A 111,239-nucleotide genomic window follows, 5' to 3' on the forward strand; every position below is an offset into this window, starting at 1 on the left:
TCAGGCCGAAGCGCGGGCCGAGCTTGCGCGCGATGCGGGCACCGGCAAGCGAATGGTCGTCCGGCCGCCCCTTGGCGATGTCGTGCAGGAACAGCGCGACATAAAGCGCGCGCCGGTTGGCGATGGTCGGCATGATCTCGTTGGCGAGCGGGTGCTCCGCCTCGAGCGCGCCGGCATCGATCTCGGCGAGAACGCCGATCGCCCGGATCAGATGCTCGTCCACCGTATAGTGGTGGTACATGTTGAACTGCATCATCGCCACGACGCGTCCGAAATCCGGGATGAAGCGGCCGAGCAGGCCGGATTCGTTCATGCGACGCAGCACAACCTCCGGCGAGCGCCGGGCGGTGAGGATTTCGAGGAAGATGCGGTTGGCTTCCGGGTCGTTGCGCAAGCCCGGCGTCACCAGCCTCAGCGATTGCGTCACCAGACGGCTTGCGCCGGGGTGGATCGCGAGATCCTCGCGGCTGGCGATTTCGTAGAGCCTGAGCAGATTGACCGGATCACGTTCGAAGGCGCTGTCGTCGATGACGTTGAGGCGCTGGCTCGTCAGTTTGAAGTCGCGATGGCCGAGGGAGCGTTCGCGCTTGCGCTTCGCCAGTGTGTCGAACAGCCGCGAGAGCGTCGCGCGCGGCTTCTGCTGGCGCGCTTCCAGCGCGGCGCAGACGATGGCGGTGAGGTCGCCGACATCCTTGGCGATCAGGAAGTAGGCCTTCATGAAGCGCTCGACGGGGGCTTGGCCGCTGCGGCCGACATAGCCGATGGCGGCGGCGACCTGGCGCTGCAGGTCGAAGGAGAGCCGCTCCTCGGCGCGCCCCGTGATGAAATGCAGCCAGCAGCGCACGCGCCAGAGGAATTCCTCCGACCGCTGGAACATCTGCAGCTCGTCCTCGTCGAAGAGCCCGGCCGCGACCAGCTCGCGCACGTCGTCGACGCGGTAGGAGTATTTGGCGATCCAGAACAGCGTGTTGAGATCCCGCAGCCCGCCCTTGCCGTCCTTGACGTTCGGCTCGACCAGATAGCGGGAGGCGCCGGCCCGTTGCACCCGCGTCTCGCGTTCGGCGAGCTTCGCCTCGGTAAAGGCGGCGGCCGTGCCCTCCACCACCTCGGCATTGAAGCGACGAGTCATCTCGTCGAACAGCGCCCGGTCGCCCACCAGGAAGCGCGCTTCCAGCAAGGCCGTGCGGATCGTCATGTCCGCCCGCGCTTCGCGCACGCAATCGTCGATCGAGCGTACGGAATGGCCGACCTTCAGCTTCAGGTCCCAGAGCGGGTAGAGCATGGATTCGACCACGCTCTCGCCCCAGGCCGTCTGCTTGTGCGGGAAGAGGAAGAGCAAATCCACGTCGGAGCCCGGCGCCAGCGTGCCGCGGCCATAGCCGCCGACGGCAACGACCGCGATCCGTTCCGATTGCGAGGGGTTGTCGGCCGGATAGAAATAAGAGGCCGCGGCCTTGTGCAGCCCGATGACGACGGCATCCATCACCGCCGAGAGCCGGTGCGCGCAGGCGAGGCCGCCGCGCGGACCCGTCAGGATTGCCTTGGCCGAAACCCGGCCGTCGTCGAGCAACTGCCGCAGCCCGGCCACGAGCAACTGCCGCTTCTCCGCCTTGTCCTTGCGCCGTGCCGCCTCGAACAGCTTCGCGATGCCCGCCTCCGGGTCGTGCAACATGTCGGAGAGGGCGAGCGTGGGCGTTGTGGAGGAGGCTGTCACGTGGGCACGGTTCCGTCGTCTGGGGCTGTTCTAGCACGCGTGGAAAGGGGACGAGAGGGTTAAAATCCACGGATGCTTCCTGGTGATTGGCCAATTGACGGTCGTGATTGTGTTGTTTGACAAGCAGAACGATCGGACCTGAAAGGCGGATGCGCGTCCTTGCGCGACGAGGCCCCGCATCAGGAAAAGGCGGCCGAAAATGCCGGCATGTGGCGGTGAGTATCGTTTGACAAAAAGGACAATCGGACCTTAGAAGAGGACACGCGCCGATTTGAGCCTCAGCTTGCGGGCGCGAAACAAATGCAGCTAAAGCGCGGGAACGACGGGACGGCCCGATGCCGTCTGCGCTCCTTCCGCCTTGTTATGGATGGAGCCAGCGATGTCGGCCGCTCTTCACGATTTCTCCCGCTCTCCCGAATACGCTCCGCCGCGCCCCAGGGCTGGCGAGGTCGTCGCCCTGCTCGGTGCGCCGGAGGTGCGTGGGGCGGCGCTGCGAGCATTCGCCGGTCTGCGGGGCGATGAGGAAGCGGCGATACCGACGACTGAGATCGGCCTGCTCTGCGCCCGGCCGCGCTTCTTTCCCTGGCTCGATCTGACCGAGAACCTGGCTTTTGTCCTCCCGAATGTGACGCCGTTCGAGCGCGAGGGCCTGATCGCCAATGTGCTGGTTCGCCTCCGCCTCTCCGGGCAGGCGAAGCAGCGGCCCGCTGCGCTCTCGCCCGAGGAGCTGCTTCGGCTCGCCATCGCCCGCCTCTTGCTGGTCAGACCGCGGCAGCTGCTGATCGACGAGCCCTTTGCGGCGCTCGATGCCGATGCGCGCGTTCGGCTCACCGCCTTCCTGCCGGAACTTTGTATGCAAGCGCGCCCCGCCGTCGTCATCGCCACGGGCTCCGTCGAGGAGGCCCTGCGCCTGGCCGATCGCATCCTCGTCCTGCCGCGGCAGCCGGGGCCGGTCGCTTTCAACCTCGACAATCTGCTGGCGCGTCCGCGCGAGGAGGGCTCCGTCGGCTTCGTCACCTTGCGTCGCGAATTGCGCCGGGCGCTCGAAAAGGAAAGCCAGCCCGCCGTGCCGCAGGTGGAGGCGGCGGCCTGAAGCGGCTACAAGCCGGCTGACCGGTTCAGAAGGATCACGATGATGGACGTCACCGCGCTGCGTGCCTTGCAGGCTCCTCTCAAGGACGAATACCGCACCAATCCTGAGGCTGCGGTCATCACGCTCAAGGCCCATGGCGAGCTCGACGATCAGCGCATCGCCTGCAAGGTCGAGACGGGCCGGGCTATCGCGCTCGCCGGCCTGCATCCCGCCTCAGGCGGCTCGGGCGCCGAGCTCTGCTCCGGCGACATGCTGCTGGAGGCGCTGGTCGCCTGCGCCGGTGTGACGCTGAAGGCGGTAGCCACCGCCCTCGAGATCGAGCTGAAGAAGGGCGTCGTCCGGGCCGAGGGCGATCTCGATTTCCGTGGCACGCTCGGCGTCGCCAAGGATGCGCCGGTCGGCTTCCAGGCCATCCGCCTCTTCTTCGACGTCGAGAGCGACGCGCCGCAGGAGAAGCTCGACACGCTGCTCAAGCTCACCGAGCGCTACTGTGTCGTTTTCCAGACGCTGAACGTGAAACCTGAGCTTTCGGCGGTGCTCAGCCGCGGCTGATCACTCCGCCGCGGCCTTCAGCTCCAGCCCCTTGGCGAAGGGCAGCTTGGGCTCGCTTTTCTCGTCCTCGAAATCGAGCGCGCCGATCTTCTCGGCGCGGCTGGTGACCTTGCCGGCCGAGGTTTTGATCTGGCCGACATCGTCCTGCGCCTGGCGGAAATGGGTATCGAGCTTGTCGACCCGCTCGCCCAGCCGGCGGACGTCGTCGAGCAGCTTGCCGACCTCGGTCTGGATGACCTGCGCCTCTTCCCGCATGCGCGCATCGCGCACCAGCGACTGCATCAGCTGGATCGCCAGCGCCAGCAGCGAGGGCGAGACGATCATCACCCGCGCCCGGTGCGCGCGCTGCACGACATCGTCGAAATGCTCGTGCAGGTCGGCATAGATCGATTCCGACGGAACGAAGAGCAGCGCGACATCCTGCGTCTCGCCGGGCAGGAAATAGCGTTCGGCGATATCCTTCACATGCACGCCGACATCGCTGCGCACGCGCTGGCCGGCGGCCTTGCGTGCGTCGTCGCCGCGTGCCTCGCGCAGCAGCGTGAAGCTCTCCAGCGGGAACTTGGCGTCGATGACGAGGCCGCGCCCGTCACCCGGCAGGGTCACGAGGCAGTCCGGCCGGCGCCCGTTCGAAAGCTGCGGCTGGAACGTGAAGAAGGCGGCGGGCAGGCCGTCGCGGACGATCGCTTCCATCCGGCCCTGGCCATAGGCCCCGCGCGCCTGCTTGTTGGCGAGCACGTCCCTGAGCGTCACCACTTCGGAGGTCAGGTCGGTCAGGTTCTTCTGGGCGGTGTCGATGACCGCGAGCCGCTCCTGCAGCTTGCCGAGGCTTTCGGTGGTCTGGCGGACATTTTGTTCGAGGCCCTGGCCAACCTTGTGGCTAAGCCCGTCCATCCGGTCGGCTACGAGCCGGGCAAGATCGCCCTGCCGCGTCGAGAGGATTTCGGCCATGGACTGCATCCGGCCGGCGAGTTCCGCCTGCTGGCGGTTCATCTCCGCGACCTTGTCGTCCATTTCGCGGGCGCGCTCGGCCGCCATCGCGACCTCAATCGCGCGGCTCCTGCCGCCACGCCAGCCGGCGATCACGGCCATGAGCAGGAGCACAAGGCTCAGGGCTGCGAAGCCGAGGGCGGCTTCGGCCCAGCTCACCGGGCGCTCCAGCAGGGTGAAGGCGATCTCGTTCATGCGCCGAGCCTAGCCGATTCGATGAGCAATGGCGAACGAAAGCGGAACAGTTTGACCGCTTGCCCACAAATGCTTATGTCCCGGGCTCAACAGCTCTTTCTCCTTGGAATCCCATGTCCGTTCGCCCGCTCGTCATCCTGCCCGACGCCCAGCTTCGCCTTGTTTCGAAGCCGGTCGCGGCTGTCACGCCCGAAATCAAGGCGCTGGTCGCGGACATGTTTGAGACGATGTACGACGCACCGGGCATCGGGCTCGCCGCCATCCAGATCGGCGTGCCGCTGCGCGTGGTGACGATCGACCTCTCGAAGCCGGAGGCGAAGGAGGGCGAGGAGCCGGAACCGAGAAAGCCGCAGGTCTTCATCAATCCGGAGGTCACCTGGTCCTCGGAGGAATTCAACGTCTATGAGGAAGGCTGCCTCTCGATCCCGGAATATTACGAGGAGGTCGAGCGTCCCGCAGAGGTGAAGGTCCGTTATATGGATCTCGACGGCAAGACGCTGGAGATCGCAGCCGATGGCCTGCTCGCCACCTGCCTGCAGCACGAGATCGACCATCTCGATGGCGTGCTCTTCATCGATCATCTCTCGCGGCTGAAGCGCGAGCGCGTCACCAAGAAATTCGCCAAGGCGGCCAAGCGCGAGCGGGCTGCGTAATCGGCAGGCTGTTTCATTCTTCCGGTGCCATGCCGGAGCTGAGGTAAAGTCGAGCGTATGAGTTTGCGCGTCATTTTCATGGGCACGCCGGATTTCGCCGTGCCGGTCCTGACCGAGATCGTCGGGCAGGGGCATGAGGTCGTCTCCTGCTACACCCGCGCCCCGGCGCAGGCCGGCCGCGGCCTCGATCTCAAGCCCTCGCCTGTGCACAAGGCGGCGGAGCGCTTCGGCATCCCGGTCTTCACGCCCGCGACGCTGAAGACGCCGGAGCAGGCCGAGATCATCGCCTCGCATCAGGCCGATGTCGCCGTCGTTGTCGCCTATGGCATGATCCTGCCCCAGGCGATCCTCGATCTGCCCGAGCTCGGCTGCCTCAACCTCCATGCCTCGCTGCTGCCGCGCTGGCGCGGCGCGGCGCCGCTCCAGCGCGCGATCATGGCCGGCGATGCCGAAACCGGCGTCTGCGTGATGAAGATGGAGGCGGGGCTCGACACCGGCCCTGTCGCCATGGTCGAGACGCTGCCGATCGGGCCCGACCTGACCGCCGGCGAACTGCACGACCAGCTCAGCATCCTCGGTGCCGATCTGATGGTGCGCGCACTCGCGGCGCTGGGCCGCGGCGGCCTGCAGTTCACGCCGCAGCCGGAAGAAGGCGTCACCTATGCCGCCAAGATCACCAATGCCGAGGCCAAGCTGAACTGGACGCTGCCGGCGCAACTGGTGCATGACCGGGTGCGCGGCCTCTCGCCCTTCCCGGGCGCCTTCGCCGAGATCGACCTCGGCAAGGGGCCGGAGCGGCTGAAGATCCTGCGCACGGCGCGCGCTGGCGGCGCGGCCGAGCCGGGCACGCTGCTCGATGACGAGGGCACCGTCGCCTGCGCCGTCGGGGCGGTGAAGCTGCTGCAGGTCCAGCGCGCCGGAAAGGCGCCGATGAGCGGGGCCGAGTTCCTGCGCGGCGCGCGGCTCGGGGCCGGCGACAAGCTTTAACGGAGCGGGCCGTTGTCCAAAAACCGCTTCGCACTTTTTGGCGGCCAGCTCTGATGCCGCGCTATAAGCTCGTCATCGAATATGACGGCACGCCGTTTTCGGGCTGGCAGCGCCAGGCGAGCGACCCGTCCGTGCAGCAGCGCGTCGAGGAGGCGGTCGAGGCCTTCTGCGGCCACCCCGTCCGGCTGCACTGCGCCGGGCGCACGGATGCCGGCGTCCACGCCACGCATCAGGTCGCCCATGTCGATATCGACAGGGAATGGCGGACCGACGTCGTACGCGATGCGAGCAATGCCCGGCTGAAGGCGCGCTTCCCGGTCAGCGTGCTCAGCGCCGAGATCGTCCCCGATGATTTCGACGCCCGCATTTCGGCAAAGCGCCGCTACTACATCTACCGCATTCTCGACAGGCGGGCGCCGCCCGCTCTCGATCGCGGCCGCGTCTGGCACGTTCCGGTGAAGCTCGACCACGAGGCGATGGACCGCGCCGCCAAGTCTCTGCTTGGAAAGCACGATTTCACGACCTTCCGCGCTGCCGAATGCCAGGCCAACAGCCCGATCCGTACGGTCGACCGGCTCGATGTCCGGCGCGAGGGCGCGGAGATCGTGGTCTACGCCCACGCCCGCTCCTTCTTGCATCATCAGGTCCGCTCGATCGTCGGCAGCCTGAAGATGGTCGGGGCGGGACGCTGGCCCGAGGAGAAGCTCGGCCAGATCCTGGCGGCGCGCGACCGTGCGCAATGCGCCGCCCTCGCGCCGTCCTGCGGGCTCTACCTCGCAGGTGTAGACTACTGAGACGGGCTCAGAACAGGCTGAACAGCCGAATCACGCCATAGTCGAGCACGATGCTGGCGATGACCAGCGGCAGCGCGATGCTGTGCCCTTCCGGGCCAAAGGCCGCACGCGCCACGCAATAGCGCAAGCGCAGCACGATCGCCGCGAAGAATGCCGCCTGCACCAGCGCCAGCTCCGGTGTCGACCACCCCAGCGCGAAGACGGCGGCGGGCACCGCCATGAGGCTGGCCGAAACGATGCCGGCCCAGTTCCAGGCGATGACGAAACTGGTGAACCGCGGCGCCTGCGCAAGCTCCGGGCGCAGCGCGATCAGCAGGGCCGGCACGGCGAGGATGGCGAGGCAGAGCGCGCCAATCACCGCCAGCACGAGCTCAGGCACGGTGAAGAGGCCGGCGCTGTTCGGCAGGCCGGCGAACAGGCGGGCCGCGGCGAGGATCGCGACGGTCGCCGGCAACATCAGCGCGAAGGCGAGGAAGGAGCGCCAGAAGCCGTCGCGGCTGAGGTCGAGTTCGGCAAGCGCTTCAGTGCCGCGGGTCATCAGATGCCAGGAACCGCGCAGCGAGCGCGCGATGTCGTCGGCGGCAAGCCTCATCACGATCTCCATTATCTGCGTTCTTAGACTTTCGTCTAACGGCGATAATGGCTCGCAGTTCCGGCGCGTCAAGCTTTATGTTGCGCTGCAAAATAGCTGGCGAGTAACCGATGCGTGATCCGCTCCAGTGCAGCGAGGTCGGCGACGGCCACGCTTTCGTCGATCTGGTGCATCGTCTTGCCGACGACGCCGTACTCGACGACAGGGCAAAAGCTTTTGATGAAGCGCGCGTCGGATGTGCCGCCGGTCGTCGACAGGGCGGGGGGCTTGCCGGTCTCGGCTTCGACGGCATCGCCGACCATCGCCACGAACGGGCCGGGCGCGGTCAGGAAGGCGACGGCGTTGGTCGGCTGGAAGCCGACCTCGTAGCGCACGGTGTTGCCCGCGGCCTCGTGCAGACGCCGCTCGATCTCGGCTGCGAGCGTCTCGGGCGTCCAGACGTCGTTGAAGCGGATGTTGAAGACGGCCCTGGCCTGGGCGGGGATGACGTTCGACGCGGGGTTGCCGACATCGACCGTCGTGACTTCGAGATTGCTCGGGTCGAAATGCTCCGTGCCGGTGTCGAGCGGCCCGGCGTCGAGCGCCGCCAGCAGCCGGACCATGCCGCGGATCGGGTTATCGGCGAGGTGCGGGTAGCCGACATGGCCCTGGATACCATGGACGGTGATCTGGCCGGTCAGCGAGCCGCGCCGGCCGATCTTGATCATGTCGCTCATCGTTGCCGGGTTGGTCGGCTCGCCGAGGATGCAATGGTCGAAGCGCTCGCCACGCTCATGCGCCCAGGCCAGCAGCTTCACCGTGCCGTTGACGGCGGGGCCCTCCTCGTCGCCTGTGACCAGAAAGGCGATGGAGCCGGGCGCATCGGGGTTCTCGCGGCGATAGCGGATCGCCGCCGCAACCATGGCGGCGAGGCCGCCCTTCATGTCGCAGGCGCCGCGCCCGTAGAGGGTCCCGTTCTCGATTGCGCCGTCGAAGGGCGCCCGTGTCCAGGCCGCCTCGTTGCCGACGGGCACGACGTCGGTATGTCCGGCGATGACGAAGACCGGGGCCTCGCTGCCGATGCGGGCATAGAGATTCTCGACATCCGGTGTGCCCGGCTCGCTGAAGACCGGGCGGTGGACTTCATAGCCTTCGGCCGTGAGCACGGCGGCGAGCAGGGCGAGCGCGCCGCCTTCCTGCGGCGTGACGGAGGGACAGCGCACCAGCGCCTGCGTCAGCGCGACCGGATCGGCGGGATCGAAGGAAAGGGCAGGGGCAGAGGCGGAGGGCGTCGTCGTCATGCCGCCGCTTTAAAGCATCGGACCAAAAAGTGGAATCGGCTCTTCGAAGAGATCCGATGCTCCGACAAAGAGTTAGATCGCACTTCCGGGCCGGCAGGACGCGCCGAGATCCGGCGCGCTTCAGGCTGAGCGGGAGCCGGCCTCGACGGCGACCAATGCCCCCGCCGGCCCGTCCTTGGCCGAAGGCATCAGGCCGAGATCGATGAAGGCGACCACCCAGGCGATGGTCGAGATCGCTTCCAGCGAAGGCCGCCAGCCGAGTGGCATGTAGAGACGCAGGTGCTCCGGCAGCACGATCGCGCAGATCAGCAGGATGCCGAAAAGCGGGCTGCCGCCCCGGTCAGTGGCGCGCTTGGCGGCCAGCGCCACCCAGGGAAACATAGCAAAAGCGTTTGTGAAGGCAAGGACGGTTCGCGCGATCTGGGGATCCGTCAGTTGGGGCAGGATCCGCTGCAAGGCAAGCAGAGTGAACGCGACGGCGGCGCTGCCGAGCCAGAAGGCCCGCAGGCCGATGCGGCCATCGAGATCGCAGAAAAGGCGAATCGGGGACATGCGTCGTGCTCCATTGTCACTCTTGTCGCATGCCTCAACGAAAGCTTGAAGCTTATAGTGAATAAAAGGTTAACGATAGGGTCGGCCAGTTGTGCCAAATCAGAAAGGGCTTGAACCAGCCATACGAGGCCGCTAGCTGCGGAAGGCGTGCCGCTCCGGCGCGGTCTGCTGCCGTTCCATTCCCGTGAGTACCGTTTAAGGGCGCCTCAGCGCGGCCCGAGTGAGGTTTCGAGCATGACCATCCGTTTTCATCGCGGCGATCTGCCTGACGGCTACGAGGCCGGTTCGAGCGTTGCGATCGACACCGAGACGCTCGGCCTCAACCCGCATCGCGATCGGCTCTGCGTGGTTCAGCTCTCGCGTGGCGACGGCACGGCGGACGTCGTCCAGATCCTGAAGAGTGGCGAGCGGCCCAAGAACCTGATCCGCCTGCTCGAAGACCCGGCCGTGCTGAAGCTCTTCCACTTCGCGCGCTTCGACGTGGCCGTGTTGCGCCACGCTTTCGGCGTGGTAACGGCCCCGGTCTACTGCACCAAGATCGCCTCGAAGCTGGTCCGCACCTATACGGATCGCCACGGCCTGAAGGATCTGGTGCGGGAGCTACTCGGCGTCGAGCTCTCGAAGCAGCAGCAATCCTCGGATTGGGGTGCGGACACGCTCAGCGAGGCCCAGCTCGCCTACGCCGCCTCCGACGTGCTGCATCTTCACGCGCTCCACGCCAAGCTCGAGGCGATGCTGGCGCGCGAGGGCCGCAGCCATCTCGCCCAGGCCTGCTTCAACTTCCTGCCTTACCGCGCCGAGCTCGATCTGGCCGGCTGGGGCGAGACCGACATTTTCGCTCACACTTGACAATTTCGAAGGGTTCTTGCGTCAGTCTGCGGCGAAGACTGGCGCGAGGGGCGCGCCCGTCCGGTCTGGAGCGGGCGGCGCGGGGGCGCGTTGCGGTTCGCCCTAGCGACACGAAAAAGCCGTGAGCGGCTGCCATTGCGCGGGGCATGACTGTGGCAATGACCTTGAACGACCCGGCGGGAAGGATTTCCGCGCAGGCGCTGAGCCGTCGCGCGGCGTTTGCCGCGGCGCGTCGCCACACCCGGGCCGTTCACATCCTGCGCACGCTTATTCCCCTGACCGCAGTGACGCTGGTGGTCGCGCTGGTCGTCGTCCCCTTTCTCAACCCGCTCCGCGGCAAGCTCGCCAATGTCTCGGTCAGCTCGGTCGGCATCACCGGCGGCAAGGTGCGGATGGAGACGCCCAAGCTCTCCGGCTACCGCAAGAATAACCGGCCCTATCAGGTCACGGCCGAGAATGCCTTTCAGGAGATCAAGAACCCGACCCAGATCGAGCTTCAGATCCTGACCGCACGCATCCAGATGGAGCGGGAGGGCTGGGTGACGGTCAATGCGAAGACAGGCCTGTTCGACACCCAGAAGGAAAAGCTCAAGCTCGTCGACGATGTGAAGGTTCGGACCGAGAGCGGCCACGACATGCAGATGAGGACGGCCGATGTCGACTTCAAATCCGGCGCCGTGACTTCGACGGAACCGGTCAAGGTCTCGCTCGGCGAGACGACTGTGGACGCCAACACGCTTGACGTGAAGAACAATGGCGAGTTGATCGCATTCGAGGGGCGGGTCCGGGTCTTCATCAGGAACGCGCCAGCAGGTACGATCGCCGGGCCCGAGCGCGAGGGCAGCACGCCGATGCCGGAACTGCTGAACGCGAATCGGGCTGCTCCGGCAGGCGACACGCCCGCCAACGATGCTGGCAACGGGAAGAGACAGTGACATGAGCACGGCAAGCCACAGTTTCCGTTTCGCCAAGGGGTTCCGCGGCGCCGCTCTGCTGCTGGCGGCGGGCGTGGTTTTGGCCGCGGCTCCGCAAACGGCGTTTGCGCAGGCCGCGCAGGGCAAGGCGCGCGGCGGCAATGCCTCGTCCCCGCTCGGCGGTCTCGGCGGCGACAGCAAGGAGCCCATCAAGATCGATGCTGACAAGCTCGATGTGCTCGACAAGGAGAACAAGGCCGTCTTCACCGGCAATGTCGTCGCGGTCCAGGGCGAGACCACGGTGCGCTGCACCGTGATGACCGTGCTCTATGAGGGACGCAATGGCGGGCAGGGAGGCGCCGGCGCTGCCAAGCCGGCAGCCGCGACTCCGGCCGCGCCGAACGGCAATGACAGCTCGATCAAGCGCATCCTCTGCAAGGGGCCGGTGACGGTCGTCTCCAAGACCCAGGCTGCGACCTCGGACAATGCCGAGTTCGACCGCGCAAACAATGTCGTGATCATGACGGGCAATGTCGCCTTGAATGACGGACCGAACATCACCCGCGGCGAGAAGCTGACCTACAATACGGTGACCGGCGTCGCGAATGTCGAGACCACCAAGGGCGGACGCGTCCAGGGCTTCTTCGTGCCGAACTCGGAAACGAACAAGCCGGACGCGACCAAGCCTGGCGCCAAGCCGGCCCCCAAGCCCACCAACTGAGCTCAACAAGCGACCGTGCCCGCAGTGACTGTCTCCGAAGCGCCTCGCCCCGCCGCCATGCCCGCACGCACCCAGGCTCCGAGTCCGGGTGGAGTCTTCGGCCGCCTGCGTGGGCTTTTTGGCAGCGGAAGGCGCGCCGCAGGCGAGGGTGCGATGCGCTCGACGGCCGCCGAGATCGGCGGGCCGGGGATTCTCGCAGTCAGCAATCTGCGCAAGAGTTATGGCGGCCGCACCGTGGTGTCGGACGCCAGCCTCTATCTGCGTCAGGGGGAGGCGGTCGGCCTGCTCGGCCCGAACGGCGCCGGCAAGACCACGATCTTCTACATGATCACCGGTCTGGTCGGGGCCGATTTCGGTGTCATTTCGCTCGAGGGCAACGACATCACCGGGCTGCCCATGTACCAGCGCGCCCGGCTCGGCATCGGCTATCTGCCGCAGGAGGCCTCGATCTTCCGCGGGCTCTCCGTTGAGGACAACATCCGCGCCGTGCTCGAGGTGGTCGAGCCTGACCGCAAGGCGCGCGAGCGTCAGCTCGACCAGCTGCTTGAGGAATTCACCATTTCGCGGCTGCGCAAGGCGCCGTCGATCGCGCTCTCCGGCGGCGAGCGCCGCCGCTGCGAGATCGCCCGCGCGCTCGCCGGAAAGCCCTCCTTCATCCTGCTCGACGAGCCCTTCGCGGGCATCGATCCGATCGCGGTGGGGGACATTCAGGCGTTGGTGCGCCAGCTGACCGACCGCGGCATCGGCGTGCTCATCACCGACCACAACGTCCGCGAGACGCTCGGCCTCGTCGACCGCGCCTATATCATCCATTCCGGCCGGGTGCTGACGGAAGGCTCGCCGGCCGAGATTATCGCCAATCCCGATGTCCGCCGTGTCTATCTCGGCGAGGATTTCCGCCTCTGATCGGCGGCGTCTGCCTCGATTTCCGTCGGTTTGTTGCGGTGCATCAAATTTCCTGCCTGCAAACGAGGCATGGGCTTTGACGCGGCGCTGAGCAGGCGCTAGGGTCTTCTCACAAGCAAGAAGCGTGCCGTGTGGCGCGCGATCGAGAAGGGCCTTTCGCGCATGGCGATGATGCCGCGCATGGAGTTGCGTCAGGGCCAGTCCCTGGTGATGACGCCGCAGCTGCTGCAGGCGATCAAGCTCCTGCAGCTCTCGCATCTGGAACTCCAGAACTTCGTCGACGGCGAGCTTGAGCGGAACCCGCTGCTCGAGCGGAACGACGGCCCGGAAGTCCCCCCAGGCGGCGGTGCGGAGGCCGAGAGCCCGCACGCCGCCGATCCCGAGAGCTTTGCCCGCGCCGAAAGCCTGCATACCCAGGAGGGCATGGAAGGCCGGCTCGGCACCGGCCTCGACAATGTCTTTCAGAGCGAGCAGCCGAGCGCGGCGCGCAGCGATTCAGGCGGCGCCGACAGTCTTCCGGTCATCGGCGGAGCCTATGGCTCCCGCGGCGGCTCCTTCGAAGACGGGCCCGAAGGCTTCGAGAGCGGGCTGACGGCGGAAGCCTCGCTGCACGACCATCTCAGTGCCCAGCTCGACCTCGCCGTCACCGACCCGGCAGAGCGCATCATCGGCCGGCACCTCATCGATGCGGTGGATGACAGCGGCTATCTCGCCGAACCCGTTCCGGACATCGCCGAACGTCTCGGCATCGGTATCGAGCGGGTGGAAGCCGTGCTGCGTATCGTCCAGAGCTTCGATCCATCGGGGGTCGCTGCACGCGACGTCGCCGAATGCCTCGCGATCCAGCTGCGAGACCGCGACCGCTTCGATCCGGCGATGCAGGCTCTGGTGGCGAACCTCCATCTCGTCGCCAAGCGCGATTTTGCCGCGCTGAAACGCGTCTGCGGCGTCGATGATGAAGATGTCGCCGACATGGTCGCCGAGATCCGCCGGCTCGATCCCAAGCCCGGTCGGGCCTTCGGCGGCGGGGCGGCGGAGACGGTCGTTCCGGATGTCTTCATCCGCGCCGCGCCCGATGGCTCCTGGCTGATCGATCTCAACCCGGACACCTTGCCGCGCCTGCTCGTCAATCAGACCTATCATGCCCGTGTTTCCAGGGCGGCGCGCAACGACGAGGAGAAGGCCTTCATCGCCGAATGCCTGCAGACCGCGAACTGGCTCACGCGTTCGCTCGAGCAGCGGGCACGCACGATCCTGAAGGTCGCCAGCGAAATCGTGCGCCAGCAGGACGGCTTTTTCGCCTATGGCGTCGAGCATCTGCGCCCGCTCAACCTTAAGACGGTCGCCGATGCCATCGGCATGCACGAATCGACCGTCTCGCGCGTCACCTCGAACAAGTACCTGACCTGCTCGCGCGGCGTCTTCGAGATGAAGTACTTTTTCTCGGCGGCGATCGCGGCGACCGGCTATGGCGAGGCGCATTCGGCCGAGGCCGTGCGCTTCCGCATCAAGCAGATGATCGACGACGAAAGTCCGGGCGACGTGCTTTCCGACGATGCCATTGTCACCAGGCTCAAGGCCACCGGCATCGACATCGCCCGGCGCACCGTCGCGAAATACCGGGAATCGCTGCGCATTCCTTCGTCGATGGAGCGTCGGCGGGAGAAGGTTGCGATGGCGGCCGCAGGGCGTTGAGCAATTTGGTTCCAAAACGCTGGCGCATCGGCGCCATGCTTCCCTTGTCACATTGACATCCCGGACTCGCGGTTCTTAGCTCTGGATGATGGCCAACCACTGGCCATGGCTAAACAAGGGGAAGCAGTCCATGAGCTTGCGAATCTCCGGCAAGAATCTCGATGTCGGCGAGGCCCTGCGCGGCCAGGCCGAAGAGCGGGTCGCTGCAGCCGTCAGCAAATATTACGAGGGCGGCTATCAGGGGCACGTCACGGTCGACAAGGACGGTACGGCCTTCCGCACCGACACCGTCATTCACCTCTCTTCGGGGATCACGCTGGAAGCCTCGGCCACCGCCCATGATGCCTATGCCAGCCTCGATAAGATGGCTGAGCGGATCGAGAAGCGGTTGCGACGCTACAAGCGCCGGCTGAAGGACCGTTCGACGGCCAACGGACGCGACGCCGGAATCGAAATCCCCAGCTATGTGATTGCGGCTCCGGATGACGATATCGAGGAGTTCGACGGTGTTTCCACCGGCGATCACCCGGTGACCGTGGCCGAAACCACCAAATCGCTGCATGTTCTGACGGTCAGCGATGCGGTCGCGGAGCTCGACATGACTGGTTCGCCCGTCATCGTCTTCCGCCATGCTGGCAATGGCCGGATGAACATCGTATACCGCCGCCGCGACGGTAATATCGGCTGGATCGACCCGCCGGCATCGCTGTCCTGAGGCCGGCGGGCGACCGCCCCGGCCCTCGAACCTGACCCATGCCGACGGCGTTTCGGCCGGCATGGGACATGCATGGACGGGCGAATGACGCTGACCGATCTCCTGAGCCCCGCCGCGGTGATTTCGCCACTACGGGCCAATGGCAAGAAGCAGGCTCTGCAGGAGCTTGCCCAGCATGCCGCCGCCCTGACGGGCTTGCCCGACCGCGAGATCTTCGAGGCGCTGCTCCAGCGTGAACGGCTCGGCTCGACCGGCATCGGCGACGGCATCGCCATCCCCCACGGTCGCATGCCGGGCATTGACCGCCTGGTCGGCCTGTTCGCCCGCACCGAAAAGCCGATCGATTTCGACGCGCTCGACGGCCAGCCCGTCGACATCATCTTCGTGCTGATCGCGCCGGAGGGCGCTGGCGCCGACCATCTCAAGGCGCTGGCCCGCGTTGCGCGCGTGCTTCGCAACCAGTCGGTGCTTGAGCAGGTCCGCAAGATTCGTGACCCCGCGGCGATCTACGCCATCCTTGCCGAGTCGGCCACTCAGGCTGCCTGCGCTTAAACTCATTAAAGACTGCTTGGACGACGCCGGTCGACGGGCTATGACGCCGGCCATACGGCGCCGCGCGTCCGGCTGGAGACCGTTCTGATCCACAGCGAGCCTGTCGGTGGAGCAGTCTCTGTCCCAAATCGAGAGCGCGGCGCTTCATCGCTTCGGAGCCGCTGATCATGGCCTATACGCATGTCGATCTCTTCCCGCTCGGGGAGGACAAGACGCCCTATCGCAAGCTCGGAAGCGAAGGCGTCAGCGTCGAGAAAATCGGGGATCGCGAGGTCCTGAGCGTCTCCCGCGAGGCGATCCGCAAGCTCTCCGAACAGGCCTTCATCGACATCAATCATCTGCTGCGCCCGGGCCATCTCGCTCAGCTCGCCAAGATTCTCGTCGATCCCGAGGCGACCTCGAACGACAAGTTCGTCGCCTATGACCTGCTGAAGAACGCCAATATCGCCGCCGGCGGCGTGCTGCCGATGTGTCAGGATACCGGCACCGCCATCATCATGGGCAAGAAGGGCCGCAAGGTCTGGACTGACGGCGACGACGAGTCGGCTCTGGGCGAGGGCGTCCATGACGCCTACCTCAAGCGCAACCTGCGCTATTCCCAGCTCGCGCCGCTCTCGATGTTCGAGGAGAAGAACACCGCCACCAACCTGCCGGCGCAGATCGACATCTACGCCGAGGGTGAGGACGCCTATAAGTTCCTCTTCGTCTGCAAGGGCGGCGGCTCGGCCAACAAGACCTTCCTCTACCAGGTGACGCCGTCGCTTCTCACCAAGGACCGCATGATGGCGTTCCTGAAGGAGAAGATCCTGACGCTAGGCACCGCGGCCTGCCCGCCCTACCACCTTGCCATCGTCATCGGCGGTACCTCGGCCGAGCAGAACCTGAAGACGGTGAAGCTGGCCTCGACCCGCTATCTCGACGCGCTGCCGACGGAGGGCTCGCCCTCGGGCCACGCCTTCCGCGATATCGAGATGGAGGAGGAGGTCCACAAGATGACGCAGGCGCTCGGCGTCGGCGCGCAGTTCGGCGGCAAGTATTTCTGCCACGACGTTCGCATCATCCGCCTGCCGCGTCACGGGGCGTCGCTGCCGATCGGGCTCGGCGTCTCCTGCTCGGCCGACCGTCAGGCCAAGGGCAAGATCACCAAGGACGGGATCTTCCTCGAGGCGCTCGAAGCCGATCCATCGAAGTATCTGCCGGATGTCGACGAGGCGAAGCTCGGCGGCGATGTCGTCAAGATCGATCTCAATCGGCCGATGAGCCAGATCCTGGCGACGCTGTCGAAGCATCCCGTCAAGACGCGCCTGTCGCTGACCGGCACCATCGTCGTCGCCCGCGACCTCGCTCATGCCAAGATCCGTGAACGGCTGGAGCGCGGCGAGGGCATGCCCGACTATTTCAAGAACCACCCGGTCTACTACGCTGGCCCGGCCAAGACGCCGGAAGGCTTCGCCTCGGGCTCCTTCGGCCCGACCACGGCCGGCCGCATGGATTCCTTCGTCGACCAGTTCCAGTCCTTCGGCGGCTCCATGGTGATGCTGGCCAAGGGCAACAGGTCTGCAGCGGTTCGGGAGGCATGCAAAGCCCATGGCGGCTTCTATCTCGGCTCGATCGGCGGCCCGGCGGCGCGCCTCGCGCAGGATTGCATTCGCAAGGTCGAGGTCCTGGAATATCCGGAACTCGGGATGGAAGCCGTGTGGAAGATCGAGGTCGAGGATTTCCCGGCCTTCATCGTCATCGACGACAAGGGCAACGACTTCTTCAAGGAGCTGAACCTCGGATGAGGCTCGCACTGACCGTTGCGACGACGCTGTTGCTGGCCGGCTCCGCGCTCGGCCAGCAGCCGCGCCCGGCGACCTGCTCGCGCGACCTCTTCCAGAACGAGGCCGGCTTCCGCTTGCAGCAGACCCGGCTCTCTGCCGCGGCTAGCGCCGATCAGGCGACTCAGTGCCGGACCTTTCGCGAGCATGTCGGCTACCTGCAGAAGGCGCGCTCGGTTTTCGCCGCCTGCCAGAGCGGGGCGGAGCGCGAACGCAATGTCGCGGAGATGGATTCCGAGCTGACGAACTACCGCGCGCTCATTGCCAATCGCTGCGGCGGGCGGTGAGGCTCTTTCATATTGCTCGAACCAAAGGCAATGGCATGACCGACCAGCCCGAAGCGCCGCTCCAGATCGCCGTCGTGCCGGTGACGCCGTTCCAGCAGAACTGCTCGATCCTCTGGGATCCCGAGACGAAGCAGGCGGCCATCGTCGATCCCGGCGGCGACGCGCCCCGCTTGCAGGAAGCCCTGAAGGAACTCGGCGTCACCCCGGTCGCGATCTGGCTGACGCATGGCCATCTCGACCATGCCGGCGGCGCCACCGAGCTCGCCGAGGCGCTCTCGCTGCCAATCATCGGACCGCATGAAGGCGACAAGTTCCTGCTCGACGGCTTGCCGGAGCAGGGCCTGCGCTTCGACATCCTCGACATGAAGGCGGTGAAGCCGACGCGCTGGCTGAAGGAAGGCGACGAAGTCTCGCTGGGAGGCCTGACCTTCTCGGTTCAGCACGTCCCCGGCCACACGCCCGGCCATGTCACCTTCTTCCAGAAGGATCTACGCTTCCTGCTGGCGGGCGATACCGTCTTCGCCGGTTCCGTGGGGCGGACCGATTTCCCCTATGGCGATCACGAGACGCTGATCTCGGGGATCAAGACGAAGCTGCTGCCGCTCGGCGACGACGTCCAGTTCCTGCCCGGCCATGGCCCGGCCAGCACGCTGGGCGAGGAACGGCGGAACAATCCGTTCCTGCTGGGTTAGCGTCAGTCTGGGAATGTGAGCCCGCATCCTTCGAGATGCCGCTCCTGCTGTAACGGCTCCTCAGGACGGGCGGCATGCGAAGCGCCCGGCCTGTGCGCTTGCCGCCCAGCGAGCAGAGAGCGTCAGCCCTCGACGGCTGTGTCGTGGCTTGGCGGGCCGCTGGCTTACCGATCGTCGGCAACTCCGGCCCGCGCCTGTCGATCTTTCGGCAGGTTCAGCTGATCGACGGAGCCATGGTCGCGCTTCTGGTCCTCGCCGGCTTTGCCTGTTTGACCGTGGCTTTCGCCATTGCCGGGATCATGGGGGCGATGCTGGCCTTTGCCGGTGCAACGGACTGGTGTGGCCTGGCCATGCTGCGCGCTGCCCTGGAACCGCGCGGCGCCATCCTCATGGCGGCGCAGCCGGTCGCTGCTGAAGCTGTCAGGCTCCGTGACGCGACACGTCACTGGCAGACCAGCACACGGCGGGAGACGACATAGCCCCACGGGTCGAAACTGCGCCGCCACACATAGTAGCAGTCATCGCCGTAATAGCTGTTGTAGTAATAGGGCGCGCCTACGCCCAGCGCGAAAGCCGGACCGAAGAAGAAGCGGTTATTGTGGAACCGCCGGTCGTGGAAGAACACCGCTTGGTTGGCAAAGCCTGGCCGGACGAAGCCGGGCCCAACGAATGCCGGGCGGGCGAAACCGGGACGTGCGAATCCGCCGCCCCGGAAGCCGCCCATCGGGACGCCGCCGCCGCGGAAGGCCATGCCGCCGCCATGGAAGCCACCGCCGCCATGGAACGCCATGCCGCCGCCACCGAAGCCGCCACCCCCGAAGCGTGCCTCGGCGGGGGCCGACCATGCGATGACGCCCATCGAGATCGCTGCCGCGGCGAAAGCCGTGGCAACCATCTTATTGCTGCTGAAGGTTGAGATCATGACGAACCTCCCATCACATGAGCCTCGCCTTGCGCTCAATCTGCGCCTTTTGATATGAACATACAATGAACATTGATTGCGCTTCCGTTGGCCGGGCGCAAAGAAAATGCCCGCAGCGCCAAGGCGCTACGGGCATCGAAAAGCCAACGGCCATGTCCATAACGGGCGCGCGTACATCCGGCGTCACACGTTCGGCTCATGGCCGTCTTCAACGATGATGGAAGGCGGTGGAACGCCCTCGATACATCATCGTGACCCTGAAATGGGAAGCGTGGTCGCCGATTGCAAGCCCTCGGTGGAAACAGATTTGCGCCATTCGTAAAGCGCGTCCGGCTCCCCTTCCTCGTTGCGCGTGCCGTCATTGAGGTCGACGAGACGGAAGTCGTGTCGCTCATAGAAGGCCCGAGCTGCCGTGTTCCGCTGGAAGGTGAACAGGCTGAGGCGGGTGGGGCAGCGCGCCCTGGCTCTGGCGAGCAGCAGCGAGCCGATGCCGCGCCTGAAATGCCCGGGCAGCAGATAGAGCTGGTCGAGTTCCTCGCCGTCGAGCGACATGAAGCCGAGGATGCGCCCAGCCTCGCGTGCGACCCAGGTCTCTCCGCGGGCGAGCCTGACGGACTCGATCCAGTCCCGCACCTCGTCGTCGCTGTGGCAGCGGCGCAGATAGGGCAGCGCTTCGGTGCGTGAGGCCAGATAGAGCGAGGCGATCTCCCCGGCATCCCGGGGAGAGGCGCGTTCGATCGTGATCGCAGGCGCGCGGCCATGCCCCGGCCCGTTCTCCCTCAGGCGTCGAAGACGCCGCGCAGGAAGTCCTGCTTGCCGATCTGGAAGCCGTTCTCGCGCAGGATGTCGTAAGCCGTCGTGGCGTGGAAATAGAAGTTCGGGATGGCGAAGCGGGTGAGATAGGCCTCGCCCGTCATTGTCACCGTCGCCGACGGGCCGCGCGGGAAGGTAACCTCGCGGGAAAGCCCGGCGTCGAGGGCCGCGCCATCGGCGGCCGCGACGAAGGCGAGCGTCTTGGCGATGCGCTCCTTCAACTCGGGGAAGCTCTTCTCCTCGTCGGGGAAGCGCGGGTTCTCGCCGCCGGAAAGCCGCGCCACCGCATTCTTGGCGAAGTCGCAGCAGAGCTGGATCTGGCGGGTGAAGGCCAGCATGTCGGGCGCGAGACGCGCCGTCAGGAGCACTTCCGGTTGGATCTTGCGGGTCTCGGCCTGCTCCAGGGCCTTGTCGAGAATGGCGTCGAGCGCCTTGAGCGTCTGCACGAAGCCGGAAAGGGCGGCGGCCTGGACTGTGAGCGGCATGAGAAGAAACCTCGAAACGACAACGGGCCCGGAAAGGGCCCGCTGCGTTAGCTATAGAGGAGATTGTTCCGCGGCGCGTGCCTCGGCAGATCAATCTTTCGCGCGCTCGACATAGGAGCCGTCGGCCGTCATCACGACGATGCGGGTGCCGACGCCGACATGCGGCGGCACGGCGCTGCGCACGCCGTTCGACAGGATCGCCGGCTTGTAGGACGAAGAGGCGGTCTGGCCCTTCGTCACCGGCTCGGTCTCGGCGACCTCGAGCGTGACGCGCTGCGGCAGCTCGATCGCCACGGCCTTGTCCTCGAACACCGAGAGCGAGACCTTCATGTTTTCCTGAAGATAGGGGGCGGAGTCGCCGACGACGTCCTTGTCGACATGGATCTGGTCGAAGGTCTCCGGGTTCATGAAGACGTACTGCTCGCCGTCCTGATAGAGATAGGTGAAGTCGCGGTCCTCGACATAGGCGCGCTCGACCTGCTCGGTCGTCTTGTAGCGCTGCGTCATCTTCACGCCGTCGGCGATGCGGCGCATGTCGATCTGCGTCGTCGGCGTGCCCTTGCCGGGGAAGAAGCTCTCGGCCGAGATGACGGTGCAGAGATGCCCGTCGAGCTCGAGGACGTTGCCCTTGCGGACGGAGGAAGCGATGACCTTGACCACGTGAATGTCCTTACTGGTGCGCGGCGCGCCCGCGCGCTATGCGAATTCGATTGCCGCGCAACTACCGCATTCGCGCGCGAAACGAAAGCTTTCCGACGTATCCGGTGCGAGATTCGATGAGCTCCTCCCCGACGCCGTTCTGGCGGCCCGATGTCCATGCCGACCGCCGCCCGGCGCTTCTCGCCCGCGGGCGGATCAAGGCGGCGTTGCGGCGCTGGTTCGAGGCTGATGACTTCACCGAGGTCGAGGCGGCGATCCTGCAGCTCTCACCCGGCAATGAGACGCATCTGCACGGCTTTGCCACGACGCTGGTCGACAACGCCGCGCAGTCGCACCCCTATTACTTGCACACGTCGCCGGAATTCGCGGCCAAGAAGCTGCTCGCGGCCGGCGAAACCCGCATCTTCGATTTCGCCCGCGTCTTCCGCAACCGCGAGCGCACGGCGCTGCACCACCCCGAATTCACCATGCTCGAATGGTATCGCGCCGGCGAGGACTATCAGGTGCTGATGCAGGATTGCGCGGCGCTGATGGCTGAGGCTGCCCGTGCCGCCGGCGCCACCATGCTGCGCTGGCGCGATGTCGAAGCCGACCCCTTCGCGGAGCCCGAGCGCCTGACCTTGCAGGAGGCGTTCAAGCGCCATGCCGGGATCGACCTGCTGCGCACGGTCACTGCCGATCACGATGTCGATCGGGGCGGGCTTGCCGCCGATGCGATCGAGGCCGGCATCCGGGTCGCTCCGGACGACACATGGTCGGATATCTTCAGCCGAGTGCTCTCCGAGCGCATCGAGCCGCATCTCGGCCGCGGCCGTGCCACGATCCTCTGCGAATACCCGATCAGCGAGGCCGCGCTCGCCCGGCCCAAGCCCGGCGATCCGCGCGTGGCCGAGCGCTTCGAGCTCTATGCCTGCGGCGTCGAACTCGCCAACGCCTTCGGCGAACTCACCGACCCGGCCGAGCAGCGCCGCCGTTTCGAGGCCGACATGGACGAGAAGGAGCGCATCTATGGCGAGCGCTATCCGATCGATGGCGATTTCCTGGAGGCGCTGGCGAGCATGCCGGCGGCGTCCGGCATCGCGCTCGGCTTCGACCGCCTCGTGATGCTCTGCGTGGGCGCGCGCCGGATCGAGGATGTGCTCTGGACGCCGGTCGCGGAAGCGGGCAGGGGAAGGGCATGACCGTTCACCTGCCCCCCGGCGGCCAGCCGCTGCGCAGCATCGACGCGCTCGTCGAAGCGGGGCTTGCCGCGCCCGCGCGCCGCGAGGCGCTGCAGAAGGTGGCGGAGCGCTATGCCGTCTCGGTGACATCGGCCGTCGCCGGGTTGATCGACCCGGCCGATCCGGCCGATCCGATCGCGCGCCAGTTCGTCCCTGATGCGGCCGAACTCGTGACGCTCCCGCAGGAGCTGGCCGATCCGATCGGCGACGACACCCATTCTCCGGTCGAGGGTGTGGTCCATCGCTATCCCGACCGCGCCCTGCTCAAGCTCGTCCATGCCTGCCCGGTCTATTGCCGCTTCTGCTTCCGCCGCGAGATGGTCGGCCCCGGCGGCGATGCGCTGACTGGCCAGAAGCTCGACGCCGCGCTCGCCTATCTCGCTTCCCGTCCCGAGATCTGGGAGGTGATCATGACGGGCGGCGATCCCTTCATCCTCTCCGCCCGCCGCATCCGCGAAGTGGCGAAGCGTCTGGCCGCGATCTCGCATATCAAGGTCGCGCGCTGGCACACCCGCGTCCCGGTGGTCGATCCCGGCCGGATCACGCCGGACTATGCCCGGGCGCTGCGCATTCCCGGCAAGGCGAGCTATATCGCCATCCATGCCAACCATCCGCGCGAGTTCACCGACGACGCACGCGCGGCGATCGCGACGCTCGCCGATGCCGGCCATGTCTTGTTGAGCCAGTCCGTGCTGCTCAAGGGCGTCAATGCCGATGTCGAAACGCTCGGGGCCCTGATGCGCGCCTTCGTCGAGAACCGCATCAAGCCCTATTATCTGCACCATCCCGATCTCGCGCCCGGCACCTCGCATTTCCGGCTGACGCTGGAGGAGGGGCAGGCGCTGGTCAAAAGCCTGCGCGGCCACCTTTCGGGGCTGTGCCAGCCGACCTATATCCTCGACATTCCCGGCGGTGCCGGCAAGATTCCGGTCGGCCCCTCCTTCCTCTCCGGTTGCGAGACGCCGGGCGCGGAAGCGATCGCCGAAGACCGGCATGGCGGGCAGCATCTCTATCCCGCCTGATACGAAGGACATCGACATGCAGGACAAGCTGCCGCTCGTGATCGTTTCGGACATTGCCTGTCCATGGTGCTTCATCGGCAAGACGCGGCTGGAGACGGCTCTGGAGCGCTACGGTCTCAATGAGCGCTTCGCCATCACCTGGCTACCCTATGAGTTGAATCCGGAAATGCCGGAGGAGGGCATGGATCGCACCCAGTATCTCGAGGCCAAGTTCGGTCCGGGCAAGCGCAAGGAAATCGAGCTGAAGCTGTCGGAAGCGGCGCTGGAGAGCGGCGTAACCTTCAACTGGGCGAAGGTGACGAAGAGCGTCAACACGCGCATGGCGCATATGCTGATCGCGGCCGCCTCGACGGTGCAGCGCGGCGGCGACATGACGACGGCTCTCTTCAAGGCCTATTGGCAGGACGGGCGCGACATCGGCGACATCGAGACGCTGGTCCAGATCGCCGTCGAGCAGGGTTTCGACGAACAGGCCGCCCGCGACGAACTCGCCAATGACGAGCTGCGCGAGACCGTGATCGGGCTGGAGGATCATGCCCGCAAGGTCGGCGTCAACGGCGTGCCGTTCTTCATCGTCGACGGCAAGCTCGCGATCTCGGGCGCGCAGCCGCCGGAGGTCTGGTCCCAGGCCTTCCAGCAGGTTCTGGCAGCCCATCAGCAGCCGGAGATGCCGCAGTTCTGATCTGAGCGCGGGCGATCTCGGCGCGCGGTCAGGCGCTGATCAGATGGATTACGGCGGGCGCCGCGAGCGCGACGCCCGACAGGAACAGCAGGACGAAGACGATCCGCCGCAGCGCCATCGGGGAGATGGCCGGCGGGCGTCGCCGAGCGAGATGCGTCGCCGCCATGACGACGGGCACCGCCAGCAGCCCCGAAAGCACCGATGCGGACGGAATTTGGCCTGATGCGGCCACCAGCCCGGTGCGGCAGAGCGCATTGAGCGCGAAGACCGTCACCAGCGTTTCCCGGATCGTCAACAGCGTCATCGGCTGCCGGTAGAAATGGTAGACCAGTGGCGGCCCGGAGGTCGAGAACATCCCGCCCATCAGCCCGGCGACGCTGCCGAAGAAGAGGAAGCTCGGCGCGCCGGAACGCTGCGCGAGAGGCTGCGGCTTGCGCGCGAGCTGCAGGCTGGAGACGATGATGACGAAGCCGAGCGCCAGCCGCAGCAGGTCGGCCTGGCTGTCGGCGAGCCATTCCAGCAGCCGATAGCCGATGAACAGGGCCGGCAGGCTCGCCGCCATCACCAGCCGGAATTCGCGCCAGGCAACGTCGCGCCAGCCCTTCAGCAGCATCTGCGTCGCGTTGACCAGGGTCAGCAGGCTGACGAGCATCGCCGCATCGGGCAACGAGATCAGCCCGGACAGCCCGACGCCTCCCATGGTGATCAGGCCGAAGGCGAAGCCGGTCAGCGTCTGGGCATAGGCGGCCACGCCTGTCAGTAGGAGGAAGCCGATCAGCGCGGCCACAGACATCGTCGGTCGTCTCCGAAGAAGTGAGCGTGAGCCGTAGAACATCGGCGCAGCCGCCGGAATCCATTTTCCGGCAAAGCTGATGTGCGTTGACGTGTCATGGGTCTGTCGCGCTCGCGTTGCGATCAGGCCACGCCTGGGGCTGTTCAGCTCTCCGCGAATGCGGCCAAAGGTTGACTCGCCCGGGGCAGAGCGGGCACCATCGGCCCGCTCGCGATCAATCCACAGCAGGAGCGGCGAAGATGCTGTCGATCCCGAACCGCGCAGCCGTATGCTTTTTCGGCTTTGCGCTTTCCGGCTGCATGCAGTCGATGCCGACCGCCGAGACGATCACTCGGCCGACCATGGAAGCCTTCACGCGGCTGAGCTCGTGGACGCCTTGGCGCGCGTCACCTGAGCAGCCCCCGCCGGTGGTTGTTGCGGCGCAAAATCCGCCTCCGGTCATCGAGCCGATAGAGGAGCCGCCAGCGCCTCCGCTGCGGCCGGCAATCGGGCCGCAGCAGTCAAAGCCCGTGGTCCACCGCACGCCGCAGCTGGCCTCATCGCGGACCCGGCCTGTGACCCCGGCGCCGGCCGCCGCCATCATCCCGGCCGCTGCTGTGACGCCAGTCCCAACGCCTGCACAATCGGGGTCTCCGCTGCTGCCCGCCAGAGTGAGCTGTCAGACCGCGAGCCAGCCCGGGGAGCGTGTGCGGATGGAATGCACGCCGGTCGAGTGACGGGCTGCTCGGGATTCGAGCCTCGCTCGGCCTGAAGTGTGGCCTCCGATCGGCACATGGGCGAGGGACGGGCAATTCCTCCCCAACGACGCAGTCGTTCGATAAGGAACAACCGGCGCGGTCCGGGCTTCCTAGGACATGCCTGCTCGCAAGAAACCGCCGCTGGATTTTTGGCTTTGGCTCGCGGTCATCGGGCTGGTCGCTCTTGTGGGTGCGGTATCCCTGCACTTTCCAGCGCGCATAGCACAGCCGCTCCCGACGACGGCCGGGCAAGGGTGGCGGTGATGATCAGGCCGATTGGCGATATCGCTCGACCGCCCGCCGTTTCAAATCGTCCTCGTCTTCCGCGACCGCGACGAGCGCCGCGACGATATAGGCCAGTCTTGTCCGCTCTCGCTCGTCAAACACGTCGATATCCGCCGGTTTGACGTCCTTCCACGCAGCTTCCAGCGCTGCCTGCGCCCGAGCGAGGTCGACAGGGTCGTTCAGCGATGAGAATGGCACGCTCCTGCTCCCCCCAAGTCCTCGATGCCAACAGATTTAGGAGCCGGATCGCGGTCCGCAAGCAAGAAAAAGAGTGGCGAGATCGAGGTGGATTGAAAGGTCGACGGTCACGTCACTTCGTGCGGGCCATATCTCGTCAGGCCCAATCATGAAGCGGCTGAATCGTCGACGTCGCAGGGAAGTCGGACACCTGGCGCGACAGGAAGCTCGTGCCCCGCAGCAGAGGCGGCCTTCGGTGCTGGACAGGCGCTCTGCAGGCCCGCAAGATGTCGTCATGCGGTTCACGAAGTGGGACTACATCGCGTTTCCATTTCTCGCTGCCCTGTGCATCGGGGTCTTCTACGGCGCCCTGCGGCTCGTCGGCTTCTTCGGACTCGGGGTACTGGGCCTCGTCATCGTTTTTATCATAGTCCGCATGGATTTGGAGAAGGATGGCCCAGGCGGAGTCCATCCTTCAGTGCTCGCCGAGCAGTTCAAAGCCCGCGACCGCATGTCGCGATCAGAGAAGGCCAACCTGTTCGAGGAGCAGCGGTCGCGTCTTCAGCCCCAATTCGTTGCACTCGTCGTCGGCACCGGCTTTGCCATCTTGGGCTTTGGGTTTCACTTCTTCCTTTGAGGAGGCCCGGTCCCGACTTGCGATGCCCGCGTCCACTTGACCGGGCCACTCGCCGCATCGGGCGTCTCGACTCCTGCCACCCATAGAAAAGCCCCGCCGGCATGCGCTGGCGGGGCATCGATTTATCGGCAGGCCTTCACGGAGACTATCTCTCCGCGAGCGGCTGCTGAGCTCTTAGCTGCGATACCAGGCCGCGAGGTTCCAGGTATCGACGTCCCAGCCGGAATGGTCGTGGGAGAGGTTGTTCGCCGCGGCGACGACCTTCTTGCGCGACAGGATCGGCAGGATGACGTTGGCCTCGCAGAAGATCTCGTTGACCTTGATCAGCAGCGCGGCGCGCTTGGCCGGATCGAGCTCCTTCTGCGCGGCCTTGTAGGCCTCGTCGGCAGCCGGATCGGTATAGCGCGAGACGTTGCGGCCCAGCCACTTGTTCTCCTTGTTGGCGACTTCCCAGGAAACGAACTGGTTGAGGAAGCGCTCCGGATCAGGCTGCGGCTGCGTGGTCGTATACATCTCCATGTCGACATAGAGCTTGGTGTAGGTGTCCGGGTTGGCGACGTCCGACGAGAAGAACACCGACGCCGTGACCGACTTGAGCTCGAGGTCGATGCCGGCGCGCTGGCAGGCCTGCTTGATGATGGCCTGGACCTTTTGGCGCGGGGCGTTGATCGAAGTCTGGTAGACGTATTTGAGCTTCTTGCCGTCCTTCTCGCGGATGCCGTCCGAGCCCTTCTTCCAGCCGGCCTCGTCGAGGATCTTGTTGGCCTTCTCGATGTTGAACTCGTATTTCAGCTTCTGCGACTTGAACTGCTTGGGCTCGTTGACGAAGCTCGCCGTCGCGCTGCCGGCGCGGCCATAGATGAACTTCTGGATCGAGTCGCGGTCGATCAGCAGGTTGATCGCCTGGCGCACGGCCGGGTCCGACAGGGTCGGGTGCTTGGTCTTGACGCTCGAGCGCTCGCCGTCGACCTCGGTCCACGGATCGGTCGTGTTGAGGGTGATGAACTCGATGTCGCCGGCAGCCGCTGCGCTGATCTTGCCGCGTCCGCCGGTCTCCATGCGCTTGAGGACCTCGTCCTCGACCAGCGTGTCCCAGGCATAGTCGTATTCGCCGGTCTGCAGCACTGCGCGCGCCGCCGAAACCGCGTCACCGCCGCCCTTGATCTCGAACGTGTCGAAATGCGGCTGGTTCTTGACGTGGTAGTCGGTGTTGATGGTCCCGGTCAGGATGTCGCCGGGCTTGAAGTCCGCGAACTTGTAGGGGCCGGTGCCGACCGGCTTCAGGTTCGCCGGTGCCTCGCGCGACTTCGCGCCCTTGTATTCGCCGAAATGGTGCTTCGGGATGATCATGCCGGCGACGCCGACGAAGGGATCGGCCCAGAACGGCGTCGGCTTGGCGAAGATCACCTTGACGGTGAGATCGTCGACCTTCTCGACCTTGATGTCCTTGTAGGCGCCGGTGGTGTAGGCGGCTGTCGCCGGGTCGGCGGCATATTCCCAGGTGAAGACGACGTCGTCGGCGGTGAGCGGCTTGCCGTCATGCCACTTCACGCCCGGCTTCAGCTTCCAGGTGACGGTCGTGCCGTCCTCGGAGAGGCCGCCGTTGGCGCGGGTCGGCACTTCCGCCGCGAGCTGCGGGGTGAGATTGCCTTCCTTGTCCCAGCCGGCGAGCGGCTCGTAGAAGACGCGCGAGGCGATCTGGTCCTTGGTGCCGGAGGCGAAATGCGGGTTGAGCAGGGTCGGGGCCTGCCAGAGCAGCATCTTCAGCGGACCGCCGCCACCGGCCTTGGTCGGCTTGTATTCGAGCGTGGCATTCGCCATCGCCACATCGTTCCATGCCAGGATCTGGCTCGCGATCGGGGCGGCGATGCCCAGCGCAGCCATCCGCTGCATGAAGGAACGCCGCGACAGGCGGCCCTCTTTCAGGTTATCGACCATTCCCTGGATATATTGACTGCTCATAACTGACCTTCGCATTGCGCCGGCTAGATATCGACCAGAAGTAGATCAGTATCAGCCTTGTTTTTACTGCAAACAAGGCACGGTAATGCCTTGGTCGCGACTCACCTCGTAGGGCGCGTCACCTTAAGCCCACCTTAAGGCGTTTTGATGGGATGGTAGGGTTGTTTACGGCGCATGGCGGCCATCCGCATTCTCGCGGGTGTCATGCCCGATGCGGCGAAGCTCGGGCTCGGGGATGTCATTAGCGACGGAGGGACATAATCTGACGGAGAGGCAGGGCGCCAGTACCGGCAGTGGGTCGGAAATCTCGGTTCCGGCACACCGGCGGAGGGCCGCTCAGCCCTCCGCTTTTGTCATGGAAGCTTAGCTCCAGAAGCCTTCTTGATAGCTGCGAGGCGAGAACTCCTTGTCGTCCCGCTGTTCCTCGCGATCATCCCGATGCTCGCTTTGTGTCTCGCATGCGCAGTCGGAATCGTGCCGTTCCAGCATCAGATCTCTCCTTTCAGTTTGTGAGGGAGGGTGCCTTGGGCTTCACGAATATGGGCATTTATGTTGCAGCGCACAAGGCGCGAGTGACATGGGTGGGTTGCCAACAATGTTGGAACAATCCAGCTAGGACTACGTTGGTGCGGTTCGCCGCAACGCGGCCTGAGGATTGGATACCAGATGAAGCAAGCGACCTATTTTTTGACTATTGCCGGTGCCTTCGCGATCGCCGGCGCCGTGATCGCCTCGCCCGTGGCGGCCGGCGCCCAGGATTTGCCTGCGGGCGTTGCCGCCGGCCTCGATAGGCAGCCGGTCGAGTACAGCATGACCGCCGCCAAGGAGCGCAGGCTGATGATCATGCAGGAAACCATGCGCCAGCAGCAGCATGGCCGCGGTAGGCCCGGATACGGGCGCGGCTACGGCCCGCGGCCTCACCCGGGCTACGGCCCAGGCTATGGCCCCCGTCCTGGCCCGCGTCCCGGTTATGGCTATCGTCGCGGCTACGAGCGTTGGTGATCGATAGCCTCCAACTGGGGCTCCCGCGCGGAGGGAATTGACCCTCCGCGCCGCTTCCGGCGCGGGGCCGGCGCGACCCGGTGGCCTCACTTGCATCTGGCTTCGAATCGTGCGCCTTCCCGCAAAACGCAGGGAGCCGGTGGATGATGCAGAAGATCAACGATGTCCGCGACCGCCTGATCGTCGCCCTCGACGTGCCCACCGTGTGGGATGCCTACCGCCTCGTCTCGACGCTCGGCGACGACGTCACCTTCTACAAGATCGGCTATCGCCTCGCCTTCGCCGGCGGGCTCGATCTCGCACGCCAGCTCGTCACCGAGGGCAAGAAGGTCTTCCTCGACCTCAAGCTCCACGACATCGGCAACACCGTGACCGAGGGCGTGGACTCGCTGACCAAGCTCGGCGTCACCTTCCTCACTGTCCACGCCTATCCGCAGACCATGCGCGGCGCCGTCGAGGGCCGTGGCGATGCGGCCCTCAAGCTGCTCGCGGTCACGGCGCTGACCTCCTATGATGACGGCGACCTGCGCGATGCCGGCTACGGGCTGGCGGTGCGCGATCTCGTGCGCCTGCGCGCCGAGCAGGCCCGCACGGCCGGCATCGACGGCATCGTCTGCTCGGCCGCAGAGACGGAGATCGTGCGCGAGGTCATCGGTCCCGACATGGTCATCGTCACACCCGGCATCCGCCCCTCCGGCAGCGCGGCGGGTGACCAGAAGCGCACGCTGACCCCGGCCGAGGCGATCCGCATCGGCGCCGACCATCTCGTCGTCGGGCGTCCCATCATCCGCGCGGCCGACCCGCGCGCCGCGGCGGGCGCGGTCATGGACGAGATCGTCGCGGCTTCGTAAGCTCCTGCCCGGAACCGATTCAGCGAACGGATAGAACCATGCCCAAGGGATATGTCATCGGCCGCGCCAAGGTCACCGACGCGACCAAATGGGGGGCCTACGCCGCTCGTTCCACCGAAGTGATCAAGCAGTTCGGCGGCGTGCCGGTCGTGCGCGGCGGGCAGATGACGGTCGGCGAGGGCGAGGGGCGCGCGCGCAACATCGTCCTCGAGTTCAAGGATTTCGAGACGGCCAAGGCCTATCTCTTCTCGCCGGAATATGCCGAGGCCCGCAAGCTGCGTGAGGGCGCCGGCGAGATCGATCTCGTCGCCGTCGAGGGGGTCTGAGCCATGGCCGCCAAGGGCTATTGGATCGCGCGCGTCGATGTCGAGAACGAGGAGGCCTATGCCCGCTATCGTTCGCTGAACGCCGTCGCCTTCGCCAAATACGGCGCGAAGTTCATCGTCCGCGGCGGCGAATACAAGCTCGCCCGCGGTGAGGGCCGCAAGCACAACGTCGTCATCGAGTTCAAGGACGAGGCGACGGCGCGCTCCTGCTACGCATCGCCGGAATACCAGGAGGCGATGAAACACCTGAGCGCTGCCGGGAAGTCCGATCTTATCATCATCGGCGGCTATGAAGGCCCGCAGCCGGGCGAATGAGCTCGCCCGAACGCGATCTCGCATGCGGGCCGCTGACCGCGATCGGCGTGATCAGCGGCACGTCGATGGACGCCATCGACGTGTCGCTGGTGACGAGCGACGGACGCGACGCCGTCGCTTTCGGGGCAGGCGCCTCCTATCCCTATCGCGAAGAGACGCGTCGCGCGCTGCAGGCGGTCATCGCCGATGCCGAGCGAGCCTCGGCCGAGCCGCTCATCGAGCTCGAAGCCGCTGTGACTGCCGACCACCTTTCAGCCATCCGCAGCTACGTTTCCGCCCAGAACTTCGACTGGGCGAGCATCGATCTCGTCGGCCTGCATGGCCAGACCATCTATCATCGGCCGGAACGGCGCTTCACGCGCCAGCTCATCGACGGGCAGGCCGTGGCCGATGCGCTCGGCATTCCCGCCGTCGACCGCTTCCGCCATGCCGATGTCGCAGCCGGTGGCGAGGGGGCGCCTTTTGCGCCGCTCTATCACCGGGCCCTCGCGCAGCGGCTGGAGCAGCCGGTGATGGTGCTGAACCTCGGCGGCGTCGGCAACGTCACCTATATCGACGGCGAGACCGTCATCGCCTTCGATACCGGCCCGGCGAGCGCGATTCTCGATGATTTCGTCTTGCGCCGCCTTGGGCGTCCCTATGATGCGGACGGTGCGCTGGCAGCGAGCGGCCGCGTTCATGACGACCTCGTCGCCGGCTTCATGGCCAACCCCTATTTCGACAGGCCAGCGCCGAAATCGCTCGATCGCAACGATTTCCACCGCCGCGCCCAGGTCGTCGAGGCCTTGTCCGATGCCGATGGCGCGGCCACGCTTGCCGCATTCACCATCGAGAGCCTGGTGTCGGCGCTGCGCCATGTGCCGCGTGCGCCCAAGCGCTGGCTCGTCGGCGGCGGCGGACGGCTGAACCGGCATTTCATGGCGCGGCTGGGCCAGCGGCTCGGCGTGCCCGTCGACCCTGTCGAGGTTGTAGGCTGGGACGGCGACGCGCTCGAAGCGCAGATCTTCGCCTATTTCGCGATCCGTTCGGTCAAGGGGCTACCGCTCAGCCTGCCCTCGACGACAGGCGTCCCGCTGGCGATGACGGGCGGCGAGCTTCGCCGGCCCATGGCGCACAATTGAGCATGGCCGTCATGCCTCCGTCATTTGAAGGATGAGGAGTCCGGCAAGCTCTGCCTAGATGCGCGCCGGGTCAGCGGCGAGAGGAAACCTCGTCGCAGGGGGGGGAGCTGGCAGGGTCGGGCCCTGCCGGGCGAGAGCCGAACTCAGCGCGGCTGAAGGGGCAGAACCGCGCTGCGCAGCAGCGAGACGAGCTGGCTTTGCTGGCGGGTGTTGGTCTTCTGGAAAATCCGCGCCAAATGCGTGCGGGCGGTCGAGATGCGCACGCCCTGGGCCATGGCCGCTTCCGTCAGAGAGAGACCGCTCGCCAGAGCGGACGCGAACTTGGCTTCGGTATCGGTCAAATCGAACAGCTGGCGCGTGCAGGCGACGATGTCGCTCGCCGTCTCAAGGCGCCTGAGCGCGATCATGATCAGACCGTGTGGCCCGTGGAGCGCCGGGGAGGGCGCCGCAGGCATGACGCAGGCCGAAAGCGAATGACCGCCGTCGCCACCATGCAGGATCATGCTTGCCTGATGGTTTGCGAGCGGATCGCGGGAGCAGTGCAGGGCTCCCTCCACCAGTTGGCGGAGCCGGCGCTGGTCGCCCGGCTGGCGGGCGTAGAGGCGCCCCTGCCGCAACCCGATCGGCCCGTCCGGCTCGGCCAGGATCTCGTCGGCGCCCTCATTGGCATAGGAAATCCGCATCTCCGCATCGAGGATCGCGATTCCGAGGGCCAGCCGGTCGAGCGCGCCGCGCGCCTCGTCGCGTTGGATGGTGACGCGGCCGATATGACGGCGCAGTTCCACCACCCGGCGGAGCACCGGGTAGAGCCTGCCCAGCAGGGCGGCGTCCTGGTCGTCGAACCCGTCCTGGCTGCGGCCGCGCTGCACGTCGAAGAACCAGAACGCCTGCCCCTTTTCCGACAAGCGGCAGGCCATGCCGCCATACATGTCCTGCGGTCGCATCCACTCCTGCCAGACGCGCGAGCGCCGCAGGGACTCTGCGCCGTAGACCTGATGATCCCGATAGACTTCCCCGAGCGGGATACCGTGCAGCGCCTGGCCCATCTCGACGAATTCCGGCGCCAACTCGCCGAAGCAATGTTCCTGCAAGGCTTCGTCGGGATTGGTGGCGTAGGCGATCCAGTCCTCCGGGTCGGGGCCGATGCTGGCGAAACAGGCTTTGGAGCCGTCGAAGAGCCGGCGCATCGTCTCGGCGGCGACCGGCATCTGCTGCTCGTCCATCGCACCGGCCAGCAGCTGGTCGATCGCGGTCATGACGGTATCGACATCGGGATGCGCCATGCCCCCCCCCAATTGCGATGGACCAAGTCTGATCTTGCCCGGGTCAGGTTAGCAGCATGGCTGGGTCGCGAAAAGTCCAAAAGCAATCCAAAGATCTTTATGCAGTTTGCGGCGGCTTCCCGCCAATGTGTGCTTCCGCGAGTTGGGTGATTTCGGCGGGCCGCGGCAGGGCATCGAAGACACCGTGCCGCGTCGTCGTCAGCGCGCCGGCGGCAGCCGCGTGGCGCAGCGCCTCGGAGAGGGCGCGCCCCTCGGCGAGGCGAACGCCGAGTGTCGCGGCAAAGGCATCGCCGGCGCCCAGCGCATCGACCGTTTCGACGGGAAAACTGGCTTGCAGGACCGGTTGCTTACCGGCCGCGACTGCGATGGCGCCGGCTGCGCCGCGGGTCAGTACGACGAGCTTCGGACCGCGTTTGAGGATCGCCGGGCCGAGTTCTACGGCGAAGCGCCCGGGCGTGGCGATGTCCGCGTCCTGCCAGCCGAATGTCGCCGCGAGGCCGCCGGCTTCGGTTTCGTTGACGATGAGAAACGAGGTCGAGCGCAGGATGTCGTCCGGCACCGGCCGGAACGGCGAGGGGTTGAGCAGGGTCGGCACGCCCGCTCGATGCGCCAGGGCGAAAGCCGCGCGGATCGGGGCGTCCGAAATCTCGAATTGCGCTGCGACCAGCGCGGCTCCCGCGATGGCTTCGGCTTTGTCCCGGACATGCGCTTCCGAAACGGCGAGATTGGCCCCCGGCGCGATGGCAAGGCTGGTCTCGCCGGCCGCGTCGACGAAGGCGACGCCGCTCCCGGTCCGTCCCTCCAGGCGCACGAGCATCCCCTCCGGCAGATCGGCGCGTGCCAGCGCCGCGGGGGCGAAGCTGGCAGCCAGATCGTCGCCGACCGCGAGGACCCCGTCCACCGCGGCACCAAGGCGGCGTGCCATGATCGCCTGGTTCAGACCCTTGCCGCCGGGCTCGATGGTCACGCGCTCGGCGGCGATCGATTCCCCCGGCCGCGGAAAACGCCCGACCTTTGCCGAGCAGGCGAGGACGAAGCTTCCCAGAATGAAGATCGGTTTGTCGAGCATAGGGTTTGATTTTCCTATCCACGAGCTGCTACGCGGGTTGTGTCACGATCATGCAACTGACGACAGTGCCCAAGCCTACCAATCCGAAGCCGCCGTTCCAGGAACTGCTGGAGCTGCGCAGCGATACCGCCAAGCCGCTCTATAAGCAGCTTGAGGATCAACTGACGCGACTGATCGGCGACGGCATCCTCCCGCCGGGCACGACCCTGCCGGCGGAACGTGAGCTGGCCGAGCGGCTCAGCATCAGCCGCACCACCGTACAACGCTCCTACAATGCGCTGCGACAGCGAAAGCTGCTGAGCGCGCAGGGCCGGTTGGGGTCGATCGTGCAGGGGCCGGGGCGTCGTCTGCATTCGGGCATGGACCGGCTCAAGGGCTTCACCGAGGAGATGCACGAGCTCGGCCGGGTCCCGTCCTCCCGCATCCTCGAGCGGACGGTAGTGCAGGACCGCGCGATTGCCTCGATCTTCGGCGAGCCGTCGCATGCCAGCTTCCTCAAGCTCGTCCGTGTTCGCTCCGGCGACGACGTTCCGATGTCGCGCGAATGCGCCTGGTACAATCTGGAGCGGGTTCCTGAGCTGGCGCGGGCCGAACTGTCGGGCTCCGTCTATGCCGCCCTCGCCGCATTCGGATTCCCGCTGGTCCGCTGTGATCAGACCATAGAGGCGGCGGCCCCGAGCGACGAGGAATGCGCGATCTTCGGATTCCGGCGGCCGGTGCCCTGCCTGCTGATCAAACGGCGCAGCTACGGCGCGGACGGCGTCATGCTGGAATATGTCGAGGGCCTGTTCCGTGGCGACACCTACACCTATCGGCTGGCGCTGAAGGCCTGATTTGGCGGCCGCGCTCTTGCCAACCCCCCGGTCCGCATCTGCGCGAATTTGAACCGATCTCCATCCTCCTGCGACGAATGGAAACCGAAGCATGTGCGGGGTTGTCTCCTTGCATGTGCGCGGCGATCCCTGGATTGCGGAGATGGATGTTGCGATGTCATTCCATGTTTCGGTCATAGGCAGGGCCGATTTCTCGCCAATGCCGCCGCGCCGGCTGGCTCCGGAGGCCGCTGATGGAGCGTCGAAGCCTGTCTTCGTCATCGATGCCGGCCTGAGCATGCGCTTCAGCAATCGCTCCGCGGCCGCGCTGATGCGGAACGGGTTGGGCGACGCCGATCGTTTCACCGCCTGCGACAAGGATTTCCTGGCGCGGCTTCAGCTCTGGATGAAGCGCAGCCGCTGCGGCAGCGCGGTCGGCGAGACGCGGCTGCCGCTGGCGCTGCGCTGCGGGCGACAGGTCGCGATCGACGCCGTTCATCTGGCGTGCATCGACCTCTTCGTCCTGACGGTCGACGACCCCGAAAGCGCCATGGAGCGGAACGTCGCCCAGGTCAGCGAAGCCTGCGGGCTGACGCCGACGGAGGAGCGCATGCTGGGGCTCGTCGCCGAAGGGCTGGACACGATCGTCGCTGCGAAGCGGCTCGGCATCGCGCCGACGACCGCACGCACCCACCTCCAGCGCCTGTTCACCAAGACCGGAACGGCGCGGCAGAGCGAACTCGTCCGCTTCGTCGCCACCTATGTCGAGGATGCGCGCTGAACGCGTTCTGCAGCACGTCGGCAGTTTGATCGTCGCCGGATATTGACACCGCTGATCATCTTAAGTCTCTGAAGCAGCGTGCGTATGCCCGCACTTTGCCGGGAGCGACCGCGGCCATGCCCGAGACCGTTTCAGCCTTCACTTTCTGCCTGCTGCTGAGCGCCAGCGCGGTTCTGGGCATGAAAATGCGCGGCTGGCTGTCGGAAGAAAATCTCCCCGAGCGCACCATGGAGGCGCTGCGCCTCGTGACCAGCCTGCTCGTCACCTTTGCTGCTCTGGTACTCAGCCTTCAGCTCTCGAACGTGAAGGCAAGCTTCGACAAGGCCTATCGCGACCGCAGCGCCGACGCCGCGCAGCTCGCCCAGCTCGACGAATGCCTGCGCAACTACGGGCCGGAGGCCGACCCAACCCGTCTCGCGCTGCGTACCTACACGGCTGCGGTCATTGCCAGTACCTGGCCCCGCGAGCCGAAGCCTGTCGGAATGGTGCTGCCCGATACATCCGCCATGGCTCGCGAAGGAGCCGATCCCTCGCTCGGAGCTCTGCTCAACGGCATCGGGCGCGCCATCAGCGGCCTGCCCTCGACAGACACGCTCCGTGCCAACATCGCGGCCGAGTGCCGGTCGGCCTATCTCCAGCTGCAGCAGCGGCGCTGGGCCGTCATCGAGGATGTGCATGGGCCGATTTCGCCGCTTTTCACCAGTGTCGTGACCTTCTGGCTGATGCTGGTGTTCCTGAGCTTCGGCATTCAGACGCCGCGCAAGCGCGTCGCCGCGATCGTGCTGGCCATCGGTGTCATCTCGATCTCGACGGTGATGTTCGTGATCAGCGATCTCGAGACGCATTATGACGGCCTGTTCGGCATCCCGAGCCTGGCGATGCGCGATGCTCTGGCGGCCATGGCCCGCTGATCCGGGACCCTGCCGATCGGTTGGCGCGGCGCTTGCCAAGAGCGACGTGATCGGGTGCGATGGCACCGATCCGGTCCGCGCGGCCCGATTCAAACGATACGATCTCGGTACGAGGCAGGGGAACAGCAAATGAAGGCCAGGATGACGGGATGGCGGTTCGGCTTGGCGCTTGCGGCGTCGGTCCTCGCGCTAGGGGCGGCGCAGGCGCAGGAGCCGAAGAAGGGCGGTACGGTCCATGTCGTGGTCCAGCCCGAGCCGCCGATGCTGATGCAGGGCCTCAACCAGAACGGCCCGACCAACATGGTCGCCGGCAATATCTACGAGTCGCTGCTGCGCTATAACGAGAAGCTCGAGCCGCAGCCCTCGCTCGCCAAGAGCTGGGAAATCTCGCCGGACGCGAAGACCTACATCTTCCACTTGCAGGAAGGCGTGAAATGGCACGACGGCAAGCCGTTCACGGCCGACGACGTCGTCTTCACCCTCGACAAGTTCCTGCGCGAAGTGCACCCGCGCTGGCGCCCGATCGTCAATGCGCAGGTCGAGAAGATCGAGAAGGTGGACGACCTCACGGTCAAGATCACGCTGAAGCAGCCTTTCGGCCCGATGATCATGACGCAGGAGGTCGCCTCCGCGCCGATGATCCCCAAGCACATCTATGACGGTACGGATTATCGCGCGAACCCCGCCAACAACACGCCGATCGGCACCGGCCCCTTCAAGCTCAAGGAGTGGAAGAAGGGCTCCTATATCCACCTCGTCAAGAACGAGGACTACTGGCTGAAGGGCAAGCCGAACCTCGACGAGATCTACTGGCAGATCATTCCCGATGCAGCCGCCCGCGCCGTTGCCTATGAGACAGGCAAGGTCGACGTGCTGACCGGCGGCTCGGTCGATGTCTACGACGTCGCGCGTTTGTCGAAGCTGCCCAATACCTGCGTGACCACCAAGGGCTGGGAGATGTTCGCCCCCCATGCCTGGATCACGCCGAACGTGCGCAACGGCATCCTCGGCAACAAGCAATTCCGCCAGGGGCTGATGTACGCGATCGACCGCGAATTCGGGAAGGACGTGGTCTGGGGCGGCCTCGGCAAGCTGCCGACCGGGCCGATCTCGTCCAAGACCAAGTTCTATTCGTCCGACGTGCCGAAATACACCTATGACCCCGCCAAGGCGAAGGAGCTGATCAAGGCCTCCGGCTACAAGGGGGAGACCATCAAGCTCCTGAACCTGCCTTATGGCGAGACCTGGAGCCGCTGGTCCGAGGCGATCAAGCAGAACCTCGAGGATGTCGGCGTCAAGGTTCAGATCGAGAACACCGACGTGCCCGGCTGGACGCAGAAGGCGTCGAACTGGGATTTCGACCTGAACTTCAACTTCCTCTACCAGCTCGGCGATCCCGCCATGGGCGTCGCCCGTTCCTACATCACGGCCAACATCGCCAAGGGCAATCCCTTCGCCAATGTCGGCGGCTACTCCAATCCGGAGGTCGACAAGCTCTTCGCCGACGCGGCGATCGCGCCGACCGACAAGGAGCGCCAGGAACTCTACACCAAGATCCAGAAGATCCTGGCCGACGAGCTGCCGGTGCTCTGGCTGCTGGAGATGGACTTCCCGACCATCTACCGCTGCAACGTCAAGAATCTCGTCACCACCGGCATCGGCGTCGACGACGGCTTCCGCGACGCCTGGAAGGAGTGAGGGCAGCTCGCCGGCCCTTCACGAACAGGCGCCTGCGCGCTTCTCGTCATGGTCGGGCTTGTCCCGACCATCCACGTCTTCAGTCGTCGGGGACGGTGTTCCAGACGTGGATGCTCGCCACAAGGGCGAGCATGACGGGGAGCTGCTGCCATCGGGAACAGGATTGAATGAACCTCGCGCAATTCCTCGCCGGCCGGCTCGTGAAGGGGATCATCGTCCTCTTCGCCATCGCCGTGCTGAATTTCCTGCTGATCCGCGCCGCGCCCGGCGACCCCGCGCAGGTGCTTGCCGGCGAGGCCGGCGCCGCCGACGCGCAATTGCTTGAGCAGTTGCGCGCACGTTTCGGCCTCGACCAGCCCTTCCTGATGCAGCTCTGGATCTATTTGAAGGGCTATCTGACCTTCGATCTCGGATTCAGCTACCGCCAGCAGCAGCCAGTGCTGAGCCTGATCATGGAGCGCCTGCCGGCGACCCTGCTTTTGACCGGCGCGGCCTTCCTCGTCTCGCTCGTCGTTGGCACCGCGATGGGCGCGCTCGCCGCGCGCCGGGCCGGCAAATGGTCGGACAGCCTGATCACCACGTTGGCGCTGATGTTCTATGCCACGCCGCTGTTCTGGGTCGCGCTGATGAGCCAGATCGTCTTCGCGCTGAAGCTGGGGCTCGTCCCCAATGTCGGCTACGAGACGATCGGCGCGAACTATACCGGTCTGGCGCGGGCGCTCGACATCGCCCAGCACCTCATCCTGCCCTCGCTGACGCTCGGCCTGTTCTTCACAGCACTCTACGCCCGAATGATGCGCGCCTCGATGCTGGAGGTCGCGGGTGCCGATTTCGTCAAGACGGCGCGCGCCAAGGGCGTCTCGCAGTCCACAGTCTGGCGCCGGCACGTCGCCCGCAACGCGATCCTGCCGGTGGTGACGCTGGCCGGCCTGCAGGCGGGTCAGCTCGTCGGTGGCGCGGTGCTGACCGAGACCGTCTTCGCCTGGCCCGGTATCGGCCGGCTGATGTTCGATGCGCTGGTCCAGCGCGACTATTCCGTCCTGCTCGGCGTCTTCTTCATCTCCTCGGCGATGGTCGTCTGCTTCAATATCGCGACCGATCTGGTCTACCGGATCGTCGATCCGCGCATCGAGGCGCACGCATGAACAGGCCCTTTCCGTCATGGTCGGGCTTGTCCCGACCATCCACGTCTTCGCTGGTCGAAGGCCGTGTTCAAGACGTGGATGCTCGCCACAAGGGCGAGCATGACGTCGAGTGCATCGTAATGTCGGAGGCGCTTTCTTGAACTTCCTCAAGCGCTTCGCCCGCAATCGCGGCGCCGTCATCGGCATCCTCATCCTGCTCGCCGTCGTCGCCTTCGCGATCCTGGCGCCGACGCTCTATCCGCAATCGCCCTGGCGCCCGGTGGCGCGGCCCTTCCTCGCGCCCTTCGTCAACGAGCGCTTCCCGCTCGGCACCGACACGCTCGGCCGCAACCTTGCCTCCGGCCTCGTCCATGGCGCACGCGTCTCGCTGATGATCGGCGTGGTCTCGACGCTGGTCGCGCTGGTGATCGGCGTGCCGCTTGGCGCGATGGCGGGCTATGCCGGTGGCTTCGTCGATGACGCGCTGATGCGCTTCACCGAATTCTTCCAGACCATTCCCTCCTTCGCGCTCGCCATCGTGCTGGTGGCGATCCTGCAGCCGCAGCTCGGTTCGATCGTGCTCGCGATCGGGGTGGTCAGTTGGCCGCCCGTGGCGCGGCTGGTGCGCGGCGAGGTGCTCTCGCTGCGAAGTCGCGAATATGTTCAGGCCGCCGTCACCATCGGCCAGTCGACGCCGCGGATCATCTTCAGTCAGGTCCTGCCCAACACCATCGCGCCGATCATCGTCATGGGCTCGCTGATGATCGGCTCGGCGATCCTGCTGGAATCCTCGCTCTCCTTCCTTGGCCTGGGCGATCCCAACCTGATGAGCTGGGGCTACATGGTCGGCGCCGGCCGCACGCGCCTGCTCGACGCCTGGTGGATTTCGTTCTTCCCGGGCTTCGCGATCTTCCTAACCGTGCTCGCCCTCAACCTCGCCGGCGAGGGGCTGAACGATGCCCTGAACCCGCGTCTGGCCAGGGGGCGGGAATGATGGCGCGAATGACCGCTCCCGCGCTCTCCATCGAAGGCCTTACGCTGGCATTACCGGCGATGGCAGACCGCGCCAACGCGGTCGAAAAGGTCACGCTCGCCATCCAGCCCGGCGAGACGCTCTGCGTCGTCGGCGAATCCGGCTCGGGCAAGTCGATGATCGCCCATGCCGTGATGGGCCTGCTGCCCAAGGCGGTGAAGCCGGTTGCTGGCGCGATCAGGCTCGCCGGTCGCGACATCCTCGCCCTCGACGAACAAGCCATGCAGGATGTGCGTGGCCGCGAGGTCGGCATGATCTTCCAGGAGCCAATGACCTCGCTCAATCCGGTCATGCGCATCTCCGACCAGATCGTCGAGACTTTCGAGGCTCATGGTCTCCACGACAGGGCAACGCGTCGGACCCGCGCCATCGATCTGCTGACCGAAGTCGGCCTGCCCGATCCGCCGCGCCTCGCCAAGGCCTATCCGCATGAGCTTTCGGGCGGCCAGCGTCAGCGCGTGATGATCGCGATGGCACTCGCGCTCGAACCGAAGCTCCTGATCGCCGACGAGCCGACAACCGCTCTCGACGTCACCACGCAGGCGCAGATCCTCAAGCTCATCGACAATCTGCGCCATCGCCACGGCACGGCCGTGCTCTTCATCACCCATGACATGGGCGTGGTCGCCGAGATCGCCGACCGCATCGCCGTGCTGGAGAAGGGCGTGCTGGTCGAGGAGGGCACGGCCGATCAGGTGCTCGGCTCTCCGCGCCATCCCTATACGCAGAAGCTGCTTGCCGCCGTGCCGTCGCTGACGCCGGCCGTGCTGCCGCCGCTGCCGGACACTGCTCCGGTCATCAGTGTCGAGGGGCTCGGCAAGACCTATCGCAAGCGCTCGCTCTTCGGCGTCGCGCGCGAGGTCAAGGCGGCCGACGACATCTCCTTCGCGCTCGTCCGCGGGGAGACGCTCGGCCTCGTCGGCGAATCCGGCTCGGGCAAGTCGACGGTCGGGCGCTGCTGCCTGCGCCTGATCGAGCCCGACCGCGGCCGCATCGCTCTGGGAGACCTCGTGCTCTCCGAGCTGAAGCCGGCCGAATTGCGCCGCCAGCGCAAGCGCATCCAGATGGTCTTCCAGGACCCCTTCGCCTCGCTCAATCCGCGCCAGACCGTCGGCCGCATCATCTCGGACGGCCCGGTCGCCCATGGCACGCCCCGCAAGGAGGCCTTAGCGCGGGCGAAGGAATTGCTGGAGCTTGTCGGTCTCTCCGCCAACGCCATCGACCGCTATCCGCATGAATTCTCGGGCGGCCAGCGCCAGCGCGTCGGCATCGCCAGGGCTCTGGCGCTCGAACCGGACGTACTGGTCGCGGACGAGGCTGTCTCCGCGCTCGACGTCTCCGTGCAGGCGCAGATCCTCAAGCTGATCAAGGACATCCAGAGCCGGCTCGGCCTCGCCATCCTCTTCGTCACGCACGACCTGCGCGTCGCCGCGCAAATCTGCGACCGCATCGCCGTGATGCAGCGCGGACGGATTGTCGAAAGCGGGCCGACAGCCGCGATCTTCACCGCCCCGCGGCACGAGTATACGCGGCAGCTGTTGGCGGCAGTGCCGGGCGGCGCGCGCTTCGGGCACTAATGGTGTTCTCGCCGTCATTCTCGGGCGAGCGAAGCGCAGACCCGAGAATCTCGTAACGAGATGACACTGGTTTCCGAGATGCTCGGGTCACCCGAGCATGACGCTGGATAGGAATACCCATGCCTCTCGATCCCGCCTTGCGTGACAAGATCCTCGCCGCCGTCGAGGCGGGCTTCGACGAGCAGGTCGCCTATACGCAGGAACTGGTCCGCTTCGCTTCGACACGCGGGCAGGAGCATACGGTCCAGGACTTCATCTTCCGCGCGATGAAGCAGCGCGGCTTCACCATGGACCGTTTCGCCATGGACAAGGAGGCGATCGCGGCCCATCCCGGCGGTGCGCCCTTCTCCGACACGCATTCCGATGCGCCGATCGTCGTCGGCATCCATCACCCGCGCGAGGAGAAGGGCCGCTCGCTGATCCTCCAGGCCCATGTCGACGTCGTCCCGGCCGGTCCCGCCGATCAATGGAAGCACGCGCCCTTCGACCCCGTGATCGAGGGCGACTGGATGTACGGCCGCGGCAGCGCCGACATGAAGGCGGGCGCCGCCGCCAATCTCTTCTGCCTCGATGCGCTCCGCCGCATCGGCATGCAGCCCGCGGCGACGGTCTATGTCGAATCCGTCGTGGAGGAGGAATCGACCGGCAACGGCGCGCTGATGACGCATCTGCGCGGCTATCGCGCCGAGGCCGCGCTGATTCCCGAGCCGGAATATGAGATGCTGGCGCGCGCCAATGCCGGCGTGCTCTGGTTCCAGTTCGAGGTGCGCGGCATCCCCGCCCATGTCCGCGAGATGGGCACCGGCGCCAACGCGATCGATGCCGCCTATCGTGTCGTCGCGGCTTTGCGCAAGCTCGAGGAACAGTTCAATATCGAGAAGGCCGGCCGCGAGCATTTCGAGGATGATCCGCATCCCATCAACCTGAATATCGGCAAGATCGAGGGCGGCGACTGGGCCTCTTCGGTGCCGTGCTGGTGCCGGGTCGATTGCCGCGTCGGCCTCTATCCCGGCGTCACCGCCAAGGAGACGGCGCAGCGCATCGAGGATTGCATCCGCGACGCCGCGCGCGGCGATTCCTTCCTCGCGAACAATCCGCCGAAGGTCACCTTCAACGGCTTCTGGGCCGAGGGCTATGTGCTGGAGCCCGGCAGCGAGGCCGAGGCCGTGCTCGCCTGCGCCCATGAGGCGGCGCTGGGCAAGCCGCTGAAGAGCTTCATGACGGCCGCCTATCTCGATACCCGCGTGCACGCGCTTTACGACAAGATTCCGGCGCTCTGCTACGGCCCGATGGGCGAGAATATCCACGCCTTCGACGAGCGCGTCAGCCTTGCCTCCGTGAAGCGCATCACCGGCGCCATGGCGCTCTTCGTCGCCGAATGGTGCGGGCTCGAAAGCATCGAGGGGTGAGTGCGGCCCGAGCATCGGACCGAAAAGTGGGAACCGGCTTTCGGAGTATCCGATGCTGAAGCAAGAAACGGGATCGTCGCGCGTCCGAGAGGACGCGGGACGATCCGGCCGGGCACTGCTGCTCGTTCCGCTGCTTGGGCTTCTCTGGGGCTTCAACTGGCCGGCCGTGCGGATCTCGCTGACCGAGATCGCGCCCTGGACCTTGCGCGCTGCCGGCATGAGCTTCGCCGGGCTTGTCCTCGTCGCGGTTGCGCTGGTGCGCGGTGTCCCGCTCGCAGTGCCCCGCGCGCAGTGGCCGCGGCTGGTCGTCGCCGGTTTCCTCTCGATCGCCGCCTTCAATGTGCTGCTCGCCTTCGCGCAGCTCGCCGCGCCGACCTCGCGCGCCGCCATCCTGACCTTCACCATGCCGATCTGGGCAACGCTGCTCGCGCGCTTCGTGCTGGGTGAGGCTTTCGACGGTCGGCGCCTGGCGGGGCTTGCGCTGGGTATCGCCGGCCTGATCTGCCTCGGCCTGCCGCTGATCCTCGCCGGACAGCTCTCTTTCGGCCTGATGCTGGCGCTCTGCGCTGCGGTGAGCTGGGCTTTGGGCACGATCGTGACCAAGCGCTGGCCGGTCTCGGCCCCGGCGCTCGCGATTGCCGCCTGGCAATTGCTGATCGGCGGCTGCGTCGCCGGCATCGGCATGCTCGTCTTCGAAGGCCTGCCCGTGCCGAAGCTGCTGTCGCCGCGCGTGCTGACGGCGTTGAGCTTCCACATCATCGGCGCCCAGGCGCTCGCCTATTTCCTCTGGTTCACGGTGGTGGCGCGCCTGCCGGCCGGCATCGCGAGCCTGGGCACGCTGATGGTACCGGCGGTCGGCGTGCTCGGCTCGGTGCTGCTGCTGGGCGAGCGACCGACGGCGACAGATTGGTTCGGCCTGGCACTGGTGATCGCGGCCTCGGGGGCGATCATGGTCCCGGCGCGTCGTGCCTGACTCTTCGGACATCCATTCGAAGAACCACTGGGCAGTATCCGCATAATTAATTTCCGGATGGGCGGCCTGGTTTCTATCTGAAGCAGGCTGCAATCTGCGTCGAGATCGGCTTCGGAGAGGTGCGCGTCGTAGAGCGCGATGCCCGGCACGGCAAGGAGATCACCGCTTGTCCAGATCGTCGCCAATCATTGCCTTCATGCTTCTCCTGCTGGCGTTCTGCCCGCGGATCGCCTTCGGACAGACCATGACAGATACGAGCCTTCACGCCGCCGCCGCCCGCGACGATACCGCCGCGATCAAGCGCCTTGTTGCCGGAGGCGCTGCCATCGACGCGCGCGATGCGCGTGGGCGCACCGCATTGCTGGTCGCGACGCATGAGAACCATGCCGACGCGGCCAAAGTGCTGATCGAGGCCGGGGCGAATGTGAACGCCAAGGACGCGATCAACGACAGCCCTTATCTCTATGCGGGAGCTCGCGGCCATCTCGCCATCCTGAAGCTGACGCTGGCGCATGGCGCGGACCTCAGGAGCACCAACCGCTACGGTGGCACGGCCCTGATCCCGGCTTGCGAGCGCGGCCATGTCGAGACCGTTCGCACCCTCATCGCCGCGGGTGTCGACGTCGACCACGTCAACAATCTCGGCTGGACCGGGCTGCTCGAGGCGATCATCCCCAGCGATGGCGGGCAGGCGCATCAGCAGATTGTTGCGGATCTGATCGCGGCCGGGGCGAACGCGAACCTCGCAGATCGCGACGGCGTCACGCCGCTCCAGCACGCACGTAGCCGCGGTTATGCCAGGATCGAGCAGATTCTGCATGCCGCCGGCGCCCGGTGAGGGGGCGATGATGAGTGAGGTCCAGCGCTTTCTCTGCGAGGCGATCGAACTCGCCAAGGCCAATATGGAGACGGGTGGCCGGCCCTTCGGTGCCGTCGTGGCGCAGGGCGGCGAGGTGGTAGCCACGGGCGTCAACGAGATCGTCGCGACGAACGATCCGACCGCCCATGCCGAGCTGACGGCGTTGCGCGCCGCGAGCCGCAAGCTGGGATCGCCGAATCTCTCAGGCTGCGTGGTCTACGCCAGCGGTCATCCCTGCCCGATGTGCATGGCCGCGATGCGGCTCGCCGGCGTGGGCGAGGTCTATTTCGCTTATTCGAACGATGACGGAGCGCCCTATGGGCTTTCGACGGCCGCGATCTATGCCGATCTCGCGAAGCCATTCGCCGAGCAGTCGATGAAGATCAGCCACGTGCCCGTCCGTCTCGGCGATGGGGCTGATCTCTATGCAGAGTGGAAGCGACGGCAGGCGGCGCCGGGCTAGGTTCAGCGTCGCGACGCTGTTCGCCCGCATCTCGCGCTTGCCGCCGGGCGGGGCCTGGCGTCGCTCGCGTCGCGAGATGTCTGAGATATGGGCCTGACCATTGAAAAGATGGAGCGGGCGATCGGGATCGAACCGACGACATTCAGCTTGGGAAGCTGACGTTCTACCACTGAACTACGCCCGCATGCTGTCTTGCGATCGAGACCCGATGCGTCGCAGCGAAGCGTTCTTAGCGTCTTGCAAACCCCGTGTCATCCCGCATTCTGCGGGTCGGAGTCGCGAGCCGGCCAAACCGTGCAGAAATTCTCGCCGGCTCTGCGGCGTCATAGGCTGCCGCGGCCGGTGCGGCCCACGATGGGGCCGGACATCGCGCGGGAATGCCGATGCGATTGAGCCGTTCGGCGGTTTTAGGCTAGCATTTTCCAACAGAGGGCGTTTCCGACGCTCCCGTCCAAATGACCGCGCCATTGTCCAAGACGTCTACCAGAAAGTGCCTTCGGATCGCCATGCGGGCGACGGATCAGAGATCAAGACGCAACCGGGCTCGTGCTTCAGAGGAGCGACACCGTTCTGGCGGAGGATCGCAGGCATGACCGGGCGAGGATTGCATCATGTCACGGCGATCGCGACGGATGCGGAGCGCAACCTCGATTTCTATTCGCGGGTACTCGGCCTCCGCTTGGTAAAGCGGACGGTGACGCATGAGGACCCCGGCGCCTATCACCTCATCTACGGCAAAGCGGATGGCGAACCGGGCGGCGCCCTTTCGTTCTTTTCGTGGTCGAGCGCGGCCGCGGCCAGCGAACGGCCAGACGGCGGCGAACGCATTTCCTTCGCCATTGCTCCGGGGGCGGTCGCTTGGTGGGAGAGACGGCTTATTGCGTCCGGCGTCTCATTCCGACGCGAGCGGGCGCCAGGCGGAGCCGCTCAACTGAGCTTCCAGGATCCCGACCACGCGCCGCTGGCGCTGGTGGCTTCGGAGCCCGCTGCCGCAGCGCTCTGGTCGCCGCCCGATATCCCAGCGCCTTTCGCAGTCAGCGCGCTGCGCGGCGTGTCACTGAGCCTGCGCGGGACGGCGCTGATGACGCGAATACTCACGGAGATTCTGGGGTTCGCCGAAATGCGGCGCCAAGCCGATTGGATAGAGTTCTCTGCGCACGGGGATGCCGGCGGCTGGTTCTGCCTCCATCGGCGGAACGATCGGCAGCGCCCCAGACTTGGAGCGGGAGCGATCCATCATGTCGCCTTCCGGGCTAGGGACGAGGCTGACCTGGCTAGCATGGCGACAGCGCTCAAGAAGCGCTTCGGAATCGACACCAGCCCGATCAAGGACCGCCATTACTTTCGTTCGATTTACTTTCGCGGCCCGGACGGACTGCTGATCGAAGTCGCGACGGACAATCCCGGCCTTCTGATCGACGAAACGCGCGAGAATCTGGGAACGCGGCTGGTCTTTCCCCCTGGCTTGCAGGACCGGCAGGAGGAACTGCTCCGCATCCTTCCGCCACTCGGCCGGTTCGGCTAGCCTCGCCGAAAGGAACCAACCTGTGTCTTCGACCTGCTTGCCAGCTATGAGCCTGCGATCCCGCGAGCTGCGATCTTGCTGTCGCAGGCGGCCCACGCCATGCCGCACTTTCAGAAAATGCGGTTTGTCATCGCCGGCATGAGCTGCCGCTTTATGCGGGGAAGGGATGCTGGTAGCGTTGTCCTATCATCGATCGCCGCCGCCGAACCCCTTGTGGATAAGGACGGGATGAGGCAGCGCTGGTCGAATGCAAACGAACCGGTTCATCCTTGAACAACGAACAGCTTGATATCAGCCCGCCCATGACGACATCCCAAACGCGCCGCTCCGAACGTCGACGGTTGGTGGAGACGGCCAAGATTCAGACGAGCAGCGGAGTCATCTACAGCTGCATCATCCGCGATATATCGGATGGGGGAGCCAAGCTGCGGGTGCCGGCTGGCCTGGAGCTGGAAGGGCAGATTCGTCTGACCTCAGCCCTCACGGGCCCCGAGCGCATTGCGCAGGTGATGTGGCAGGACTGTACCTCGATCGGAATCGCCTTCGAGAAGCTGGCCGCCAGCTAGGCCGTGCCGTTCTTCCCCGGAAACGGGAAGTCATTCCGGACAAGCGGCGATGGTCGATCGGAGGTCGGCTTGCCCTTCGGCCATCGGCATGCGCGGCGCATGAATACGATTCACGCGCACGTAATTTTTCATCATTTGCGAACGTATATCGAAATTACCAAGCTCTTTCTCTACATCATGGGGAAGAGAAATGTCAAAATATAGCCTTCTATCGTGTATTGCCGGAAGTTGTATGTTGTTGGCATCCGCGGCGCACGCTGATGTAATCTTGACGGGGCGCGATACGACGCCCGAGATGATCGTGCGGGTGGCGAGGGGAGAAAAGGTCGTCGTTCCTTCCGAGAGCCTCCAAAGAGTTTCGAAGGCGTTCGATATTTTGCTGCTCGGCGCCAAGGAAGGGCAGGACATCTACGGTCTTACGGTCGGCGTCGGCTGGAACAAGGACCGCAAGACGGTGGATGCGAAGGGCGAGCTGACGCCCGAGCTGCTGGAAGCGTCGCGCCGCTTCAACGAAGGGTTGCTGCGCGCCCATTCCGTCGGTGTCGGCCCGGACACCGAACTGGATGTTGTCCGCGCAGCGATGGCGGTGCGCCTCAACAACATCCTGACCGGCGGCCCGGGCGTGCAGAAGAGCGTGGCCGACATGCTGCTTGCATTTCTCAACGAGCAGATCACACCGATCATGCCCTCGCGCGGCTCCGTCGGACAAGCGGACATGACCCTGCTCAGCCATGTGGGATTGGCGATGCTGGGTGAAGGGGAGGTCGATTACAAAGACAAGCGCGTGCCTGCCGCCGAGGCTTTGCAGGCGGCCAAGATCGAGCGGCTGAAGCCCTTCGGCAAGGATGGCTTGGCCATCCTCAGTTCCAATGCCTATGCCGCCGGCCTTGGCGCGCTGGCGATCCATGATGCGGAGCAGATGATGGCAAGCTCCGAGATGGTCTATGCGCTGAGCCTGGAGGGGCTGAACGGGAACATCTCGCCGCTGCTCGATGATGTCGCCGCATTGAGGCCCTTTCCCAGCTATATCGGCGCAGCCAAAAAACTCAGAACCTTGCTGGCAGGCAGCTATCTCTGGCAACAGGACGACAAGCGCATCCTCCAGGATCCTTTGAGTTATCGTACGGCTCCCTACCTGTTCGGCAGCATGGCTGACAGCATTGCGCGGACCAAATCTCTCCTCCAGATCCAGATCAACTCTTCCGACGACAACCCGGGCGTCGCGCTCGGGGTACGCCCGAGCTCGGATCTGCCGCAGGCCAAGCGCGGCTATGTCGAGGGCGGCGCCGTCCTGCCGACCGCCAATTTCGACCCGCTGCCCTGGGTCATCTCCTTCGAGGAATTGGGCATCGTCCTGGCTCATCACGCGACGGCTTCGTCCGAGCGCACCTTGAAGCTGAATAACCCCCAGCACTCCAAGCTGCCTCGCTACCTCGCGGCCGGCGAGGCGCAGCATGCCTTCCTGGTCGTCGAAGCTCCGCTGATGGCGATTGCAACGGAAACCCGGGCGCTGGCGCAGCCCACCTCATTCGACTCGCGGCCCATCGCCGGCGGGGTGGAGGATGTCGGCACGAATGCTCCCCTGGTCGTCAGCAGGGTGCGTGCGCAGATCGACAACAGCTTCGCAATTCTCGGCATCGAATTGATCCAGGCGGCCCAGGCTGTGGACCTGCGCCTGGCCGAGCATCAAGACCGGCCGCTATCGGCCGCGACGACCACTTTCAAGCAGGCCTTTCGCAAGAAAGTGCCGTTCCTCGATAAGGACCGTGCGCTCTCCCCCGACGTTGCGGTGGCCGCATCCTTCTTGAAGGACTGGCAGCAACGTCGAGATTGAGCCCTTCCCGACATCGCTCGATAAACTCTCTGCCGTCACCTGGCGTGGCGGCAGATCTGTTTTGTAAAATCGATCACTGTTACGCTCGAAAGCCTAGGGGATGGCAATCTACTGGGACTGAATCCAGCGCAGAAACTCCCGAATTGGCCTTTCATTGCCGCGCCTTTGCAGATGCGCGAGATACCAGCCGCCGGGTTGCATCACATCGGCCGGCACGGGGATCGTCAGATTGCCGCTGCGCAGGTCCGCTTCGACCAGGAAATGGGGAACCACCACCAGGCCCTGGCCGTTCATCGCTGCCTCGATCGCCAGCAGGGTGCTGTCGTAGCGCGGCGCGCTCTTGTGCAGCAGGGCGGGCAAGCCAAGGCTCTGAGCCCATATCGCTGTATCCTCGGCCGCACCGGCTATCGACAAAAAGGGGAAATGCGACAAGTCCTGAGGTGATGAGATCGCCTCAGCAATCGTTTGCGAACAAACAGCGACGAGCCGTTCCTTTCTCAACAAGGTGTAACTCACCCGCGCACGTTCGGGTGTGCGGGAATAAACCAATCCGACATCGGCATGATCGGGATTGAAATCCCAATCGAGAAGGCCGGCATTCAGGCTGACTGTCACCTCCGGCGAGACTTCGTTGAAGTGATGCAGCCTGGGTATGAGCCAGCGAACGGCGACCGTGACATAGACCTGCACGGTGAGTGATCCCTTGGCCGGCGCCTCTCGGATGAGGTCCGTGGTCAGGGAGATGCGATCCAGGGCGTCCTGGATGACGGACAGATACAATGTCCCCTTCTGGCTCAATTCGACCCGCCCCGGCTTCCTGATGAAGAGCTGGGTGCCGAGATTGCGCTCGAGCGACGCGATCTGGTGGCTGATGGCGGATTGCGTGAGGTTCAGCTCCAGTGCGGCATTCTTGAAACTGCACAGCCGGCCCGCCGCTTCGAACACGCGCAAAGTGGCGAGGGGAGGGAGCGTTCGTCGGATCACGTTGGGCGCTGCCGCATGAATCTCATTCATCTAGCGGAAAATTCTTGTCATTTGCAAGACGCCGACGCGGCTCATTAGCATTCACGCAAATGACAAAAAGGGGATCGCAGATGACGAAGAAATTCGGAAAGTGCTCCATCCTGGCGCTGACGCTTGGAGCAAGCATGTTTTCGGCGGGGAATGCGGTTGCCGCGGGCAAATGCATTCGTGTGCTCGGTTATGAATCCGACGGCGAAAAGCAAACCATGGACCCGGCTGCGCTGATCGGCACCGACAGCGCCTATCACATCCGCGCCGTCTACGAGCCCCTCGTCGGCCGCAGCAATGCCATGGAGCCCATTCCGGTCCTGGCCCAGTCCTGGGAATCCAACGCCGATGCCACCGAATGGACCTTCCATCTGAGGCCGGACGTCAAATTCCATGACGGCTCGGATTTCGGTGCGGCCGACGTGGTCTACTCCTATCGCCGTCTGCTCGACCCGGCCGTTTCGCCTGGCGGATTTTCGACGCTCGCCTTCCTGGATGCAGATGGCATCACGGCGGTCGATGCCCACACGGTGCGCTTCAAGGTCAAGCAGCCGGTCGTGGAACTGCCGATGCTGATCGCCACGAAATATGCCCTGATGGTGCGGGACGGCGCCAAGAGCGAGGACCTGAAAATCAAGGGCAATGGCACCGGCCCCTTCCGGCAGGAGACCTTTTCCATCAACGGTCCGGTGCGGGTGATGCGTCGCAACGCCCAGTATTGGCGGGCCGGGCTGCCCAAGGCCGAATGCCTGCAGATCACCACGAGCCTGGAATCGACCTCGCGCCTTTCGGCCCTGCTTTCGGGCTCGGTCGACCTGTCGCTGGCGGTCGATCCGGTCAGTCTCATCACCTTGAAAAACAATCCCGCGGTCTCGCTCGCTTCGACCCCCGGCGCCACCTCGCTCTATCTTGCGGTTTGGACGGACACCGCGCCCTTCAACGATCTGCGCGTTCGACAGGCCCTGAAGCTGGTGATGGATCGCCAGAAGATCCTCGAGACCGTGCTCCTGGGTTACGGCGAAACCGGCGGCGACACGCCCATCCCGCCAAGCTCTCCCTTCGGTCTTGCCACGCCGCCCAAAGCGGCCGACGTGACGAAAGCCAAGGCGTTGCTCGCCGAAGCCGGCCATCCAAACGGCATTACCTTCGATCTCTATACGTCAGATTCCTATCCAGGCATGCTTCTTCTCGCCCAGGTCTACGCGCAGATGGCAAAGCCCGCCGRCATCAAGGTCAATGTCATCACCGCGCCCGCCGAAGGCTATTGGGACACGATCTGGCGGAAGAAGTCGGCCGTGATCTCCTACACCAGCGCACGCCCGCCGGCCGAAGCCCTGACGCTCTCGCTAAACAGCAAGTCGGAGTGGAACGAGACGCATTGGTATCGGCCCGATTTCGACGCCCTGGTCGCAAAGGCCGGACAAACCGCCGACCCGTCGCAACGCACGGCGCTCTATCGTGACGCCCAGCGCATCGTGGCCGAAGAGGGCGGCATGATCCTGCCGATCTTCACCTCGGCTGTGGCCGGGCTTCGCAAGGGCTGCAGCGGCTACGCGCCCCATGTCGACGTCAATCGTATCGACTATGCCGAACTGAGCTGCACCGAGTAGCCCCGCTCTTCGACGCCATTTCAGATCCAATCCCAGCCTCGGGAGCCGCCAGCTCCTGAGAAAGGCCTTCTCATGCCGCTTAATCGTTTGAAGACATTCATGCTCCGCTTCGCGGATGGCCTCGATCAGCCGCAACATCCGGTGGCCTCGGCCCATGCCGCTCGCCTGCGGAACCTGGCAGAGGAGCTGGCGACGAGCCGCAGCGTCCCGGGGGCACGCACGCCGATCCAGGCCGCCTGCGAAGCCGAACTGATGGCCGAAGGCGATCGCTCGCCGCTGGCAAGGGCCCTCCTTGACCTCTTGCCCTTTGTCCACGTTACGCGCAGTCCCAGCTATCTCGCCGCACCGCCCAGCTCGAGCTTTGCGGATAATTACGGCTATGCCGTCATCTGCGGCCCGCAGAACGGGCCTCCCACGCTGCTGACGGACAGCGAGATTGCCTTCGGCTTGATGTTCCTCGGCCCACGAACGCATTACCCGCTCCACCACCACCCGGCCGACGAAATCTACTATCCCCTGACCGGCCCTTCGTTCTGGCAAGCGGGAGTCTCGCCCTGGGTCCAGCGGCAGGCCGGCGAGATCATTCACCACCCCTCCTGGCTCCCCCACGCGACATTGTCCGCCGACAGGCCCCTGGTGCTGCTCTATGTTTGGGAGGGCGACCTGCACACCGATTCAGCCTTCCTGCCGGCATCGTCCGTCACGCCCGCGCCGCAGAAAGCAAAGGGGAGCGCGCTGCCATGAAGGTTCTTCGCCTCGTCTTGGCCAGGGTCTGCTTGTCGGTCTTCACCTTGTTGCTGGTGTCTCTCCTGATCTTCCTCATCCTGGAGGCCCTGCCGGGAGACGCCGCCACGCGCATTCTCGGGCGCGATGCCACCCAGAAGGCGCTCGACGTGCTGCGCCAGCAATTGCATCTCGATGAGCCGGCCTGGAGCCGGTACCTGACCTGGCTCACCGATCTCCTGCACGGCAATCTCGGAACTTCGCTCGCCACCGGCAGGCCGATCGCAGACGTGTTGGCCCCGCGCATCGTCAACACGCTGCTGCTGTCCTCGCTCGCATTCGCCATCTATGTCGTGCTCGCGATCATCCCGGCCATCGTCCAGGCGACCCGGCGAGGCGGCATCGCCGATAATGTGATCTCCGTGATCACCTTGCTGCTGCTGTCCTTGCCGGACTTCTTGCTGGCAACCATCCTGCTCTTCGTTTTCGCGGTGGCATTGCCGATCCTGCCGGCCTTGTCGACGATATCGGAGACCAGCAGCTGGGCGGACACGCTGCGCGCCATGGTTCTGCCGGCTGTCACGCTGGCCATCATGATGGCCAGCTATGCAATCCGGGTCCTGCGCGACAGCCTGATCGAGGTACTGCGCTCCGATTATGTCCGCCTGGCGGAGCTGAAGGGCCTGCGGCCGCGTGCCGTGCTTTGGCGCCACGCCCTGCCGAATGCGATCGTGCCGGCCTTGAACGTTACCGCGCTCAATCTCGGCTTTCTGATCGGCGGCGTCGTCATCGTGGAGCGGGTGTTCTCCTATCCCGGCTTCGGCACGCTTCTGATCGACGCCCTGCAACTGCGCGACATCCCGCTGATCAAGGCGACGGTGCTGATCAGCGCGGCCGTCTACATCACCGCAAATCTGCTTGCGGATCTCGGCGCCACCCTCCTGCAACCCCGCTTGAGGACAGCTTCATGACATTCATCAGGCTCGATAGCCGCCAGGGACGCCGGACGCTGCGCATCGGCGGCTGGAGCTGGCGCGACACGCCCGGCGCCTTCCGGGTCGGCACGGCGATCCTCGCCGCCCATTTGCTGTTCGCCTGTGTCGGCGCCCTGTGGACGCCCTTCGGCTATGCCGAGATGGCGACGGGCATGCCCTTATCGGGCATGTCCTGGCTGCATCCGATGGGGGTCGATCAGATCGGGCGCGATGTCTTCAGCCGGTTCATGTACGGCGCCCACATCGTGCTCTTCCTCGCCTGCGCCGGCACAATCCTCGGCATGGTCGCCGGCACGATCCTGGGCCTGGTTTCCGGCTATGTCGGAGGCTGGTTCGACGAGATCGCACAACGCCTTGTCGAGGCGATGATCAGCATCCCGTTTCTGGCCCTGGCGCTCGTCGTCATCATTGCCGCAGGTCCGTCCCTGTCGGGAAACCCGCTCTTGATCGTCTTCGTGGTCGGCCTGGTCTACACGCCTCGCATCGCCCGCATCGCCAGAGCGGCGGCGATGGAGATCGCCACGCGCGAATATGTCGCCATAGCCCAGCTTCGCGGCGAGGGCCTGTGGTCGATCGTCCTGCGCGAAATCCTCCCCAACGCCGCGAACGTCCTCTTGGTCGAGTTCTCGTTGCGCCTGAGCTATGCGCCCATCCTCATCGGGGCGCTCGGCTTCCTGGGCTTCGGCATCAGGCCGCCCACGCCCGAATGGGGGCTGATGATCAGTGAAAATCGCAATCTCCTGATTGCTTCGCCCGCAACGGTGTTCGGCCCCGGCCTCGGCCTCGCGTCGCTGGTCATCGGCCTCAATCTGTTCACCGATGGCCTGTCGCGCATGCTCGGCCAGCGCCCGATGGTTGGAGCCTGAACCATGACGAAGCTGATCGCCGTCGACAATCTGTCGATCGCCTATGCGGGCCCGGCAGGATGGACGAATGTCGTCGAAGGCGTCTCCTTCGACATTGCGCGTGGAGAAGCCTTCGGGCTCGTCGGAGAATCCGGTTCGGGCAAGTCGACGGTGGCCTATCGGCTGCTCGGCTACCAGACGCCCGGCAGCCGGGTCCAGACGGGCCGGGTCCTTTTCGATGGGACCGATCTGCTGCAGCTGGATGCGCCATCGCTGGCCGCACTGCGCGGACGAAGGATTGCCTTCGTGCCGCAGAACCCCACCACGGCCTTGAGCCCGGGCATGCGCATCGGATCGCAGATACGCGAGATGATCTCGGCCCATCGGGCCCTGGCAGACGATGTCGCCATGGACGACCGGCTGCGGGAGCTCTTTGGCTTGGTGGGGCTTCCGGACGTTGGCCGGCGCTATCCCCACGAGCTCTCCGGCGGCCAGCAGCAGCGCGTCACCATCGCGATGGCGGTCGCCTGCAATCCCGATCTTCTCGTCCTGGACGAACCGACGACCGGTCTGGACGTCACGACCCAGCGTCAGATCGTCGGCTTGCTGTCAGCGCTCCGACGCCGGATCGGCATGGCAATGCTCTATGTTACCCATGATCTTGCCCTGCTGGCCCAGATCGCCGACCGGGTCGGCGTCATGTATGCGGGCAGATTGGTCGAGACCGCCGGTTGCGAAACCCTGCTGTCCCGGCCTCTGCACCCCTATTCGCGGGGGCTGATCGCCTCCATACCCACGATCCGGCACGCCACTCTCGGCGCCACAGGCCTCAAGGGAGTGTTGAGCCGCGACCAGATGCCGGATGGCTGCAAGTTCCAGCCGCGCTGCGATGCGGCCGTTGAAGCGTGCCGCTCGGCGCCTCAGTCCCTCAGAAATGTGGATGCCGGCCATGCCGTGGCCTGCATGCGCTGGAACGAGCTTGCGCCACCCGCGCCGCCGCCGCGGCTCGGCAAGGTCCCGGACGGCGCCGGCAGTGCGACCGGCAATCTGCTGTCGCTGCAGGATCTGACGCTCTCCTACGCACGGCCCGGCTGGCTGAAAACCCTGTTCGGCGGTGAGGAGAAAATCACCGCGCGCGAGATCGAGATCGAGCTGAATGCCGGCGAGATCGTGGCTCTGGTCGGCGAATCCGGCAGCGGCAAGTCGACGATCGCTCGCGCCATCAGCGGTCGATTGGCGCCCCTGTCAGGGTCGATATGCCTGTCCGGTGAACAGCTGGAGCCGGGGCTGTCCCGCCGTTCACGCGAGCAATTGCGGCAGATCCAGTACATTTTCCAGAACCCGGACGCATCGCTGAACCCGCGCCGCAGGGTTCGGGCCATCCTTGAGCGCCCGCTCGATCATTTCGGCATCGATTTCGATGCCGCGGCGCTCGAAAACGCCCTGGAAAGCGTCGGTCTTCACGCCAATTATCTGGAGCGCTTTCCCGAGCAATTGTCCGGCGGCGAACGCCAGCGCGTTGCGATCGCGCGCGCATTGCTCGTTAAGCCGCAGCTGTTGATCTGCGACGAGATTCTGTCTGCGCTCGACGTTTCCGTGCAGGCGAAGATTGTTGAGCTGCTGGCCTCCTTGAAGGCGCAGCATGCCGTTGCCATGCTGTTCATCTCGCATGATCTGGCCGTGGTGCGCCAATTGGCCGACCGGGTGGCCGTCCTCTATCTCGGCGAACTCATGCAGGTCAGCCGGACCGACGCCCTCTTCAGCTCGCCCTGGCACCCCTATACGGAAATGCTGCTGCGTGCCGCGCCGGATCTGCGCAGGGATGACTATCGGCCGATGCCCCCGGCGATGCCCCAATCCGTCGCTGTGCAAGGCAAGGGATGCGCCTTGGCGGGCCGCTGTCCGCGCCAGGTCGACGATCGATGCGCACAAAGCCGCCCGCCAGTTCAACGCATGGCAGATGGTTTCATCCGCTGCCACATACCTTCGGCTCAGCTCATGGCAGCGGCAGGCTAGCAGGTTCCATCGCAAGCAAGGCCAGGGCGCGCTGCCGGAGGCAGGGCGAGGTGCCGTCCGCAGCGAGCCCGCGCCATCTTGTGGTCCAGGACGCCGCAATCGCGGCGCTCCGCCCGGCGTTTGCCGTGGTCGAGAAAGAAGCTTGGGGCGCTCGCGCTTGGCGGCTTGAAGCGCTGTTCGTCTCGAAGCCGGGCCGGCGAGCCCTGGCGGCGCAACGATTTTCCGAAGTTTCGGATGCTTCAGGCTGGTGCTGCCAGAGAGGATCGAACTCTCGACCTCTCCCTTACCAAGGGAGTGCTCTACCACTGAGCTACGGCAGCAGGATCGTCAGCCAACCCGCGACGCTAGCCCGGAGGCGTTTGGCGGCGCGGCTTCGTTGCGAAGCGGCGCCCTGATGCCACAACCAGGTGACGGGCGCAACCCGCTCTTTCAATCCGGCAACAATAACCGTGGATCAATTCGGAAGAGCCGGCCGTCGCCGAGGAGATGCGCGCTCAAGCCATCGCGGAACAAGGGCCGGAATGCGATGTCGCGCAGGTTGAGACCGCCGGCATAGGCGCCCATCGCCGGCATCACGCAGCGGCGCGGCGACAAGGCGAAGCAGCGGCGCCGCAAAGCCCGTCCACGCAGCCGCACTTTCGCGGTCGGGTGGAGGTGCCCGGCGATCTCCGGCCCGGTCGCGGCGCTATCCGGCTCATGGCGGAGCGTTACGCCGGACAGCATGACCGTCTCGGCGCTGTTGCCGCCCATGGCGTGGCTGATCGCCGGGTCGTGGTTGCCGGTGATCCAGAGCCAGTCGCGGCCTCGTTGCAATTCGCGCAGCGAGGCGAGCGTTGCGTGGGCGAGCCTGGCTTCGGCCTTGCGGTCGTGGAAGCTGTCGCCGAGCGCGATGAGGCGCGCCGGCTGATGGCGCCGTACCACCGTGGCAAGGGCGGTCAGTGTCGCGGTCGAATCATAGGGGGGCAGCATCACGCCGCGCGCCGCATAGGCGGACCCCTTTTCGAGATGGAGGTCGGCGACGACGAGCGTGCGCTCCTCCGGCAGCCAGAGCGCGCCGGAGAGATCGGGCACGATCGCGAGCCGGCCCAGCATGAAGGCTTCGTTCGCCTTCGACAGCGCCCTGTCCAGCCCTGGAGCGGCAACCGTCACGCCATCGCCTCTTCGGTCAGCATCGCCTCCGCCTCCGCCAGGATCTCGTCCGCCGCCTCGCCAAACACCGCCTCGCGCCCGATCTCGAGCATCACCGAGACGCCGAGCGGCGAGACATGATCGAGCGGCTGATGCACGATTCGCCCGCTGATCCGTGTCAGCATCTCACCGAGACGGCGAATGTCGAGCAGGCCTGTCGCCGCATCGGCGCGGGTGGCCTTGAGCAGGATATGATCGGGCTCGTGCCGGCGCAGCACATCGTAGACGAGGTCGGTCGAGATCGTCACCTGCCGCCCGCTCTTCTCCTGTCCGGGGAAGCGGCGCTCGATCAGCCCGCCGATGATCGCGCAGGAGCGGAAGGTGCGCTTCAACAGCGCTGATTCCGCCAGCCAGTCTTCAAGGTCGTCGCCGAGCATGTCCTGTGCAAACAAATCATCGAGGCTGAGCGCTCCGCGCGCGATCGCCGCCGACATGTCGGCGAGCGTCCAGCAGGCCATGCCGTAGTCGTTGCAGACGAAGCCGAGCGGGCGCATCCGGGCGCGCTCCAGCCGCCGCGTCAGCAGCATGCCGAGCGTCTGATGGGCGAGGCGGCCCTCGAACGGGTAGGCGACGAGATAGAAGCGCCCGCCGCGCGGAAATGTCTCGACCAGGAGTTCGCCGGGCTTGGGCAGGCGCGATTTCCGCTTCTGCGCATGCAGCCACGCTGAAACCTCCTCCGGCAGCGTATGCCAGAGACTGGGCGAGGCCAGGATGGCGCGCACGCGCGCAGCGAGAAAGGTCGAGAGCGGGAACTTGCCGCCGTCATAGGAGGGGATCTTCGGATCGGTGCCGGCGGCGGCGCGTGAACAGACGGCCTCGTTCTCGACGATGCCCTCGAAGCGCAACACCTGCCCGGCGAAGACGAAGGTGTCGCCCGCCACCATGGTTTCGGCGAAATACTCCTCGATCTCGCCCAGCACGCGGCCGCCGCGCGTGATCGTGCCGCTCTGGCCGGGCTTGCCCGCTCTTGCCCGGCCGAGCCGGACCTTCAGCATCGTCGCCTCGACGATCGTGCCGACATTCATGCGGTATTGCTGGATGACGCGCGCATTGCTGGCGCGCCACAGGCCGGCCTTGTCCTGCCGGAGTTTGGCGAAGCGCTCATAGCTCTTCAGCGCATAGCCGCCGGTCGCGACGAAATTGACGACGGCGTCGAAATCGTCGCGGGCGAGACCGGCATAAGGGGAGGCGGTMCGGACCTCCTCGTAGAGCGCATCGGCTTCGAACCCATCGGAGCAGGCGACGCCGAGGACATGTTGGGCGAGCACGTCGAGCGCGCCGATGCGTGGGGGCGGCGTGTCCTGCGCGGCTTCGTGGACAGCTTCGAGCGCGGCGCGGCATTCCAGCAGTTCGAAGCGGTTGGAGGGCACCAATAGCGCCTCCGAGGGCTCGTCCATGCGGTGGTTGGAGCGGCCGATGCGTTGGATCAGCCGGCTTGCGCCCTTCGGTGCGCCGAGATTGACGACAAGGTCGACATCGCCCCAGTCGATGCCGAGATCGAGCGTCGCGGTGCAGACCACGGCCTTGAGGCGCCCATCCGCCATCGCCGCCTCGACCTTGCGGCGCTGCTGGGCGTCGAGCGAGCCGTGATGCAGCGCGATCGGCAGATTGTCGTCGTTGAGGTTCCACAGCGCCTGGAAGGCGAATTCCGCCTGCATGCGCGTGTTGACGAAGACGAGCGTCAGCTTGTGCGTGCGGATGGCCTGATAGACCTCGGCCATCGCATGCAGCGTGGTGTGGCCGGCGATCGGCAGGTTCCGCTCAGTGTCGAGAATGCCGATGCGCGGCTTCGCGCCACCCGCGACGGTGACGAGCCCGGCCGGCGTTTCGCTGCCGCCGAGATAGCGTTGCAGATCGGCCGGTTCGCGAACCGTCGCCGAGAGGCCGACCGCGGAGACTTGCGGCGCCAGCGCCTTGAGCCGCGCCAAATCGAGCGCAAGCAAATCGCCGCGCTTGGAGGTGACCAGCGCGTGCAGCTCGTCGAGCACGATGCGACGCAAGTTGGAGAAGAAGGGCGCGGCGTCGCGATGCGAGACCAGCAGAGCGAGCTGCTCCGGCGTCGTCAGCAGAATGTCGGGCGGGCGCTGGATCTGGCGCACCCGCTTGGCCGCCGAGGTGTCGCCGGTGCGCGTCTCGATGGTGATCGGTAGCCCCATCTCGCGCACGGGTGCTTCGAGATTGCGGGCGATGTCGACGGCCAGCGCCTTCAGCGGCGAGATATAGAGCGTGTGCAGCCCGTCATGCTTGCCGTCGCGTTCGGCGAGTTCGACCAGCGAGGGCAGGAAGCCGGCGAGCGTCTTGCCGGCGCCGGTCGGCGCGACCAAGAGCGTCGAGCGACCGGCGCGGGCTTCTTCCAGCAGCGCGAGCTGATGCGGCCGCACGCTCCAGCCGCGGCTGGCGAACCAGGCCTCGAAGGCGGAAGGGAGCGGGGAGGGCGCGGCCATACCGGTCGAAGATAGGGCGAGGCGAGGGGGAACGAAAGGGGAATAAAGAGGCTATCGCTGCTGCTGGCAGCGAAGCTGGCGCCGGTTCACTGAGAGAGGTCGGAATGGCTGGTTCCGCTCCGTAGCTGACGTCATCAAGCCTCAGCCTGTGACGCGTTCCGCGAATATAGCATATCGCGGAGAATTGTTCGTTTACGCTTCCGGGCTAGGCTTCGAGCGACACTTATGGAGTTCTCGACGTGCTTGCGATCTGGGATGCAATCGAGAAATTCTTCTGCGACGTCCATACCCTCGGGAGTGTCGTATTTCGTTCTCTTTTGGTCTGCGGCTTAGGTTGGGTATTATTGCTTTTCTGCGCCGCGTCTCAGTTCGATCAATTGGGAAGGGCGGTTATGTTCCTTCTGTTCCCATTGTCCATATTTGCTCCTTATTGGTTTTCTCATAGGTATCGAACGCAGACGAAGTCCTAACCCTAACGTGGCGGCAGTTCCCGTCCCGTTGCAGACACTCGCCCCACAGGCAGATTGGCTGCTCGTCATGTCGCTAACCTCCTCATGAGACAACCATGCAAGCCTCGCGCGGTTTTTCCTCCTTCCTGGTGATCAGCGCACTGGCATGGCTGGGTCTGGTAATGCCGCTGACCGCACTGGCACTGACCTTGGCTAATCTTATTTCAGTGTCCGATTCGATGCATTTCGTCAGATTGGGAGCGGTTTTGATGTGCAGCGGAATGTGGGCATCGCAATTCTTCCGCGTTCCAGTATGGAATATTCCGCTACCGCGATTTCGAAAAGACCCTCTCTTTACGCCTAAGAAGACATTTATTTCTGGTTTGTCTGCGCTTTTATTTGCTGCAAATTTCGTGCTCAGTATCATGGGCATTTAGGTCCGTTTCCGACCCGGAGCGCGCTCGGGGAAGGTCCGGTGTCGGGCAGTTTGGCAGGCTGGCCATTCCGGGCGTCGAGAGCGTCTGTTTTCAGAGCGCTCGGCCACACGGGGTACCAAATCTTTGTTGGCAGCGTGCGGGCTCGTGGGCGCTGCGACAAGCATGGTGACCCTGACGGCCGCATTCCATCGCAAATCACCTTGTGATTGGCGTGACCGGGCAATTCTGGCAATTTGAGCCTTCGCGAAGTCCGCCCGGGGTCAGAAGCCGCAGGGAGTTCGTCATGGATCGCTTGCGTTTGACGCTTGAAGCCATCATCGCAAATTCCCGTTGGTTCCTTGCTCCATTTCTCCTCGGTCTGATACTCACCCTCGCGGCGCTGCTCTTCAATTTCGCGATCAAGCTGTTCGAATTTTTCACGCGCGCACAGATTTCCGACCCGTCCGAAATCATCGTTGGCAGCTTGAAGCTGGTCGACATTGCCCTCACGGCGAACCTGATCGTCATCGTGATTTGCTCAAGCTACGAGAATTTCTTGGCGCCGATCAACGTGCAGCAACGCCCTGCATGGCCAATGAGTCTGGCAAATGTCGGATTTTCGGGCCTGAAGCAAAGGCTGCTTGCGTCGATCGTAGCGATCGCGGCGGTGAACGTCCTCGAATGGTTCCTGGATATCGAGAACAGCGCGGATAGCATCAAGCTCGGATGGCTCATCGCGATCATGTTGGGCTTTGCGCTGACCATGCTGCTCATGGCGATCGCGGATCGCGTCGGAGAGGTTGAGCCGCCAAAGGATGAAGGACGCGCGAAGATCACCGGAGAGCGGCCGTAATCCGCGCAAGGCACTCTACGGAGCCTTGTCGTTCGACATCGTCCGAAATCTGCCGAGGTGCGAAGCGAGCGGTCCGTTGGCGCCCCGCAGCAAACCTTCCCTTATCGCCGCTCCGCCACGACCAGCAGCCCCGGCACGGGGGCTCCGCGATCCTGCCGCGTGCTGGCGGGCTCGACGAGTAGCGGGACAAGACCTGCTTCATCCAGCCTCTGCCGCAGCCAGCCCTCCGCATGCGCGAACCTTCGATCATCGCCCACGACCACGCCCTCGCCGGGATGCGTCTGCACTGTGAAGGCGAGCAGGCCGCCCGGCTCCAGCACGCGCGCGCTCTGGGCGAAGCAGGGCGCGAGATCGCCGAGATAGACGAAGACATCGGCGGCGACGACGAGGTCGGCGGAAGCGTCCGGCCGGCTGGCCAGGAAGCTCGTCAGCCCCGCGACGGCGAGCTTGTCGTAGAGCGGCGTCCCGTCGGGAGCCATCTTGGCCCGCGCCCGTTCGATCATGCGCGGCGAGAGATCGCAGCCGGCGATGAAGCCGCTTTGCTCGTGGATCGCCTCGCCCATCAGCCCGGTGCCGCAGCCGAGATCGTAGACCGTGTCGAACCGGAAGGGCCGGCCGGCGTTGCTGCAGCAGCGCACGAGCGCCGCCTTCAGCAGGGCAGGGGCGTTGTATTGCAGGGTCTCGGTGAGATGGCTGTCGAAACGGTCGGCATAGGCGTCGAAGAGCGCGCCCGAGAAGTTCTCGGACGTCGCCTGTTCGGCCGGGATCGCTCCGATGCGGGCGAGGTCGAGCCGCGCCCCGAAATGATCGTTGGGGTCCAGGTCGAGGCATTGCCGCCAGGCCGTGGCGGCGTCCTCCTTGTGGCCGAGGGCTTCCTGCGCCAGCCCGTAGAGGTGCCAGGCGGCGGTGAAGTGGTAGGCCTGCGCCAGCGTCTGGTCGAGGATCTCGACGGCGGCTTGCGCGTCGCCCTCCTTCAGCGCAGCCTCGGCCCAGCCATAGCGGCGGTCGAGCACCGGGTCGCCGGAACTCGCGAAATACGTGGTCTGGCCCTTTTCGGTCATGATTGCGGGTCTAGCCGAGGAGCATGACGCTGGCCAGACAAAGCGCCCGCTGGCGCCCTTCCGAATTGCTGCTGCCGACGCCTGCGGGGCTCTACTGCCCGCCGGCCGATGTCCATATCGATCCCGTCCGCCCCGTGGCGCGGGCCCTCGTCACCCACGGCCATTCCGACCATGCCCGCGCCGGCCATGGTGCCGTGCTTGCGACACGCGAGACACTGGCCATCATGGCGTTGCGTTATGGCGAGGGCTTCGCCGGCTCGCAGCAGGTGGCGGTGCCCGGCGAGCCGATCCGCATGGGCGAGGTCGAGTTCCGCTTCGCCCCCGCAGGCCATGTCCTCGGCTCCGCCCAGATCGCGGTCGAGAGCCGGGGGCTCCGCATCGTCGCCTCCGGCGACTACAAGCGCGAACGCGACCCGACCTGCGCGCCCTTCGAGGTCGTGCCCTGCGATATCTTCATCACCGAGGCGACATTCGGCCTGCCGGTCTTCCGCCATCCACCTGCGGCGGGGGAGGTGGCCAAGCTGCTCGAATCCGTCAGCCTCTTCCCGGAGCGCACGCATATCGTCGGGGCCTACTCGCTCGGGAAGGCGCAGCGCGTCATGGCCCTGATCCGCGAGGCCGGTTACGAACGTCCGATCTACATCCACGGCGCCGTCGAGAAGATCACCGGGTTCTACCAGTCCGAAGGCATTCCGCTCGGGGAGATCCGCATGGTCGCCGACACCGACCGCAAGACGCTGGGCGGCGAGATTGTCCTCTGCCCGCCGAGCGCGACGCAGGATCTCTGGGCGCGCCGTTTTCCCGATCCCGTCACCGCCTTCGCCTCGGGCTGGATGCGGATACGAGCCCGGGCCCGCCAGAAGGGTGTCGAGCTGCCGCTCGTTATTTCCGACCATGCCGATTGGGACGATCTGCTGGCGACGATCCGCGAGGTCGAAGCCGGCGAGATCTGGGTGACGCATGGCGAGGCCGACGCCCTCGTCCACTGGTGCGGCACGGCTGGGCTGAAGGCTAGGCCGCTGCACCTCGTCGGCTATGGCGACGAGGGCGAGGCTGATCCGGCCGGGGAGGGCGCCGATGCGGCTGTCGGCTGATTGTGTCAGCCCTCATCCTGAGGAGCCGCGCAGCCGCGTCTCGAAGGATGCTCCAGGAGCTCCCGGAGGCGTCTGGAGCATCCCTCTAGACTCCATTTCTCGCGGAATGGCTCCTCAGGATGAGGGCTCGGACGGGGATTTAGCGCGACGACGCGACGACTTGGTGCGACGGAGCGGCCATGCCGACCATGGCGTTCGCCATGTCGCGCGCGAGGCAGTCATAGCCAGTATCGCTCATATGGAAGCCGTCCGTCCACAGCGCGGCCTTGAAGGCCTCGGCGTCGGTGCGGTGCCATTCGCGCATCGCCGCATAGCGGGCGAAGACGGGCACGGCCTCGCGCCGGGCTACATCACCAACCGCCTCGACATAGGCGCCATAGCGCTGTGGGTCGCGAAAGGAGGGGAAGTACTGGGGATCGAGGATGGCGAGCGCCGGGCCGGCCTCGCGCACCATCGCGATGCCGTCGGCGACCATCGTCCTGAAGGCGTCGAGATCGCCGCCGGTGACGGCGTCGTTGGTGCCGACCTGCCAGATCACGAGGTCGTAGCTGCGTGCGGTCAGCGCGGTCTTCAGGCGGGCGAGGGTCTGCGGTGCGGTCTCGCCGCCGATGCCGGCATTGACGATCTCGATCTGCGACTTCGGCCAGGCTTTGGCGAGCAGCGCCTGCAGGCGCGCGGGATAGGTCTTGTCCTTGGCGCTGGCGCCGATGCCTTCCGTCGAGGAGGAGCCGATGGCGAGGATCGCGAGAGACTGGCCCTGCGCAACCTTGGCGGAGAGCGAGGCGAGCGTGGCGTTCGAGCGCACGATCGGCGTCTCGCGGCAGGAGAAGCTCGCCGCCTGCGCGGGGGCTCCGGCCGAAAGCGTCGCAGCGATGACAGGCAAGGCAAGGAACCGCATCGCGGCACGCATCGGCGTCTATCTCCTGGCTACCTTGCTGCCGTTAAGGTTTGCTTCATGAACGGTGTCTGAACGATGCGGTGCAACACGACGAAACGGACGCATGGTGGCGGAGAAGCGACAGCATGAACCGCTTCGCCTGGCTGCTCGACCGCCTTGCCTATGAACCGCGCCGTAACGCGAAGCTGGCGCTGATCGCGGATTATTTGCGCACCACGCCCGATCCCGACCGCGGCTATGCGCTGGCGGCGATGACGGGCGGACTCGTCTTCCGTAACGCCAAGGCGGGGCTGATCCGCGCACTGATCACCGAGCGCACCGATCCCGTCCTGTTCGCACTGTCCTACGATTATGTCGGCGACCTCTCCGAGACGGTCGCGCTGATGTGGCCGGCTCGGCACGGCGCCAATGCGGTGCCGCATCTGCCGGAGGTGGTCGAAAGCCTGCGCGAGGCCGGCAAGACCGATCTGCCACGGCTCATTGCCTCCTGGCTCGACGCGCTCGACGAAACCGGCCGCTGGGCCCTGCTCAAGCTCATCACCGGCGCGCTGCGCATCGGCGTTTCAGCTCGCCTCGCCAAGACAGCCGCCGCGAGCCTCGGCGGCGTGCCGCCCGACGAGGTCGAGCAGGTCTGGCACGGGCTGGAGCCGCCCTATGCCGAGCTCTTCGCCTGGCTGGAGGGGCGGGGGCCGCGGCCCGAAGCGCGCGATCCCGCGCCCTTCCGCCCGGTCATGCTCTCGCACCCGATCGAGGGCGGCGATTTCGACAAGCTCGACCCGGCCGAATTCTCAGCCGAATGGAAATGGGACGGCATCCGCGTCCAGGCCGTCAGTGGCCGCAAGGCGGATGGGACACGCGTCACGCGGCTCTATTCACGGACCGGCGAGGACATCGCCGCTGCCTTTCCTGATCTCGTCGAGGGGTTGACGCAGGACGGAGCGCTCGACGGCGAGTTGCTGGTGATGCGCGAGAGCTCCGTGCTGAGCTTCAACACCCTGCAGCAGCGACTCAACCGCAAGACCGTCACCGCGAAGATGCTGGGCGAGTTCCCTGCCCATATTCGCGTCTACGACCTGCTCGTCGATGGCGAGGAGGATATCCGCCATCTGCCTTTTGAGGAGCGGCGGAAGCGTCTCGATGTTTTTCTTTCGCGCCTCGGCAGTGTCCGTTTCGACCTTTCGCCCACGATTCCCTTCGCTTCATGGGAAGAGCTGACGGCGGCTCGTGCCGATCCAGCCGCGGCGGGCGCCGGCGCCGATGCCGAGGCTGTCGAGGGCTGTATGATCAAGCGGCACGACTCGCCGTATCTGCCCGGCCGCCCCAAGGGCTATTGGTGGAAATGGAAGCGCGATGCGCGGCTCGTCGACTGCGTGCTGATGTATGCCCAGCGCGGCCACGGCAAGCGCTCATCCTTCTACTCCGACTACACATTCGGCGTCTGGCGCGTGGGCGAGGATGGCGGCGAGGAACTGGTGCCGGTCGGCAAGGCCTATTTCGGCTTCACCGACGAGGAACTCATCGAACTCGACAAATTCGTGCGCAAGAACACGGTAAACCGCTTCGGACCGGTGCGGGAGGTCACGCATGAAGCGCAGGCCGGCCTCGTCTTCGAGGTTGCGTTCGAGGGGCTGCAGCGCTCGACCCGCCACAAATCCGGTCTCGCCATGCGTTTTCCCCGGATCAACCGCATTCGCTGGGACAAGCCGCCGCGCGAGGCCGATCATATCGAGGTGCTGGAAGCGCTGTTGCCGACCAATGGCTGAGGCGCAACGGGTTGCGACCTTGCGCTCAGGGTGCTTGTGATCGCTTCCCCGCCTGAGGCAAAATGTCCGGGCCGGATAAGAGCATCGACCCGAAAAGCGGAATGCGGTTTTCGGACAGAGCCGATGCAGACATTAGGGAGTGGTGGCGATGAGCAAGCAGCCTTCGACGCGGATCGTCATCGCGGACGATCATCCGCTGTTTCGCGGCGCGCTGCGCCAGGCGGTCTCGCACGCGATCGGCGGCGCCGAGGTCAGCGAGGTCGGCTCCCTGGAAGCCCTGACCGAAGCGCTGGCCAGTGGCGGCGACGCCGATCTCGTATTGCTCGACCTCACCATGCCGGGGGTGCAGGGCTTCTCGGGCTTGCTCTTCCTGCGGGCCGACCATCCGGAAATCCCGGTGATCGTCGTCTCCGCGAATGACGATCCGGCGGTGATTCGCCGCTGCATCGAGTTTGGCGCGCTCGGTTTCCTGCCGAAGACGGCCGACGTCGCGCAGATGGGCGAGGCGATCCGCGCCGTGCTCGACGGCGGCGTCTGGACCCCGCCAGGTGTCGATTTGTCGGCGCCGGTCGATGCCGAGATCGCCGACATGGTCCGCCGTCTCTCGACGCTGACGCCCCAGCAGGTGCGTGTGCTGATGATGCTGTCCGAGGGACTTCTCAACAAGCAGATCGCCTATGAGCTCGGCGTCTCCGAGGCGACGGTCAAAGCCCATGTTTCGGCGATCCTGACCAAGCTCGACGTCGACAGTCGCACTCAGGCGGTCATCGCTGCCTCAAAGATCGCCGGCACGGCCTGGGCGACGGCGGGAGCCTCGGCCACGGCCTGATGAGCGCTTCCTCACAGGCCGAGCTGTCTCCGAGAACATCGACCGTCGGGATAGGTCGCGGATCTCCGCTTCCCTGACCCGCGTTTTATGCGGGCAAGCATGGCCTCAAACGAGGCAGCGTTCAGTCCCGGTTCAAGCGCAGCCTGTTTCAGGTTAAGACAGCGCGGAAGCGCCCCGGATCGACTTGGGGCGCAACAGGATGACGATTGCTTCCATGGAACGGTTTCTCGGCGGCTCGCCCCTCAGCGTCCTCGTCCGCCTGATCTTCATTTCGCTGCTGGTCGGGGCAGCGATGGCATTCCTCGGCCTGTCGCCGCAGAGCCTCTACGAGGCGGGGGCACGCTTCATCCGCTCGATCACCGGGCTCGGCTTCGGCGCGGTGCGCGAGGTCGGCCAGTGGATAATCGCCGGCGCCCTGATCGTCGTGCCCCTGTGGCTGCTGGTGCGGCTCTTCGCGGCGCGGAAGTAAGCTGCCTTCAATCTCGGGCGAAGCAACGCTTCGACCCGAGAATCGCATGACGAGAAGTCTCGGGTTTCCGAGATGTTCGGGGCGTTGACGTCTAGTTACAGACTCTCGCCGCGGGCGATCGCGGCCGCATCGCGCCCGATCAGGGCGGTGAGGCGGGTGAGGCCGGCGCGTCGCGCCTGGGCCGCAAGTCCGGCCTTGATCTCCTTCGCTAGCCCCGGCCCCTTGAAGACCATCGCGGAGTAGAATTGCACCAGCGTCGCGCCGGCGCGGATCTTGGCGAAGGCCGTCTCGGCCGAATCGACGCCGCCAACGCCGATCAGCGGGAACTGCCCTTCGACGCGCAGGAAGGCCTCGGCCAGGATGCGGGTCGAGGCGGTGAAGAGCGGCTTGCCGGAGAGCCCGCCGGTCTCGGCCTTGGCGGCGCTGCGCAAGCTCGCCGGGCGCGTGACCGTGGTGTTGGAGACGATCAACCCGTCGATGCCGCGCTTGCGGGCGACTGCGATCATGCCGTCGAGCTCGGGCATGGTCAGGTCAGGCGCGATCTTGACGAGGATCGGCGTGCGCCGGCCGCTGCCGGCTACGTCGTCCCGTGCTGCGAGCGAACGCGCCACGAGGTCGTCGAGCGCAGCTTCCGCCTGGAGGTCGCGCAGGCCGGGCGTGTTCGGCGAGGATACGTTGATCGTCAGGAAATCGGCGAGCGGTGCCAGCCTGCGAGCGAGCGTGGCATAGTCGGCCGCGCGGTCGGCCGATTCCTTGTTGGCACCGAGATTGACGCCGACGAGCCCGCCGCGGCCGCGCCTGGCCGTTAGCCGGGCGGCGACAGCCTCCATGCCCTCGCTGTTCAGGCCGTAGCGATTGATGACGGCCTCATCCTCGATCAGTCGGAAGACGCGGGGACGCGAATTGCCGGGCTGCGGCAGCGGCGTCACCCCGCCGACCTCGACGAAGCCGAAGCCCAGGCCCAGCGCGCCGTCAATCGCCTCGGCATTCTTGTCGAAGCCAGCCGCGAGCCCGACGGGGTTCGGGAAGGTCAGGCCGAATGCCTCCGTCGCCAGCACGGGGTCGTCCGATCCGGGCTTCAGCGCGGGGGCCGCGGCCAGCGCCGTGACGGCGAGCCGATGCGCCGTCTCCGCATCCATGCGGTGGATCAGCGGCCGGGCGAGGTTAAACAGGCTGCCGATCATGCCAGATCCTCCGGGATGGTGTGGCCGCCGTCGATCCCGAGCGGCAGCGGCGCTACCCAGCGCACGGCCTTCGGATCGAGGGCAGCGTAGAGATGTGGGAACAGCGCTCCGCCGCGAGAGGGCTCGTAGCGCAAGGCCGGGCCGAGGCGCGAATCTTCGACCGCGATGAGCAGGAGTCCGTCCTGTCCGGCAAAGTGCTTTGCTGCCGTTTCCGCAAGCTGGGCTGCCGTTGAGAAATGGATGTAGCCGTCCGCGAGGTCGACGGGCGCGCCATCGAAGCGTCCATTCCGCTCCGCTTCGCGCCAGAGCGGGGCGGGGCATATCTTGTAGATCAGAGGCACCGGCAGTCTCTCGGAAACAGGTCGGGCCACGGCTTAATCCCTGGCGGGAGGATTCCGCAAGCGTTAGCCGGATTGCGGCAAGAATTGGATTGAAATCTTAGGAGATAGGGGATATTTCCTATGCTCAATCCCCGCCCGGCGACAAGAGCAATGCGAGGTCTGCGCGATGCTGTCACATGACCAGATCTGGGGGGCGATCGATATGCTCGCCCAGCGCTACGGTTTCACCGCCTCGGGGTTGGCGCGCAAGGCTGGCCTCGACGCCACCACCTTCAATCGTTCCAAGCGTGTGGCTCCGGATGGGCGCGAGCGCTGGCCCTCGACGGAGTCGATCGCCAAGATTCTGGCCGCGACGGGCGCCTCCCTCGACGAGTTCATGAGCACCGTATTGCGGCGGGAGCCCGCGCCGGCGCGCACCATCCCGCTGATCGGCTTCGCCCAGGCAGGTTCCGGCGGTTTTTTCGACGATGGCGGCTTTCCAGCCGGTACCGGCTGGGAGGAGGTCGCTTTTCCGGGCGTGGCCGACGAGAAGGCCTATGCGCTCGAGATTTCCGGCGATTCGATACTGCCGCTCTACCGCGACGGCGACACCATCATTGTCTCGCCGACAGCGACCGTGAGGCGCGGTGACCGCGTCGTGGTCAAGACGGTGGAGGGGGAGGTGCTGGCCAAGCAGCTCAAGCGCCAGACCGCGAAAACGATCGAACTCGCCTCGCTTAATCCGGAACACCCCGACCGGGTCCTGAATCACGCCGACATCGCCTTCATGGCGCGAGTGATCTGGGCGAGCCAGTAGGCGCTTGGCGCCGGGGCTCGTCAGTGGCCGTTGCTCCGACGCAGCGGCAGGGTGACCTTGAACACGGCGCCGGCGGGGCAGGGCTCGAGCTCGATCGCGCCGCCATGCAACCGGACCAGTTCGGCCGCCACGGCAAGCCCGAGCCCCGTGCCGCCTGGCGTCACCGAGCCGCGGAAGGCCTGGAAGAGATTGGCCCGCGCACGTTCGGGCACGCCTGGCCCGTTATCGATGACACGCAGGGCTACCGAGCCGTTCACCGGCCCTGCGGTCACCGCCAACAGCGGCTGGGCGTCGGCTTCCGCCCCGGCCTGGGTCAGGGCCTGGACGGAATTGCGCATCAGGTTGGTCAGCACCCGTGCCATCTGGTCGGGGTCGCAGGGCGCTATCAGTTCGGCAGGGACGCGGTTCTCGAAGCGCAGCCGCCCGTCACCGGGCAGGCCGAGCATCTCCGCCTGCTCCGTGACGAGTTGCCGCAGGGCGACCTCGCGGAGAACCGGCGGCGCCTCCGCTGCGCGGCCATAGGCGAGAGTGGCCTGGCAGAATTCGATGGCACGCCCCAGCGTCGCGATCAGCCGCGGTGCGAAGCGGCGGATCTTGGCGTCGCGGGTCTCGATGAGTTGGTCCGACATGAGCTGTGCCGCCGCCAGCATGTTGCGTAGGTCGTGGTTGATCTTGGAGACGGCGAGGCCGAGCTCGGCGAGGTGCTTCTTCGTGCGCAGTTCGTCGGCGAGCGTTTCCTGCATGCGGGCGAGCGCGCGCTCCGCCTCGCCAATCTCGTCGGCGCGCAAGGTTGGCTCGATGATGCGCTGGGGGTTCTCGGGGTCGGCCTCGAACTCCATGACGTTCGCTGCCAGACGCCGGATCGGCCCGATGATCAGGGCGTTGAGGGCGATATAGACCGCAAGCGCCGTCAGCCCGGTGATCAGCAGCGAGATCAGCAGCAGGCTCCAGGAGAATTTCAGCATCGCGCGGCGCAGAGGCGCCTCGTCGATGACGATCTCGACGAAATCGGCACCGCCGACCGCTTCGCCGACCACCCGGATCGGCATGGTGGCGGGAGAGACGAGCACCGCGACCGCTTCCTCGATCGCGTTGATCCAGGAGAGATTCCGCAGGTCGATCGAGCGCGAGACTTCCGGCGGCGGCATCGAGTCGAGGCTGAGCAGCCGGCGTGCGCCGCCGACGCGGGCGGCGATCGATCGGGCGCCGACGCCCATCAGCAGCCGGTTCTCGCTGCCTTCCGGCAGTCCGTCCTCCGGCGCGCCCTCCAGCACCAGGGCGGCGACCTGCGCTGCAGCGATCCGGTCATGCAGCCAGTTCCGCCGGAAATTCGCGATGGAGGGCAGGTAGATCACGACCTCCGCCAGCATGACGAAGAGCACGGTGAAGAGCAGCAGTTTTGCGGACAGGCCAAGGCGCGTCAGGCCGCGTGGCTGACTGATCGACAGATCGTTCCTGGGCAGGGCGGGGTGATGCATTGAAGCCAATCTTACCCGAAGCGCCGCAGAAAGCCGATCAAGCGGCGCAGGCGAGGATTTGCAGTCGACGGGACATGGAACGAGAGCGCCGCCCTGCGCGAGCCGTCCGAACGAGCAAATGTGGGCGCCACCACCGCCGCCATATCGGAAGCCGCGAGCCCAGCCTTGGCTGCGACACACCATGGCGCGATCAACTCGGCGGCACCGGCACCCACAATGGTGACACCGAGGATGCGGCCTTTGCGGTCGGTGACGAGCTTGACGAAGCCCTCGGTCGAGCCGGCGGCGCGGGCATCGGCGACTTCGGCAAAAGGCCAGCGCAGCACCTGGATCGCGCCGGCCTTGGCTCTTGCTGCGGCTTCGGACAGGCCGATCGCTGCGATCTCCGGCTGGCACCAGCCGACGCGAGGGTAATTCGCCGGGTCAATGCGGGCGGGCTGGCGAAACAGGATGCTGCGCAGCGCCACGCCGGCGTGGTCATCGCCGGCCTGGTCGGTCGCTGGCGCCGCCGCTCCGCCGGCACAGCCCCCCAGGGCGTAGACGCGGCGATTGCTTGTCCGCAGGCCCTTGTCGACGATGATGCCGGAGGCGTCATGGCTGATGCCGCCGAGGTCGAGATCGAGCGCGGCGATCTCCGGCCGGCGCGGTCCGGCCGACAGCAGATGTGAGCCCTCGACGACGGTTTCGCTCCCATCGCGAGCGAGAACGAGGCGAAATCCGGATCGGCTGCGTTCGCCTCGGATGGGTGTGGCGCCCTCGTGCACCACAAGCCCCTCGCGCAGCAGACGCCGGCGAACCAGCAGCGCCGCTTCCGCATCATGGTCGGGCAGCAATCCTTCCGGGGCGACGAGCGTCGCCGTGCTTCCGAGGCGTCGCAGGGCCTGTGCCAGTGCCGCGCCGGTCGCACCGCCGCCGAGGATGACAGGACGTTCGGGCAGGCGGGTCAGTTCGGATAGTTCGTCCGGATCAATCAGCGGCACCGTCTCGAGGCCCGGCAGTTCCGGGCGAGGCGCGAGTGCGCCGGTGGCGATGACGAAACGCCGGGCCTTGATCGCTTGCGCGCCCGCGCGGACCGTGCTCCGGCTGGCGAAGCGTGCCTCGCCTCTCAAAATGATGATCCCGAGGGCCTTCAGCCGTTCCTCGGCATGATTCGCGGCCTCTGCGGCCAGCGTACGCTGAATATGGTCGTGAAGCTGCGCCGGGCTGGCCTGCGGATCGCCAGTCTTGAGTCCGAAGCGGCCGGCTTCGCGCATCGCCTGCGCGGCCGCCCCCGCTTCGATCAGCGCTTTCATGGCCAGCGGGCCGGAACTGCCACCCAACGCACTTCGCTCGATGAGAACCACGGACACGCCGAAGGCCGCGGCAGCCGTGGCCAGCGCTATGCCGTTGCCGCCTGCGCCGATGACGCAGATGTCGGGTGTCAACGCGGCGGGGTTCGCCGCCTTGGCCGTGCCGTCGCTCACCGGATGTCCCGCTTCGCTCTCATCCTCGATCGCTGATGCGTTGTCCGGCCGACGGAATCAAGGCCGGCGCGCTCCGATCACGCGGGATTGCCCGCATAAGGCTCAAGCGACGCTGCGGTTCCCGCCTCTGCCATTGATGGTCGCGAGAGGTTCGGGCCGGCCGAACAGGAAGCCCTGGGCGCGGTGGGCCCCGAGCAACTGGACGGCGATGCGCTGCTGCTCGGTTTCGATGCCCTCGACCACGACGTTCATATGGAGCCGGCGAGCGAGCTGGCACACCGCTTCGATAACGGCCTTGGAAGCTTCGTTGGTGTGCACCTCGCGGGCGAAGCTCTGGTCGATCTTCACCTGCGCGAACGGGTAGGTCGAGAGATAGGCGAGCGAGGAGTAGCCGGTTCCGAAATCGTCGAGCGCGAAGGTCACGCCGAGCGCCAGCAATTCGTCGAGCACCGAAAGCGCCAGCTTGTCGTCCTCGATCAGCAGCGATTCCGTGACTTCGAGCATCAGCCGCCGCGATTCGAGATGCGAAGAGAGGAGCGCGCTCTTGACCGTCTCGACGATGCGGCGGGGCTCGCGGAACTGCAGCGGCGAGACGTTCACCGAGACGCTGATGCCCGGTTCCCAACTCGCGGCATCCTTGCAGGCCTGCCGGATCGCCCATTCGCCCATTGAGGCGATCAGGCCGGATTGCTCGGCGATCGGAATGAAAACGCCAGGCGGCACCATGCCGCGGGTCGGATGGCGCCAGCGCATCAGCGCCTCGCGCGAGACGATCTCCTGCGTCTTCAGGTCGATGATCGGCTGGTAATAGAGTTCGAGCGTGCCATCCGCGCAGGCCTTGCGCAGATCGACCTCGATCTCATGCCGCTCGAGCATTTCCTCGGCCATGGTCGGGTTGAAGAACATCAGTGTGTTCCGACCGGCGGACTTCGCCTTGTAGAGCGCGGTATCGGCATGGCGCAGGAGATCGGCCGGGGTGCTTCCGTCATGCGGCGCCATGGCGATACCGACGCTCGCGGTCACATAGACCGTCTTGCCCTCGACATCGAAGGCGCGGGTCATCGCATTGATCATGCGCTGCGCGATCGCCGTGACGATGGTGTGTTCGGCGGAGGGCAGGACCAGCAGGAACTCATCGCCGCCGAAGCGGGCCAGCATGTCGTTGCTGCGGATCGCGCCGCGCAGGCGGCTGGCAGTCTCCATCAGCACGTGGTCGCCGATGTCGTGGCCCAGGCTGTCATTGACCTGCTTGAAGCCGTCGAGGTCGAGATAGAGCAGCGCGAAGGCCTCGCCGGTGCGGTCGAGCCGCGCGAAGGCCTCGGCGATCTGCGTGTTGTACTCGAACCGGTTGGCGAGCCCTGTCAGCTCGTCGAAGCGTGCCATCTGCTCGATGCGCGCCTCGGTTGCCTTCCGCTCCGTGGCGTCCTCGGTCAGCATGAGGATGCCGCCTTCGGCAGCCGGCGCGAAGGTCACAACCAGCACGAGCCCGCTGCGCGTCACGACCTCGTGGCTCGCTGCTTGCTGGGTGCTCTGGACCATGGTCAGGGCCATGCGGATCTCGCGCAGTTGCTCTTGGCTGATCACCTGGCGCTCGACCAGGAAGCGCGCGATCGCCGTCAGCGGCGTGCCGGGCAGGGCCAGCGTCTCGGGCAGGCCGTAAAGCGTGCTGTGCGGCCTGTTGCCGACTGCCAGCTTGAGATTGCGGTCGAACATCGCCAGCCCGTCGATCATCGTGTTCAGGGCGGCGTCGAGAGTGAGGTTCTGCGAGTGCAGTGCCGAGGCGAGCGCCTTTGAATGCTTCGTCGCATCGCTGAGAGCCAGCAGGTTCCGATGCAGCGAGTTGGTGATCGCGATGTTCGCGGCCACGTAGAGGAAGGCGAAATAGCCGATATAGCGGTAATAGGGGTTCTGCGCCGCGATCAGCCCGATCGCCATCGGGATGCAGAAGGTCATGAGCTGCACCGCGACGAATTTGGGGCGGCCCGCATTGCGCGCGACGTAGCCGGAAGCCAGGGCGATCGTGGACGCGACCGAGGTGATGTGCGCGGCTGGGTCGTTCGTGTGAACCAGCGCGACATAGCAGCTGTAGCCCAGCACAGCGCTGAAAATCGTGGCGCCGAGGAAGTAGTCGCGATCCCAGCGGCGAGTCTGGGCGTAACTGTCGTGGGCGTGGTTCCGTCGGCGATAGGCCACGACGGTGAGGAGACGCAGGACGACGATGAGCGTCACCAGCAGGGTGAGGCCCATGAAGATGTCCATGCCGGTCGAAAGCCAGCACAAGAACGGGGTGAGAATACCGGCGATACCGCCGGGAATGATCGACGCCGGCGACGAGAAAAGCGAGCTGACCAGCAGCGTGTAGCCGGTCAGGTCGACATCGTCGGCCTTCTCGCGCCCGCCAGCTGCCATCAATCGCTTCAGCGTGCCCGACATCTACTCCTGCCTTTGCCGCGAGCGCGATCATGCACGCTAGGCTCAAACCTAGCGCATCATCAAAGGTTTCTATGGGAGCAGAGGTAAATGCTTCGTGTGACTCTAGTGCCGTACGGGACGATCCAGCCGCATTCAGACCGGTGCCAGGTGTCTTTGGTAAACGCGCGCTAACATGCGGTCCTGCGTCTGTGCGATGCGCTGCAACTTCGAGATCGCGCTGGGGCTGAGCCGCAGCATGCAGTCGGTCCAGATTTGGCCGAGATGGCCGAGTTCTTCGCGCAGGTCGCCGGAGCGGCGATTGAAGGCCGAAAAGAGCGCCGTCTTGGCTGCGTGGATCGGCAGGGCATCGGAGCAATATTTGCGGATCCAGGCTTCGCCGGTGCCGGTCGGGACGACCGCCTCGAGGCCGCCCGCCGCCATGAACTCCTGCGCGCTCATCTCCTCGCCGGAGAGCAGCATCTGCTCCGCCGCACGCTGGCCCATCCGGCGCGACAGGATCGCGACCGCGGTGATCGGGAAGTGGTTGAACTTGATCTCCGGGTAGACGAACGAGGCCTGCTCTTCGGCGATCATCACATTGCACGAGCGCGGCGCGTCGATGCCGCCGCCGATCGCCTTGGCGTGGATGGTCGAGAGGGTGATGACCAGCCCGTTGAGGCCGCTCGAATTCCAGATCGCCCCTTCCGCTGACAGCCGTGCATATTCGGCGAGCGCGGCGCGGTCGTTCTTGGCCAGGCAGTCGAGATAGAAATCGAGATCACCACCGAGCGTGAAGAACGGGCCAGCGCCGCGGAAGGCGAGGAAGCGCACCGGAGCGCGGTGATACTGGTCCGGCGCTCCCCAGAGGGCCACGATCGCGCTCTGAATCTTCACCAGGCTGTCGAGCAGCTGCAGCGTGAAGACCGGCTTCAGCTCGGGCCGGATCGTGACCCAGAGCGTCTTGATGTCCGGCTCGTAGGCGATCTCCACCTCCGGCAGGAAGCCGGCCTTGTAGCGGATCGCGTCGATGACCTCGCAGCTTTCGAGCAGGGCCGGCGAAACGGTTTCTGCTCCGATCTTCAAGGACTGCAACACGACGCCACCCCCGGAACTGCCTGATGTCGTGCAGACTAAACGAGCTTAACAAACTGTAAACGGAAACTCCCGGAAATGGTTAATAGCGTTAAGTTTTTTCCGGTGACCAAGCGTCATGCCGCCGGTCTCGGAGCGGGGAGGCGCCCTGTCGAGGCAAGAGGCGGGCCTTTGCGGAGGGGGCGGGGGGAGCAGGAAATTTCGATGGGGCGTGATATCGGGAAAGAAATTGCTGGGATCGGCGGCGCGTGCGGGATGATCGATCCAGGGGCTTCCGGGTCGGGCTTTTCCTGATCCGCAATGGCACAGTGCTTTGCCGCATCCTGAAACGGTGTCCCGGTGTGGCGGCGCTTGTCCGAAGGCGGATGTGGGGGTAACCATGGCGCCGCGAATTCGCCGCGTTCCCGCGTTCAAACAGCCAAGTTGCAAAACACCGCCGAGCTGATGCCGTGACCCGCCAGACAGCCGAGGACGAGAAGCAGGCGCGCCTTGCCGCCGCGCTCCGCGAGAACCTGAAGCGCCGCAAGGCCCAGGCTCGCGCTCGCCGCTCGGAGGAGGCGGGGACGCAGAAGCCGGCGCCGCCCGCTCAGGCCGAACCTCCCCGGTCCTGACCTCCCTTACTCACATGGGCTGCCGGGTTTCCGTGCGGCCGAGCAGGACCTGACGATGGACAAGATCCGCATCACCGGCGGCCAGCGCCTCAATGGCGCGATTCCGATTTCGGGCGCCAAGAACGCCGCCTTGCCGCTGATGATCGCGAGCCTGCTGACCGACGAGACCTTGACGCTGACCAATGTGCCGCGCCTCTCGGACGTCACCGCCCTCTCGCGCATCCTGTCCAATCACGGCGTCGATCGCACCGTCGCCGGCAAGCGCATCGGCCAGTCCGCCGAGACCGGCCAGAACATCTCGCTGACAGCGCGTCAGATCGTCGATACCTGCGCGCCCTACGAACTGGTTTCGACCATGCGGGCGAGCTTCTGGGTGATCGCGCCGATCCTTGCCCGCATGGGCGAGGCCAAGATCTCGCTGCCGGGCGGCTGCGCCATTGGCACGCGGCCGGTCGATCTGCTGCTCATGGCCCTGGAGAAGCTCGGCGCCGAGATCGTGATCGAGAATGGCTACGCGCTGGCGCGTGCGCCCAAGGGGCTGAAGGGTGGCGAGATCGTCTTCCCGAAGGTCACGGTCGGCGGCACGCACACCGCCTTGATGGCCGCGGTCCTTGCTGACGGCACCACTGTGATCGAGAATGCTGCGCGCGAGCCCGAAGTCACCGACCTCGCCGCCTGCCTCGTCAAGATGGGTGCCAAGATCGAGGGTGCCGGTAGCTCGCGGATCGTCGTGACTGGCGTTTCTCGCCTCGGCGGCGCACACCACACCGTCCTGCCGGACCGCATCGAGACCGGCACCTATGCCATGGCGGTGGCCATGACCGGCGGCGATGTCGTGCTGGAGGGCGCGCGCGCCGACCTGCTTCAGTCCGCGCTCGACGTGCTGACCAAGGCCGGTGTCGAGGTGGATGAGACCAATGAAGGCATTCGCGTGCGCCGCAACGGCCGCGGCATCGAGGCGGTCGATGTCGATACCGATCCCTTCCCCGGCTTCCCAACCGATCTGCAGGCGCAGTTCATGGCGCTGATGACCAAGGCCAAGGGCACCTCGCGCATTCGCGAGACCATCTTCGAAAACCGCTTCATGCATGTGCAGGAACTCGCCCGGCTCGGCGCGAAGATCCGGCTCGACGGCGACGTCGCCCATGTCGAGGGTGTCGAGAAGCTCACCGGCGCGCCGGTGATGGCGACCGATCTGCGTGCTTCGGTCTCGCTCGTCATCGGCGGCCTCGCCGCCGAAGGCGACACCACCATCAACCGCGTCTATCATCTCGACCGCGGCTTCGAGGCCCTTGAGGCCAAGCTCACGCGCTGCGGCGCGGTGGTTGAGCGCATCAGCAGTTGATTCTGGACTGTTGATTTTCTCGAGGCGGCTCGGCAGAACACGATCATGTCAGACGATGCCGCCGATCCACTTAAGCTCATCGCGCTCGATGCAGACGATCTCGCGGTCGTCTCGGCGCATCTTCAGGACGCGGTGCTGAAGGCCGCCGATCTTCGCTACCTGCCGGCCGAGAAGCGCTTTGCGCTCGCTTTGCGCCGGTTCGACTGGGAGGGGGCGCAGCACGGCAAGCGCCGTCGCCGGCTGGCGGCGCTGCATTTCGACCGGGTGCTCTCGGTGCGCAGCGCCAAGCTCGACAAGAACGATCCGGACAAGGTGCTGAACCTTCTCGCCATCACCTTCGACCAGGGTGATGATCCCGCTGGTGACGTAACGCTGAATTTCTCCGAAGGCGCCGCGATCCGCCTCTCCGTCGAATGCGTGGAGGCCCAGATGAAGGACCTCGGGCCGGTCTGGGAAGCCGTGGCGACGCCCGGCCATCCCAACGGCGCCTGACGAGGCGGCTCGCTCGCCAGTTTTCCGGCCCTGCCGGCTTCAAGCCGCGACAGCCTTCGTCTAAGAACGCGCCGTCATCCTGGACAGGCCGCCAAGCGGCGCCGACCGAGGATCCGTCGAAGGCCTGGGCTGCCATGATGGATTCCGGGCTTGTGCTGCGCTACGCCCGGAATGACGGCTATAAATCCGGATAAGCCCGAGGATGCCAATGCCGATCAGGCTCGACGACAGGGACGCAGGTTTCGCAGAAGGCTTCGCCGCTCTGCTGTCCGCCAAGCGTGAGGTCTCTGAGGAGGTCGATCGGATCGCGGCCGATATGATCGCCGAGGTGCGCGCAAAGGGCGACGCCGCGCTCATCGGTTACACCAGCCGCTTCGATAAGCTGGACCTCACACCGGGGACACTGCGCGTCGACGAAGCCGAGATCGACGCCGCAGTTGCTGCCTGCTCCGCCGAATTGCTCGTGGCGCTGGAGACCGCCCGCGAACGCATCGCCACCTACCACGAACGCCAGAAGCCGACGGATTCCTGGGTCAAGGATGCCGCGGGCGTCGAAGCCGGCTGGCGCTGGAGCGCGATCGAGGCGGTCGGTCTCTATGTGCCCGGTGGCACGGCGAGTTACCCATCTTCGGTGCTGATGAACGCGATCCCCGCCAAAGTCGCCGGCGTGCCGCGCATCGTCATGGTCGCCCCGACACCGCGCGGCGAAACCAATCCGCTCGTGCTCGCGGCTGCGCGGCTCGCCGGTGTCGACGAGATCTATCGCATCGGCGGTGCTCAGGCCGTCGCGGCGCTCGCCTATGGCACGGAAAGCATCGCGCCGGTCGCCAAGATCGTCGGCCCCGGCAACGCCTATGTCGCGGCAGCCAAGCGCCGCGTCTTCGGCCAGGTCGGTATCGATATGATCGCCGGCCCGTCCGAAGTGCTGGTGATCGCCGATCGCACCGCCAATCCGGACTGGATCGCGGCCGATCTGCTGGCGCAGGCCGAGCATGACGTCTCGGCCCAGTCGATCCTGATGACGGACGATGCCGCGCTCGCTGCCGAGGTCGAGAAGGCGGTCGCGGCCCAGCTCGCGACGCTGCCGCGCGCCGAGATCGCCGGCAGGAGCTGGCAGGAATTCGGTGCCATCCTGCTGGTCGCCGATCTCGAAGCGGCCGTGCCGCTGGTGGACCGCATCGCGCCCGAGCATCTCGAGATCATGACGGCCGAGCCCGAGCGCCTGGCCGGCCTCATCCGCAATGCCGGGGCGATCTTTCTCGGCGGTCATACGCCCGAGGCGATCGGCGACTATGTCGGCGGCCCCAACCATGTGCTGCCGACGGCGCGCTCGGCGCGCTTCTCATCGGGCCTCGGCGTCGGCGACTTCATGAAGCGAACCTCGCTGCTGAAATGCGGCCCCGATGGCCTGCGGGCCCTGGCTTCGGCCGCGACGCAACTCGCCGAATCGGAGGGGTTGCAGGCGCATGGCCGATCCGTGACGATCAGGCTCAATCTCTGAGCGTCGGTCACTGAGCGACGCCGCAGCGGGAGGGGCGATGCCCGACGTTTCGACTTCCAACAAGCAGTGCCTTGTCGGCGTCACACTCGACGAGAACTCGCTGGGGCGCGGCTCGCCCGATCAGGAGCATGAGCGCGCGGTCGCGATCTACGACCTGATCGAGCGCAACCGCTTCGTCGTGCCGGAGCATGATGGCGGGCCCTATCTCGCCCATCTCGCCATGGTCGAGCGGCGCCTCGTCTTCGAGGTCAAGGAAGCGGACGGCGCGGCCGTCGTTACCCACCATCTCTCGCTCAGCCCGTTCCGGCGCATCATCAAGGACTACGAGCTGATCTGCGAGAGCTACTACGCCGCGATCCGCACGGCGACGCCGACGCAGATCGAGGCGATCGACATGGGCCGGCGCGGCCTCCACGACGAGGCGGCCGGCATCCTGGCCGAGCGACTCGCCAACAAGGTGGAGATCGATTTCGACACGGCCCGCCGCCTCTTCACGCTGATCTATGCCCTCCACTGGAAGGGCTGACGCGCTTGGAGCACAGGATCTCTTCAGGCGAGGTGGAAGCCGGTTCGCGTGAAGACGATGCGGCGCAGGGCCTGCCGCGCAAGATCCAGAGCGTGCTGTTCATGTGTGCGATGAACGCCGTGCGCTCGCCCATGGCCGAGGCGCTGGCCAAGCACTTCTTCGGAAAGTCGATCTATGTCCAGTCGGCCGGTGCCCGCAAAGGCGAACCCGATGGGTTCGCGCTCGCGGTTCTCGACGAGATCGGCATCGATCTCAGCCGCCACAAGCCGAAATCGGTCGAGGAGCTGGAGGAGTGGGAAGGGCTCAACTTCGACCTGATCATCTCGCTCTCGCCCGAGGCGCATCACAAGGCGCTGGAGCTCACCCGCACCCACGCCGCCGAGGTCGAATACTGGCCGACCGTCGATCCGACGGTGTTCCAGGGCTCGCGCGAGCAGAAGCTCGAAGCCTATCGCGAAGTCCGCGACACGCTGATCAAGCGGATCAAGCAGCGTCTCCAGCGCTAAGAGGCGCATGCGCTGCCCCGCAGCGCATGCGCCTCGGCCGATCCGTCTAGCCAGGTCGAGGCTGCGCGCAACCCATTGAGGATCAGGTCGAGCGGGCGGCCGCGCCCGTGCCGGCGCCGCCCCTCATCGCAAGCAGATGAAGCGTTTAAGTGAAATTTTACGCAGTTCCGCTTGGGTTCCGGCGAGCGGCCGTCTCACATTGGTTCCAGCCTATGCCTTCAGTCCCCGTCCCGGAGCCTTGCGCGTCGCGCGAGGATAGGCTGTCGTTTTCCGGTGGCCTCGCGGTTGTCTGCCTTTGCCTGATCGTCAGCGTCGGAGCCATGGCAAGCCTGCCGCGCGCGCAGGACGGCAAAGTGCCCGGGGCGATCGTCTTTCCGCCCTGGGTCAGTGCGGCCGAAGCGATTTCCCTCAGCCTTGCGACGGGTCATCGCGTCCTGCGCAGCGGGCGGCTGCCTTCGATCGTCGTGGTCGCGCCCACGGCCCCGGCCGATGTTGCGGCCGCGCTCCCGCCGGGCGCCTGGTTCTCGCTTGTTCTGACAGGCCTGGCCGGCTGCCTCGATGCCTCCGCCGCGATGGAACCCTCGCGATGATATGGTCGCTTTCCACCGTTCGCCGCAGGGTAGCGCAGGTCCTGCTCGCGCTCGGATTCCTGCATGTGCCGCTTCTCGCGCTGGCTTTCTGGGCCCATGACGAGACCGGGCTCGTTTCCGTCGCGGTAGCGGCTTTGGCCGCTCTTCTGGCGCTGGCGTGCTACCGCCTGAACGGGCCGGCGATCGTGACCCAGCTCGTCATCGCGACGATGTTGATCGGGCAGGTCTCGATGCTGGTCTTCAGCTTTGCCGGCAATTCCTGGCAGCCGGACATGCATATGTACTATTTCGCGATCCTGGCTTTGCTCGCAGGGTTCTGCGACTGGCGGCCGATCGTGTTGGGCGCCTTGCTGACGGCGCTGCATCATCTCGTCCTGCAATATGTCTTGCCGGCTGCGGTGTTCTATCAGGGCGGCAGCTTGCTCAGGGTTCTGCTGCATGCAGTGATCGTCGTCATCGAAACGTCCTTCCTTGCTATGTTGGCGGTGATCCTGCAGCGCATGTTCACGATGAACGAGGCGAATCTCGCGCGGGCCGAAGCTGTGGCCGAGCGCGAGCGCGTCGCAGGCGAGAAGGAACGCAATCTGGCGGAAGAGCTGGGTCGCCGGGCCGGAAAACTGCGCGATGTCGTATCTGGTTTTCATGTCCAGATGGAGCAGGCCATGGCGGTGCTCGATCATTCCGCTGTCGCGATGAAGACCGAGGCCGGCGCCTTGACCAGCACCTCCGATCAGGTACGGCGGCAGACCGCGCTGGTTTCCGCCTCGGCGGCGGGTACGATGGAGAGCATCGAGCATCTCTCGGCGGCGAGCACGGAGCTCGTCGCCTCGATCGGCGAGATCGGCCGCAACGCCGGCCATTCCGCCGATGGCGCGAAATCGGCCGCCTCGCTGGCGCGCCATGCCAGTGCGGAAATCGAGAATCTCGCGCATAGCAGCGAGAATGTCGGCGCCGTGGTCGAGATCATTCGCGGCATCGCGGCACAAACCAGCATGCTCGCGCTCAATGCTACGATCGAGGCGGCGCGTGCCGGAGAGATGGGGCGCGGTTTCGCAGTCGTCGCCAGCGAGGTGAAGACGCTCTCTTCCCAGACCGCGAAGGCGACCGACGAGATCTCGCACCAGATCGGCGCGATGCAGCAGGCTTCACAGCGTTCGCTCAAGGCCATCCGCGAGATCGTCGAGTCGATCGGCGAGGTCGAGAGCGTCGCCGATGCGATCGCGCTTTCCGTCGGCGAGCAAAGCCGGGCAACCGCCGAAATCGCGCATCAGGTGCGGCTGTCCTTCCAGGGAGCACAGCAAAGCGCCGACGTCGCCGGCGGCTTCGAGGTCATGACGCAACAGACCCATGGCGCCGCTCAGCAGCTTCAGGGTGCCGCGAACGTGCTGGCTCAGCAGGCGCAGGATATCCGCCGCGAGGTCGCGAGCTTCTGCAATCGGGTCGCCGCTGCCTGACTACCAGTGGCGGCCGGGCCCGACCGGTCCGACGCCGAGGAAGACGCCAAGGCTCGCCGCGATATCGGCGAAGCTTTCGCGCCGACCGAGCGGCTCCGGCGCGATACCTGGCCCGAAGGCGAGGATCGGCACGTGCTCGCGGGTATGGTCGGTGCCGGGCCAGCTCGGATCGTTGCCGTGGTCGGCTGTGATGACGGCGATGTCGCCCGGCCTCAGCGCGGCTTCGATATGGGGCAGAAGCCGGTCGAAGGCTTCCAGCGCCGCCGCATAGCCCGGAATGTCGCGCCGATGGCCGTATTCGGTGTCGAAATCGACGAGGTTCACGAAACAGAAGCCGCCATCGTGCAGCCCGTCCCAGGCTTCGAGCGCCGCCTCGACCATGGCCGCATTGCCGAAGGGCTTGATCTCGGTGCCGGTAGCGCGATGGGCGAAGATGTCGCCGATCTTGCCGATGGTGACGACCGTGCGACCCTGCGCCGTCAGTCGATCGAGAAGTGTCTCATCCGGCGGCGGGATGGCGAAGTCCTTGCGGTTGCCCGTGCGGGTGAAGCCCTCTTCCGGCGAGCCGATGAAGGGCCGCGCGATCACGCGCCCGATCCGCAGCGGATCGACGAGACCGCGCACGACCTTGCAGAGCGCATAGAGCCGGTCGAGCCCGAAATGCTCCTCGTGCGCCGCGATCTGGAGAACGGAATCGACCGAAGTGTAGCAGATCGGCTTGCCCGTCCGGATATGCTCGGCTCCAAGCTCCTCGATGATCACCGTGCCAGAGGCGTGCTTGCTGCCGAGGATGCCGGGCAGCGCGCCTTCCTTGACGATGCCGGCGATCAGCTCCGGCGGAAAGGAGTTCTCAAGGTCTGTGAAATAGCCCCATTGGAACGGCACAGGGCAACCGGCGATCTCCCAATGGCCGGACGGCGTGTCCTTGCCCTGGCTGACCTCGACGCCATAGCCCCAGCGGCCCTCCGGTCGCGCCGGCTTGGCGGCGCCGGCGAGCGGGCGGCCGGTCGAAGCTTCGCAGGCATGAGCGAGGCCGAGCCTCACGAGGTTCGGCAGCTGCAATGGACCGCTGCGCAGTCCTTCGCGGTCGCCCCGCCCGTCCGCGCAGGCTTCGGCGATATGGCCGAGCGTATCGGAGCCGGCATCGCCATAGACGGCTGCATCGGCCGCGCCGCCGCAGCCGACCGAATCCAGCACGATCAGGAGGGCACGAGCCATGGTCAGTCCCTCACCGAGCCGCCATTGGCGGTATCGAGGTTGAGCGCGGCCGCCAGCAGCGCCTGCGTATAGGCCTCGCGCGGCTGGGCGAAGATCGCCTCTGCCGGGCCTTCCTCGACCACCTTGCCGTTCTGCATCACCACCACCCGATGCGACAGCGCCCGCACGACCTTGAGGTCGTGGCTGATGAAGAGATAGCCCAGTTTGCGCCTAGTTTGCAGGCCGCGCAGCAATTCGACGATCTGAGCCTGCACGGACATGTCGAGTGCCGAGGTCGGCTCGTCTAACACCACGAATTTCGGATCGAGCGCCATGGCCCGCGCAATGGCGATGCGCTGGCGCTGGCCGCCGGAGAACTCGTGCGGATAGCGGTCCATCGCCGCCGGATCCAAGCCCACATCGGCGAGCGCCTGCGCCACGATCTCGCGGCGGCGCTGATAGGTGAGGTCGGGTTGCTGGATGGCGAGCCCCTCAGCGACGATCTCCGCCACCGACATGCGCGGCGAGAGCGAGCCGTAGGGGTCCTGGAAGACGACCTGGAGGTTCTTGCGCTTCGGCCGCACCTGCTCGCTTGAGAGCCCGTCGATGCGGTCGCCGAGGAAGACGATCGGCCCCTCAGAGGCGATCAGTCGGAGGATCGCCAGCCCCAGTGTGGTCTTCCCCGAGCCGGATTCCCCGACGATGCCCAGCGTCTCACCCTCGCGGACCTTTACCGAGATGCCGTCGACCGCCTTCACATGGCCGGTCACGCGGCGCAGCATGCCGGACTTGATCGGGAACCAGACCTTGACCGGCCCGGCTTCGAGCAGCGTCGCAGCGTCCGTCGGGACAGGGGAGGGGCGTCCCTTCGGCTCTGCGGCGAGCAGGCGCTTGGTATAGTCGTGCTGCGGATTGGCGAAGATCTCGCTGACCGGTCCCTGCTCGACGATCTTGCCCTTCAGCATCACGCAGACCCGGTCGGCGATGCGGCGGACGATGCCGAGATCATGGGTGATGAACAGCATCGCCATGCCCAGCCGTGCCTGAAGCTCCTTGAGCAGCTTCAGGATCTGGGCCTGCACGGTGACGTCGAGCGCCGTGGTCGGCTCGTCGGCGATCAGCAACTCCGGCTCGTTGGCGAGCGCCATCGCGATCATCACGCGCTGGCGCTGGCCGCCGGAGAGCTGGTGCGGATAGGCGTCCAGCCGGCTCCGCGCGTCGCGGATGCCGACCAGTTCCAGCAGCTCCAGGGTGCGGGCGCGGGCCTTCTCTCCGCGTAAGCCCTTGTGCAGTTCGAGGATCTCGCCGATCTGGCGCTCGATGCTGTGCAGCGGGTTGAGCGAGGTCATCGGCTCCTGGAACACCATCGTGATGTCGTTGCCGCGCACCTTGCGCATCGCGTCTTCGTCGGCGGCGATCAGGTCCTGTCCGTTGAACAGCACCTTGCCCGAGGGGTGATGCGCCGCCGGATAGTTCAGGAGCTTCAGGATCGACAGGGCCGAGACCGACTTGCCGGAGCCGGATTCCCCGACCAGCGCCAGCGTCTCGCCCTTGGCGATAGAGAAGGAGACATGATCGACCGCGAGCGTCTCCCGCCCGCCCTGGCGAAAGGCGACAGAGAGGTCCTCGACGGAGAGAAGCGGCGCGCTCATGCGAAGGTCTTCCGCGGGTCGAAGGCGTCGCGCACGGCTTCGCCGATGAAGATCAGCAGCGACAGCATCAGTGCGATCACCATGAAGCCGGAGAGGCCGAGCCAGGGCGCCTGAAGGTTCGCCTTGCCTTGTGCCAGCAGCTCGCCCAGCGAAGGGGAGCCCGGCGGCAGGCCGAAGCCGAGGAAGTCGAGCGAGGTCAGGGTGGTGATCGAGCCGTTGAGGATGAAGGGCAGGAAGGTCAGCGTAGCGACCATGGCGTTGGGCAGCAGGTGGCGCCACATGATGGTGCGGTTGGAGAGTCCGAGTGCGCGCGCCGCCCGTACATATTCGAAATTGCGCGCCCGCAGGAACTCGGCGCGCACGACGCCGACCAGGGCGACCCAGGAGAACAGCAGGAGGATGCCGAGCAGCACGAAGAAGCCGGGCGTGATGATCGCGGCCACGATGATCAGCAAATAGAGCGCGGGTATCGAGGTCCAGATCTCGATCAGGCGCTGGAAGATCAGGTCGGTCCAGCCGCCGAAATAGCCCTGTATCGCGCCTGCCGCGATGCCGATCACCGACGAGAAGGCACAGAGAATGAGGCCGAACAGCACGGAGATGCGGAAGCCGTAGATCAGCCGCGCGACCACGTCCCGGCCCTGATCGTCGGTGCCGAGCCAGTTCCATTCGAGGTCGCGGCAAGTTGAACCGCCATTGCGCTCCGCGATCGGCTTGCATTGCTCGTCCTTGAGCATCCAGGTCGGCGGGGCCGGGGCGGGCACCGGCAGGTCGAGATTATGCGTGCGGTAGGAGTAGCGGATCGGCGGCCAGATCGCGAAGCCGTTGGCCGCGATCTCCTTGGCGATGACCGGGTCGCGATAGTCGGTGGTGGCGAGGAAGCCGCCGAACTTCTCTTCGGGATAGTTCACCGCGATGGGGAACAGCCATTCGTCCTTGTAGCGCACGACGAGCGGCCGGTCGTTGGCGATGAACTCGGCGACGAGCGAGAGCAGGAACAGGGCGAGGAAGAGCCAGAGCGACCACCAGCCCCGCCTGTTCGCCTTGAAGTTGTTGAGCCGGCGCCGGTTGATCGGCGAGAGCTTGAGCCAGCCCTGCGTCGCCTCGGCCGGCGCGAGCGGGATGTCGCTGCGCAGGGCCGGGGGCGGGGCGTCGATCAGCGTGTCGCTCATGCTCACGCCTCCCGGCTCTCGAAATCGATGCGGGGATCGACCCAGCTATAGGTCAGGTCGGTGATCAGATGCACGACGAGGCCGATCAGCGAGAAGATGTAGAGATTGGCGAAGACGACGGGATAGTCGCGGTTGACGATCGCCTCGAAGGACAGCAGCCCAAGCCCGTCGAGCGAGAAGATCGTCTCGATCAGGAGCGCACCGGCGAAAAGCGCATGCACGAAGGCACCGGGGAAGCCGGCGATCACGATCAGCATCGCATTGCGGAAGACATGGCCGTAGAGCACGCCGCGCTCGCTGAGGCCCTTCATCCGCGCGGTCAGGACGTATTGCTTCCTGATCTCGTCGAGGAATGAGTTCTTGGTCAGTAGCGTCGAGGTGGCGAAGGCACCGAGCGCCATCGCCAGAACCGGCAGCGTGATGTGCCAGAGATAGTCCGTCACCTTCCCGAAGAGGCTGAGCTCCCCCCAGTTGTCGGAGGTGAGGCCCCTGAGCGGGAAGATCTGCCAGAAGGAGCCGCCGGCGAAGAGCACGATCAGGAGGATCGCGAAGAGGAAGCTCGGAATGGCATAGCCGACGATGACGACGGCGCTCGTCCAGGTGTCGAAGCGCGAGCCTTCCTTCACGGCCTTGCGGATGCCGAGCGGGATCGAGATCGCATAGGAGAGCAGGGTCATCCACAGGCCGAGCGTGATCGAGACCGGCAGCTTCTCCTTGATCAGCTGCAGTACGGGGGCATCGCGAAAATAGCTGCGGCCGAAATCGAAGCGGGCATAGTCGCCGAGCATCTTCAGGAAGCGCTCATGCGCCGGCTTGTCGAAGCCGAACTGCTTTTCCAACTCCTTGATGAAGGCGGGGTCGAGCCCCTGCGCTCCGCGATAGGCTGATGCCTCGCTTTGCGCGCCGGCATCGCCCATCTGGCCGCCGCCGACACGATCGGCCGCGCCGCTGTTGGGGTTCTGGAGCTGAGAGATCACGCGCTCGACCGGCCCGCCCGGCGCGAATTGCACGATGACGAAGGAGACGAACAGGATGCCGAACAGCGTTGGCACCATCAGCGCGAGGCGCCGGACGATATAGCTCAGCATGCCCGCGTCACGCCTTTCCGATCCGCTTGGCCTTCTCGGGATCGTACCACCAGATCGCCGGCGCGCCGGAGGAGAATTTCGGCTTGGTCGCCGGCCGGTCGTACATGTCCCAATAGGCCAGCCATTCCTCGTCGTTCCACCACATCGGAATCCAGTAGCGCCCCGCCCGCAGCAGCCGGTCGAGGCATTTGGCGGTGACGACGACCTCGGCATAGCTCTTGGCCTGGCCGACCTTCTCGATCATCGCGTCGATGGCGGGGTCGCTGATGCCGGCGGCATTGCGCGAGCCTCTGGTCTTCGCCGCTTCCGAGCCATAGACGATGCTGAGCGTGTCGCTGGGGATCGCGCCGCCTGAAAGCGCCCGGCTGATGATGTCGAAATCGAACTCGTCGAGGCGGCGCTGATACTGCGCGGGATCGACGAGGCGCGAGGTGGCGTTGATGCCGAGCCGCTTGAGATTGGCCYGGAAGGGCTGCGTATGCGGCTGCAGCGCCGGGGAGGAGTCGAGGAACTCGATCTCGAAGGGCTGGCCGTTCGGCAGCTTCAGCACATTGCCGTCGCGCTTGCAGCCGGCGGCGCGCAGCATTTCGTCGGCCTTGCGCAGCAGGTTGCGATCGCTGCCCGAGCCATCCGAGACCGGCGGCAGGAAGGGCTCGCCGAAGACCTCGTTCGGCACCTTGCCCCGCCAGGGCTCGAGCAGCGCCAACTCCTCCGGCGAGGGCTTGCCGACCGCCTTGGAATCCGAATTCTCGAAATAGGACGTCATGCGCTCATAGGAGCCGAACATGATGGTCTTGCGCGTCCATTCGAAGTCGAAGGCGAGGCCGAGCGCCTCGCGGATGCGCGGATCGGCGAATTTCTCGCGCCGCGTATTGTAGATCCAGCCCTGCGAGCCGACGGGCTCGGTTTTCGGCAGGGCCTCCTTCTTGACCTTGCCTTCATGGACTGCCGGGAAGTCGTAGCCCGTGGCCCAGATGCGCGAGGTGAATTCCTCCTGGAAGGTGATGGCCCCTGCCTTGAAGGCCTCGAAAGCCACTTGCCGGTCGCGGAAATACTCCCAGCGCACCCGGTCGAAATTGTTGGTGCCGATATTGACCGGCAGATCCTTGCCCCAATAGTCCGGTACGCGTTCGAATTCGATGAAGCGGCCCTGCTCGAAGCGCCCGACCTTGTAGGCGCCCGAGCCCAGCGGTGGCTCCAGGGTCGAGGCTGTGAAATCCCGCGTCGACCAGTATTTCTCGGAGAAGACCGGCAGGCCGGCGACGACGAGGTGCAGGTCGCGTCCGCGCTTCGGCGAGAGCGTCACCACGAGGATGTCGTCACCCTCGGCTTGCGACGAGGCGAGCTCGTTGAGCAGGAGCCGGTAAGACGGATGGCCCTTGGCCTTCAGGATATTCATCGAGAAGGCGGCATCGCGCGCCGTGACGCGTGAGCCGTCATGGAAGCGCGCTTCCGGCCGCAGGCGAAAGCGATAGGTCAGCTTGTCCGGCGATACTGCGACGCTCTTGGCCAGCAGCCCGTAGAGCGAGCCGGGCTCGTCGCCCGAGCCCGCCATCAGGCTGTCGAAGCAGGCATCCATGCCAGCCGCGCCATCGCCTTGCAGCACGAAGGTGTTGAGCGTGTTGAAGGTGTCGAAGCTCTGGTTTCCGCCTGCGCGCTTGATCTGGACGGTGAGCAGGCCACCCTTCGGCGCCTTGGGGTTCACATAGGCGAAATGCGGAAAATCGGGCGGCAGGGCGAGCTCGCCGAAAGTCGAAAGCCCGTGCGATTCGGCGTCCTGCGCCAGCGCCGCTCCGGAAAGGCCGGGCAGGGCGCCCGCGACCGCAGCAGTGCCTGCGGCTTCCAGCAATCTGCGGCGTGTGATGCGCATCGCCATCGTTTCGCGTCTCCGTCTGATTCGCCGTTGTCCTATCTCGCCTGAGCCGAGGGTTACGGCAATGGTCGGCAAGAGCCGGCATTAGCCGGATTGTGCGGGCAAGCCGAAGGCGGGAGCAAGGCGAGGGCCAAACAAAAAGCCGGGCAAAAGCCCGGCTTGTCGTAGCGAATGGTCGCAGCTCCCGCCGATCAGGGCTTCGGCAGCGGCTGCGGCGAATCCGCCAGCGAATTCAGATAGGCGACGACGTCGGCGCGGGTCTCGGGCTTGCTGATGCCGGCGAAGGCCATGGCGGTGCCGGGCACGTAAGCCTTCGGGTTCTTCAGGAAGTGGTCGAGCGCGTCGGCGTCCCAGTTCTTGTCGTTGCGGCCCTTCATCGCGGCCGAATAGCCGAAGCCCTCGACGGAGCCCTCGTTGCGGCCGAAGACGCCGAAGAGATGCGGGCCGACCTTGTTGGCGCCGCCCTTCTCGAAGGTGTGGCAGGCCTTGCAGGCGCCGGTGGCCTTCTCGCCCTTGGCCGGGTCGGCCTTGACGAGGCGAACGGCGATCGGCTCCTCAGCGGCGGCTGCAGGGGCGCCACCACCCGCGGCGGCCGGCTCCTCGCTCGGCAGATCGAAGCCCGGAACGGCCGGCTTCTTCGGCGCGAAGACGATGCCCGCCGCCATGTTGAGGCTCATCACGACAAGCAGCGTGGAAAGAACCGCGCCGGCGATCTTGTTGGCTTCGATATTCATCGTATCCGAACCTTGGTGCCCTCCGCGGCCGAGGCCCGGGAGACGAGTAGCGCATAGCCGGAGTCTCGAAAGCCTCCAGCCTCCGCCGTTGCTTAACCGCTTTGCGCGCTTCATTGCAACTCGTATAAGCACGCTCCGCTTTGAGACTTTTTGACGCCGTCCGCCGCAACCAGCAGCCTCCCTGTCGAGCCCGCCCACAAACATGTCGAATCCGCTGATCCTGATCCCCGCCCGCATGCAGGCAATGCGCTTGCCCGGCAAGCCGCTCGCCGACATCAACGGCGAGCCGATGATCGTGCATGTCTGGCGCCGGGCTATCGAATCCGGCGCCGGCGACGTCGCCGTGGCGACGGATGCGCCCGAGATCGCCGCCGCCGTCGAGGCGGCCGGGGGCAAGGCGGTGATGACCAGCGCCGGCCACCAGACCGGCTCGGACCGCATCAAGGAAGCCGCGGATATCCTCGACCCGCAGCGGCGCTACGACATCATCGTCAACGTGCAGGGCGATTTCCCGACGCTGGAACCCTCGGCCATCGCCGCGGCGGTGAAGCCGCTCGCCGATCCGGCTGTGGATATCGCGACGCTTGCAGGCGTGATCACCGACGAGGAAGAGAAGGTCGCGCCGAGCGTGGTGAAGCTGATCGGCAGCGAGATCGCGCCGGGCCACATGCGTGCGCTTTACTTTACGCGCGCTACCGCGCCGGCAGGAGAGGGGCCGCTCTATCACCATGTCGGCCTCTACGCCTATCGCCGTGCCGCACTCGATCGCTTCGTCAGCCTGCCGCAATCGCCGCTGGAACTGCGTGAGAAGCTCGAGCAGCTGCGCGCGCTCGAGGACGGCATGCGCATCGACGTCATGGTCATCGACCATGTGCCGCGCGGCGTCGACACGCCCCCCGATCTCGATCGCGCCCGCGCGATCCTGAAGTCCCGCTAAGGCCGTTCCAGCAAGACCGCATCGCGGCTTTGCGTTCGGAATTGCGTCAAAACAAGAAGCTGAGGAGCCTGAGAGTCCCCATGTCCTTCGTCGTGTCCTACCAGGGTGAGCCCGGAGCCTTCTCCTCGCAGGCGGCTCTCCAGGTGTTTCCGGACTGCGAGCTTCTGCCTTGCGCTACCTTCGAGGATGCTCTCGCCGCTGTGAGCGACGGCAAGGCGCGCTACGGCATGATCCCGATCGACAATTCGATCGCAGGCCGGGTCGCCGATATCCATCACCTGCTGCCGCGTTCCGGCCTGCACATCATCGGCGAGCATTTCCTGCCGATCCGCTTCCATCTGATGGGCGTCGAGGGCGCGACGCTGGCGACGGTGAAGACCGTACAGAGCCATATCCACGCGCTCGGTCAGTGCCGCAAGATCATCCGCAAGCTCGGCCTCAAGGCCGAGGTTGCGGCCGACACCGCCGGCTCCGCCCGGCAGGTCGCCGAGGCCAAGGACCTGACCCGCGCGGCGATCGCCCCCCGCATCGCGGCGGATGTCTACGGCCTCAACATCCTGATGGAGGATATCGAGGACGAGAAGCACAACACCACCCGCTTCGTCGTGCTTTCGAAATATCCGGAATATGCCCGCCAGGGCGCGGGCAAGACCGTGACGACGCTGATGTTCCGCGTCCGCAACATCCCGGCCGCGCTCTACAAGGCGATGGGCGGCTTCGCCACCAACGGCATCAACATGACCAAGCTGGAAAGCTACATGGTCGACGGCCTGTTCTCGGCGACGATGTTCTATGCCGATGTCGAGGGCCATCCCGACGACCCGGCGCTGAGGCGCGCGCTCGACGAACTCACCTTCTTCTCCAAGGAGATGAAGATCATGGGCGTCTATCCCGCCAGCGAGTTTCGCTCCACCATCGAGGAACCGGCGGAGTAGGAAACGCTGGTCGGCGAGCCCCCCGCTTTCGCCGGGGGCTCACGAAACCGAGCCCTGGGGCGGCTCCGGCACCTCGTAGCCCTCCGCCCCATAGCTGTTGATCTTGTTGCGCAGTGTGCGGATCGCGATGCCGAGCAGATTGGCGGCATGCGTGCGATTGCCGCCGGTTTCCCGCAACGTGGCGAGAATCAGGTCGCGTTCGACATCGGCGACAGGCAGACCGACGAGCTGCTCCACGGCGGCGTGCTCAGGATCGAGGTCGTGCATGGTCACGGTCCTTTCCGAGCCCCCCAAAGCCCCAGGACCATGCAAGGGGGCGCCCTTGATGGTTAAGGAGTGGTAAAGACGGGCGCCACTTTACCAGGGGCGCGGGCCCTCCATCGTCGAGACATGGGCCGAGACGACCTTCCAGCCGAGATCGGGAAAACGCACCCAGGTCTGGCTCTGGCGGCCGATGATTTCGCGCCCGCGCACCTTGAACTCGAGGTTGACCGTGGCCAGGTCGCGGCCCAGCGTCAGAATCTCCAGCCGGATCCGCTTTTCCTTGATGCCCGGTCCCGGCGGCCGCGCGACGCGGTGGCCGTGGATCTCCTCGAAGCCGTAGCCGTTCTCGCCGAGCGCGTAGCGGATGGTGTAGGGGCTGTTCCAGAAGGAGGCGTCGAGCACGTCGACGTCCTTGTCGATGAGAGCCTGTTCGTAGCGCTCGAACAATGCGCTGATCTCGGCGACGATTTCGGGCCGGTTCGGGGTCAGGTCAGTCACGAGGCTGCTTCCATGGCTTGGGCGACGGCGATCAGGCTGGCATCGGTGCCGCGCCCGCCGATGATCGAGAGACCGATGGGAGCGCCATCCACCGTCGCGCCGGGGATGCTCACCTGCGGCGAGCCGGTGAGTCCGCCCTGGGCGCAGAGACAGGTGATGCGGTCGCGCATCGGCTGCAGCTGCGGTATCGACAGGCCGCGCAGCGGCGCCGGGAATGGCGTCGTCGGCAGGCAGAGGATCGTGCCGGGCGGCAGCAGATAGCGCAGCCGCGCCCGCGCTTCTTCGCGCATCAGCGCCGCCCAGTTTTGCTCGCTCATCGACACCTGCGAGCCGGCGAGCAGCCCGGCCGCGACGCTGAAGGCCATGCGCGGATTGTGCCGCTCGATCCAGGGCTTGAAGGTCTGCCAGGCTTCGACCGGCTGCAGGCTGCGCTGCGCCCGCGCCCAGACCGAAAGCCCCTGCGGCGCCATGATCTCCTCGCGCGCCGGCCCGATGATCCGCTCAAGCTTCCGGAGCATCGGACGCAGCGCCTCGGCCACCTGAGGATCGGCGAAGCCGAAGGCATCGACGGCGAGCAGGAGCTTCGTCGGTAGCGGTCCGGGCGCTTCGCCCAGCATGACGCTGCTCACCCGCGCGAAGGTCCCGGCATCGCGCGCGAACCAGCCCGCCGTATCCGAGCCGGGCGCCTGCGGCATCAACCCGGTCAGGTCCAGCCGGCCATGCGTCGGCCGGATGCCGTAGAGCCCGCAGAAGCTCGACGGCACCCGCACCGAGCCGCCCGTGTCGGTTCCGAGCGCGGTGTCGCACAGGCCTGCCGCGACCGCGGCGGCCGAGCCCGAGGAGGAGCCGCCCGGCACGCGCTCGGGCGCAGCGCTGTTCGTCGGCGTGCCGTCGAACGCGTTTTCGCCGAGGATGCCGAGCGAGACCTCGTCGGTGATGGTCTTGCCGACGAAATCCGCCCCTGCATCCAGCAGCGCCTGCACCGCCCAGGCATGGCGTGTCGGAATGGGGTTCGCCTTGGCCCAGTCGTGATTGCCGCCGCCGGTCGGCAGCCCGGCGACGTCGAACAGATCCTTGACTGCAAAGGTCAGTCCGGACAGCGGGCCGCCGGAATCGCCGGCAATGCGGGCGCGCGGCCCGGCTACGAAGGCGTTGACCGGGTCCGTCATCCAAGGCTCCGCAAAGGCTGTTCGTCAGTCGAGATGGCGCAGGGCCCGCAGCGTGTCAGATCCGCTCGCCTTCGAGCGCCCAGGCCCGCACCAGCGTGTTGGCGATGGCGATATGCTGCGGGCAGGCGAGGCCGTCGGGATGTGCGCCGTCCAGCATCTGCAGCACCTCTTCGCGCGGGAACCAGCGCCCGGCTTCGAGCTCGGTCATATCGAGGGTGATCTCGTCGCCGAGCGCCTCGGCGATGCAGCCGACCATGATCGAGGAGGGGAAAGGCCAGGGCTGCGAGGCGAGGTAGCGGACCTTGCCGACACGCAGGCCGGCCTCCTCCCAGCTCTCGCGGCGCACGGCATCCTCCAGCGTTTCGCCCGGCTCGACGAAGCCGGCGATGCAGGAATACATGCCCGGTGCGAAGCGGGCCTGCCGTGCCAGCAGGCAGTTCTCGCCGCGTGTGACCAGCATGATCACGACGGGGTCGGTGCGCGGGAAATGCATCGCGCCGCAGGCGGTGCATTCACGCCGCCAGCCCGCAGCCCCGGCGACGGCCGGCCCGCCGCATTGTGCGCAGAAGCGGTGGCGGGCGTGCCAGTCGAGCACGGCCTTGGCTTCGCCGAGCGGCCCGACCTCCTCCTCCGGCACCATGCGCTTCAGCGCGACCGAGCGAAGATCGGTCAGGAGCAGCTCGGCCCGCTCCTTCAGCGGCTCGATCAGGGCCTTGTCGAGCAGGCGGGCGAAGCGCGGCGCGCCGTCCTCTGCCATGCCAAGGAAGATTTCCTCGGCGGCGGGGCCGAGCATTTCGGTCTCACCATGCGTGAACCAGACCGAAAGCGCCTCGCCCTCGAGCCGCTTCAGGACGGGTGTTTCGCCGGCCACCGCCACGATCCGTGTGTCGGAGCGGTGACGCAGCGCCGTCACCGCATCATGCTTGCTGCGCAGATCCTCGCGCCGGTCGAGCCGATTGATCGCGAACCCGGTGAGGGCGGAGCGTTCGCGGCGGAGCGGGGCGTCGTTCATGTCTTGGGTCTAGACCCGCGGCACCCTGCCGCGCAAGCGCCTCTCAGGCCTCTCCGCGGCCGCGGAGTAGATGGATGATCCCAGAGAAATCCGTGCCGCCTTCGCCCCAGGCGTTGTGCAGGCCGAAGAGCTGGGCGGCCGCCGCGCCGAGCGGGGTCGAGGCCCCGGCCGCCTGCGCGGCTTCCTGCGCCAGCTTCAGATCCTTCAGCATCAGCGCCGAGGCGAAGCCGGGCTTGTAGTCGTTGTTGGCGGGCGAGGTCGGCACTGGGCCCGGCACCGGGCAATAGGTCGTCAGCGACCAGCACTGGCCCGACGAGGTCGAGGCCACGTCGAACAGCGCCTGATGCGACAGGCCGAGCTTCTCCGCCAGCACGAAGGCCTCGGAGACGCCGATCATCGAGATGCCCAAGATCATGTTGTTGCAGATCTTGGCGGCCTGTCCGTTTCCGGCGCCGCCACAATGCACGATCTTGCGGCCCATTTTGGCGAGGATCGGCTCGCCCTTGTCGAAAGCGTCGGTCGCGCCGCCGACCATGAAGGTCAGCGTTGCGCCCTTGGCGCCGCCGGTGCCGCCAGAGACGGGAGCGTCCAGCGAGAGGCAGCCGTGCTCGGCCGCCAGCGCATGCGCCTTGCGCGCGCTTTCGACATCGATGGTCGAGGAATCGATCAGCAGCGTGCCGGGCTTCACCACCGGCAGGATGTCGGCCCAGACCGAGAGCACATGCTTGCCGGCCGGCAGCATGGTCACCACGATCTCCGCATCGGCCACGGCGTCCTTTGCCGAGCCGGAGATTCCGACGCCGAGCTCGGCGGCGGCATTGCGCGAGGCCTCGACCAGATCGAAGGCTTTGACGCTGTGCCCGGCCTTGACGAGGTTCCCGGCCATGGGGCCACCCATATTGCCGAGGCCGATGAAGGCGATGTTGGTCATGGTCGTTCTCTCCCTTCGCTCGTCGTCATGGTCGGCCTTGAGCCGACCATCTCGGAAACCAGTTCTGGTCACGAGATCCTCGGGTTTGCGCTTCTCTCCCGAGAATGACGTTTTCTCTCAATTGCCCTTCGCCCGGCCGACCAGCCCGCGCGCCACGATCATCCGCATCACCTCGTTGGTGCCTTCGAGGATCTGGTGGACGCGCAGGTCGCGGACGATCTTCTCGATGCCGTAATCGGCCAGGTAGCCATAGCCGCCATGGATCTGCAGGGCATCGTTCGCTACTTCGAAGCCGGTATCGGTGGCGACGCGTTTGGCCATGGCGCAGAGCTTGGTCGCGTCCGGCGTCTTGGCGTCGAGCGCAGCCGCGGCGCGCCAGAGGAAGCTGCGGGCCGCCTCCAGCTCCGTCGCCATGTCGGCGAGCTTGAACTGCAGCGCCTGGAAATCGGCGATGGCCGAGCCGAAAGCCCTGCGCTCCCTGGCATAGCTCAGCGCCTTGTCGAGTGCTCCCTGAGCGCCGCCGATCGAGCAGGCGCCGATATTGAGCCGCCCGCCATCGAGCCCGGCCATGGCGATCTTGAAGCCGATGCCCTCCGGGCCGAGCCGGTTGGCCACCGGCACGCGGCAGTTCTCGAAGATCACGGCGCGCGTCGGCTGGGCGTTCCAGCCCATCTTCTTCTCATTGGCGCCGAAGGAGAGGCCGGGCGTGTCCTTCTCGACCACGATGGTCGAGATGCCCGAAGGGCCGGATTCGCCGGTCCGCGCCATCACGACATAAACGTCGGAGACCCCGGCGCCCGAGATGAACTGCTTCTGGCCGTCAAGGACGTAATGGTCGCCGTCCAGCACAGCCTTGGTCTTCAGAGCGGCGGCGTCGGAGCCGGCGCCGGGCTCGGTCAGGCAATAGCTGGCGAGATGCTCCATGGTGCAGAGCTTCGGCAGGAAGCGCTGGCGCTGCTCGTCCGAACCGTAGCGGTCGATCATCCAGGCGCACATATTGTGGATCGAGATATAGGCCGCGACCGTCGGGCAGCCGGTCGAGAGCGCCTCGAAGATCAGCGCCGCATCGAGCCGCGAGAGGCCGGAGCCGCCGACATCCTCCTGAATGTAGATGCCGCCCATGCCGAGTGCGGCGGCCGCGCGCATCTCCTCGACCGGGAAATGCTTCTCCTCGTCCCAGCGCGCGGCATGGGGCGCCAGCGTCTCGGCGGCGAACTCCTGGGCCATGTCGCGGATGGCGACCTGGTCTTCGGTGAGAGCAAAGGCGTTCAAGGCTGGCCCTCCTGATCAGTGAGATAGTCCCGACGCATCATCGCGCGCAATCACGACGAAAGGCCGGGCCTGTTCGCGTCGGATCGGAGCGAGGAAGGGCTGTCGGCGGATCGCGATGCGCCGGCAGCATTGATGGCGGGCCTGCTCGCGCGAAGGTAGGCGGGGAGCGAGGTTGCGGTGATCCGCAGCATTCGCTCCATCGCCCCCTCCGCCGGCCGTGCGTCAGTTCATCGTCGGGATGACGAAGCTGGCGCCGTCCTTGATGCCGCTCGGCCAGCGCGCGGTCACCGTCTTGGTCTTGGTGTAGAAGCGGATCGAATCCGGGCCGTGCTGGTTGAGGTCCCCGAAGGCGGAGCGCTTCCAGCCGCCGAAGGTGTAGTAGGCGAGCGGCACCGGGATCGGCACGTTGATGCCGACCATGCCGACCTGCACCTTCGAGGCGAAGTCGCGCGCGGCATCGCCGTCGCGGGTATAGATCGCGGTACCGTTGCCGTATTCGTGGTCGTTGGTGAGCTTCAGCGCCTCGTCATAGCTGTCGGCGCGGACGACCGAGAGTACCGGCCCGAAGATCTCTTCCTTGTAGATCCGCATGTCCTTGGTGACGTTGTCGAACAGGCAGCCGCCGACATAGAAGCCGTTCTCATAGCCCTGCATCTTGAAGCCGCGTCCGTCGACGGCAAGCGTCGCGCCTTCCTGCACGCCGATGTCGACATAGGACTTGATCTTCTCCATCGCCGCCTTGGTGACGACCGGGCCGTAATCGGCCGTGAGATCGGTCGAGGGGCCGACCTTGAGGCTCTCGACGCGCGGGATCAGGCGCTTCACCAGCTCGTCGGCGGTGGCCTTGCCCACGGGAACCGCGACCGAGATCGCCATGCAGCGCTCGCCGGCCGAGCCGTAGCCGGCGCCGATCAGTGCGTCGACCGCCTGGTCCATGTCGGCGTCGGGCATGATGACCATGTGGTTCTTGGCGCCGCCGAAGCACTGCACCCGCTTACCGTTCGCGCAGCCGCGAGCGTAGATGTATTCGGCGATCGGCGTCGAGCCGACGAAGCCGACGGCCTTGATTTCGGGATGGTCGAGGATGGCGTCGACCGCCTCCTTGTCGCCGTTGACGACGTTGAGGATGCCGGGAGGCCCGCCCGCCTCGACGAAGAGCTCGGCCAGGCGCATCGGCACGCCGGGATCGCGCTCCGAAGGCTTCAGGATGAAGGCATTGCCGCAGGCGATGGCGGGGCCGAGCTTCCAGAGCGGAATCATCGCGGGGAAATTGAACGGCGTGATGCCGGCGACGACGCCGAGCGGCTGGCGCAGCGAGTAGATGTCGATGCCGGGGCCGGCGCCGTCGGTGAATTCGCCCTTCATCAGGCTGGGAACGCCGAGCGAATACTCGACGACCTCGACACCGCGCTGGATGTCGCCCTTGGCGTCGGGAATGGTCTTGCCGTGCTCGCGGGCGAGCAGCTCGGCGAGCTCGTCATTGTTCTGGGCGATGAGGTCGAGGAACTTCATCAGCACGCGGGCGCGGCGCTGCGGGTTGACCGCGGCCCATTTCGGCTGCGCCTCGGCGGCGTTCCTGACGGCAGCATCGAGCTCGGTGGCGGAAGCGAGCGCGACCTTGCCGATCACGCTGCCATCCATCGGCTGAAAGATGTCGGAGCTGCGCCCCGAGGTGCCGGCGACCTGCTTGCCGCCGATGAAATGTCCAACCTGACGCATGGCGCCCTCCCTACGAATTGCTGGTGTCGTGATCTTGCTGACTCACTACCATTCTCGTTTGCGCACGACTATAGCGATAGTGGAACGTAGGTCGTGCGAAAACACAAATACAGGGAGGGCGCCTTGGAGCGATTCGACTGGGACGATCTGCGCTTCTTTCTCGCCGTGGCGCGCTCGGGGCGCCTGACGGCAGCGGCCCGCCGGCTTGGAGCGGATCATGCCACGGTCTCGCGCCGCATCACCTCGCTGGAGGAGGCGCTCAAGGCCAAGCTCTTCGAGCGCCGGCCGCAAGGCTACACTCTGACCGCTCACGGCGAGCGCCTGCTCGCCAAGGCCGAGAGCATGGAGACCGAGGCGCTCGCGATCCAGAGCGATATCGGCGGCGCCGACATGGCCTTGTCCGGCACGGTCCGGATCGGTGCGCCCGATGGCTTCGGCACCGCCTTCCTGGCGCCACGGCTGGCAACCTTCGCGAAATCCTATCCCGGGCTGGAGATCCAGCTGATCGCCATGCCTCGCCTGCTTTCGCTGTCGAAGCGCGAGGCCGACGTCGCGATCACGCTGGCCCCGCCCAAGGAGGGCAAGGTCGTCGCTCGCAAGCTCTCCGACTATCGTCTCGGCCTCTACGCCTCGCCGGAATACCTGGCGTCGATGCCGCCGGTGACCGCACCGGAGGATCTCTTCGAGCACCGTATCATCGGCTATATCGACGACCTGATCTTCTCGCCCGAGCTCGACTATCTCGACGAGGTCGCCAAGGGCCTGCGCGCCCATGTCCAGAGTTCCAGTGTCATCGCGCAGATGAATGCCGTGGTGGCGGGCGCCGGCATCGGCGTGATCCATCATTTCATGGCGGAGGGCGAACCGCGTCTCGTGCCGGTGCTGCCGGCGACTGTGCAGATCACGCGCTCCTTCTGGCTGCTCGTCCACGCCGATCTGAAGGATGTCGCTCGCGTACGCGCCATCGTCGACTTCATCGTGCGCGAGGCGAAAACGTCGCGGACGTTGCTGATGGGCGAGCAACGCGTGGAACACCGCGCAGCCGCCGAATAGCGGGCGCGGGGAGCCGCACGGATTTTTCAGTGGTCGTCCGACGGCACGAGAGGCCGGCCGCAGCGGTAGGCGTCGCGGAAACGATCGGACGCGATCAATTCGGCCAGAGCCGGCAAGCTCCTTCGCGACACCGGGCGCGAGGGCTGCCGGCGCGTCGTTACGCCGCCTGAAGCGAACGATCCTTCACCGGGTCGCCTTATTGAGAGGCGGTCGGCCTGGGCTCGCAAGCGTCGGCGCAGACCCGGTTCCGGCCGTTCTGCTTGGCGAGATAGAGCGCCCGGTCCGCCACGCAGAGACAGGCGTCCAGCTCGTCCCCGGCACCGATCTGGGCCACACCGAGCGAAACCGTCAGGGCGAGTGTTTCGTTGTCGACGACGAGGGGCTCGCGAGCGATGGCCTCCCGGATATCGTCGCAGAGCCGGGTGGCCTCGGCGAGCTCCGCGCCCGGGAAGAGAATGGCGAATTCCTCGCCGCCGATGCGGGCAAGCAGGTTGAAGCCGCGCTCGGCGGAGGCGCTCAGGCCACGTGCCACGGTTGCCAGCGCCCTGTCGCCGCCATCATGGCCGTAGCGGTCGTTCAGGCGCTTGAAATGGTCGATGTCGAGGATGGCGATCGAGACAGGCAGGCCCATCTCGCGCGCCTCGTCCACCAGCGTCCGGCCGCGCTCGAAGAAATGACGGCGATTGAACAGGCCGGTCAGGAAGTCGCGCGCGGCAAGGTCCTGCAACTGCCTCAGCTGCGTCAGCGTCTCGACATTGGAGGCGATGCGGCACTGCAATTCCTCGAGCACGAAGGGGCGCGAGACGAAATCATGGGCGCCTGCCTTCAGGAAGCCGGCGGAGGTCTTGCGGTCGGTCGAGGACGAGATGCCGAGAAGCCGCACATGCGGATGGAGGCGCCGGATGCGGCGCGCCAATTCGAAGCCGTCCATATCGGGCATGTAGTAGTCGCTGACCACGAGCTGGATGTCCGGATTGGCTTCCAGGATCGTCAGTGCCTCCTGTCCGGAGCCGGCCTCGACCACCGCATATTGCTGGATCGCGAGCATCCGGGCCAGCACCTTGCGGGTCGTGCGTGTGTCGTCGACGACGAGGATGCGGGTGTTTCGGTTGTTCAGCGCCCTTTTGACCGTGTTGACGAGATTGGGAAGGGCAAGTTCGTTGTCTTTCAGGACGTAGTCGATCACCTCCCGCTCCATGATCCGCCCGCGCGTGGTGAGATCGAAGGTGGCGGTGAAGACGACCGAGGGAATGCCGTGGGTGACCGTCCAGTCGAGCGCCTCGCCGCGGGGGGCATCGGGCAGGTTGAGATCGACGACCGCGATCGCGTAGGCAGCGGGGGCTGCGACGATGATCTCGCTGAGCTCCTTGAGCGAGCCGCAGGTCGTGACGGGCAACCCGGTCTCCGCTTCGAGAAACTGACGTAGCGCGAGCGAGAAGGTCCGGGAGTCCTCGATGACGAGAATCCTGCGGTCGTCGATGGTCGGATCTTGTCTGGACTGAAGCACCGGAAGAGCACCCATGCTTCATCTAGGGCGTCCTCAAGTTTAATTTTCCGTCACGGCCAGGCTGCGACTGCGTTGCCCTGCCGCGGTGTCCTAGAGGCGCCAGGGCAGGATGTTTTGGGGCAAGTGCCGCCCGAGCAGGTCGAGGGTCAGCATCGCGATCAGGATGATGGCGGAGGCGCTGACGGCGACGGCCGCCGCTTCGCCGGCGAGACCCGCCTCCTTGAGGCTGAACAGCACGACGCCGAGCGTCTCCGTGCCGGAGGACCAAAGCAACGCCGAGACGGTCAGTTCGTTGAAGGCGACGAGGAAGACCATGAGCGCCGAGACGGCCGCTGCGGGGGCCAGGATCGGCGCCACGATGAAGCGCAGCATCTGCCAGAGACTGGCGCCGTCGAGCTTCGCCGCCTCCTCGTGATGCGCCTCGATCTGGGCCATGGCTGCGACCGGCGCCTTCAGCGCCAGCGGCAGGAAGCGCGCGAGATAGGCGAAGAGGATGATGAAGGGCGTGCCGTAGATGCTCACGCCGATCAGCGGCAATGGCTTCAGGAAGATCAGGATGCAGGCGATGGCGAGGACCACGCCCGGCAGCGCATAGGGCAGTTCGATCATGAGTTCGATCGGGCGCCTGAGCTTGCCCATTCGCCGTTCCAGCGCATAGGCGAAAGCGATTGCGACGAAGGCCAGGATCACGGCGGCCGCGCCGGCGAAGAGCAGCGAATTGCGGAAGGCGCGAATCGTCACGGCCTGCCTGAACAGTACCTCGCTGAATTTGTCGAAGGTCAGCGTCTGCCAGGACAGCGCGACGCCGAGCGCCGGCGTCAGGGCCTCGCTGAGCAAGGCGAGCAGCGGCAGGCCCAGTTTCAGCGCCAGCAGCAGCCAGAGTCCGGCCGCAACGAAGGGCCGGGCGGCACCGAGGTGCCAGAACGGTTCCAGCGGGCGCTCGATCTCGACCTTGCCGCGCTGGCGGCGGGCGACCAGCGCGCCCGCGACGATGCCGAGCGCCGCCACGACGCCGACCAGCACGGCGAGCGCCGCCGTCTCGCCGAGGCTCGACGGGACGACGATCCGCGCCGTGATGGTGGCGTTCGAGGCACCCTCCATCTGCGCGGCCTCGATCAACGATTGCGGGATGCTACGCAACCCCGTCCAGAGCGTGATCGCGACCAGCGGCGCATGGTGCAGGGCCATCACCAGGATGATGCCACCACGGCCAAGCAGCGGATTCGGCGTGCCGGGCGCAGGCGCGAGGCCGATCAGCGACAGGATCTGCGAATTCGGCGCGAGCAGGCTGAGGAAAGCGAGCGCGGCCACCTGCGGCGCGATCATCATCGAGAAGACGAAGAAGAAGGCGAGGGGGCGCTTGCCGCGCACATCGGTGACGCCGAGCGCCAGCGCGACGATGCCCCCGACCAAAAGAGCGCCGAGAGCGGAGAGGCAGGCGGTTTCCAGCGTATGCCAGGTCGCTGCGACGGCGGATCGGCTCGCCATCTCGGCGAAGGCGGCGTCCGGCGCGAATTGCCAGCCGGGAGCGAAGGCCGCCACGACGAGCCGGAAAAAGGGCAGCCCGCCGAGCAGCAGCGCGACCGCAACGACGAGTGCCGGCAGGCCGAGGCCGTCCGGCAGCTGCAGCAGAGGCGGGGCCGCAAGCGCGGGCTCCCGCTTCGTGTTTTGGTCGATGGCCAGCGTCATGGCGCCGGCGCCCTTAGCATGGAAGCGACCTTACTCGAAGATCGAGCTGAAGCGCTTGCGCGCCGCGGCTTCGTCGGCGAGCGCCTTGGCGGCGTCGAACGACATCAGCTTGATCGCGCTGCGGGCGGGATAGCCGGCCGGGAGGGCGACATCGGGATGGGCCGCGACATAGCCCTGCTTCAGCGCGAGCTCCTGGCCGTCCTTCGACAGCAGGAAGTCGATGAAGGCCTTGGCGGCCTCTGGATTCTTCGTGCTCTTCAGGATCGCGACCGGCTCGCTGACGGCGGAGACCCCCTCGCTCGGGAACACGAACTCGACCGGCGCGCCCTTGGCCTTCTCGCGGATCGGCATGAAGTCGACGATCATGCCGTAGAGCTTCTCGCCGGTGGCGACCTGGCGCAGGATATCGCCATTGGCGCCGGCGGCCAGCGTGCCGTTCTCCTTCAGCTTCTCATAGAAGCTCCAGCCGTCCTTCAGGTTGCTCGTCAGCGTGATCGTGTGGATCAGCGCCGCGCCGGAGTTCAGCGGGCTCGGCATGGCCAGCTGGTTTTTGGCTTCCGGCTTGGCGAGATCCGCCCAGCTCGTCGGCTTCATCGCCGCCTTGGTGTTGTAGACGATGCCGGTGGTGATCAGCTTCGTCGCGAACCACATCTTCTTGGGATCATGGACGCCGGCCGGATAGGCGGAGACATCTGCCTTGTCGTGGGCGAGCAGCCGATCGTCCTTCTTGAGGCCTTCCATCGTCACCGAATCGGCGATGAGGAGTACGTCGGCCTGCGGGGCGCCGGCCTCGAACTCGGCCTTGAGCTTCGCCATGATGCGCGGCGTTCCGTCGCGGACGAAGGTCACGTCGACCTTCGGGTATTTCGCCTTGAAAGCGTCGATCGTCTGCTGGGCGTCGGTGTTCGGCTGGCTGGTGTAGAGCACGAGCTTGCCTTCGGCCGCGAGCGCGCCGGATGCGGTGGCAAGGCCGGCCGCAATGATGAAGGCGTTCAAGGCCTTGCGCTGCATGGAACTCTCCGTCTCTGAATCGCGATTGCGAGATGGCGTTGCGCGTAGACTGTACAGATGACGGTTCGGTGAAAGCGGACCGCAAGTGGGCGCGCGGACCCGCCTGGATCGGAATTAAAAATACTATTTGGAGACCGGCGGGCCGGCTTGTTTCCTCCTGGGTTTTTCGATTAGGGTCGCCGCAAGGCGATTAAAACGTCGGATTAAAACGGTTTAAACGGGAGGTTATCTGATGAAATTGGCTCGTCATCTCGCCCTGGGAACGGCTGTGGCCGCGGTTCTCGCAGGCTGGTCCGGCGCGGCTTCGGCGCAGGAAGTCCTGACCGCCTGGTTCACCAAGGGCTTCTACAAGGGCGAAGACGACGCGTTGCTGGCGGTCGTCGACAAGTTCCAGAAGGCGACGGGCGTCAAGGTCGAGCTCTCGCTCTATGCGACCGAGGACTGCGTCACCAAGTCGGTTGGCGCCGTCGATGCCGGCACGCCGCCGGATGTCGGCTTCTGCACCACCTATGATTTCCGCACGACCGGCAAATGGGCCTATGACGGCAAGCTCGAGGACGTCTCGGACGTGCTCGAGCCGCTGAAGGCCGAGATCCAGCCGATGGCGCTCTCGACCACCTTCCTGATGAACGGCAAGGCCGGCAAGAAGTCATACTATGCCTTCCCGGTCGAGCAGCAGATGATGCACATCACCTACTGGAAGGACATGCTGGAGGAGGCCGGCTTCAAGGAGGCCGACATCCCGAAGACCTGGAACGGCTACTGGGATTTCTGGTGCGACAAGGTGCAGGGTTCGCTGCGCGCCAAGGGCAAGCGCATCTACGGCATTGGCCATCCGATGGGCATCGCCGCCTCCGACACCTTCTACTCCTTCCTGACCTTCGCCAACGCCTATAACGCCAAGGTCGTCGACGAGAACGGCAAGATCGTGCTCGACCAGCCCGAGAACAAGAAGGCGATGGTCGAGGCGGTGAAGTCCTACGCCAACATCTTCCAGCGTGGCTGCACGCCGCCGTCCTCGGTCAACTGGCTCGACCCGGACAACAACGTCGCCTTTCACAACCGCACCACCGTCGCCACGCACAACGCCACGATCTCGATCGCCGGCAAGCACATGGACGACATGAACAACCCCTCGCTCACGGCCGAGCAGCGGGCGCAGGCCAAGAAGAACTACGAGGACAACATCCGCACGGCCGAGTTCCCGCTCAAGGCCGACGGCAGCAAGATGACCAACCTCGCCGCGGTCAAGACGGCGGTGATCTTCGCCGATGCCAAGAACAAGAAGCGCGCCAAGGAATTCATGGCCTTCTTCATGAAGGACGAGAACCTGCGGCCCTTCGTCGAAGGCTCGGCCGGCCGCTGGGTCCCGACGACGCTGAAGGGCATCGAGGCGCCATTCTGGTCTGACGGCAAGGACCCGCACCGCGCGGTCGTCTACAAGCAGTACAAGGACGGCACCGTGCCGTTCCAGTTCGTCTACAACTACAACTTCACGACCGTGAACGCCGAGAACGTCTGGGCCAAGGCCGTGAATCGCGTGGTTCAGGACAAGATCCCGGCTGAGCAGGCCGTGGACGAGATGATTGCCCGCATCAAGCAGATCGCGGGCTGACACCCGCGTCCGCTTCGCTTGCCTCCTCGATCCGCCGCGGCAAGGATTGCCGCGGCGGATCTTTCACCGGGTGACAATTCCAGGGAGAGTCCATGAGCACTGCCACCATGACAGCGCCGATTTCGGCACCGCGCGAGGATAAATCGGGCTTCACGCGCGACCGCGCGATCTGGGGTTTGATCATGCTGGCGCCCTATGTGCTCGTCTTCGCTGTGATGGTGGTCTACCCGGTTGGCTATGGCCTCTGGCTCGGCCTCAACTGGAATTCCTACAAGGCGCTCTTCGCCGATCCGATCTTCCTGCGCACTGTCGTCAACACGGTCATCTTCCTGTTCGTGGCGGTGAATCTGAAGTTTCTGATCGCGCTCGGGCTGTCCGGCTTCTTCGTGCAGCAGCGGGCCTGGATCCGCTTCGTGCTGGTGTTGTTCATCCTGCCCTGGGCGGTGCCCTCGATCCCGACCATCCTGTCCTTCCGGGTGATGCTGAACCCGGAGAACGGCCTGGTGAACCAGCAGCTCTTCCAGTGGTTCGGCGTCATGGAGGGGCCGGGCTGGCTGACCGACCCGACGCTCGCCTTCGCCATGTCGATCGTCGTCCACATCTGGAAGTCCCTGCCGTTCTGGACGCTGATCCTGATCACCGGCCGGCTCGCCATCGCGCAGGACCTCTACGAGGCCGCGAGCGTCGACGGCGCCAATCGCTGGCAGCAGTTCCGCTTCATCACCTGGCCCTCGCTGGCGACGCTCTACATCACCTCGACCATGCTCTCGATGATCTGGACGCTGGGCGACTTCAACAGCGTCTACCTGCTCAACAGCGGCGGCCCGGGTGATCTCAATCACGTCCTCTCGACGCTCGGCATCCGCTATATGCGCAACAACAATCTCGATCTCGGCATCGCCTCGATCATCGTCGCCATGCCGCTGATCCTGCCGATGGTCTTCGTGATGGTGAAGCGCCTGTCGAAGGGAGCAGACGCATGAGGAAGTTCCTCGACGAAGGCAAGCTGATCCTGATCGCGATTCCMGTGCTGATCTGGACGCTGCTGCCGATCTACCACCTCTTCGTTCTGTCGATCTCGAACCAGGAATCGATGCTGGCCGGCAAGCTCTGGCCGGACAATCCGACGCTGCAGAACTTCCAGATCGTCTTCAATCAGCAGCACTACTACCTGCATAATTTCTGGCGGCAGCTGTTCAACAGCTTCTTCATCGCGATCGCGACGGGGACGATCACGCTGTTCGTCGCGACGCTGGCCGCTTTCGCCATCGCCCGGCTTAAAGTGAAGGGCGGGCGCACGATGATGAATCTCGCGCTTGCGACCTATCTCATTCCAGCCGCCTTCCTCGCCATACCCATGTACAAGGCGATGGGCTCCTACGGGCTGCTCAACACGCAGGCCTCGCTGATCCTCGCCATGGTGGCGCTGGCCTCGCCCTATGCGATCTGGGTTCTGAAGCAGGCCTCCGACAAGTTGCCCAAGGAACTCGACGAGGCCGCGGTGATGGACGGCGCCACCTCGCTCCAGCTCTTCCGGCTGGTCTATCTGCCGCTGATGAAACCCTCGATGGTGGTGATCGGCATCTACGCGCTGCTGCTGGCCTGGAACGAGTATCTCTACGCCTTCCTGCTGCTTTCGTCGGAGAAGGCGGTGCCTCTGGCGGTGGGCCTCGGTCTCTTCCTCTCGGCTGACGATGCGCCCTGGAACCTGCTTATGGCGGCGGGCCTGCTCTACGCCATCCCGCCGGCGGTGATCTATTACGGCTTCCGCAAGAACATGGTTGCCGGCCTGACATCGGGCGCGGTGAAGAGCTGAGTGCTCGGTTGCCGACGCCCGTCATTCCCGGGCGCGGCGAAGCGGAGACCCGAGAATCTCCCGAAAGAGATGCTCGGGTCGAGCCCGAGCATGATGGGAGCCGGCCATGCATGGCCGAATTGCTTCGCCCCTCTCGCAATCGTGCCGAACAGGCGTCACATTGCAGGCGTTAGCCTGACGAAGACGATTTCCAGGAAAAGACGATGACCGCTTCCAAGCTCGACCAGCTCCGCGAAATGACCACCGTCGTCGCCGACACCGGCGACATCGAGGCCGTGCGCCGCTTGAAGCCGGTCGACTGCACCACGAATCCGACCCTGATCCTCAAGGCCGTCGAGACCCCGGCCTATGCCCATCTCGTCGACGAGGCGATCGGCTGGGGCAAGAGGCAGGGCAGTGGCGAGAAGGCGGTCCATGCCGTCTGCGATCGCCTCGCCGTGACCTTCGGCACCGAACTGTCCAAGATCGTGCCCGGTCGCGTCTCGACCGAGGTCGATGCCGATCTCTCCTTCGACACGCAGGCGAGCATCGAGAAAGCCCGTGCCATCATCGCCGCCTACAAGGAGCGCGGCGTCGGCAAGGACCGTATCCTGATCAAGGTCGCCTCGACCTGGGAGGGTCTGCAGGCGGCCAAGGTGCTGCAGGGCGAGGGGATCGACTGCAATCTGACCCTGCTCTTCGCGCTGCCGCAGGCGGTTGCGGCGGCCGATGCCAAGGCCTTCCTGATCTCGCCCTTCGTCGGGCGCATCCTCGATTGGCACGTCAAGGCCGGCGGCGGTCCCTACACCGCCGAGACCGATCCCGGCGTCGTCTCGGTTCGGTCGATCTATGCCTATTACAAGACCTACGGCATCGACACGGTGGTGATGGGGGCCTCGTTCCGCAACACCGGCGAGATCGAGGCGCTGGCCGGCTGCGACCGACTGACCATCGGCCCGGGCCTGCTCGATGAACTTGCCGGCGCGACCGGCGAGTTGCCGCGCAAGCTGAAGCCGGACGCGCCCGGCAAGGCCCCGGAAAAGCTCGTGCTCGACGAGAAGGCCTTCCGCTTCGCGATGAATGAGGACGCGATGGCGACCGAAAAGCTGGCCGAGGGCATCCGCGGCTTCGTCAAGGACCTGCGCGGCCTGCGCAAGCTCGTCGCCGAAAGGCTCGGCTAA

Annotated in this window: 108 protein-coding genes and 2 tRNA genes (1 of these 110 only partly in view); 66 read left to right on the top strand and 44 right to left on the bottom strand. The window is 65.8% G+C overall.

Going from position 1 to position 111,239, the window contains the following annotated elements:
* A protein-coding gene (locus AC1DE3_RS22740; RefSeq protein ID WP_441513709.1) for a [protein-PII] uridylyltransferase crosses the window boundary here: on the bottom strand, positions 1 to 1,672 show its 5' portion. Its footprint begins 1,097 nt before the window's first position; the window shows 1,672 of its 2,769 coding nt (coding positions 1-1,672); it begins with the start codon at positions 1,670 to 1,672; the stop codon falls past the left edge of the window.
* A 421-nt stretch (positions 1,673 to 2,093) separates the two neighbouring features.
* On the opposite strand from AC1DE3_RS22740, the gene AC1DE3_RS22745 reads away from it, so the two are divergent.
* The gene (locus AC1DE3_RS22745) at positions 2,094 to 2,807 is read left to right on the top strand and encodes an ATP-binding cassette domain-containing protein (RefSeq protein WP_441513612.1); all 714 of its coding nucleotides are present in this window, start codon (positions 2,094 to 2,096) and stop codon (positions 2,805 to 2,807) included.
* A gap of 42 nt (positions 2,808 to 2,849) precedes the next feature.
* Positions 2,850 to 3,359 carry an OsmC family protein gene (locus AC1DE3_RS22750; protein WP_441513710.1) on the top strand — a complete coding sequence of 170 codons (510 nt, stop codon included), beginning with the start codon at positions 2,850 to 2,852 and terminating at the stop codon, positions 3,357 to 3,359.
* On the opposite strand, the gene AC1DE3_RS22755 is transcribed toward AC1DE3_RS22750, so the two are convergent.
* Positions 3,360 to 4,544 (bottom strand): DNA recombination protein RmuC, encoded by a 1,185-nt coding sequence (locus AC1DE3_RS22755; RefSeq protein ID WP_441513613.1) that lies wholly within the window; start codon positions 4,542 to 4,544, stop codon positions 3,360 to 3,362.
* Positions 4,545 to 4,657: 113 nt separating this feature from the next.
* On the opposite strand from AC1DE3_RS22755, the gene def reads away from it, so the two are divergent.
* From def to truA, 3 genes are read left to right on the top strand one after another with little or no spacing between them, the layout of a single operon-like run.
* Positions 4,658 to 5,197 (top strand): peptide deformylase, encoded by a 540-nt coding sequence (gene def, locus AC1DE3_RS22760; protein ID WP_441513614.1) that lies wholly within the window; start codon positions 4,658 to 4,660, stop codon positions 5,195 to 5,197.
* A 57-nt stretch (positions 5,198 to 5,254) separates the two neighbouring features.
* Positions 5,255 to 6,184, top strand: coding sequence for a methionyl-tRNA formyltransferase (gene fmt / locus AC1DE3_RS22765; RefSeq protein WP_441513615.1), 930 nt, complete (start codon positions 5,255 to 5,257; stop codon positions 6,182 to 6,184).
* A gap of 53 nt (positions 6,185 to 6,237) precedes the next feature.
* The gene (truA, locus tag AC1DE3_RS22770; RefSeq protein ID WP_441513616.1) at positions 6,238 to 6,978 is read left to right on the top strand and encodes a tRNA pseudouridine(38-40) synthase TruA; all 741 of its coding nucleotides are present in this window, start codon (positions 6,238 to 6,240) and stop codon (positions 6,976 to 6,978) included.
* Between the two features lie 7 nt (positions 6,979 to 6,985).
* Here truA and AC1DE3_RS22775 read toward each other — a convergent pair whose 3' ends face one another.
* The 3 genes from AC1DE3_RS22775 to AC1DE3_RS22785 form a co-directional block, all read right to left on the bottom strand.
* Complete coding sequence (locus tag AC1DE3_RS22775; RefSeq protein ID WP_441513617.1) at positions 6,986 to 7,570, bottom strand: hypothetical protein; 585 nt, start codon at positions 7,568 to 7,570, stop codon at positions 6,986 to 6,988.
* A 68-nt stretch (positions 7,571 to 7,638) separates the two neighbouring features.
* On the bottom strand, positions 7,639 to 8,850 hold the full coding sequence (gene dapE, locus AC1DE3_RS22780; RefSeq protein ID WP_441513618.1) for a succinyl-diaminopimelate desuccinylase: 1,212 nt from the start codon (positions 8,848 to 8,850) through the stop codon (positions 7,639 to 7,641).
* A 120-nt stretch (positions 8,851 to 8,970) separates the two neighbouring features.
* A complete protein-coding gene (locus tag AC1DE3_RS22785; RefSeq protein WP_476852798.1) occupies positions 8,971 to 9,402 on the bottom strand; it encodes a hypothetical protein in 432 nt (143 codons plus the stop codon).
* 234 nt (positions 9,403 to 9,636) lie between these two features.
* Between AC1DE3_RS22785 and AC1DE3_RS22790 the strand changes: the two genes are divergently transcribed.
* The 11 genes from AC1DE3_RS22790 to AC1DE3_RS22840 all read left to right on the top strand — a co-directional run bounded on the left by AC1DE3_RS22790 (position 9,637) and on the right by AC1DE3_RS22840 (position 19,032).
* A complete protein-coding gene (locus tag AC1DE3_RS22790; RefSeq protein ID WP_441513620.1) occupies positions 9,637 to 10,251 on the top strand; it encodes a ribonuclease D in 615 nt (204 codons plus the stop codon).
* Between the two features lie 158 nt (positions 10,252 to 10,409).
* A complete protein-coding gene (lptC, locus tag AC1DE3_RS22795; protein WP_441513621.1) occupies positions 10,410 to 11,186 on the top strand; it encodes an LPS export ABC transporter periplasmic protein LptC in 777 nt (258 codons plus the stop codon).
* Between the two features lies 1 nt (position 11,187).
* Positions 11,188 to 11,886: an LptA/OstA family protein gene (locus AC1DE3_RS22800; RefSeq protein ID WP_441513622.1), complete on the top strand. Its 699-nt coding sequence runs from the start codon at positions 11,188 to 11,190 to the stop codon at positions 11,884 to 11,886.
* A gap of 57 nt (positions 11,887 to 11,943) precedes the next feature.
* A complete protein-coding gene (gene lptB, locus AC1DE3_RS22805) occupies positions 11,944 to 12,792 on the top strand; it encodes an LPS export ABC transporter ATP-binding protein (RefSeq protein WP_441513711.1) in 849 nt (282 codons plus the stop codon).
* 162 nt (positions 12,793 to 12,954) lie between these two features.
* Positions 12,955 to 14,487 (top strand): RNA polymerase factor sigma-54, encoded by a 1,533-nt coding sequence (gene rpoN, locus AC1DE3_RS22810; RefSeq protein ID WP_441513712.1) that lies wholly within the window; start codon positions 12,955 to 12,957, stop codon positions 14,485 to 14,487.
* Positions 14,488 to 14,617: 130 nt separating this feature from the next.
* Positions 14,618 to 15,202 (top strand): ribosome hibernation-promoting factor, HPF/YfiA family, encoded by a 585-nt coding sequence (gene hpf, locus AC1DE3_RS22815; protein ID WP_441513623.1) that lies wholly within the window; start codon positions 14,618 to 14,620, stop codon positions 15,200 to 15,202.
* Between the two features lie 84 nt (positions 15,203 to 15,286).
* On the top strand, positions 15,287 to 15,754 hold the full coding sequence (ptsN, locus tag AC1DE3_RS22820) for a PTS IIA-like nitrogen regulatory protein PtsN (protein WP_441513624.1): 468 nt from the start codon (positions 15,287 to 15,289) through the stop codon (positions 15,752 to 15,754).
* A gap of 167 nt (positions 15,755 to 15,921) precedes the next feature.
* Positions 15,922 to 17,538, top strand: a complete 1,617-nt coding sequence (locus AC1DE3_RS22825; protein WP_441513625.1) for a fumarate hydratase — start codon at positions 15,922 to 15,924, stop codon at positions 17,536 to 17,538.
* Positions 17,535 to 17,861, top strand: coding sequence for a hypothetical protein (locus AC1DE3_RS22830; protein ID WP_476780891.1), 327 nt, complete (start codon positions 17,535 to 17,537; stop codon positions 17,859 to 17,861). Before AC1DE3_RS22825 ends, AC1DE3_RS22830 begins: the two co-directional genes overlap by 4 nt.
* 35 nt (positions 17,862 to 17,896) lie before the next feature.
* Positions 17,897 to 18,553: an MBL fold metallo-hydrolase gene (locus tag AC1DE3_RS22835; protein ID WP_441513627.1), complete on the top strand. Its 657-nt coding sequence runs from the start codon at positions 17,897 to 17,899 to the stop codon at positions 18,551 to 18,553.
* Positions 18,554 to 18,696: 143 nt separating this feature from the next.
* Positions 18,697 to 19,032, top strand: a complete 336-nt coding sequence (locus AC1DE3_RS22840; protein WP_441513628.1) for a hypothetical protein — start codon at positions 18,697 to 18,699, stop codon at positions 19,030 to 19,032.
* Here AC1DE3_RS22840 and AC1DE3_RS22845 read toward each other — a convergent pair.
* The 4 genes from AC1DE3_RS22845 to efp form a co-directional block, all read right to left on the bottom strand.
* Complete coding sequence (locus tag AC1DE3_RS22845) at positions 18,996 to 19,475, bottom strand: hypothetical protein (protein ID WP_441513629.1); 480 nt, start codon at positions 19,473 to 19,475, stop codon at positions 18,996 to 18,998. The genes AC1DE3_RS22840 and AC1DE3_RS22845 overlap by 37 nt on opposite strands.
* 246 nt (positions 19,476 to 19,721) lie before the next feature.
* Entirely contained in the window at positions 19,722 to 20,258 is a 537-nt protein-coding gene (locus tag AC1DE3_RS22850; RefSeq protein WP_476852815.1) for an N-acetyltransferase family protein, read from the bottom strand.
* A complete protein-coding gene (locus AC1DE3_RS22855) occupies positions 20,255 to 20,773 on the bottom strand; it encodes a DUF1993 domain-containing protein (RefSeq protein WP_441513631.1) in 519 nt (172 codons plus the stop codon). The genes AC1DE3_RS22850 and AC1DE3_RS22855 overlap by 4 nt, the downstream gene beginning before the upstream one ends.
* 90 nt (positions 20,774 to 20,863) lie before the next feature.
* Positions 20,864 to 21,433, bottom strand: a complete 570-nt coding sequence (gene efp / locus AC1DE3_RS22860) for an elongation factor P (protein WP_441513632.1) — start codon at positions 21,431 to 21,433, stop codon at positions 20,864 to 20,866.
* Positions 21,434 to 21,549: 116 nt separating this feature from the next.
* Here efp and epmA point away from each other — a divergent pair, with 116 nt between their 5' ends.
* The 3 genes from epmA to AC1DE3_RS22875 are packed head-to-tail and all read left to right on the top strand — an operon-like array spanning position 21,550 to position 24,357.
* Positions 21,550 to 22,614: an EF-P lysine aminoacylase EpmA gene (epmA, locus tag AC1DE3_RS22865; protein WP_441513633.1), complete on the top strand. Its 1,065-nt coding sequence runs from the start codon at positions 21,550 to 21,552 to the stop codon at positions 22,612 to 22,614.
* Positions 22,611 to 23,675: a lysine-2,3-aminomutase-like protein gene (locus AC1DE3_RS22870; RefSeq protein WP_441513634.1), complete on the top strand. Its 1,065-nt coding sequence runs from the start codon at positions 22,611 to 22,613 to the stop codon at positions 23,673 to 23,675. Before epmA ends, AC1DE3_RS22870 begins: the two co-directional genes overlap by 4 nt.
* Entirely contained in the window at positions 23,647 to 24,357 is a 711-nt protein-coding gene (locus tag AC1DE3_RS22875) for a DsbA family oxidoreductase (protein WP_441513635.1), read from the top strand. The genes AC1DE3_RS22870 and AC1DE3_RS22875 overlap by 29 nt, the downstream gene beginning before the upstream one ends.
* A gap of 28 nt (positions 24,358 to 24,385) precedes the next feature.
* Here the strand turns inward: AC1DE3_RS22875 and AC1DE3_RS22880 are convergent, their stop codons facing one another.
* The 3 genes from AC1DE3_RS22880 to AC1DE3_RS22890 form a co-directional block, all read right to left on the bottom strand.
* Complete coding sequence (locus tag AC1DE3_RS22880; protein ID WP_441513636.1) at positions 24,386 to 25,150, bottom strand: TSUP family transporter; 765 nt, start codon at positions 25,148 to 25,150, stop codon at positions 24,386 to 24,388.
* 214 nt (positions 25,151 to 25,364) lie between these two features.
* The gene (locus tag AC1DE3_RS22885) at positions 25,365 to 25,733 is read right to left on the bottom strand and encodes a hypothetical protein (RefSeq protein WP_441513637.1); all 369 of its coding nucleotides are present in this window, start codon (positions 25,731 to 25,733) and stop codon (positions 25,365 to 25,367) included.
* Between the two features lie 421 nt (positions 25,734 to 26,154).
* On the bottom strand, positions 26,155 to 26,370 hold the full coding sequence (locus AC1DE3_RS22890) for a hypothetical protein (RefSeq protein ID WP_441513638.1): 216 nt from the start codon (positions 26,368 to 26,370) through the stop codon (positions 26,155 to 26,157).
* Between the two features lie 274 nt (positions 26,371 to 26,644).
* Here AC1DE3_RS22890 and AC1DE3_RS22895 point away from each other — a divergent pair, with 274 nt between their 5' ends.
* Positions 26,645 to 26,986, top strand: a complete 342-nt coding sequence (locus AC1DE3_RS22895; RefSeq protein ID WP_441513639.1) for a hypothetical protein — start codon at positions 26,645 to 26,647, stop codon at positions 26,984 to 26,986.
* A gap of 174 nt (positions 26,987 to 27,160) precedes the next feature.
* On the opposite strand, the gene AC1DE3_RS22900 is transcribed toward AC1DE3_RS22895, so the two are convergent.
* Positions 27,161 to 28,948 carry a peptide ABC transporter substrate-binding protein gene (locus AC1DE3_RS22900; RefSeq protein ID WP_441513640.1) on the bottom strand — a complete coding sequence of 596 codons (1,788 nt, stop codon included), beginning with the start codon at positions 28,946 to 28,948 and terminating at the stop codon, positions 27,161 to 27,163.
* A 666-nt stretch (positions 28,949 to 29,614) separates the two neighbouring features.
* On the opposite strand from AC1DE3_RS22900, the gene AC1DE3_RS22905 reads away from it, so the two are divergent.
* From AC1DE3_RS22905 to AC1DE3_RS22925, 5 genes are all read left to right on the top strand, one after another.
* Positions 29,615 to 29,950 carry a hypothetical protein gene (locus AC1DE3_RS22905; RefSeq protein ID WP_441513641.1) on the top strand — a complete coding sequence of 112 codons (336 nt, stop codon included), beginning with the start codon at positions 29,615 to 29,617 and terminating at the stop codon, positions 29,948 to 29,950.
* Between the two features lie 143 nt (positions 29,951 to 30,093).
* Positions 30,094 to 30,801 (top strand): orotidine-5'-phosphate decarboxylase, encoded by a 708-nt coding sequence (gene pyrF / locus AC1DE3_RS22910; RefSeq protein ID WP_441513642.1) that lies wholly within the window; start codon positions 30,094 to 30,096, stop codon positions 30,799 to 30,801.
* A 38-nt stretch (positions 30,802 to 30,839) separates the two neighbouring features.
* Positions 30,840 to 31,127: a DUF1330 domain-containing protein gene (locus AC1DE3_RS22915; protein ID WP_441513643.1), complete on the top strand. Its 288-nt coding sequence runs from the start codon at positions 30,840 to 30,842 to the stop codon at positions 31,125 to 31,127.
* 3 nt (positions 31,128 to 31,130) lie between these two features.
* A complete protein-coding gene (locus tag AC1DE3_RS22920; RefSeq protein ID WP_441513644.1) occupies positions 31,131 to 31,442 on the top strand; it encodes a DUF1330 domain-containing protein in 312 nt (103 codons plus the stop codon).
* Positions 31,439 to 32,563, top strand: coding sequence for an anhydro-N-acetylmuramic acid kinase (locus tag AC1DE3_RS22925; RefSeq protein WP_441513645.1), 1,125 nt, complete (start codon positions 31,439 to 31,441; stop codon positions 32,561 to 32,563). Before AC1DE3_RS22920 ends, AC1DE3_RS22925 begins: the two co-directional genes overlap by 4 nt.
* Positions 32,564 to 32,706: 143 nt before the next feature.
* On the opposite strand, the gene AC1DE3_RS22930 is transcribed toward AC1DE3_RS22925, so the two are convergent.
* Together AC1DE3_RS22930 and AC1DE3_RS22935 are read right to left on the bottom strand one after the other, a co-directional pair.
* A complete protein-coding gene (locus AC1DE3_RS22930) occupies positions 32,707 to 33,846 on the bottom strand; it encodes a helix-turn-helix transcriptional regulator (protein WP_441513646.1) in 1,140 nt (379 codons plus the stop codon).
* A 97-nt stretch (positions 33,847 to 33,943) separates the two neighbouring features.
* Positions 33,944 to 34,915 (bottom strand): PfkB family carbohydrate kinase, encoded by a 972-nt coding sequence (locus AC1DE3_RS22935; RefSeq protein ID WP_441513647.1) that lies wholly within the window; start codon positions 34,913 to 34,915, stop codon positions 33,944 to 33,946.
* A 50-nt stretch (positions 34,916 to 34,965) separates the two neighbouring features.
* On the opposite strand from AC1DE3_RS22935, the gene AC1DE3_RS22940 reads away from it, so the two are divergent.
* The 11 genes from AC1DE3_RS22940 (at position 34,966) to AC1DE3_RS22990 (ending at position 46,555) form a co-directional block, all read left to right on the top strand.
* The gene (locus AC1DE3_RS22940; protein WP_441513648.1) at positions 34,966 to 35,748 is read left to right on the top strand and encodes a GntR family transcriptional regulator; all 783 of its coding nucleotides are present in this window, start codon (positions 34,966 to 34,968) and stop codon (positions 35,746 to 35,748) included.
* Between the two features lie 154 nt (positions 35,749 to 35,902).
* A complete protein-coding gene (locus AC1DE3_RS22945) occupies positions 35,903 to 36,508 on the top strand; it encodes a helix-turn-helix transcriptional regulator (RefSeq protein ID WP_441513649.1) in 606 nt (201 codons plus the stop codon).
* Between the two features lie 116 nt (positions 36,509 to 36,624).
* Positions 36,625 to 37,419 (top strand): bestrophin-like domain, encoded by a 795-nt coding sequence (locus tag AC1DE3_RS22950; RefSeq protein WP_476780895.1) that lies wholly within the window; start codon positions 36,625 to 36,627, stop codon positions 37,417 to 37,419.
* A gap of 129 nt (positions 37,420 to 37,548) precedes the next feature.
* Entirely contained in the window at positions 37,549 to 39,117 is a 1,569-nt protein-coding gene (locus tag AC1DE3_RS22955) for an ABC transporter substrate-binding protein (RefSeq protein WP_476852799.1), read from the top strand.
* A gap of 167 nt (positions 39,118 to 39,284) precedes the next feature.
* Positions 39,285 to 40,262 carry an ABC transporter permease gene (locus AC1DE3_RS22960; protein WP_441513652.1) on the top strand — a complete coding sequence of 326 codons (978 nt, stop codon included), beginning with the start codon at positions 39,285 to 39,287 and terminating at the stop codon, positions 40,260 to 40,262.
* Positions 40,263 to 40,398: 136 nt separating this feature from the next.
* Positions 40,399 to 41,235, top strand: a complete 837-nt coding sequence (locus AC1DE3_RS22965) for an ABC transporter permease (RefSeq protein ID WP_441513653.1) — start codon at positions 40,399 to 40,401, stop codon at positions 41,233 to 41,235.
* An 8-nt stretch (positions 41,236 to 41,243) separates the two neighbouring features.
* Positions 41,244 to 42,851, top strand: coding sequence for an ABC transporter ATP-binding protein (locus AC1DE3_RS22970; protein WP_441513654.1), 1,608 nt, complete (start codon positions 41,244 to 41,246; stop codon positions 42,849 to 42,851).
* Between the two features lie 119 nt (positions 42,852 to 42,970).
* A complete protein-coding gene (locus AC1DE3_RS22975) occupies positions 42,971 to 44,260 on the top strand; it encodes an ArgE/DapE family deacylase (RefSeq protein WP_441513655.1) in 1,290 nt (429 codons plus the stop codon).
* A 52-nt stretch (positions 44,261 to 44,312) separates the two neighbouring features.
* Positions 44,313 to 45,233: a DMT family transporter gene (locus tag AC1DE3_RS22980; RefSeq protein WP_476780897.1), complete on the top strand. Its 921-nt coding sequence runs from the start codon at positions 44,313 to 44,315 to the stop codon at positions 45,231 to 45,233.
* Positions 45,234 to 45,477: 244 nt separating this feature from the next.
* The gene (locus AC1DE3_RS22985) at positions 45,478 to 46,071 is read left to right on the top strand and encodes an ankyrin repeat domain-containing protein (protein ID WP_441513657.1); all 594 of its coding nucleotides are present in this window, start codon (positions 45,478 to 45,480) and stop codon (positions 46,069 to 46,071) included.
* 10 nt (positions 46,072 to 46,081) lie between these two features.
* Complete coding sequence (locus AC1DE3_RS22990; RefSeq protein WP_441513713.1) at positions 46,082 to 46,555, top strand: nucleoside deaminase; 474 nt, start codon at positions 46,082 to 46,084, stop codon at positions 46,553 to 46,555.
* 109 nt (positions 46,556 to 46,664) lie between these two features.
* Here AC1DE3_RS22990 and AC1DE3_RS22995 read toward each other — a convergent pair.
* Positions 46,665 to 46,739 (bottom strand) — tRNA-Gly (locus tag AC1DE3_RS22995).
* Positions 46,740 to 47,144: 405 nt separating this feature from the next.
* Between AC1DE3_RS22995 and AC1DE3_RS23000 the strand changes: the two genes are divergently transcribed.
* From AC1DE3_RS23000 to AC1DE3_RS23010, 3 genes are all read left to right on the top strand, one after another.
* Positions 47,145 to 48,080 (top strand): VOC family protein, encoded by a 936-nt coding sequence (locus AC1DE3_RS23000; protein ID WP_441513658.1) that lies wholly within the window; start codon positions 47,145 to 47,147, stop codon positions 48,078 to 48,080.
* Positions 48,081 to 48,349: 269 nt separating this feature from the next.
* The gene (locus AC1DE3_RS23005) at positions 48,350 to 48,646 is read left to right on the top strand and encodes a PilZ domain-containing protein (RefSeq protein WP_441513659.1); all 297 of its coding nucleotides are present in this window, start codon (positions 48,350 to 48,352) and stop codon (positions 48,644 to 48,646) included.
* Between the two features lie 190 nt (positions 48,647 to 48,836).
* A complete protein-coding gene (locus tag AC1DE3_RS23010) occupies positions 48,837 to 50,480 on the top strand; it encodes an HAL/PAL/TAL family ammonia-lyase (protein WP_476780898.1) in 1,644 nt (547 codons plus the stop codon).
* Positions 50,481 to 50,588: 108 nt separating this feature from the next.
* Here AC1DE3_RS23010 and AC1DE3_RS23015 read toward each other — a convergent pair whose 3' ends face one another.
* The gene (locus tag AC1DE3_RS23015; protein WP_441513660.1) at positions 50,589 to 51,494 is read right to left on the bottom strand and encodes a LysR substrate-binding domain-containing protein; all 906 of its coding nucleotides are present in this window, start codon (positions 51,492 to 51,494) and stop codon (positions 50,589 to 50,591) included.
* Between the two features lie 80 nt (positions 51,495 to 51,574).
* Here AC1DE3_RS23015 and AC1DE3_RS23020 point away from each other — a divergent pair, with 80 nt between their 5' ends.
* The 5 genes from AC1DE3_RS23020 (at position 51,575) to AC1DE3_RS23040 (ending at position 57,680) form a co-directional block, all read left to right on the top strand.
* Positions 51,575 to 53,101 (top strand): ABC transporter substrate-binding protein, encoded by a 1,527-nt coding sequence (locus AC1DE3_RS23020; protein WP_476852800.1) that lies wholly within the window; start codon positions 51,575 to 51,577, stop codon positions 53,099 to 53,101.
* A gap of 99 nt (positions 53,102 to 53,200) precedes the next feature.
* The gene (locus AC1DE3_RS23025; protein WP_441513662.1) at positions 53,201 to 53,845 is read left to right on the top strand and encodes a dimethylsulfonioproprionate lyase family protein; all 645 of its coding nucleotides are present in this window, start codon (positions 53,201 to 53,203) and stop codon (positions 53,843 to 53,845) included.
* The gene (locus AC1DE3_RS23030; RefSeq protein ID WP_476852801.1) at positions 53,842 to 54,795 is read left to right on the top strand and encodes an ABC transporter permease; all 954 of its coding nucleotides are present in this window, start codon (positions 53,842 to 53,844) and stop codon (positions 54,793 to 54,795) included. Before AC1DE3_RS23025 ends, AC1DE3_RS23030 begins: the two co-directional genes overlap by 4 nt.
* Positions 54,792 to 55,685 carry an ABC transporter permease gene (locus AC1DE3_RS23035; RefSeq protein ID WP_441513664.1) on the top strand — a complete coding sequence of 298 codons (894 nt, stop codon included), beginning with the start codon at positions 54,792 to 54,794 and terminating at the stop codon, positions 55,683 to 55,685. The genes AC1DE3_RS23030 and AC1DE3_RS23035 overlap by 4 nt, the downstream gene beginning before the upstream one ends.
* A 3-nt stretch (positions 55,686 to 55,688) precedes the next feature.
* Positions 55,689 to 57,680 carry a dipeptide ABC transporter ATP-binding protein gene (locus tag AC1DE3_RS23040; protein ID WP_441513665.1) on the top strand — a complete coding sequence of 664 codons (1,992 nt, stop codon included), beginning with the start codon at positions 55,689 to 55,691 and terminating at the stop codon, positions 57,678 to 57,680.
* 245 nt (positions 57,681 to 57,925) lie between these two features.
* Here the strand turns inward: AC1DE3_RS23040 and AC1DE3_RS23045 are convergent.
* The 3 genes from AC1DE3_RS23045 to AC1DE3_RS23055 form a co-directional block, all read right to left on the bottom strand.
* Positions 57,926 to 58,000: transfer RNA gene (locus AC1DE3_RS23045), tRNA-Thr, on the bottom strand.
* A 109-nt stretch (positions 58,001 to 58,109) separates the two neighbouring features.
* The gene (gene pdeM / locus AC1DE3_RS23050; protein WP_441513715.1) at positions 58,110 to 58,772 is read right to left on the bottom strand and encodes a ligase-associated DNA damage response endonuclease PdeM; all 663 of its coding nucleotides are present in this window, start codon (positions 58,770 to 58,772) and stop codon (positions 58,110 to 58,112) included.
* 53 nt (positions 58,773 to 58,825) lie between these two features.
* Entirely contained in the window at positions 58,826 to 61,312 is a 2,487-nt protein-coding gene (locus AC1DE3_RS23055) for a ligase-associated DNA damage response DEXH box helicase (RefSeq protein WP_441513666.1), read from the bottom strand.
* Positions 61,313 to 61,877: 565 nt separating this feature from the next.
* Here AC1DE3_RS23055 and AC1DE3_RS23060 point away from each other — a divergent pair.
* Together AC1DE3_RS23060 and AC1DE3_RS23065 are read left to right on the top strand one after the other, a co-directional pair.
* Positions 61,878 to 62,198 (top strand): hypothetical protein, encoded by a 321-nt coding sequence (locus tag AC1DE3_RS23060; protein ID WP_441513667.1) that lies wholly within the window; start codon positions 61,878 to 61,880, stop codon positions 62,196 to 62,198.
* Positions 62,199 to 62,481: 283 nt separating this feature from the next.
* Complete coding sequence (locus tag AC1DE3_RS23065) at positions 62,482 to 63,030, top strand: YqhA family protein (protein ID WP_441513668.1); 549 nt, start codon at positions 62,482 to 62,484, stop codon at positions 63,028 to 63,030.
* A gap of 101 nt (positions 63,031 to 63,131) precedes the next feature.
* On the opposite strand, the gene AC1DE3_RS23070 is transcribed toward AC1DE3_RS23065, so the two are convergent.
* Positions 63,132 to 64,091, bottom strand: coding sequence for a class I SAM-dependent methyltransferase (locus tag AC1DE3_RS23070; protein ID WP_441513669.1), 960 nt, complete (start codon positions 64,089 to 64,091; stop codon positions 63,132 to 63,134).
* A 23-nt stretch (positions 64,092 to 64,114) separates the two neighbouring features.
* Between AC1DE3_RS23070 and AC1DE3_RS23075 the strand changes: the two genes are divergently transcribed.
* Positions 64,115 to 65,185, top strand: coding sequence for a ligase-associated DNA damage response exonuclease (locus AC1DE3_RS23075; RefSeq protein ID WP_441513670.1), 1,071 nt, complete (start codon positions 64,115 to 64,117; stop codon positions 65,183 to 65,185).
* Between the two features lie 139 nt (positions 65,186 to 65,324).
* Here the strand turns inward: AC1DE3_RS23075 and AC1DE3_RS23080 are convergent, their stop codons facing one another.
* Complete coding sequence (locus AC1DE3_RS23080) at positions 65,325 to 66,095, bottom strand: SGNH/GDSL hydrolase family protein (protein WP_441513671.1); 771 nt, start codon at positions 66,093 to 66,095, stop codon at positions 65,325 to 65,327.
* 113 nt (positions 66,096 to 66,208) lie between these two features.
* Here AC1DE3_RS23080 and AC1DE3_RS23085 point away from each other — a divergent pair, with 113 nt between their 5' ends.
* From AC1DE3_RS23085 to AC1DE3_RS23095, 3 genes are all read left to right on the top strand, one after another.
* Positions 66,209 to 67,846, top strand: coding sequence for a cisplatin damage response ATP-dependent DNA ligase (locus tag AC1DE3_RS23085; RefSeq protein ID WP_441513672.1), 1,638 nt, complete (start codon positions 66,209 to 66,211; stop codon positions 67,844 to 67,846).
* Between the two features lie 148 nt (positions 67,847 to 67,994).
* Positions 67,995 to 68,675 carry a response regulator gene (locus tag AC1DE3_RS23090; RefSeq protein ID WP_441513673.1) on the top strand — a complete coding sequence of 227 codons (681 nt, stop codon included), beginning with the start codon at positions 67,995 to 67,997 and terminating at the stop codon, positions 68,673 to 68,675.
* Positions 68,676 to 68,889: 214 nt separating this feature from the next.
* A complete protein-coding gene (locus AC1DE3_RS23095; RefSeq protein ID WP_441513674.1) occupies positions 68,890 to 69,144 on the top strand; it encodes a DUF6460 domain-containing protein in 255 nt (84 codons plus the stop codon).
* Positions 69,145 to 69,239: 95 nt separating this feature from the next.
* Here the strand turns inward: AC1DE3_RS23095 and AC1DE3_RS23100 are convergent, their stop codons facing one another.
* Both AC1DE3_RS23100 and AC1DE3_RS23105 read right to left on the bottom strand, forming a co-directional pair.
* The gene (locus tag AC1DE3_RS23100; protein WP_476852802.1) at positions 69,240 to 70,328 is read right to left on the bottom strand and encodes a quinone-dependent dihydroorotate dehydrogenase; all 1,089 of its coding nucleotides are present in this window, start codon (positions 70,326 to 70,328) and stop codon (positions 69,240 to 69,242) included.
* Positions 70,325 to 70,669: a DUF952 domain-containing protein gene (locus AC1DE3_RS23105; RefSeq protein ID WP_441513716.1), complete on the bottom strand. Its 345-nt coding sequence runs from the start codon at positions 70,667 to 70,669 to the stop codon at positions 70,325 to 70,327. Before AC1DE3_RS23105 ends, AC1DE3_RS23100 begins: the two co-directional genes overlap by 4 nt.
* A 166-nt stretch (positions 70,670 to 70,835) precedes the next feature.
* On the opposite strand from AC1DE3_RS23105, the gene AC1DE3_RS23110 reads away from it, so the two are divergent.
* Complete coding sequence (locus AC1DE3_RS23110) at positions 70,836 to 71,465, top strand: S24 family peptidase (protein ID WP_441513676.1); 630 nt, start codon at positions 70,836 to 70,838, stop codon at positions 71,463 to 71,465.
* 20 nt (positions 71,466 to 71,485) lie between these two features.
* Here AC1DE3_RS23110 and AC1DE3_RS23115 read toward each other — a convergent pair whose 3' ends face one another.
* From AC1DE3_RS23115 to AC1DE3_RS23130, 4 genes are all read right to left on the bottom strand, one after another.
* Positions 71,486 to 72,943, bottom strand: a complete 1,458-nt coding sequence (locus AC1DE3_RS23115; RefSeq protein ID WP_441513677.1) for a sensor histidine kinase — start codon at positions 72,941 to 72,943, stop codon at positions 71,486 to 71,488.
* A gap of 11 nt (positions 72,944 to 72,954) precedes the next feature.
* Entirely contained in the window at positions 72,955 to 74,406 is a 1,452-nt protein-coding gene (locus AC1DE3_RS23120; RefSeq protein WP_476852803.1) for an FAD-dependent oxidoreductase, read from the bottom strand.
* Positions 74,407 to 74,508: 102 nt separating this feature from the next.
* Positions 74,509 to 76,839, bottom strand: a complete 2,331-nt coding sequence (locus tag AC1DE3_RS23125; RefSeq protein WP_476852804.1) for a putative bifunctional diguanylate cyclase/phosphodiesterase — start codon at positions 76,837 to 76,839, stop codon at positions 74,509 to 74,511.
* A 132-nt stretch (positions 76,840 to 76,971) separates the two neighbouring features.
* Positions 76,972 to 77,913 carry an enoyl-CoA hydratase-related protein gene (locus AC1DE3_RS23130; RefSeq protein ID WP_476852805.1) on the bottom strand — a complete coding sequence of 314 codons (942 nt, stop codon included), beginning with the start codon at positions 77,911 to 77,913 and terminating at the stop codon, positions 76,972 to 76,974.
* A 446-nt stretch (positions 77,914 to 78,359) separates the two neighbouring features.
* Between AC1DE3_RS23130 and AC1DE3_RS23135 the strand changes: the two genes are divergently transcribed.
* From AC1DE3_RS23135 to AC1DE3_RS23170, 8 genes are all read left to right on the top strand, one after another.
* The gene (locus AC1DE3_RS23135) at positions 78,360 to 78,521 is read left to right on the top strand and encodes a hypothetical protein (RefSeq protein WP_441513681.1); all 162 of its coding nucleotides are present in this window, start codon (positions 78,360 to 78,362) and stop codon (positions 78,519 to 78,521) included.
* A gap of 55 nt (positions 78,522 to 78,576) precedes the next feature.
* Complete coding sequence (murA, locus tag AC1DE3_RS23140; RefSeq protein WP_441513682.1) at positions 78,577 to 79,866, top strand: UDP-N-acetylglucosamine 1-carboxyvinyltransferase; 1,290 nt, start codon at positions 78,577 to 78,579, stop codon at positions 79,864 to 79,866.
* Between the two features lie 45 nt (positions 79,867 to 79,911).
* Positions 79,912 to 80,358 carry a DUF2948 family protein gene (locus AC1DE3_RS23145; protein WP_441513683.1) on the top strand — a complete coding sequence of 149 codons (447 nt, stop codon included), beginning with the start codon at positions 79,912 to 79,914 and terminating at the stop codon, positions 80,356 to 80,358.
* A 208-nt stretch (positions 80,359 to 80,566) separates the two neighbouring features.
* A complete protein-coding gene (gene hisD / locus AC1DE3_RS23150) occupies positions 80,567 to 81,859 on the top strand; it encodes a histidinol dehydrogenase (RefSeq protein WP_441513684.1) in 1,293 nt (430 codons plus the stop codon).
* Positions 81,860 to 81,896: 37 nt separating this feature from the next.
* Entirely contained in the window at positions 81,897 to 82,385 is a 489-nt protein-coding gene (locus AC1DE3_RS23155) for a UPF0262 family protein (RefSeq protein WP_441513685.1), read from the top strand.
* A 101-nt stretch (positions 82,386 to 82,486) separates the two neighbouring features.
* On the top strand, positions 82,487 to 82,891 hold the full coding sequence (locus AC1DE3_RS23160) for an arsenate-mycothiol transferase ArsC (RefSeq protein WP_441513717.1): 405 nt from the start codon (positions 82,487 to 82,489) through the stop codon (positions 82,889 to 82,891).
* Between the two features lie 320 nt (positions 82,892 to 83,211).
* Positions 83,212 to 83,481 carry a hypothetical protein gene (locus AC1DE3_RS23165; RefSeq protein ID WP_441513686.1) on the top strand — a complete coding sequence of 90 codons (270 nt, stop codon included), beginning with the start codon at positions 83,212 to 83,214 and terminating at the stop codon, positions 83,479 to 83,481.
* Positions 83,478 to 84,935: a methyl-accepting chemotaxis protein gene (locus AC1DE3_RS23170; protein ID WP_441513687.1), complete on the top strand. Its 1,458-nt coding sequence runs from the start codon at positions 83,478 to 83,480 to the stop codon at positions 84,933 to 84,935. Before AC1DE3_RS23165 ends, AC1DE3_RS23170 begins: the two co-directional genes overlap by 4 nt.
* Here AC1DE3_RS23170 and AC1DE3_RS23175 read toward each other — a convergent pair whose 3' ends face one another.
* The 6 genes from AC1DE3_RS23175 to AC1DE3_RS23200 all read right to left on the bottom strand — a co-directional run bounded on the left by AC1DE3_RS23175 (position 84,936) and on the right by AC1DE3_RS23200 (position 92,651).
* Positions 84,936 to 86,153 (bottom strand): phosphopentomutase, encoded by a 1,218-nt coding sequence (locus AC1DE3_RS23175; protein WP_441513688.1) that lies wholly within the window; start codon positions 86,151 to 86,153, stop codon positions 84,936 to 84,938.
* 2 nt (positions 86,154 to 86,155) lie between these two features.
* Positions 86,156 to 87,784 carry an ABC transporter ATP-binding protein gene (locus tag AC1DE3_RS23180; protein ID WP_441513689.1) on the bottom strand — a complete coding sequence of 543 codons (1,629 nt, stop codon included), beginning with the start codon at positions 87,782 to 87,784 and terminating at the stop codon, positions 86,156 to 86,158.
* Positions 87,781 to 88,956, bottom strand: a complete 1,176-nt coding sequence (locus tag AC1DE3_RS23185) for an ABC transporter permease (RefSeq protein ID WP_441513690.1) — start codon at positions 88,954 to 88,956, stop codon at positions 87,781 to 87,783. The genes AC1DE3_RS23180 and AC1DE3_RS23185 overlap by 4 nt, the downstream gene beginning before the upstream one ends.
* A gap of 2 nt (positions 88,957 to 88,958) precedes the next feature.
* Positions 88,959 to 90,044: a microcin C ABC transporter permease YejB gene (locus AC1DE3_RS23190; protein WP_441513691.1), complete on the bottom strand. Its 1,086-nt coding sequence runs from the start codon at positions 90,042 to 90,044 to the stop codon at positions 88,959 to 88,961.
* 7 nt (positions 90,045 to 90,051) lie between these two features.
* A complete protein-coding gene (locus AC1DE3_RS23195) occupies positions 90,052 to 91,920 on the bottom strand; it encodes an extracellular solute-binding protein (RefSeq protein WP_476852806.1) in 1,869 nt (622 codons plus the stop codon).
* Between the two features lie 188 nt (positions 91,921 to 92,108).
* The gene (locus tag AC1DE3_RS23200; RefSeq protein ID WP_441513693.1) at positions 92,109 to 92,651 is read right to left on the bottom strand and encodes a c-type cytochrome; all 543 of its coding nucleotides are present in this window, start codon (positions 92,649 to 92,651) and stop codon (positions 92,109 to 92,111) included.
* 202 nt (positions 92,652 to 92,853) lie between these two features.
* On the opposite strand from AC1DE3_RS23200, the gene AC1DE3_RS23205 reads away from it, so the two are divergent.
* Positions 92,854 to 93,588 carry a 3-deoxy-manno-octulosonate cytidylyltransferase gene (locus tag AC1DE3_RS23205; protein WP_441513694.1) on the top strand — a complete coding sequence of 245 codons (735 nt, stop codon included), beginning with the start codon at positions 92,854 to 92,856 and terminating at the stop codon, positions 93,586 to 93,588.
* Between the two features lie 80 nt (positions 93,589 to 93,668).
* Positions 93,669 to 94,523, top strand: coding sequence for a prephenate dehydratase (locus AC1DE3_RS23210; protein ID WP_441513695.1), 855 nt, complete (start codon positions 93,669 to 93,671; stop codon positions 94,521 to 94,523).
* Positions 94,524 to 94,562: 39 nt separating this feature from the next.
* On the opposite strand, the gene AC1DE3_RS23215 is transcribed toward AC1DE3_RS23210, so the two are convergent.
* The 7 genes from AC1DE3_RS23215 to AC1DE3_RS23245 all read right to left on the bottom strand — a co-directional run bounded on the left by AC1DE3_RS23215 (position 94,563) and on the right by AC1DE3_RS23245 (position 101,388).
* Positions 94,563 to 94,790 carry a helix-turn-helix domain-containing protein gene (locus AC1DE3_RS23215; RefSeq protein WP_441513718.1) on the bottom strand — a complete coding sequence of 76 codons (228 nt, stop codon included), beginning with the start codon at positions 94,788 to 94,790 and terminating at the stop codon, positions 94,563 to 94,565.
* 90 nt (positions 94,791 to 94,880) lie between these two features.
* Positions 94,881 to 95,285: an oxalurate catabolism protein HpxZ gene (gene hpxZ / locus AC1DE3_RS23220; protein WP_441513696.1), complete on the bottom strand. Its 405-nt coding sequence runs from the start codon at positions 95,283 to 95,285 to the stop codon at positions 94,881 to 94,883.
* Positions 95,282 to 96,454: an amidase gene (locus AC1DE3_RS23225; RefSeq protein ID WP_441513697.1), complete on the bottom strand. Its 1,173-nt coding sequence runs from the start codon at positions 96,452 to 96,454 to the stop codon at positions 95,282 to 95,284. Before AC1DE3_RS23225 ends, hpxZ begins: the two co-directional genes overlap by 4 nt.
* Positions 96,455 to 96,509: 55 nt before the next feature.
* Complete coding sequence (nudC, locus tag AC1DE3_RS23230) at positions 96,510 to 97,466, bottom strand: NAD(+) diphosphatase (RefSeq protein WP_441513698.1); 957 nt, start codon at positions 97,464 to 97,466, stop codon at positions 96,510 to 96,512.
* Positions 97,467 to 97,509: 43 nt separating this feature from the next.
* On the bottom strand, positions 97,510 to 98,397 hold the full coding sequence (gene mmsB / locus AC1DE3_RS23235; RefSeq protein WP_441513699.1) for a 3-hydroxyisobutyrate dehydrogenase: 888 nt from the start codon (positions 98,395 to 98,397) through the stop codon (positions 97,510 to 97,512).
* 117 nt (positions 98,398 to 98,514) lie between these two features.
* Positions 98,515 to 99,669 carry an isobutyryl-CoA dehydrogenase gene (locus AC1DE3_RS23240; protein ID WP_441513700.1) on the bottom strand — a complete coding sequence of 385 codons (1,155 nt, stop codon included), beginning with the start codon at positions 99,667 to 99,669 and terminating at the stop codon, positions 98,515 to 98,517.
* A 222-nt stretch (positions 99,670 to 99,891) separates the two neighbouring features.
* Complete coding sequence (locus AC1DE3_RS23245; RefSeq protein ID WP_441513701.1) at positions 99,892 to 101,388, bottom strand: CoA-acylating methylmalonate-semialdehyde dehydrogenase; 1,497 nt, start codon at positions 101,386 to 101,388, stop codon at positions 99,892 to 99,894.
* 123 nt (positions 101,389 to 101,511) lie between these two features.
* On the opposite strand from AC1DE3_RS23245, the gene AC1DE3_RS23250 reads away from it, so the two are divergent.
* Complete coding sequence (locus AC1DE3_RS23250) at positions 101,512 to 102,441, top strand: LysR family transcriptional regulator (RefSeq protein WP_441513702.1); 930 nt, start codon at positions 101,512 to 101,514, stop codon at positions 102,439 to 102,441.
* A 196-nt stretch (positions 102,442 to 102,637) separates the two neighbouring features.
* On the opposite strand, the gene AC1DE3_RS23255 is transcribed toward AC1DE3_RS23250, so the two are convergent.
* The 3 genes from AC1DE3_RS23255 to AC1DE3_RS23265 all read right to left on the bottom strand — a co-directional run bounded on the left by AC1DE3_RS23255 (position 102,638) and on the right by AC1DE3_RS23265 (position 106,648).
* Positions 102,638 to 103,963: a GGDEF domain-containing response regulator gene (locus tag AC1DE3_RS23255; protein ID WP_476852807.1), complete on the bottom strand. Its 1,326-nt coding sequence runs from the start codon at positions 103,961 to 103,963 to the stop codon at positions 102,638 to 102,640.
* A gap of 75 nt (positions 103,964 to 104,038) precedes the next feature.
* Positions 104,039 to 105,637, bottom strand: a complete 1,599-nt coding sequence (locus tag AC1DE3_RS23260; protein WP_476852808.1) for an ABC transporter permease — start codon at positions 105,635 to 105,637, stop codon at positions 104,039 to 104,041.
* A gap of 30 nt (positions 105,638 to 105,667) precedes the next feature.
* A complete protein-coding gene (locus AC1DE3_RS23265; RefSeq protein ID WP_441510726.1) occupies positions 105,668 to 106,648 on the bottom strand; it encodes an ABC transporter substrate-binding protein in 981 nt (326 codons plus the stop codon).
* 232 nt (positions 106,649 to 106,880) lie between these two features.
* On the opposite strand from AC1DE3_RS23265, the gene AC1DE3_RS23270 reads away from it, so the two are divergent.
* From AC1DE3_RS23270 to tal, 4 genes are all read left to right on the top strand, one after another.
* A complete protein-coding gene (locus tag AC1DE3_RS23270) occupies positions 106,881 to 108,263 on the top strand; it encodes an ABC transporter substrate-binding protein (RefSeq protein ID WP_441510727.1) in 1,383 nt (460 codons plus the stop codon).
* 182 nt (positions 108,264 to 108,445) lie between these two features.
* Complete coding sequence (locus tag AC1DE3_RS23275; protein ID WP_441511181.1) at positions 108,446 to 109,246, top strand: carbohydrate ABC transporter permease; 801 nt, start codon at positions 108,446 to 108,448, stop codon at positions 109,244 to 109,246.
* On the top strand, positions 109,243 to 110,079 hold the full coding sequence (locus tag AC1DE3_RS23280; protein WP_441510728.1) for a carbohydrate ABC transporter permease: 837 nt from the start codon (positions 109,243 to 109,245) through the stop codon (positions 110,077 to 110,079). The genes AC1DE3_RS23275 and AC1DE3_RS23280 overlap by 4 nt, the downstream gene beginning before the upstream one ends.
* A gap of 203 nt (positions 110,080 to 110,282) precedes the next feature.
* On the top strand, positions 110,283 to 111,239 hold the full coding sequence (gene tal / locus AC1DE3_RS23285; RefSeq protein WP_441510729.1) for a transaldolase: 957 nt from the start codon (positions 110,283 to 110,285) through the stop codon (positions 111,237 to 111,239).

The sequence above is a fragment of the Allobosea sp. 10L417 genome (assembly GCF_056395485.1).

Bases quoted from the DNA above. Each gene is read 5' to 3' on its own strand.
- def (WP_441513614.1), top strand. From the start codon at position 4,658: ATGTCCGTTCGCCCGCTCGTCATCCTGCCCGACGCCCAGCTTCGCCTT.
- AC1DE3_RS23185 (WP_441513690.1), bottom strand. From the start codon at position 88,956: ATGAGCGACACGCTGATCGACGCCCCGCCCCCGGCCCTGCGCAGCGAC.
- hpf (WP_441513623.1), top strand. From the start codon at position 14,618: ATGAGCTTGCGAATCTCCGGCAAGAATCTCGATGTCGGCGAGGCCCTG.
- AC1DE3_RS23070 (WP_441513669.1), bottom strand. From the start codon at position 64,091: ATGACCGAAAAGGGCCAGACCACGTATTTCGCGAGTTCCGGCGACCCG.
- AC1DE3_RS23270 (WP_441510727.1), top strand. From the start codon at position 106,881: ATGAAATTGGCTCGTCATCTCGCCCTGGGAACGGCTGTGGCCGCGGTT.
- AC1DE3_RS22950 (WP_476780895.1), top strand. From the start codon at position 36,625: ATGCCCGAGACCGTTTCAGCCTTCACTTTCTGCCTGCTGCTGAGCGCC.
- AC1DE3_RS22905 (WP_441513641.1), top strand. From the start codon at position 29,615: ATGAAGCAAGCGACCTATTTTTTGACTATTGCCGGTGCCTTCGCGATC.
- AC1DE3_RS23175 (WP_441513688.1), bottom strand. From the start codon at position 86,153: ATGGCTCGTGCCCTCCTGATCGTGCTGGATTCGGTCGGCTGCGGCGGC.
- AC1DE3_RS22845 (WP_441513629.1), bottom strand. From the start codon at position 19,475: ATGATCTCAACCTTCAGCAGCAATAAGATGGTTGCCACGGCTTTCGCC.
- AC1DE3_RS23030 (WP_476852801.1), top strand. From the start codon at position 53,842: ATGAAGGTTCTTCGCCTCGTCTTGGCCAGGGTCTGCTTGTCGGTCTTC.
- AC1DE3_RS23125 (WP_476852804.1), bottom strand. From the start codon at position 76,839: ATGTCGGGCACGCTGAAGCGATTGATGGCAGCTGGCGGGCGCGAGAAG.
- AC1DE3_RS23085 (WP_441513672.1), top strand. From the start codon at position 66,209: ATGAACCGCTTCGCCTGGCTGCTCGACCGCCTTGCCTATGAACCGCGC.
- AC1DE3_RS22835 (WP_441513627.1), top strand. From the start codon at position 17,897: ATGACCGACCAGCCCGAAGCGCCGCTCCAGATCGCCGTCGTGCCGGTG.
- AC1DE3_RS23210 (WP_441513695.1), top strand. From the start codon at position 93,669: ATGTCCTTCGTCGTGTCCTACCAGGGTGAGCCCGGAGCCTTCTCCTCG.
- AC1DE3_RS22920 (WP_441513644.1), top strand. From the start codon at position 31,131: ATGGCCGCCAAGGGCTATTGGATCGCGCGCGTCGATGTCGAGAACGAG.
- AC1DE3_RS23090 (WP_441513673.1), top strand. From the start codon at position 67,995: ATGAGCAAGCAGCCTTCGACGCGGATCGTCATCGCGGACGATCATCCG.
- AC1DE3_RS23215 (WP_441513718.1), bottom strand. From the start codon at position 94,790: ATGCACGACCTCGATCCTGAGCACGCCGCCGTGGAGCAGCTCGTCGGT.
- lptC (WP_441513621.1), top strand. From the start codon at position 10,410: ATGACCTTGAACGACCCGGCGGGAAGGATTTCCGCGCAGGCGCTGAGC.
- AC1DE3_RS22830 (WP_476780891.1), top strand. From the start codon at position 17,535: ATGAGGCTCGCACTGACCGTTGCGACGACGCTGTTGCTGGCCGGCTCC.
- AC1DE3_RS23225 (WP_441513697.1), bottom strand. From the start codon at position 96,454: ATGACGGACCCGGTCAACGCCTTCGTAGCCGGGCCGCGCGCCCGCATT.
- AC1DE3_RS23145 (WP_441513683.1), top strand. From the start codon at position 79,912: ATGTCAGACGATGCCGCCGATCCACTTAAGCTCATCGCGCTCGATGCA.
- AC1DE3_RS22880 (WP_441513636.1), bottom strand. From the start codon at position 25,150: ATGTCTGTGGCCGCGCTGATCGGCTTCCTCCTACTGACAGGCGTGGCC.
- AC1DE3_RS23040 (WP_441513665.1), top strand. From the start codon at position 55,689: ATGACGAAGCTGATCGCCGTCGACAATCTGTCGATCGCCTATGCGGGC.
- truA (WP_441513616.1), top strand. From the start codon at position 6,238: ATGCCGCGCTATAAGCTCGTCATCGAATATGACGGCACGCCGTTTTCG.
- AC1DE3_RS23180 (WP_441513689.1), bottom strand. From the start codon at position 87,784: ATGAGCGCGCCGCTTCTCTCCGTCGAGGACCTCTCTGTCGCCTTTCGC.
- AC1DE3_RS22825 (WP_441513625.1), top strand. From the start codon at position 15,922: ATGGCCTATACGCATGTCGATCTCTTCCCGCTCGGGGAGGACAAGACG.
- AC1DE3_RS23035 (WP_441513664.1), top strand. From the start codon at position 54,792: ATGACATTCATCAGGCTCGATAGCCGCCAGGGACGCCGGACGCTGCGC.
- AC1DE3_RS22975 (WP_441513655.1), top strand. From the start codon at position 42,971: ATGCCTCTCGATCCCGCCTTGCGTGACAAGATCCTCGCCGCCGTCGAG.
- AC1DE3_RS22990 (WP_441513713.1), top strand. From the start codon at position 46,082: ATGAGTGAGGTCCAGCGCTTTCTCTGCGAGGCGATCGAACTCGCCAAG.
- AC1DE3_RS23015 (WP_441513660.1), bottom strand. From the start codon at position 51,494: ATGAATGAGATTCATGCGGCAGCGCCCAACGTGATCCGACGAACGCTC.
- AC1DE3_RS23010 (WP_476780898.1), top strand. From the start codon at position 48,837: ATGTCAAAATATAGCCTTCTATCGTGTATTGCCGGAAGTTGTATGTTG.
- AC1DE3_RS23065 (WP_441513668.1), top strand. From the start codon at position 62,482: ATGGATCGCTTGCGTTTGACGCTTGAAGCCATCATCGCAAATTCCCGT.
- AC1DE3_RS23245 (WP_441513701.1), bottom strand. From the start codon at position 101,388: ATGCGTCAGGTTGGACATTTCATCGGCGGCAAGCAGGTCGCCGGCACC.
- AC1DE3_RS23190 (WP_441513691.1), bottom strand. From the start codon at position 90,044: ATGCTGAGCTATATCGTCCGGCGCCTCGCGCTGATGGTGCCAACGCTG.
- AC1DE3_RS23260 (WP_476852808.1), bottom strand. From the start codon at position 105,637: ATGACGCTGGCCATCGACCAAAACACGAAGCGGGAGCCCGCGCTTGCG.
- AC1DE3_RS22855 (WP_441513631.1), bottom strand. From the start codon at position 20,773: ATGCCGCTCACAGTCCAGGCCGCCGCCCTTTCCGGCTTCGTGCAGACG.
- AC1DE3_RS23165 (WP_441513686.1), top strand. From the start codon at position 83,212: ATGGCAAGCCTGCCGCGCGCGCAGGACGGCAAAGTGCCCGGGGCGATC.
- pdeM (WP_441513715.1), bottom strand. From the start codon at position 58,772: ATGCTGGGCCGGCTCGCGATCGTGCCCGATCTCTCCGGCGCGCTCTGG.
- AC1DE3_RS23160 (WP_441513717.1), top strand. From the start codon at position 82,487: ATGTGTGCGATGAACGCCGTGCGCTCGCCCATGGCCGAGGCGCTGGCC.
- AC1DE3_RS23080 (WP_441513671.1), bottom strand. From the start codon at position 66,095: ATGCGTGCCGCGATGCGGTTCCTTGCCTTGCCTGTCATCGCTGCGACG.
- AC1DE3_RS22935 (WP_441513647.1), bottom strand. From the start codon at position 34,915: ATGCTCGACAAACCGATCTTCATTCTGGGAAGCTTCGTCCTCGCCTGC.
- ptsN (WP_441513624.1), top strand. From the start codon at position 15,287: ATGACGCTGACCGATCTCCTGAGCCCCGCCGCGGTGATTTCGCCACTA.
- AC1DE3_RS22895 (WP_441513639.1), top strand. From the start codon at position 26,645: ATGCGGTTCACGAAGTGGGACTACATCGCGTTTCCATTTCTCGCTGCC.
- AC1DE3_RS23110 (WP_441513676.1), top strand. From the start codon at position 70,836: ATGCTGTCACATGACCAGATCTGGGGGGCGATCGATATGCTCGCCCAG.
- AC1DE3_RS22800 (WP_441513622.1), top strand. From the start codon at position 11,188: ATGAGCACGGCAAGCCACAGTTTCCGTTTCGCCAAGGGGTTCCGCGGC.
- AC1DE3_RS22775 (WP_441513617.1), bottom strand. From the start codon at position 7,570: ATGAGGCTTGCCGCCGACGACATCGCGCGCTCGCTGCGCGGTTCCTGG.
- rpoN (WP_441513712.1), top strand. From the start codon at position 12,955: ATGGCGATGATGCCGCGCATGGAGTTGCGTCAGGGCCAGTCCCTGGTG.
- AC1DE3_RS23060 (WP_441513667.1), top strand. From the start codon at position 61,878: ATGCAAGCCTCGCGCGGTTTTTCCTCCTTCCTGGTGATCAGCGCACTG.
- murA (WP_441513682.1), top strand. From the start codon at position 78,577: ATGGACAAGATCCGCATCACCGGCGGCCAGCGCCTCAATGGCGCGATT.
- AC1DE3_RS22970 (WP_441513654.1), top strand. From the start codon at position 41,244: ATGACCGCTCCCGCGCTCTCCATCGAAGGCCTTACGCTGGCATTACCG.
- AC1DE3_RS22915 (WP_441513643.1), top strand. From the start codon at position 30,840: ATGCCCAAGGGATATGTCATCGGCCGCGCCAAGGTCACCGACGCGACC.
- AC1DE3_RS23155 (WP_441513685.1), top strand. From the start codon at position 81,897: ATGCCCGACGTTTCGACTTCCAACAAGCAGTGCCTTGTCGGCGTCACA.
- AC1DE3_RS23275 (WP_441511181.1), top strand. From the start codon at position 108,446: ATGCTGGCGCCCTATGTGCTCGTCTTCGCTGTGATGGTGGTCTACCCG.
- AC1DE3_RS23025 (WP_441513662.1), top strand. From the start codon at position 53,201: ATGCTCCGCTTCGCGGATGGCCTCGATCAGCCGCAACATCCGGTGGCC.
- AC1DE3_RS22980 (WP_476780897.1), top strand. From the start codon at position 44,313: ATGCTGAAGCAAGAAACGGGATCGTCGCGCGTCCGAGAGGACGCGGGA.
- AC1DE3_RS23200 (WP_441513693.1), bottom strand. From the start codon at position 92,651: ATGAATATCGAAGCCAACAAGATCGCCGGCGCGGTTCTTTCCACGCTG.
- AC1DE3_RS22925 (WP_441513645.1), top strand. From the start codon at position 31,439: ATGAGCTCGCCCGAACGCGATCTCGCATGCGGGCCGCTGACCGCGATC.
- AC1DE3_RS22755 (WP_441513613.1), bottom strand. From the start codon at position 4,544: ATGAACGAGATCGCCTTCACCCTGCTGGAGCGCCCGGTGAGCTGGGCC.
- mmsB (WP_441513699.1), bottom strand. From the start codon at position 98,397: ATGACCAACATCGCCTTCATCGGCCTCGGCAATATGGGTGGCCCCATG.
- AC1DE3_RS22940 (WP_441513648.1), top strand. From the start codon at position 34,966: ATGCAACTGACGACAGTGCCCAAGCCTACCAATCCGAAGCCGCCGTTC.
- AC1DE3_RS23255 (WP_476852807.1), bottom strand. From the start codon at position 103,963: ATGGGTGCTCTTCCGGTGCTTCAGTCCAGACAAGATCCGACCATCGAC.
- AC1DE3_RS23000 (WP_441513658.1), top strand. From the start codon at position 47,145: ATGACCGGGCGAGGATTGCATCATGTCACGGCGATCGCGACGGATGCG.
- tal (WP_441510729.1), top strand. From the start codon at position 110,283: ATGACCGCTTCCAAGCTCGACCAGCTCCGCGAAATGACCACCGTCGTC.
- AC1DE3_RS23265 (WP_441510726.1), bottom strand. From the start codon at position 106,648: ATGCAGCGCAAGGCCTTGAACGCCTTCATCATTGCGGCCGGCCTTGCC.
- AC1DE3_RS22790 (WP_441513620.1), top strand. From the start codon at position 9,637: ATGACCATCCGTTTTCATCGCGGCGATCTGCCTGACGGCTACGAGGCC.
- AC1DE3_RS22985 (WP_441513657.1), top strand. From the start codon at position 45,478: ATGACAGATACGAGCCTTCACGCCGCCGCCGCCCGCGACGATACCGCC.
- dapE (WP_441513618.1), bottom strand. From the start codon at position 8,850: ATGACGACGACGCCCTCCGCCTCTGCCCCTGCCCTTTCCTTCGATCCC.
- AC1DE3_RS23205 (WP_441513694.1), top strand. From the start codon at position 92,854: ATGTCGAATCCGCTGATCCTGATCCCCGCCCGCATGCAGGCAATGCGC.
- AC1DE3_RS22945 (WP_441513649.1), top strand. From the start codon at position 35,903: ATGTCATTCCATGTTTCGGTCATAGGCAGGGCCGATTTCTCGCCAATG.
- nudC (WP_441513698.1), bottom strand. From the start codon at position 97,466: ATGAACGACGCCCCGCTCCGCCGCGAACGCTCCGCCCTCACCGGGTTC.
- AC1DE3_RS22875 (WP_441513635.1), top strand. From the start codon at position 23,647: ATGGCGGGCAGCATCTCTATCCCGCCTGATACGAAGGACATCGACATG.
- lptB (WP_441513711.1), top strand. From the start codon at position 11,944: ATGCCCGCACGCACCCAGGCTCCGAGTCCGGGTGGAGTCTTCGGCCGC.
- AC1DE3_RS22785 (WP_476852798.1), bottom strand. From the start codon at position 9,402: ATGTCCCCGATTCGCCTTTTCTGCGATCTCGATGGCCGCATCGGCCTG.
- AC1DE3_RS22955 (WP_476852799.1), top strand. From the start codon at position 37,549: ATGAAGGCCAGGATGACGGGATGGCGGTTCGGCTTGGCGCTTGCGGCG.
- epmA (WP_441513633.1), top strand. From the start codon at position 21,550: ATGAGCTCCTCCCCGACGCCGTTCTGGCGGCCCGATGTCCATGCCGAC.
- AC1DE3_RS23115 (WP_441513677.1), bottom strand. From the start codon at position 72,943: ATGCATCACCCCGCCCTGCCCAGGAACGATCTGTCGATCAGTCAGCCA.
- AC1DE3_RS22750 (WP_441513710.1), top strand. From the start codon at position 2,850: ATGGACGTCACCGCGCTGCGTGCCTTGCAGGCTCCTCTCAAGGACGAA.
- AC1DE3_RS22885 (WP_441513637.1), bottom strand. From the start codon at position 25,733: ATGATGGCGGCGGCCGGCGCCGGGGTCACAGGCCGGGTCCGCGATGAG.
- AC1DE3_RS22960 (WP_441513652.1), top strand. From the start codon at position 39,285: ATGAACCTCGCGCAATTCCTCGCCGGCCGGCTCGTGAAGGGGATCATC.
- AC1DE3_RS22930 (WP_441513646.1), bottom strand. From the start codon at position 33,846: ATGGCGCATCCCGATGTCGATACCGTCATGACCGCGATCGACCAGCTG.
- AC1DE3_RS22900 (WP_441513640.1), bottom strand. From the start codon at position 28,948: ATGAGCAGTCAATATATCCAGGGAATGGTCGATAACCTGAAAGAGGGC.
- hisD (WP_441513684.1), top strand. From the start codon at position 80,567: ATGCCGATCAGGCTCGACGACAGGGACGCAGGTTTCGCAGAAGGCTTC.
- AC1DE3_RS23075 (WP_441513670.1), top strand. From the start codon at position 64,115: ATGACGCTGGCCAGACAAAGCGCCCGCTGGCGCCCTTCCGAATTGCTG.
- AC1DE3_RS23100 (WP_476852802.1), bottom strand. From the start codon at position 70,328: ATGATCGGCAGCCTGTTTAACCTCGCCCGGCCGCTGATCCACCGCATG.
- AC1DE3_RS23170 (WP_441513687.1), top strand. From the start codon at position 83,478: ATGATATGGTCGCTTTCCACCGTTCGCCGCAGGGTAGCGCAGGTCCTG.
- AC1DE3_RS22745 (WP_441513612.1), top strand. From the start codon at position 2,094: ATGTCGGCCGCTCTTCACGATTTCTCCCGCTCTCCCGAATACGCTCCG.
- AC1DE3_RS23095 (WP_441513674.1), top strand. From the start codon at position 68,890: ATGGAACGGTTTCTCGGCGGCTCGCCCCTCAGCGTCCTCGTCCGCCTG.
- pyrF (WP_441513642.1), top strand. From the start codon at position 30,094: ATGATGCAGAAGATCAACGATGTCCGCGACCGCCTGATCGTCGCCCTC.
- fmt (WP_441513615.1), top strand. From the start codon at position 5,255: ATGAGTTTGCGCGTCATTTTCATGGGCACGCCGGATTTCGCCGTGCCG.
- AC1DE3_RS22870 (WP_441513634.1), top strand. From the start codon at position 22,611: ATGACCGTTCACCTGCCCCCCGGCGGCCAGCCGCTGCGCAGCATCGAC.